Annotated in this window: 79 protein-coding genes, 4 tRNA genes and 1 rRNA gene (1 of these 84 cut by a window edge); 56 read left to right on the top strand and 28 right to left on the bottom strand. The window is 39.5% G+C overall.

Annotated elements, in window-relative coordinates:
• The first annotated feature begins 190 nt into the window (after positions 1-190).
• A 5S ribosomal RNA gene (gene rrf, locus I6E69_RS06465) occupies positions 191-305 on the top strand.
• 353 nt (positions 306-658) lie between these two features.
• Here the strand turns inward: rrf and I6E69_RS06460 are convergent.
• The 3 genes from I6E69_RS06460 to uvrD all read right to left on the bottom strand — a co-directional run bounded on the left by I6E69_RS06460 (position 659) and on the right by uvrD (position 5,823).
• On the bottom strand, positions 659-1,507 hold the full coding sequence (locus I6E69_RS06460) for a hypothetical protein (RefSeq protein WP_039488976.1): 849 nt from the start codon (positions 1,505-1,507) through the stop codon (positions 659-661).
• A gap of 103 nt (positions 1,508-1,610) precedes the next feature.
• On the bottom strand, positions 1,611-3,680 hold the full coding sequence (locus I6E69_RS06455; protein WP_197120849.1) for a GNAT family N-acetyltransferase: 2,070 nt from the start codon (positions 3,678-3,680) through the stop codon (positions 1,611-1,613).
• Positions 3,658-5,823: a DNA helicase II gene (gene uvrD / locus I6E69_RS06450; protein ID WP_008166456.1), complete on the bottom strand. Its 2,166-nt coding sequence runs from the start codon at positions 5,821-5,823 to the stop codon at positions 3,658-3,660. Before uvrD ends, I6E69_RS06455 begins: the two co-directional genes overlap by 23 nt.
• 303 nt (positions 5,824-6,126) lie before the next feature.
• On the opposite strand from uvrD, the gene I6E69_RS06445 reads away from it, so the two are divergent.
• The 3 genes from I6E69_RS06445 (at position 6,127) to I6E69_RS06435 (ending at position 7,540) form a co-directional block, all read left to right on the top strand.
• On the top strand, positions 6,127-6,351 hold the full coding sequence (locus tag I6E69_RS06445; protein ID WP_002963009.1) for a hypothetical protein: 225 nt from the start codon (positions 6,127-6,129) through the stop codon (positions 6,349-6,351).
• Positions 6,352-6,467: 116 nt separating this feature from the next.
• Positions 6,468-6,836, top strand: a complete 369-nt coding sequence (locus I6E69_RS06440; protein WP_002963010.1) for a YacL family protein — start codon at positions 6,468-6,470, stop codon at positions 6,834-6,836.
• An 80-nt stretch (positions 6,837-6,916) separates the two neighbouring features.
• Positions 6,917-7,540 (top strand): dUTP diphosphatase, encoded by a 624-nt coding sequence (locus I6E69_RS06435; RefSeq protein WP_002963012.1) that lies wholly within the window; start codon positions 6,917-6,919, stop codon positions 7,538-7,540.
• A 15-nt stretch (positions 7,541-7,555) separates the two neighbouring features.
• Here the strand turns inward: I6E69_RS06435 and yrfG are convergent, their stop codons facing one another.
• Positions 7,556-8,203, bottom strand: coding sequence for a GMP/IMP nucleotidase (yrfG, locus tag I6E69_RS06430; RefSeq protein WP_007378908.1), 648 nt, complete (start codon positions 8,201-8,203; stop codon positions 7,556-7,558).
• 61 nt (positions 8,204-8,264) lie between these two features.
• Between yrfG and nudE the strand changes: the two genes are divergently transcribed.
• From nudE to I6E69_RS06395, 7 genes are all read left to right on the top strand, one after another.
• On the top strand, positions 8,265-8,837 hold the full coding sequence (nudE, locus tag I6E69_RS06425; RefSeq protein ID WP_197120848.1) for an ADP compounds hydrolase NudE: 573 nt from the start codon (positions 8,265-8,267) through the stop codon (positions 8,835-8,837).
• On the top strand, positions 8,830-9,633 hold the full coding sequence (gene cysQ / locus I6E69_RS06420) for a 3'(2'),5'-bisphosphate nucleotidase CysQ (RefSeq protein ID WP_002963016.1): 804 nt from the start codon (positions 8,830-8,832) through the stop codon (positions 9,631-9,633). Before nudE ends, cysQ begins: the two co-directional genes overlap by 8 nt.
• A gap of 136 nt (positions 9,634-9,769) precedes the next feature.
• Positions 9,770-9,846 (top strand) — tRNA-Met (locus I6E69_RS06415).
• Between the two features lie 80 nt (positions 9,847-9,926).
• Positions 9,927-10,003: transfer RNA gene (locus tag I6E69_RS06410), tRNA-Met, on the top strand.
• A 62-nt stretch (positions 10,004-10,065) separates the two neighbouring features.
• Positions 10,066-10,142 (top strand) — tRNA-Met (locus I6E69_RS06405).
• Positions 10,143-10,655: 513 nt separating this feature from the next.
• Positions 10,656-11,270, top strand: coding sequence for a trimeric intracellular cation channel family protein (locus tag I6E69_RS06400; RefSeq protein ID WP_197120847.1), 615 nt, complete (start codon positions 10,656-10,658; stop codon positions 11,268-11,270).
• A gap of 34 nt (positions 11,271-11,304) precedes the next feature.
• Positions 11,305-12,816 (top strand): YifB family Mg chelatase-like AAA ATPase, encoded by a 1,512-nt coding sequence (locus tag I6E69_RS06395; protein WP_197120846.1) that lies wholly within the window; start codon positions 11,305-11,307, stop codon positions 12,814-12,816.
• Here I6E69_RS06395 and I6E69_RS06390 read toward each other — a convergent pair.
• A complete protein-coding gene (locus tag I6E69_RS06390; protein WP_024600237.1) occupies positions 12,813-13,517 on the bottom strand; it encodes a response regulator transcription factor in 705 nt (234 codons plus the stop codon). The genes I6E69_RS06395 and I6E69_RS06390 overlap by 4 nt on opposite strands.
• A 216-nt stretch (positions 13,518-13,733) precedes the next feature.
• The gene (locus tag I6E69_RS06385) at positions 13,734-16,229 is read right to left on the bottom strand and encodes a S9 family peptidase (RefSeq protein WP_197120845.1); all 2,496 of its coding nucleotides are present in this window, start codon (positions 16,227-16,229) and stop codon (positions 13,734-13,736) included.
• Between the two features lie 84 nt (positions 16,230-16,313).
• On the opposite strand from I6E69_RS06385, the gene I6E69_RS06380 reads away from it, so the two are divergent.
• Positions 16,314-17,390: a hemolysin family protein gene (locus I6E69_RS06380; protein ID WP_002957910.1), complete on the top strand. Its 1,077-nt coding sequence runs from the start codon at positions 16,314-16,316 to the stop codon at positions 17,388-17,390.
• 32 nt (positions 17,391-17,422) lie between these two features.
• On the opposite strand, the gene I6E69_RS06375 is transcribed toward I6E69_RS06380, so the two are convergent.
• Positions 17,423-18,634: an EAL domain-containing protein gene (locus I6E69_RS06375; protein ID WP_197120844.1), complete on the bottom strand. Its 1,212-nt coding sequence runs from the start codon at positions 18,632-18,634 to the stop codon at positions 17,423-17,425.
• Positions 18,635-18,800: 166 nt separating this feature from the next.
• On the opposite strand from I6E69_RS06375, the gene I6E69_RS06370 reads away from it, so the two are divergent.
• The 5 genes from I6E69_RS06370 (at position 18,801) to I6E69_RS06350 (ending at position 24,259) form a co-directional block, all read left to right on the top strand.
• Complete coding sequence (locus tag I6E69_RS06370) at positions 18,801-19,817, top strand: metalloprotease (RefSeq protein ID WP_197120843.1); 1,017 nt, start codon at positions 18,801-18,803, stop codon at positions 19,815-19,817.
• Positions 19,818-19,952: 135 nt separating this feature from the next.
• Positions 19,953-21,191, top strand: coding sequence for an HlyD family efflux transporter periplasmic adaptor subunit (locus I6E69_RS06365; RefSeq protein ID WP_197120842.1), 1,239 nt, complete (start codon positions 19,953-19,955; stop codon positions 21,189-21,191).
• Positions 21,192-21,395: 204 nt separating this feature from the next.
• A complete protein-coding gene (locus tag I6E69_RS06360) occupies positions 21,396-21,656 on the top strand; it encodes a hypothetical protein (RefSeq protein ID WP_197120841.1) in 261 nt (86 codons plus the stop codon).
• Positions 21,657-21,704: 48 nt separating this feature from the next.
• Positions 21,705-21,968, top strand: coding sequence for a hypothetical protein (locus tag I6E69_RS06355; protein WP_039488988.1), 264 nt, complete (start codon positions 21,705-21,707; stop codon positions 21,966-21,968).
• 152 nt (positions 21,969-22,120) lie between these two features.
• Entirely contained in the window at positions 22,121-24,259 is a 2,139-nt protein-coding gene (locus tag I6E69_RS06350) for a peptidase domain-containing ABC transporter (protein ID WP_197120840.1), read from the top strand.
• A 46-nt stretch (positions 24,260-24,305) separates the two neighbouring features.
• Here I6E69_RS06350 and I6E69_RS06345 read toward each other — a convergent pair whose 3' ends face one another.
• Positions 24,306-25,616 carry a short-chain fatty acid transporter gene (locus I6E69_RS06345; protein ID WP_138489749.1) on the bottom strand — a complete coding sequence of 437 codons (1,311 nt, stop codon included), beginning with the start codon at positions 25,614-25,616 and terminating at the stop codon, positions 24,306-24,308.
• A gap of 169 nt (positions 25,617-25,785) precedes the next feature.
• On the opposite strand from I6E69_RS06345, the gene I6E69_RS06340 reads away from it, so the two are divergent.
• Entirely contained in the window at positions 25,786-26,853 is a 1,068-nt protein-coding gene (locus I6E69_RS06340; RefSeq protein ID WP_024597278.1) for a potassium channel family protein, read from the top strand.
• Positions 26,853-27,050 carry a PLDc N-terminal domain-containing protein gene (locus I6E69_RS06335; RefSeq protein WP_182675765.1) on the top strand — a complete coding sequence of 66 codons (198 nt, stop codon included), beginning with the start codon at positions 26,853-26,855 and terminating at the stop codon, positions 27,048-27,050. The genes I6E69_RS06340 and I6E69_RS06335 overlap by 1 nt, the downstream gene beginning before the upstream one ends.
• Before the next feature lie 36 nt (positions 27,051-27,086).
• Here the strand turns inward: I6E69_RS06335 and I6E69_RS06330 are convergent, their stop codons facing one another.
• Positions 27,087-28,121 carry a cytosolic protein gene (locus I6E69_RS06330; protein ID WP_182675766.1) on the bottom strand — a complete coding sequence of 345 codons (1,035 nt, stop codon included), beginning with the start codon at positions 28,119-28,121 and terminating at the stop codon, positions 27,087-27,089.
• Between the two features lie 69 nt (positions 28,122-28,190).
• A complete protein-coding gene (locus I6E69_RS06325; protein WP_149603301.1) occupies positions 28,191-28,649 on the bottom strand; it encodes an EVE domain-containing protein in 459 nt (152 codons plus the stop codon).
• A 77-nt stretch (positions 28,650-28,726) separates the two neighbouring features.
• Here I6E69_RS06325 and tesB point away from each other — a divergent pair, with 77 nt between their 5' ends.
• Positions 28,727-29,584: an acyl-CoA thioesterase II gene (tesB, locus tag I6E69_RS06320; protein ID WP_002957902.1), complete on the top strand. Its 858-nt coding sequence runs from the start codon at positions 28,727-28,729 to the stop codon at positions 29,582-29,584.
• A 20-nt stretch (positions 29,585-29,604) separates the two neighbouring features.
• Here the strand turns inward: tesB and plsB are convergent, their stop codons facing one another.
• Complete coding sequence (plsB, locus tag I6E69_RS06315; RefSeq protein WP_002957901.1) at positions 29,605-32,043, bottom strand: glycerol-3-phosphate 1-O-acyltransferase PlsB; 2,439 nt, start codon at positions 32,041-32,043, stop codon at positions 29,605-29,607.
• A gap of 417 nt (positions 32,044-32,460) precedes the next feature.
• Here plsB and rpsJ point away from each other — a divergent pair, with 417 nt between their 5' ends.
• The 21 genes from rpsJ to I6E69_RS06210 all read left to right on the top strand — a co-directional run bounded on the left by rpsJ (position 32,461) and on the right by I6E69_RS06210 (position 48,824).
• Positions 32,461-32,772, top strand: a complete 312-nt coding sequence (gene rpsJ / locus I6E69_RS06310) for a 30S ribosomal protein S10 (protein WP_002957900.1) — start codon at positions 32,461-32,463, stop codon at positions 32,770-32,772.
• A gap of 27 nt (positions 32,773-32,799) precedes the next feature.
• Positions 32,800-33,435, top strand: coding sequence for a 50S ribosomal protein L3 (gene rplC / locus I6E69_RS06305; protein WP_002957898.1), 636 nt, complete (start codon positions 32,800-32,802; stop codon positions 33,433-33,435).
• A gap of 17 nt (positions 33,436-33,452) precedes the next feature.
• Positions 33,453-34,058, top strand: coding sequence for a 50S ribosomal protein L4 (gene rplD / locus I6E69_RS06300; protein ID WP_002957897.1), 606 nt, complete (start codon positions 33,453-33,455; stop codon positions 34,056-34,058).
• Positions 34,055-34,357, top strand: a complete 303-nt coding sequence (gene rplW, locus I6E69_RS06295; protein WP_002957896.1) for a 50S ribosomal protein L23 — start codon at positions 34,055-34,057, stop codon at positions 34,355-34,357. The genes rplD and rplW overlap by 4 nt, the downstream gene beginning before the upstream one ends.
• 15 nt (positions 34,358-34,372) lie before the next feature.
• Positions 34,373-35,197: a 50S ribosomal protein L2 gene (gene rplB / locus I6E69_RS06290; RefSeq protein WP_002957895.1), complete on the top strand. Its 825-nt coding sequence runs from the start codon at positions 34,373-34,375 to the stop codon at positions 35,195-35,197.
• Between the two features lie 15 nt (positions 35,198-35,212).
• Positions 35,213-35,491, top strand: coding sequence for a 30S ribosomal protein S19 (gene rpsS / locus I6E69_RS06285; RefSeq protein ID WP_004588689.1), 279 nt, complete (start codon positions 35,213-35,215; stop codon positions 35,489-35,491).
• 13 nt (positions 35,492-35,504) lie between these two features.
• Positions 35,505-35,837, top strand: a complete 333-nt coding sequence (gene rplV / locus I6E69_RS06280; protein ID WP_002957892.1) for a 50S ribosomal protein L22 — start codon at positions 35,505-35,507, stop codon at positions 35,835-35,837.
• 11 nt (positions 35,838-35,848) lie between these two features.
• Positions 35,849-36,550: a 30S ribosomal protein S3 gene (rpsC, locus tag I6E69_RS06275; protein ID WP_002957891.1), complete on the top strand. Its 702-nt coding sequence runs from the start codon at positions 35,849-35,851 to the stop codon at positions 36,548-36,550.
• A 12-nt stretch (positions 36,551-36,562) separates the two neighbouring features.
• Positions 36,563-36,976 (top strand): 50S ribosomal protein L16, encoded by a 414-nt coding sequence (gene rplP, locus I6E69_RS06270; protein WP_002957890.1) that lies wholly within the window; start codon positions 36,563-36,565, stop codon positions 36,974-36,976.
• Positions 36,976-37,167: a 50S ribosomal protein L29 gene (gene rpmC / locus I6E69_RS06265; protein WP_002957889.1), complete on the top strand. Its 192-nt coding sequence runs from the start codon at positions 36,976-36,978 to the stop codon at positions 37,165-37,167. Before rplP ends, rpmC begins: the two co-directional genes overlap by 1 nt.
• Positions 37,167-37,424, top strand: coding sequence for a 30S ribosomal protein S17 (rpsQ, locus tag I6E69_RS06260; RefSeq protein ID WP_002957888.1), 258 nt, complete (start codon positions 37,167-37,169; stop codon positions 37,422-37,424). Before rpmC ends, rpsQ begins: the two co-directional genes overlap by 1 nt.
• Positions 37,425-38,094: 670 nt before the next feature.
• Entirely contained in the window at positions 38,095-38,562 is a 468-nt protein-coding gene (tsaE, locus tag I6E69_RS06255) for a tRNA (adenosine(37)-N6)-threonylcarbamoyltransferase complex ATPase subunit type 1 TsaE (protein WP_002957887.1), read from the top strand.
• Between the two features lie 27 nt (positions 38,563-38,589).
• Complete coding sequence (locus I6E69_RS06250) at positions 38,590-39,933, top strand: N-acetylmuramoyl-L-alanine amidase (RefSeq protein WP_138489744.1); 1,344 nt, start codon at positions 38,590-38,592, stop codon at positions 39,931-39,933.
• Between the two features lie 36 nt (positions 39,934-39,969).
• The gene (gene mutL, locus I6E69_RS06245; protein WP_197120839.1) at positions 39,970-41,817 is read left to right on the top strand and encodes a DNA mismatch repair endonuclease MutL; all 1,848 of its coding nucleotides are present in this window, start codon (positions 39,970-39,972) and stop codon (positions 41,815-41,817) included.
• Positions 41,818-41,827: 10 nt separating this feature from the next.
• Complete coding sequence (gene miaA / locus I6E69_RS06240; protein WP_165725098.1) at positions 41,828-42,745, top strand: tRNA (adenosine(37)-N6)-dimethylallyltransferase MiaA; 918 nt, start codon at positions 41,828-41,830, stop codon at positions 42,743-42,745.
• Positions 42,746-42,823: 78 nt separating this feature from the next.
• Complete coding sequence (hfq, locus tag I6E69_RS06235) at positions 42,824-43,087, top strand: RNA chaperone Hfq (RefSeq protein ID WP_002957883.1); 264 nt, start codon at positions 42,824-42,826, stop codon at positions 43,085-43,087.
• Positions 43,088-43,102: 15 nt separating this feature from the next.
• Complete coding sequence (gene hflX / locus I6E69_RS06230; protein ID WP_024597267.1) at positions 43,103-44,392, top strand: ribosome rescue GTPase HflX; 1,290 nt, start codon at positions 43,103-43,105, stop codon at positions 44,390-44,392.
• Positions 44,393-44,492: 100 nt separating this feature from the next.
• Positions 44,493-45,662 carry an FtsH protease activity modulator HflK gene (gene hflK / locus I6E69_RS06225; RefSeq protein ID WP_002957881.1) on the top strand — a complete coding sequence of 390 codons (1,170 nt, stop codon included), beginning with the start codon at positions 44,493-44,495 and terminating at the stop codon, positions 45,660-45,662.
• A 5-nt stretch (positions 45,663-45,667) separates the two neighbouring features.
• On the top strand, positions 45,668-46,546 hold the full coding sequence (gene hflC / locus I6E69_RS06220; RefSeq protein ID WP_002957880.1) for a protease modulator HflC: 879 nt from the start codon (positions 45,668-45,670) through the stop codon (positions 46,544-46,546).
• A 214-nt stretch (positions 46,547-46,760) separates the two neighbouring features.
• Positions 46,761-48,074: an adenylosuccinate synthase gene (locus I6E69_RS06215; RefSeq protein ID WP_024597266.1), complete on the top strand. Its 1,314-nt coding sequence runs from the start codon at positions 46,761-46,763 to the stop codon at positions 48,072-48,074.
• Between the two features lie 111 nt (positions 48,075-48,185).
• Entirely contained in the window at positions 48,186-48,824 is a 639-nt protein-coding gene (locus I6E69_RS06210) for a tetratricopeptide repeat protein (RefSeq protein ID WP_039489024.1), read from the top strand.
• Positions 48,825-48,893: 69 nt separating this feature from the next.
• Here I6E69_RS06210 and I6E69_RS06205 read toward each other — a convergent pair whose 3' ends face one another.
• Positions 48,894-50,741: a sodium:proton antiporter gene (locus tag I6E69_RS06205; RefSeq protein WP_002957877.1), complete on the bottom strand. Its 1,848-nt coding sequence runs from the start codon at positions 50,739-50,741 to the stop codon at positions 48,894-48,896.
• An 870-nt stretch (positions 50,742-51,611) separates the two neighbouring features.
• Between I6E69_RS06205 and proB the strand changes: the two genes are divergently transcribed.
• Both proB and I6E69_RS06195 read left to right on the top strand, forming a co-directional pair.
• Positions 51,612-52,718 carry a glutamate 5-kinase gene (proB, locus tag I6E69_RS06200; RefSeq protein ID WP_002957876.1) on the top strand — a complete coding sequence of 369 codons (1,107 nt, stop codon included), beginning with the start codon at positions 51,612-51,614 and terminating at the stop codon, positions 52,716-52,718.
• The gene (locus I6E69_RS06195) at positions 52,715-53,962 is read left to right on the top strand and encodes a glutamate-5-semialdehyde dehydrogenase (RefSeq protein WP_002957875.1); all 1,248 of its coding nucleotides are present in this window, start codon (positions 52,715-52,717) and stop codon (positions 53,960-53,962) included. Before proB ends, I6E69_RS06195 begins: the two co-directional genes overlap by 4 nt.
• Before the next feature lie 72 nt (positions 53,963-54,034).
• Here I6E69_RS06195 and I6E69_RS06190 read toward each other — a convergent pair whose 3' ends face one another.
• The 4 genes from I6E69_RS06190 to I6E69_RS06175 form a co-directional block, all read right to left on the bottom strand.
• A complete protein-coding gene (locus tag I6E69_RS06190) occupies positions 54,035-56,242 on the bottom strand; it encodes an EAL domain-containing protein (protein WP_197120838.1) in 2,208 nt (735 codons plus the stop codon).
• 59 nt (positions 56,243-56,301) lie between these two features.
• On the bottom strand, positions 56,302-59,520 hold the full coding sequence (locus tag I6E69_RS06185) for an ATP-binding protein (protein ID WP_197120837.1): 3,219 nt from the start codon (positions 59,518-59,520) through the stop codon (positions 56,302-56,304).
• Positions 59,520-60,782 (bottom strand): PotD/PotF family extracellular solute-binding protein, encoded by a 1,263-nt coding sequence (locus tag I6E69_RS06180; protein WP_197120836.1) that lies wholly within the window; start codon positions 60,780-60,782, stop codon positions 59,520-59,522. The genes I6E69_RS06185 and I6E69_RS06180 overlap by 1 nt, the downstream gene beginning before the upstream one ends.
• A gap of 179 nt (positions 60,783-60,961) precedes the next feature.
• Positions 60,962-61,037: transfer RNA gene (locus tag I6E69_RS06175), tRNA-Ala, on the bottom strand.
• A 166-nt stretch (positions 61,038-61,203) separates the two neighbouring features.
• Between I6E69_RS06175 and I6E69_RS06170 the strand changes: the two genes are divergently transcribed.
• Together I6E69_RS06170 and I6E69_RS06165 are read left to right on the top strand one after the other, a co-directional pair.
• Positions 61,204-61,599, top strand: a complete 396-nt coding sequence (locus I6E69_RS06170; RefSeq protein WP_002957870.1) for a hypothetical protein — start codon at positions 61,204-61,206, stop codon at positions 61,597-61,599.
• Between the two features lies 1 nt (position 61,600).
• Positions 61,601-62,101, top strand: a complete 501-nt coding sequence (locus tag I6E69_RS06165; protein WP_197120835.1) for a prolyl-tRNA synthetase associated domain-containing protein — start codon at positions 61,601-61,603, stop codon at positions 62,099-62,101.
• On the opposite strand, the gene I6E69_RS06160 is transcribed toward I6E69_RS06165, so the two are convergent.
• Positions 62,068-63,216, bottom strand: a complete 1,149-nt coding sequence (locus tag I6E69_RS06160; protein ID WP_197120834.1) for an MFS transporter — start codon at positions 63,214-63,216, stop codon at positions 62,068-62,070. The two genes, I6E69_RS06165 and I6E69_RS06160, sit on opposite strands and share 34 nt — an antisense overlap.
• 198 nt (positions 63,217-63,414) lie before the next feature.
• Here I6E69_RS06160 and I6E69_RS06155 point away from each other — a divergent pair, with 198 nt between their 5' ends.
• From I6E69_RS06155 to I6E69_RS06140, 4 genes are all read left to right on the top strand, one after another.
• The gene (locus tag I6E69_RS06155; protein ID WP_002957867.1) at positions 63,415-63,954 is read left to right on the top strand and encodes a DUF2058 domain-containing protein; all 540 of its coding nucleotides are present in this window, start codon (positions 63,415-63,417) and stop codon (positions 63,952-63,954) included.
• A gap of 182 nt (positions 63,955-64,136) precedes the next feature.
• Positions 64,137-64,460 carry a c-type cytochrome gene (locus tag I6E69_RS06150; protein WP_002957866.1) on the top strand — a complete coding sequence of 108 codons (324 nt, stop codon included), beginning with the start codon at positions 64,137-64,139 and terminating at the stop codon, positions 64,458-64,460.
• Between the two features lie 165 nt (positions 64,461-64,625).
• Positions 64,626-65,393: a class II aldolase/adducin family protein gene (locus I6E69_RS06145; protein WP_010554363.1), complete on the top strand. Its 768-nt coding sequence runs from the start codon at positions 64,626-64,628 to the stop codon at positions 65,391-65,393.
• A gap of 26 nt (positions 65,394-65,419) precedes the next feature.
• Entirely contained in the window at positions 65,420-66,595 is a 1,176-nt protein-coding gene (locus I6E69_RS06140) for a mandelate racemase/muconate lactonizing enzyme family protein (RefSeq protein WP_007375956.1), read from the top strand.
• A 94-nt stretch (positions 66,596-66,689) separates the two neighbouring features.
• Here the strand turns inward: I6E69_RS06140 and I6E69_RS06135 are convergent, their stop codons facing one another.
• The 8 genes from I6E69_RS06135 to zapB all read right to left on the bottom strand — a co-directional run bounded on the left by I6E69_RS06135 (position 66,690) and on the right by zapB (position 72,398).
• On the bottom strand, positions 66,690-67,061 hold the full coding sequence (locus I6E69_RS06135; protein WP_197120833.1) for a hypothetical protein: 372 nt from the start codon (positions 67,059-67,061) through the stop codon (positions 66,690-66,692).
• A 49-nt stretch (positions 67,062-67,110) separates the two neighbouring features.
• Positions 67,111-67,950: an amidohydrolase gene (locus tag I6E69_RS06130; protein ID WP_197120832.1), complete on the bottom strand. Its 840-nt coding sequence runs from the start codon at positions 67,948-67,950 to the stop codon at positions 67,111-67,113.
• Positions 67,947-68,675, bottom strand: a complete 729-nt coding sequence (locus I6E69_RS06125; protein WP_197120831.1) for an SDR family NAD(P)-dependent oxidoreductase — start codon at positions 68,673-68,675, stop codon at positions 67,947-67,949. Before I6E69_RS06125 ends, I6E69_RS06130 begins: the two co-directional genes overlap by 4 nt.
• A gap of 21 nt (positions 68,676-68,696) precedes the next feature.
• On the bottom strand, positions 68,697-69,185 hold the full coding sequence (locus I6E69_RS06120; RefSeq protein ID WP_002957860.1) for a peptidylprolyl isomerase: 489 nt from the start codon (positions 69,183-69,185) through the stop codon (positions 68,697-68,699).
• Positions 69,186-69,251: 66 nt separating this feature from the next.
• Entirely contained in the window at positions 69,252-70,721 is a 1,470-nt protein-coding gene (locus I6E69_RS06115; RefSeq protein ID WP_033020495.1) for a LysM peptidoglycan-binding domain-containing protein, read from the bottom strand.
• Positions 70,722-70,776: 55 nt separating this feature from the next.
• Positions 70,777-71,799 (bottom strand): MBL fold metallo-hydrolase, encoded by a 1,023-nt coding sequence (locus I6E69_RS06110; RefSeq protein WP_197120830.1) that lies wholly within the window; start codon positions 71,797-71,799, stop codon positions 70,777-70,779.
• A gap of 63 nt (positions 71,800-71,862) precedes the next feature.
• A complete protein-coding gene (locus I6E69_RS06105) occupies positions 71,863-72,168 on the bottom strand; it encodes a cell division protein ZapA (protein ID WP_182768577.1) in 306 nt (101 codons plus the stop codon).
• Positions 72,168-72,398: a cell division protein ZapB gene (gene zapB, locus I6E69_RS06100; RefSeq protein ID WP_002957855.1), complete on the bottom strand. Its 231-nt coding sequence runs from the start codon at positions 72,396-72,398 to the stop codon at positions 72,168-72,170. Before zapB ends, I6E69_RS06105 begins: the two co-directional genes overlap by 1 nt.
• 238 nt (positions 72,399-72,636) lie before the next feature.
• Between zapB and I6E69_RS06095 the strand changes: the two genes are divergently transcribed.
• Entirely contained in the window at positions 72,637-73,476 is an 840-nt protein-coding gene (locus I6E69_RS06095; RefSeq protein ID WP_182671457.1) for a 23S rRNA (adenine(2030)-N(6))-methyltransferase RlmJ, read from the top strand.
• Positions 73,477-73,583: 107 nt separating this feature from the next.
• Here I6E69_RS06095 and I6E69_RS06090 read toward each other — a convergent pair whose 3' ends face one another.
• The 3 genes from I6E69_RS06090 to I6E69_RS06080 all read right to left on the bottom strand — a co-directional run bounded on the left by I6E69_RS06090 (position 73,584) and on the right by I6E69_RS06080 (position 75,918).
• Positions 73,584-74,402: an META domain-containing protein gene (locus I6E69_RS06090; RefSeq protein ID WP_197120829.1), complete on the bottom strand. Its 819-nt coding sequence runs from the start codon at positions 74,400-74,402 to the stop codon at positions 73,584-73,586.
• 121 nt (positions 74,403-74,523) lie between these two features.
• Positions 74,524-75,090, bottom strand: coding sequence for a PhnA domain-containing protein (locus tag I6E69_RS06085; protein WP_007586451.1), 567 nt, complete (start codon positions 75,088-75,090; stop codon positions 74,524-74,526).
• A 78-nt stretch (positions 75,091-75,168) separates the two neighbouring features.
• The gene (locus I6E69_RS06080) at positions 75,169-75,918 is read right to left on the bottom strand and encodes an ABC transporter substrate-binding protein (protein WP_197120828.1); all 750 of its coding nucleotides are present in this window, start codon (positions 75,916-75,918) and stop codon (positions 75,169-75,171) included.
• A gap of 149 nt (positions 75,919-76,067) precedes the next feature.
• Here I6E69_RS06080 and I6E69_RS06075 point away from each other — a divergent pair, with 149 nt between their 5' ends.
• The 6 genes from I6E69_RS06075 to I6E69_RS06050 form a co-directional block, all read left to right on the top strand.
• Positions 76,068-77,333, top strand: coding sequence for an EAL and HDOD domain-containing protein (locus I6E69_RS06075; protein ID WP_197120827.1), 1,266 nt, complete (start codon positions 76,068-76,070; stop codon positions 77,331-77,333).
• Positions 77,334-77,335: 2 nt separating this feature from the next.
• The gene (locus I6E69_RS06070) at positions 77,336-77,950 is read left to right on the top strand and encodes a paraquat-inducible protein A (protein WP_002957849.1); all 615 of its coding nucleotides are present in this window, start codon (positions 77,336-77,338) and stop codon (positions 77,948-77,950) included.
• Between the two features lie 94 nt (positions 77,951-78,044).
• Complete coding sequence (locus I6E69_RS06065; protein ID WP_307734244.1) at positions 78,045-78,407, top strand: hypothetical protein; 363 nt, start codon at positions 78,045-78,047, stop codon at positions 78,405-78,407.
• A gap of 112 nt (positions 78,408-78,519) precedes the next feature.
• Complete coding sequence (locus I6E69_RS06060) at positions 78,520-79,896, top strand: TolC family protein (protein ID WP_197120826.1); 1,377 nt, start codon at positions 78,520-78,522, stop codon at positions 79,894-79,896.
• Complete coding sequence (locus tag I6E69_RS06055) at positions 79,886-81,448, top strand: efflux RND transporter periplasmic adaptor subunit (protein ID WP_197120825.1); 1,563 nt, start codon at positions 79,886-79,888, stop codon at positions 81,446-81,448. The genes I6E69_RS06060 and I6E69_RS06055 overlap by 11 nt, the downstream gene beginning before the upstream one ends.
• An 8-nt stretch (positions 81,449-81,456) precedes the next feature.
• On the top strand, positions 81,457-82,013 hold the 5' end (the start) of the coding sequence (locus I6E69_RS06050; RefSeq protein ID WP_197120824.1) for an efflux RND transporter permease subunit. It continues 2,563 nt past the right edge of the window; the window shows 557 of its 3,120 coding nt (coding positions 1-557); the start codon lies at positions 81,457-81,459; its stop codon lies off the right edge, out of view.

Below are 82,013 nucleotides of genomic sequence, written 5' to 3'. Positions count from 1 at the left end.
GAGCCATTAAGCTAACTTGTACTAATTACCCGTGAGGCTTAACCATACAACGCCAAACGCGTTTTATGCGACAGTTTGACAGAAGTTAATATAACTAAAGTAGAAATTACTTAGAAAGACTTAAAAAATATTATCAGATATTTTCCAAATTCAGTTAGTGCGTAGAAATACGAATTAACGCCCAAATTTGCTTGGTGACAATAGCGTTTTGGACCCACCTGACTCCATGCCGAACTCAGTAGTGAAACGAAACAGCGCCGATGATAGTGTAGCATTTGCTATGTGAAAGTAGGACATTACCAGGCTTCAAATTGTAGAGAGTCCGACTAGAAATAGTCGGGCTTTTTTACGTCTGCAGAAAAGTGAAATGTGCGCAATTAACACATACTCATATCGCGACACAAAGAGAGTGTAGCATTTCACTGTGCCTCTCCACCGCTGTGGGGACTACGACATCCTATTGCGTAGCGCACAGGCTTCAAATTGTAGAAAGCCCGACTAGAAATAGTCGGGCTTTTTTACATCTGCAGAAAAGTCAAATATGGGGAAGTAACGGACATTACATACTCGATTCTTCTCCAATTCATCTAAATGTACGAGTTGAGCGGAATAGCTCATTATTCTAGTACTAAAGTTAATAACCAAATTTAAAGGCTATTTAAAATAGTCCATAAGCTTGGGTTTCTTCACTTTCGGATTCTTCTATTTGAGTTGGTTTAAATATTACGCTTGGATCAATTAATACACTGTGTTTTTGGGGGAGCTTGATTAATCCTCGCATCATATTTTTAGTTTGTGGGTCTAGATCAAAACCGACCTCAGTGAGCTTATCTAGTGGTTTAATGTCTTCTTTTTTATAGTCGATATTATCTTCGACTTTATCTACCAATAACCCTACATGTGGGTTTAAGCCGTCTTTGGTGGTGAAAACAATAATAGGTTTATAGTCTAAGGTTATTTGCTCTTTAGCTGATTCAAATAAACGCTCTAGCTGAATTAGGTTACTACGCTTAATTTTTTCGAGCAGAGCTGATACTTGTTTATAATCGCTTTGATTATGAGCTGATATAGCTTCCTTTACCGTTTCTAGCAATGATTGGAAAGGTTCGTTAAGCCGAGACATTGTTAGTTTTAAGTCTTCATTATCGGTGTTGAACTCTTTGTAAAACAGAATAAAATCTTGTAGTTCTGCATCATTGCTTGAAATAGAAGCCGAGCTATTTAATAAGTTACTTTGAAGGGTATTGAACCAGTTTAATAGTTTTTCTTGCCATATTCTTAGTTGTTTTAGTATATGCGCATTACTTTGTTCGGTTGAGATATTATTTAAAATAATACCTAAATCAAAAACAGGCGTTGGTATATCCATATAATCTTTAACACCAATAAAGCTTTTATTATTGTTGGGTAAAGTTGTTAGATTATTGTCAAAGCGCTCTGTTAATAAAATATCGAGTATTTTAAGTGAAATTGTTTTGCAGCCCACTTTAAAGTTTATTAATTCCATGCCTTTATCTTAATTTACCTATTAATGTTTTAAGGATAGAACAAATTAAATAAATAGCTTAAAGATGGATAAAATTTAACAGTGATAGGGCAACTAAAAGCTATTAGATGGTACTTGTGAGGTTTTTTATGGCACGTTTAAATTGATTCTCAAGCTGTTTTTTTCCTAATAAACCTAAGTGTTGAATCATTTTTTCATTACTTTCATTTTGAAGCACTAACTTTATTAAAAGTTGTTTATCCGACTCTGTTAATTGAGATATACAAGAAGGTGACTGGCTCAGTAACTGCCAAAGAGTTGCAGAGATACTAAATTGAGTGAAGTTACTTTTAGTGAGCAGCGCTAGTCGCTCGTGAGTCTCTAGGCTTATTAACTCGTCGCGAAATCCTTCAATTAGGATATTCACGAGTTGCCAATCTAGTGTTTTAAAGTGTGTTAAAAGCCCATAAAAAAAATCGTTTTTAAACTGCTTTTTCAAAGGTTGAATAATTGTACTTTTGTCACTTAAGCATTTAACCACAAGCGCCGAATGTTCAGCGGTGCTTTTATCGCGTTGATAACCTAATTTTACAGTATCAAACCCTCGGTTTTGCCAAAAATTAAGTAACTGCGCTGTTGCCCCAAAGCTTGCACCAAGCCAACTACATTGGCTTTTTACCTGCGATTCGCAAAAACTAAGTAGCTTTTTACCAAGTCCTATATTGTGGGAACTCGGATCAATCGCTATTCGTACAACGCGAGCGCTCAGTTGCGTTAAACAGTCATTATTAAAGCTAAGTTGTGAGAGTGCTTGCGCCATTAAATGCCCTTGCGGACGGCGCTCTCCACTTATAATCTGTAGGGCAAGTTCTTCACTCAAACCACCTTCTATGGCGATTAAGCATACGCCAACTAATTGATTATTAATTTTGCTAATAAATAGTCTTTGCGATGGTGCGTCTAGTAGTTGGCGTAAGTCGTTGACACTACTTTGATAGTGAGCCAGTGCAAGTAGGGCAATAACTTGCTGCAGTAAAGGCTCATTGTTTACAAGGGATTGCTGAGTTATTTCGCTATGTACTGGCTGCTCTAATTCATTACTACTTAACTCTATATATTGTGCATCGAGTGCTAGTAGTGTGCGAATGTGTTGCTCAAGAGGATCGTGTTTAGCAAAGCGCAGTGGCTCATCAAGTGTTACAACTTTAGAGGCTTTATAGTGTGCTTTAATATAGTTACTAAAGCGAATGGTATAACCCCTACCATTGCCTTCATACCCAACCAGAGTGCTTGCAAATACTATACGAGGGTAATGAGCTAGCATTTGTAGTAATAACGGAACAGGAATTGCTGCAGCTTCATCAACGAGTAGTAAATCGCACTCAGGTAGTGTGTTTAATAACGCGTCAGGTGCAACGTAGTGCAAATTGGCGAGCTGTTTATGTTCAGCGTTGTATTGCAGGCTTAACTCTTGGGCTAAATGTTTAAAGCTGCTATGGGTCGCTTTAAACTGAGTGCTGCAAATAATTACTTTTTTATCAGTTAGTTTTGCCGTTGCTAAGCCAAGTGCTGCCGACTTACCTCTGCCTCTATCGGCATTAATGAGTAAAGGCCTGTTGGCACGACCGTTAGCTACTTTTACTATTTGCTCAATACAGTTTTGCTGTGGCTCATAATCAATTTTATTATGCATTACATAGCTAGCGTTATTACTAATACAGCCATTTTTTTCACTAAAGTGAAAAGCGGGCAACGGTTTAATAATAGTCGCGAAACGCTGATTAAATATGCTGTAGTTAATGCTCTGACCGTGTGATTGCACTGTACTCAATGCTGGATCTTGCCAAGAGGCTAAATCATCCAGTTCAGGCAGTAATAAAAACAGTATACCGCCTGCTTTAACGGTGCCGGCAAGTGCTGCAAGTTTATCAGGGTGCAAACCACTAAAGCCATCGTAAACAGCATGAGCAAATTCTTGCCCTAAAATTTGGTGTGTGCGAGTAGGCCAGTACGAATTTTTAATCGCGCACTGCTTGGATACAACAAGTGTATTGTTTTCATCTATTAATGAGTTAAGTATTTCATAACACCAAGTTGAGCTGCCAGTAATTAGCGCCAGCTGACGATGATACGCGCCAGCTAATTGTTGCTCTAACTCATTTAGGTGTGCTTTATACCGCTTGTAATCGTGCATAAGCCGTTACTAACCATTTACTACCAAGGTCGTCAAAGTTAACTTGTACGCGAGATTGCGCGCCACTACCTTCATAATTCAGTACAGTACCAATACCAAACTTAGCATGCAGTACGCGTTGTCCTAAGTTAAAGCCACTGTCTTCAAATGCGGCATGGCTAACTGATGCGCTAAAACGCCCAGCGGCAGGCGGGCGAGAAACCTGTGTTTTAATACGAATTTCTTCAACGCAGTCTTCAGGGATTTCGCGTAAAAAGCGAGATGGGCTATGGTATTTTTCTTGCCCGTATAAGCGGCGACTCTCAGCATGGCTAATGTATAACTTATCCATTGCTCGTGTCATGCCTACATAACAAAGGCGGCGCTCTTCTTCTAAGCGACCCGACTCTTCGTTGCTTTGCTGAGAAGGGAACATGCCTTCCTCTACGCCTACCATAAACACTAGCGGAAACTCTAAGCCTTTAGCTGAGTGAAGCGTCATCATTTGTACGGCGTCTTCGTGTTCTTCTGCCTGCCCTTCACCTGACTCAAGTGATGTATGCGCTAAAAAGCCTTGTAGTGGTGAGCTGTACTCTTCGTCTTCAGGCAGCTCATACTGATCACACGCACTAATTAGCTCTTCTAAGTTTTCTACGCGAGCACGACCTTTTTCACCTTTTTCGGCTTGGTACATTGCCATCAAGCCTGAGGTTTGAATTGTGTACTTAGCTTGCTCATGCAAAGTTAGGTCGCTAATTTTATCTTCTATTTGTTCAACGAGTTCTACAAACTTACTTACTGCACCAGAAGCACGACCAGATAAATGCTGTTGTTCTACAATTGCTTTGGCGGCATACCAAAGCGGTAACGATTCTGCTCGTGCACAATCGCGTATATGGCTCAATGTTTTATCGCCAATACCGCGTGCTGGCGTATTAATTACACGCTCAAACGCGGCATCGTCTTGACGATTACCTACTAGGCGTAAGTACGACAACGCATCTTTAATTTCTTGTCGTTCGAAGAATCGCATACCACCATAAATACGGTATTTTAAGCCTTCTTGCAGCATAGCCTCCTCGAGTACACGAGATTGCGCGTTACTACGGTATAAAATTGCGGCATCTTGCAGGGCATTACCTGCATTTAACCAGCTTCGTAGTTTGCTACTTACAAAGCGTGCTTCGTCTAACTCATTAAATGCCGCATAAATAGAAATTGGCTCGCCGTCGTTACCGTCGGTCCACAAGCTTTTACCCATACGCTCTGAGTTATTTTGAATTAATGCATTAGATGCTTTCAAAATAGTCGCGGTTGAACGGTAGTTTTGTTCAAGGCGAATGGTTTCAGCGCTAAAGTCAGTTAAAAAGCGTTTAATGTTTTCGATTTTAGCACCACGCCAACCGTAAATGCTTTGGTCATCGTCGCCTACAATCATAATGCTGTTAGTATCGCCTGCAAGTAACTTTAACCAAGCATATTGAATGGTATTTGTATCTTGGAACTCGTCTACGAGCATATGTGCAAAGCGTTGCTGGTAATGACGTAGTAACGTAGGGTTATTTTTTAACACTTCGTAGCTGCGTAGTAATATTTCGGCAAAATCAACTAAACCAGCTCTATCACAGGCTTCTTGATAGGCGGCGTAAACACGCAGCATCATTTGCTCGTTAATATCGTATGCTTGAATATCTTTAGGGCGAAGTGCTTCATCTTTTTTGGCGCTAATGTACCAGCCAAATTGTTTAGCAGGCCATTTTTTATCATCGATATTCATCGATTTTAATAAGCGCTTGATCATCCGAAGTTGATCGTCAGAGTCTAAAATTTGAAAGGCTTCAGGTAAGTTAGCTTCACGGTGATGAGCACGTAAAATACGATGTGACAAACCATGGAACGTACCAATCCACATACCACCTACAGGGGCTTTTAGTGTTTCTTCAACGCGGCTGCGCATTTCTTTAGCCGCTTTATTAGTAAAGGTTACGGCAAAAATACTGTAAGCAGATGCTTGCTCAACTTGCATAAGCCACGCAATACGATGAACTAACACTCGTGTTTTACCAGACCCAGCACCTGCTAATACCAGCATGTTTTGTAGTGGGGCTGCAACGGCATCGCGTTGTTTGTCATTTAAGCCATCGAGTAATTGTGAAACGTCCATCGTTACGCCTTTTTAATCAATATTGTGGGCAGTATAACAGGTGTTTTTGTTAGGCTAAATAAAATACTGTTTTTATAAACAGCTATTTATAAAATAGCCTTAAAAACGAGTAACTTGCTAATTTTTTGAACAAACAAAAAAGTGTAAACGCACAATAAAAATTGCTAATTTGACCTAAAGTTAGCAATTTTTACTAACTCTCTAAATCTAGGGTAATTTAACTATTTGATTTGTAAGCTTTAATAAATTGGCATAGAGTGTGTAAGTAAATAATTATAAAATCAAATAAATACAGAGGTTAGTATGGCAGATCAAGGTTCTGGCGGTAACGTAATCGCAGCATTATGTAATATATTTTTTCCTGGTTTAGGGCAGTTAGTGCAAGGGCGTATTTTAGCGGCTATATTTTTTGCACTCGCTATTATAATAAGTTACGCACTAATTTATGTGCTTGTAGGTTTTGTACTTGTGCCTATTATTTACTTATGGTCGATTATTGACGCAGCGCGTTATAGATCGCGAAGTTAACGGCTTTAAAGTGGAATAAAATAGCGCCCTTGTGGCGCTATTTTACTTTATATGTCCTGTGGTTTGCGGGCGTTTACGTATATAATTACGCAATTAAAGATTTACAGGCAAACCCTATGGAATATCAATTTATTCGCGACCCTATTAGTGGGCTACGTATTAAAATAAGCAGTGAACACGCTATTATTGGTCGCTGGCTAAACGAAGAAATAGGCAAAGACAAAGTAGCTATGGTGCAAGCACTTATTGCATCGGTGAGTTCAAGCTACGAGCCGCTAACGCTAAAAGGCCAAGAAATAGATTTAATATTAACCAAAGACGAAGCACTATTTGAAGCCCATGCGCTTCATCAAGACAGTGAAGACCTAATAGCGTATCAAGATGACGATTTAGCGCTTGAAGAAAATGGTTTAAGTAGTGGTTGTGGCTTTGAAGATTTCATTGATTTAATTGATTCATGGGCTGAATTTAGCGGCTCAAAGTAAACTACATATTAAGATAGTGCTGATGCGTTAAGCTTCCTTTATCTGTACTATTACACTAATCAAAAACGACAGGAATGAATATGTCTGCCAATTTAAACAAGCTAGTAGTTATGCTAGAAATGCAAAACGCCATGAACACTAAAGTACATGAGCAATGGTTTACTCAAGGATTCGAATGGTACCGCGCTATTTGGGTTGAGTGCGCTGAAATGCTGGATCATCATGGTTGGAAATGGTGGAAAAAACAAACACCAGATACTGAACAAGTTATTTTAGAGTTGGTTGATATTTTTCATTTTGGTCTATCGCTTAGAATTGACGGCAAAACTAGCTACGAAGACTTAGCAAAGCAACTTGAAGCTGAGCTTAGTAATGCTCAACAAGCTGATGACTTTAAACAAACACTAGAGATATTAGCGGCTTCCGCTGTTGCAGATAAAACGTTTAATGCCGCTGCCTTTGCCGGCTGTATGGCGCAAATGGGTATGGATATTGATGATTTATATCGCGGCTACGTAGGTAAAAACACGTTAAACTTTTTCCGCCAAGATCATGGCTACAAAGACGGTAGCTATATTAAAGAGTGGAACGGGCAAGAAGATAACGAGCATTTAGTTGAAGTAGTTAAAAGCCTTGATACAGAACATGCTGATTTTGCAAAGTTAGTGTACCAAGGCCTTGAAGCGCGTTACCCAAAAATCTAGCCCACGTAAACTGAATTAAATAATCTTACGATAGTCGGTAACACTCAGATAATCGGCTATTTCGTTATGTGGTTGTTGGCTATCAGGGTTAGCAACTGCCAGTAAGTGCTCGATGCCGTATTCTCGTGCGGCATTTAATACCGGCACACTGTCATCTACAAACAAAGTGCGCTGCTTATTAAACCCTAAGTCTTTTTGTACTTGGTGCCACAAACTTTGCTGCTCTTTACTTACTCCATATTCATGAGTAGACACTACACCATCTAGGTAGTTATCAATCGCTGTATGCTCAAATTTCAGCATGACACTCTCAGGGTGGGCGTTGGTAAGTAAAATTAACTCTTTGCCTGCTTTTTTAAGCTCGGTTAAAAAATGAGGTACGTCTTCGCGCATTTTAATTAAATGCTGAGACTCTCGTTTAAGCTCCATTATAGGCAAGCTTAATTGCTGCTCCCAATAATCTAAACAATACCACTGTATTTGACCGCTCACAGCTTGATAGCGTTTTAAAATATCTGCTTTAGCTGCATCTAGGCTAATGCCTCTAGCTAATGCGTGTTGCGCAGGGATAACGTTAAGCCAAAAATGACTGTCGTAATGTAAATCGAGTAATGTTCCATCCATGTCGAGCAAAACGGTATCGATTTTTGACCAATTTAACATAGGAATTTCAACTTATAAGGTTTATTATTGAACTAACTGCCATGATAGCAAATTAACGCCAATGACACAGAAAAAGCACCCAACACCACCACAAATCCTCAGTAACAATGTTGTTGCTAAAAGCCGCCTGTTTACTGTGGAGTCTTTAGATCTAAAGTTTTCTAATAACGAAGAGCGCCAGTATGAGCGAATTCGCGGCGGTGGCCGGGGAGCAGTGATGATTGTTCCGTTAAGTGCAGATAATGAGTTACTACTTGTGCGTGAATACTGTGCGGGCACAAACAATTACCAGTTAGGTTTTCCTAAAGGCTTAATTGATCCGGGCGAAACTCCAGAGCAAGCTGCTAACAGAGAACTTAAAGAAGAAATTGGCTTTGGTGCTGAGTATTTTAAACCATTAAGAACAGTAACAATGGCGCCGAGTTACTTTAATGCCACTATGCATATTTTATTTGCTAAGCAATTATACCCACAAACCCTTATTGGCGACGAACCAGAGCCGCTTGTTGTTGTTAAGTGGCCATTAACTCAGTGGCAGTCATTATTAGACCAAGAAGATTTTACCGAAGCACGCAGTGTTGCAGCTTTGCTATTATTAGATAAGTATTTAGCGTCTGGAGCTGCCGATGAATAAATTAATCGAACCGTGTATTGAATTAGCTGAGCGTGCTGGCGATGCAATTATGGCCATTTATAAAAAAGGCGATATTGGCCAACAAGAAAAATCAGACAACACACCTGTCACCAAAGCTGATTTAGCAGCAAATGACGTACTGGTTGCTGGATTAAAAGCACTTGCGCCCGATATCCCAATTATGTCGGAAGAAACACCTATACCAGCACTCGCCGACAGACAGGACTGGCAGCGTTATTGGTTGCTCGATCCGATGGATGGTACTGGCGAATTTATTTTAGAAAGTGGCGACTTTGCAGTAAACATTGCATTGATTGAAAATAATCACCCTGTGCTTGGTGTTATTCATTGGCCTGCAAAAGGTGTGACTTATTTTGCTACAGCTAAAAATGGTGCCTTTAAACGTGAAAACTCAATTGATAAGCAAATATCTGTAGCGCCGCCAGAGAGCTTGACGCTTGCAGTGAGCCGCCGCCAAAAAATAGAAGCGGTGAGTCAGTATTTAAATAGTCAGTTTACAACGATTGCTATTGGTTCGTGTTCTTTAAAAGCCTGTACTGTTGCAGAGGGCAAAGCAGATTGTTTTTTAAGAATTGGTCCAACGGGAGAGTGGGATACAGGTGCTTCACAAGTTATTGTTGAAGAAGCCGGTGGTTGTATTACCGATGCAGAATTTAACCCGCTAACGTACAACCAACGAGAGAGTACTGAGAACCCTGACTTTATAGTGATGGGACATCCAGACTGGGAATGGCAAAAAATGATTAATCCGCATCAAAGATTGAGCGCAGAATAGTAATTTGGTTGCTTTTTGTTCGGTTGAACAACTTTAATTAGTTTAGGTCTTGCATTAAATGTTTATTCCTATATAGTAGCGCTCTCTTCAAGGCAGGCTCGTAAATATTACGAAAATGTTTTAAAGAAATTACAGGCGCGGGATGGAGCAGTCTGGTAGCTCGTCGGGCTCATAACCCGAAGGTCGTCGGTTCAAATCCGGCTCCCGCAACCAATTTCCTTAGGGATTGAGGTTACTGTAAACTCTAACTTAAGAGATAAAATAAAGTAGTCGATAGACTTAAAATATACAGGCGCGGGATGGAGCAGTCTGGTAGCTCGTCGGGCTCATAACCCGAAGGTCGTCGGTTCAAATCCGGCTCCCGCAACCAATTCTTTAATTGGAAGCCAAGTTGTAATGTAAGCAACTTTAAACAAGTATACAAATTTCAGGCGCGGGATGGAGCAGTCTGGTAGCTCGTCGGGCTCATAACCCGAAGGTCGTCGGTTCAAATCCGGCTCCCGCAACCACTGAAATAAATAAGAATGAAACGGCACGCTTAAAGCGTGTTTTTTTATGTCTAAAATTTAGTGTGTATATTGTGGCTCATAACCCGAAGGTCGTCGGTTCACCTTTTATAAGTTCAGGCTTCCGCAACCACTGAAATAAATAAAAATGAATTGACACGCTTAAAGCGTGTTTTTTTATGTCTAAAATTTAGTGTGTATATTGTGGCTCATAACCCTAAGGTCGTCGGTTCACCTTTTATAGTTCAGGCTCCCGCAACCACTGAAATAAATAAGAATGAAATGACACGCTTAAAGCGTGTTTTTTTATGTCTAAAATTTGATGAGTGTGGTGATTTAGCTTATAGGTTAAAGATCATTTTCACTGCATGAGGCATTCACTTCTCATAAGCGCAAGCTCCCGCCCCCTGAGAGACACTTTAAAATGTTATAAACTTCTTAAAATAAATCGTTATTACTTAAAACCTTGTTTGGTTTGTGTTAAAACGGCACAAATATTTTTAGGTTGTTACAAATATGACTGAACTTTACCACTGGTTTGATTTAATAGGCATTGCGGTGTTTGCTGTGTCGGGCACTTTGCTAGCGTATGAGAAAAAAATGGATGGCTTTGGGGTCGTAGTTTTAGCGACAGTAACTGCTATTGGTGGTGGTACAGTGCGAGATCTAATTTTAGATGTTCCTGTGTTTTGGTTACACGATCAAAGTTACTTTTTTGCCATACTCGCTTCAGTATTTGTTACAACACGCCTTATAAATAAACAAAAGCCGATACCCCATTATATTTTACAAACAGCGGATGCGTTCGGGTTAGCTTTTTTTGCAGTAATGGGGGCGCAAAAAGCACAGCTTGTTGGTATGCCCGATATGACTGCGGTAATTATGGCTGTAATTACAGGCTGCTTTGGTGGATTAATTCGAGATGTGCTTGCACGCGAGATCCCTATGCTATTAAAGGGTGAGCTTTACGCTATTACCTGTATAGCGGGTGGTACTGTTTATACGCTTGGCATTAGTTTTTCGTTAGCAACCGAAACGGCGATGGTATTAGGCATGTTAATGACCTTATTACTTCGTTTAGCCGCTATAAAATGGCAAATCACATTACACGTTTTTAAATATCCTGACTAAACTGGTGTAATCACACCATTTACTAGGATAAGGAATGTCGTTAGCTCGTATATTTTCTCGTGCTCAAGTGGGCATAAATGCCCCTGAAGTTATTGTAGAAGTTCACCTAGGAAATGGTTTACCTGCTTTTCATATTGTAGGTCTGCCCGAAGCGTCTGTTAAAGAGTCGAAAGACAGGGTGCGTAGCGCACTCGAAAACTCACAATTTGGTTTTCCCGATCAACGAATAACCGTAAATTTAGCCCCAGCCGACTTACCAAAAGATGGTGGGCGGTTTGATCTGGCTATTGCGGTGGGTATTTTAGTCGCCTCTGGGCAAATAGTGTGTCCTGATATTCATAAGTACGAGTTTTATGGTGAGCTTGCTCTTAATGGTGAGGTGCGTGGTGTAAACGCTATTTTACCTTCGGTACTTGCTGCAAAAGAGCAAGATCGTTGCTGCTTTTTACCTCTTGCAAACGACAGCCTAGCAAGCTTAGTTAATGGCGTTAAACGCAAAGCCGTAAGCTCTATTCAAGAAGTATGGGGCGACCTACTTAATCAACAACCCTTGCCATTAAATATAGAGTACCCCGACTGCACTCAAGCCCCTGATTTTTTACTCGATTTAAGCGATGTGAAAGGTCAGCCTGGTGCCAAGCGAGTACTCGAAATTGCTGCAGCTGGCGGGCATAATTTACTATTTTTAGGCCCTCCTGGTACTGGTAAATCAATGCTGGCCCAGCGAATGGCTACTATAATGCCCACTATGTCGGACGATGAAGCTATTTCAACAGCTGCGCTTTACTCTATTATTGGACAATCCATAGATTTAACTAATTGGCGACAGCGGCCATTTCGTAATCCGCATCATACGTGCTCAGCGGTTGCTTTGGTGGGGGGCTCTTCAAATCCCAAGCCTGGTGAAATTTCGCTGGCACATAACGGTGTGCTTTTCTTAGATGAGTTACCGGAATTCGAGCGTAAGGTGCTTGATTCACTGCGTGAACCAATGGAGACCGGCACAGTAACTATTTCACGTGCAGCTAGGCAAATGGAGTTCCCAGCGCAGTTTCAGCTTATTACAGCATTAAACCCAAGCCCAACGGGGAGCCATACTGATAAGCGGGCAACTCCCGATCAAGTTATGCGTTATTTATCACGTGTGTCGGGGCCTTTTATTGACCGTATTGATTTGCAAATAGAGCTACCTCGTTTAACGAGTGTTGAGCTACAAAGTACCAAACCAGAGGAGAGTAGTGCAGAGGTTAGAGCAAGAGTTGAGGCTGCTTATTATGTACAGCTAAAACGCCAAGGTAAGGTTAATGCGAGACTTAATAATAAAGAAATGAGTGTGCACTGTGAACTTGCGCCTGCAGAGTTGCAATTTTTAGCTAGAGCAAGCGAGAAGTTATCTTTATCGCCACGCTCTTACCATAGAGTAATTAAGGTGGCGCGTACAATTAGTGATTTAAAAGGCGCTGAAAACATTAGTTTAAATGAGCTTAAAGAAGCACTTAATTACCGCGCATTTGAGCGCCTTATTGCGCAATTAACTAAGTATTAAATAGAAAGCATATAGCCTTTACCGCGTACGGTAACGATGCGTTTTTGATCTTTTTCGTCATTTAATTTTTTACGTAAACGACCAATAAGCACATCAACAGTACGATCGTTTGGACTCCAATCGGGCTGGCCTATTTCTTCAGATATTTTTTCACGGGATGTGGCTTTACCTGCATTACTAATTAAGCAAATAAGCACTTTATGTTCGGCTTCAGTTAAGCGTGACTCAACGCCCGCAGCTGTAATTAATGTGCGGTTATCAGGATGAAGCTTAAAGTCAGCATATTCTATAAACTCTTCGCTTTCGTCGTCTTCTAGGTTAACGGCAACACGCTTATAGAGCGCGCGCATGCGAAGCTCTAACTCAAGTAAATCGACGGGCTTACAAATATAGTCATCAGCACCTTGTGCAAGGCCAGCAATACGATCGGCTTGGGAGTCACGACTCGATAATACAATAACGCCAATATCGGTCAGTGTGTTTAATTCTTTTGCGAGCTGAAGCCCGTCGCGCTTTGGTAAGACAATGTCAATTATGGCTAATGATATAGCACCGCGCAGGTTTACCCGCTGCCTTACAATGCTAAGTGCATCAGCGCCAGTGGGGTCTACCTCTATTGTAAATTCGGTATCTGCAAAGTGATTTTGGATGCGTTTAACGAGTAGTTCATCGTCTTCAACCAATAAAACATTAATAGCCATAGTACTTTATTTTGAATGCTTATAGCTCTGTATGGTAGCACCAATAGGTAAATGCTGAGAAGGGGGTTTATTAGTTTTAAGTAACTTAATATTTCAAAGCTGTATAAGACGTTATTAGAGGATGAGGTTAGCACCTTTAGACTAATTAAAAGGTGCTAAATAATTAATTCTACTATTAATAAATCTGTATTAAGTTGTTATTTTAAAGGTTCAGGCTCAGTCATTTTTATACATCGAGTCCCACCATTGAGGCTCGTTTTTTAGCTTTTTATCAAAGTATGCGAGCATGGTGTTCCACCAATCAAATCGCTTATCGCGTGCAAAAATTTGGTGGTCGGCGCCTTTGTATTCGATTAACTCTACGTCCTTATTAAGCAGTTTAAGCGCAGTGTACATTGTTAAGCTTTCGCCAACAGGTACATTGGTATCGCTATCACCATGAAGAAGTAGCATAGGTGTTGTTACTTTGTCGGCATGAAATACAGGGCTATGTTGGCTGTAAAGCTCAGGGTTATTCCATGGGAAGCTATTTTTTGATGCTTCGCCAGAATATAAGTAGCCCCACCAACCTTCACCCCAATACGAGGTAATATTAGAAATCCCCGCATGAGCTATTGAAGCACTAAATATATCGGTTTTAGTTGCCAATAACATGGTCATGAAGCCACCATACGATGCCCCTAAGTTACCTACTTTTTTACTATCAACATAGTTGTATTTATTTAAAAAGGCTTGCGTGCCTTCGATAATATCGTCTGCGGTGTAGTCGCCCCAGGCATTAACATGCTGCGCTGAAAACTTTTGTCCAAACCCTGTTGCGCCAGTAGGTTGCACTACATAAACAACGTAGCCATTTTCTGCCCATAAGTTAAACGGATAACGACCTGTAAAACCACGCGTAACTGGTGAAGTACCGCCGTAGTAATACACGAGCGCTGGGTGTTTTTTAGTTTTATCTAAATTGCTTGGAATGTAAACACGGCCCGTTATTTCAACCCCATGTTTATTTTTAAAATTAAACTCTTCTAATGTAGGGAGTCGTGTATTTGCATAGCTACTTGGTTTTGAATCCCATATTAAATCTGTTTTATTTTTACTTACGTTCAGGCGCTTTAGTTGTTGTGGTGTTAAAGCGTTAGTGCCACTTAATAAAATATCGGTATTGCGGTCGTGTGAGTAACTAAATTGTTCAACAATATCCAATCCTGTATTTAACTTTTTAAAGCGCTGTTTACTTAAATCAAATAGGTAAAGTGGTTGAGTGTCTTGCTCTGTTACTTTAATGAGCGCATCGCCGTTTTCTAAAACGTGTAGTTGGCCAATAGCGGGGTCGAATTGTTTACTGAGTGTTTTTACGTTTTTACCACTTTCAGTAAGTAGGTAAAGTTGCCCGTCGTAGTTATTAGCAAGCATTGCTTTTGGTAGTGCTCTGCCTGCGCCATTTTTAAAGTCAGGGCCTGCAACTACATAAATATCTTTATTTGTATATTTGGCTAAATTAAACGTTTTGAATTTACCAAGCGATGAAAGCTTGTTTGATTTTAAATCGAGTTCAACAAGCTCTGTTTCTGGGTGAGTTGATGCCTGCATTGCCATTACAGGGCGGCTCATTAATACTTTGCCACGGTTACTATTTGAATCTTCAAGGCTGTAAGAAAGAGGACCTTGGCTAAGTGCTTTTGTTAAACCACTTTTAGTATCAAGCATATAAATTTGGCTGATGGAACGTGCATACGACCAGCGATCTTGCAGACCTTTATAGTGCTTGGTTAAGCTGTTAGTGCTCTCAGGTGATTTAGACCAGCTAAACAAAAGATTGGTGTCGTTATAAAAGGTAAAGCCATTAGCTCCTTCTAAATCGTTTGCTAATGTTTTTATTGAGAGGTTTTTACGGTTAAGTTGTTTAAGCTCACCATTTAACAAATACACTAAATATTGGTTATCTGGACTCCAAATAATGTTACTTGGTTGGCCTGCTTCAAAGCGATAAAGCGTTTGATTGTCTGAATCTTTAAGTACAGTAACTGTATTTGCTTGATTTTGTGTTTTATCGTTATAAATGCGAGTGGTAGTAACGTACTGCTTGGCATTAGGTGCGAGTGATAATTGGCTAATTGTAGGAGCATCAAATAGTTGTTTTGCAGATAAACGTTTTGTTTGTGAAGTGCTGAGCGTAATTTTATCAACCTCGCTCTTTGGAGCAAAATCAAGCGTTACATCGTGCCAATTAGCTACTTGCTGGGCTACTATTAAAACAGTGTGAGTACTGTTATTTAAAGCTAACTTATAGCTATTTTTATCGCCTGTTTGTAGTTCGCCATTAATAAATAACTGCCCTTGCTCAATCCCTTTTAAGGTAAGCGTACCTTGCGTAAAGCGGGTTGTTTCAATATTAAATTTTAGTGCCTGTAACCCACCTAAAGTGAGCGCATTGATTTTATTAAACGGTTGCCAGTTTTGTTTTTTCCCAAATACAGAAAAACTATCTGTGTCTGCTTGTAGTTGCGGCAATAGGTTGTTAATAATCGCACTGCCATGAGGTGTCTGAAAAGGCTTTAACTGCATGTCTTCGGCAAGTGGGCCGATAAACTGAATTTTTGATTTATCCAATGGTGCAGCTATTGCAGCAAAGCTTAAGCTGCTAAGCGTTAAAAGAGCTGCTGCGTACTTAAATAGCTTATTTTGATGACACCATGGTGCGCTAAATTTCATTATTATGCCTATTATTATTGGAAGTTTGGCCAAATATAGCATGTATTGTTACCATGCTCACATATCCAATATAGAGGAGAGAAAGTGACTTTACTGATAGTTTATATGGTAGTGGCGATTGTTATTTCGTTTTTATGTTCTGTGATGGAGGCTGTGTTATTAAGTATTTCGCCCAGCTATGTTGCATCACTTAGAAAAAAACACCCTGAGCTTGCTAAACAGCTCGAAAAGCTTAAAAACAATATAGATCAGCCTTTAGCTGCTATTTTAACTTTAAATACAGTTGCCCATACAGCAGGTGCAGCGGGAGTTGGCGCACAAGCGGCTGTCGTTTTTTCCGATGCGGCTGTAGGTATTGCATCAGCCATTATGACATTTCTCGTATTAATTCTTTCTGAAATTATACCTAAAACCTTGGGGGCTAATTACTGGCGAGCTTTAACGCCAAGCGTTACCTACGCTTTGCGGTTTTTAGTTATATCGCTAAAGCCTTTTGTATGGTTTGCTCAAAAGCTAACAAATTTAATGGGTCCAAAGCACGATGAGGCTTATTATATTCGTCAAGAGATAGAGGCAATGGCTGATATAGGCACGGAGTCGGGAGCATTACATCAAGATGAATCTGATATTATCCGTAATTTGTTGCATTTTAAGCATGCAAAATTATGCGACTTAATGACGCCGCGAACTGTTATTTTCAAAATCCATAAAGACTTAACAGTTAATCAGTATTTAAATGAACATGGATCGTCATCGTTTTCTAGAGTGTTGGTATTTGATAAAGATGCCGATGATATCGTTGGGTTTGTGCATAAAAACGATATTATGCTGGCATTTCACCGCTTAGGCACCGATTACAAAATTAGCAAATTGATTAAGCCTATTTATACGGTGCCAACCTCTCAGAATGTATCGTCGTTACTGCAAACACTTTTAACAAAGCGCACACATATATGCTTAGTTGTTGATGAGTACGGTGACGTGCAGGGTATTGTAACGTTAGAGGATATGATTGAAGCTTTAATGGGACTGGAGATTGTAGATGAGCGTGACCAATCTACTAATATGCGCGCAGTAGCAAGGCAGCGTTGGCACAAACGTTTAGCAAGTAGTGCACATATAGTTAGTGAAGAAGATAAACACACTCGGGGTGATAATTAGCTAACAGGCCCCGAGTAAATATTAGTACCGCTTTAAGCGGGGCTGCCATCAGTTTTTAGCCAATCTTTAGCCCAAGATATAAATTCGTCTTGCGGTTTAGGGCGACTAAATAAAAAACCTTGTATGGCTAGGTTTCTTCTATAGTGCCTTAAATAATCGAGCTCCTCTGGGCGTTCAACACCCTCTGCCACTAAATCTAAATTATCTTTACTCGTAATATTAAATAACGAACTTACAACCACTTGAGAAAATAAATCTGTTTCTATATGGCTAATGAGTGAACGGTCTATTTTAATTTCAGTAAAAGGAAGGTTTCGAAGCTGGTCCATATTAGTAAAACCAACACCAAAGTCGTCTAGCGATATACCAAAACCGTGCATTCTTAATCTATTTAGTGTTTCTAATTGCATGAGGCTTGAGAGTGCATGTTGTTCTGTTATTTCTATAATTATATTACTAGGCGTGAGTTGGTTTAATTCTAAAATGAGCAGTAATTTATTTGGGCAGTTTAGGTCATCGAGCTGGTTTGGCGATAAGTTAAAGGCCATTTTAAAATCATGACCTAGTTGCGCTGTCATATTTTTGAATTCGCTGGTGGCCTTTTCAAAAAGAGAAAATGTAATTTGATTAATTAAGTTGTGTTGTTCGGCAGTATTTATAAAACGGCAAGGTAAAATAATATTGTCGTCTTTACTTGATAAAATACGCGCTAACACTTCAACACTTTCAATTTTATTGTTATCAGCGTTTATTTTTGGTTGGTAAAAAGGCGTTATTTCATCGTTTTTTAATGCATCAATAAGCTCATCTTTTGAAATGGCTGGCTCTTTTAATAAAGTGTGGCTGTTTAATTGCGCCACTTTAATAAGTAACCTACTAACCTGAGACAGTTGAACTGGCTTTGGAATATTACCAATGAGGTGAGCGTTATGTTGTTTCGCGAGATTGGCAGCTAAGCTAATAACTTTATGGTCCATTTCAGAAGCAATTATTATACCGCCTTGATAATGTAGCTCTCCTAAGTGGCGGATTAATTCCATGCCGTCCATTTCGGGCATATTGAGATCAGTAAAAATAGCATCAAAGTAGTTGATATCTTCTTTAACTTTTTCAAGCGCTTCTTTTGCATTCAGGTACGTAGTTATAGTGTTAGACATACCCAATTCGTTAAGTATAGCTTCCATAACGATCAAAATTGCTTTTGAATCGTCAACAACTAAAATATTAGGCACTATCTTCTTCACTGTTATCCCTTTCAATGTATCGCTTGGAGTTACTATAAAAGTAGTAGTGTTTTTTTATTTTGTCAGTATCAAATGCTTTTATTTTGAAAATAGTTACCTAGCACCTTCCCTCGTGTTTTTGAGCTGATTAGGTATACTAGCGCCATTATTTTAAACGGTCTTAATTATGATAAGAATAGATCTTACTTTAGCCGAGCAACCATTTTCGCTTATGGTGTCTGGGCAAAAAATTGTGCAGGTATTTCATGCGCAACAAGCCATTACCTTTGATAACCCTCGTGAAAACTACTATCAGTTTACTTACGACAACAAAAAAATAGGTATCGATACAGGGGCAGTCGAAGAGCAAAGCATTTCGCTCTTTGTAGATGATCAATTTGCAACACAACTTGCGTTGCCAGCACCTACAAATGGGTCACCTAAAAAAGGCTTTTTAGGGCTAGCTGCATTAGGTTTTAAGCTTTTTAAAAGCGCTAAGGTAATTAAAGTAGTGCTTGCAGGGGCTTCTGTTGCAGGCTATGCGTGGTTATTTAGTATTGAATTTGCACTAATGCTAATTGGTTGCTTAGTCGTACACGAGTACGGCCATGTGCGAGCAATGAAATACTTTGGCATAAAAACCAAAGGTATTTACTTAATCCCGTTTGTTGGAGGGCTTGCTGTAAGTGACGATAAAATAACAACCCGTTGGCAAGATGTCGTTATATCACTGATGGGGCCTGCATTTGGTTTAATTACCTCGGTACTGGGTGTCGTTTTATATTACGCCACCGAGATGGAAATATTTGCAGGTGTTGCGGTGCTTAGTGCGTTATTAAATTTATTTAACTTGTTACCTATTTTGCCGCTTGATGGCGGGCATGTATTAAAAAGTATTAGCTTTTCAATGCGTTCATGGATTGGCCTAAGTGTATGTTTACTCGGTGTACTGTTTGGTTTATGGCTGAGCTACACATTTGGCTTAATGTTACTGGTATTCTTTTTGTTTGTAGGTGCGCTGGAAATTGTATTTGAATGGCGCGGCCGACATTACTCCCATTTATTGCCGCTTGATAAATACGGCCAAGGTTTTTCAGCGGTTATGTATGCACTGGTAGTTGCAGGCCATGTGGCAGTGATGATGCATTTTGCAGACTCTGACAATCCAATACTTAGTTTACCAATGACTATTTTGGCAAGCTAACGCTTAAAACAGCATGAAAGTTTAAAAATGCTCAATCTGCTGTTTTTTTGCTCGGTTGTTGTTGTTTTTTTGTAACTAAAGATGTAATTTACCGCTATCAGAGTTGTTCAGGGATTGTTCAGGGATTGTTCAGGGATGTTATTTAGAAAGGAAGCTGTCGCTCAGCAAAGTGAGCGTTTAACGGGGGCGATTACCCTCGCCCAACCTTTATCAATAAAATTAACTGTGTTTGTTCTGGCTTGTGTCGCTATCGCAGTTATTACCTTCTTGTTTACCGCGGAATACTCTCGTAAAGAAACTGTGCGTGGCTTATTAATGCCCAATAAAGGGGTGATCCAAAGCTTTGCTAATCAAGGTGGCATGATTGAGCGGTTGTTGGTACAAGAGGGCGATGCCGTTACTAAAGGTCAGCCGTTGGCGACCATCATTGTGCAGCAAAATAATAGTCAAGGTATTGCATTAAGTACTCAACTTGTTGAGCAGCTAAGTATGCAAATACAACTGCTTAATGACGAAATTACACAAAACCACACCCTACAAAAGCAAGAGTCACTTAACTTGCAGGCACAAAAACGTGCACTAACTAATGAGCAAGCTGCATTACAAAGCCAGCTTAAACTTACTGATGAAAAACTAGCGCTACTGAACCGCCAACAAAGTAACCTTAATCAGCTTAATAAAAACGGTTTTTTATCAAATATTGAGCGTGAGCAACAACAAGCCTTGTTAGATGCTAAGCAAGAAAAACAAAACCTAGCACGCTTGCTGATGCAGCAAGAAAACCAATTAAGTCAACTTAGCTTTAATATTGCCAACGTGCCCCAGCAGTATACGTTGCGTATAAATAGTCTTAAACGCCAACAAGCGGATATTCAAAACCAGCTCACACAAATTAAAAGTAACTATCAATATACCATAACAGCCAGTAACAGCGGTGTTGTTACTGGCATTCAAGTGGTTAAGGGCGAAACACTTACCCAAGCCAAACCACTGTTGCATATTATTCCCGAAGGATCAGAGCTAGTAGCAGAGTTGTTGCTACCAACACGTTCAGCAGGCTTTATACAGCTAGGTAACGATACGCGCCTGCGTTTTGATGCTTTCCCCTATCAACGCTTTGGTTTCATTAACAGCAAAATTAGCCGTATTGATAAGGCACTCATTACCCCAAATGAAATACGCTTGCCCATTGTACTGCAAGAGCCTGTATACCGCTTGCGGGCAATACTTAGCCAACAACAAATGCAGGCCTATGGTAAGGCGTTTGAGCTGAAAAGTGGCATGTTGTTTGAGGCAGATATTATGTTGGAGCAGCGCACATTAATCGAGTGGTTACTCGAGCCACTGTACAGCCTAAAAGGGCGCGTAAGTTAAGTGTAGCGTTTTATGAAATAAAGAAAAATTTGAAAGTTTTGGTGGTTTGCTAAATGCAAACAACCGAAAAAGACGGCCAGCTTTAGTTAACTTTAGCGAGCAGCTAAAGCCAGCCTATTAACCGCCCACCTAATTATAAAGGCTGGGCATATTAACAACCCGATAGCTTAACTAAAAAGCATCGGATTTATGGAGTATAACAAAATGCGTGAATTAAACGTAAAAGAAATTCAAGAAGCGAATGGTGGTTTTGGACCTGCAGGTGCTGGTTTGGGAGCTGTAATTGGTGCTGCTGGTTATTTAGGAAGTGCAGCGACTTCGGGCAATTTTAGTTGGGGTGGTTTAGGTGCTGCTACCGCTGCTGGAGGGTTATCTGGTGCGGTTGGTGGGCCGATTGTTTCAGCTGCAGCAAGGTTCCTTCTACCAAGAATCTCTTTCATGGGTGGCGCTGCTTCAAACGTATAATAAATAATTAGCATAGCTATTCTTATAGCTATGCTAAAAAGGACAGCTATGAAAGTATATAATGCAAGTCTTTTTGCTCTTATCGTATTCTTACCAATAGGAGTAGTTACAGATCACATAGAACTTTTTATTGCCCTGATTATGTCGTTATTACCAGTAAATATAAAATATGGAAATCGTAGCATAACCGATTTACAAAATGATAAAACGGCTTTTTCTGGAGTTAAAATCCTTATTTGGCCGCCTATTATCTTATTTTTCTTGATACTCACACATAACAAATGGGCTGGATATATTGATTTTTATTTGTAAATTATAACTTCAAACAGAACTGTAATTAAATAACGATTAATAAAAGTATAAGCTTTTGAGGATTATTATAACTCATAGGAATTTGAATTTTTATAGTTGTTACTTCAAACCTTACAGCACATGTATAAGTTTCATCAAGGAATACTTGCTTCATGGATAGCTTGAACTTTTCTGTATTAAAATCAGTACCTCTTATCCTCCAATCCGAAATAGCTGAGTGCGGCCTAGCCTCTATTGCTATGGTGGCAAGTTATCGCGGTCATAAGCTGGATATGCCTGCCATGCGAAAACGCTTTTCGGCTAATCTAAAGGGTATGAACTTACAACAGCTGATTGAGCTGGGTGATAACTTGGGGCTCGCCAGTCGTGCATTGCAATGCCCTATTGATGAAGTCCATAAACTACAAACGCCGTGTATTTTACATTGGGATATGAATCACTTTGTGGTGCTGACCAAAGTCTCTGGCAAAGGTGTTGCAGCTAAATTTGCAATTAACGACCCTGCTGTAGGTAAACGCAGTTTGAATGGCGATGAATTCAGTAAGCACTTTACCGGTATTTGTTTAGAGCTCACGCCAACGAGTAAGTTTGAAGCTAAACAAGAAAAAGCGCAGATGAAGTTTACCCAACTTTGGAGCTCAATGAAGGGCTTAAAAGCGGGATTACTAAAACTGATAGCATTATCACTTGTATTACAGTTGTTTGCTTTGATGGCCCCTTATTATATGCAGTGGGTGGTGGATGAAGTACTAATTAGTTTTGATGAATCGTTATTAACGGTGCTTGCCATGGGGTTTGCACTGATTGCGATTATTTCGGTGGTGACTAATGCGGTGCGAAGCTGGTTGATTTTACGACTTTCCAGCCTTTTAAATATGCAAATGGGTGTGAATTTGCTTAGGCATTTATTGCGACTACCCATGAATTATTTTGAGTCACGCCATGTTGGCGATATTGTGTCGCGCTTTGGCTCGTTGGCACAAATACGTGAGCGTATTACCACAGGGTTTGTCGAAACACTGGTCGATGGCGTGATGGCGATTACCGTATTGATTATGATGCTAATTTATTCGCTGAAACTCACAGCGGTAGTTGTAGGTGCAATTGTGCTTTACACCTTAGTGCGTTTAGCGCTGTATTGGCCGCTGCACCAAGCTACTGAAGAAATGATTCAATCATCTGCCAAAGAGCAATCGAACTTTTTAGAAAATATTCGCGGTATGCAAACTATAAAGCTGTTTGGCAATGAATCGCAGCGCCAAGGCATTTGGCAGAACCGTTATGTTGAGGTCATTAATAGTGAAATCCGTTTAGGGCGTTTAAACATTAGCTTTGATTCATTTAATAAGCTGTTATTTGGCCTTGAAAATGTATTGGTGATTTACTTTGCTGCATTGCTAGTTATGAGCAATAGCTTGTCTGTTGGTATGGTACTGGCGTTTATTGCTTATAAAAACCAGTTAACCAGCCGCTTTGCCAACTTAATTGAGCAAATTATTCAATTCAAAATGATGCGCTTACACTTAGACCGTATTGCAGATATAGCACTCACGAAACAAGAAGCTAATCGTGACGGTGAAATGGCATATACAGGTGATGACGAAGGTAAAGTTAAAGGCCAGCTTACGCTCGAGAATATTTGCTTTAGTTACAGTGAAGAGCAAGCGCCTATTTTAAATAATGTTAATTTAATGCTGAATACCGGTGACTCGATTGCGATTACAGGGCCATCTGGCGCGGGTAAAACTACGCTAATGAAAATTATGCTGGGGTTATTACAGCCGACCTCGGGTAAAGTGCTGCTGGATGGTAAAGATATCACCCAGCCTGGCCTTAAAAACTACCGCAAACAAATAGCTGCAGTAATGCAAGATGACACATTGTTAGCTGGCTCAATCGCTGATAACATCAGTTTTTTTGACCCTCAGCCGAATTATTTAAAAATAGAGACGTGTGCTCGTCATGCGGCTATTCATGATGATATTACCAAAATGACTATGGGTTATAACTCATTAGTAGGTGATATGGGATCAAACTTATCTGGCGGTCAAGTACAGCGTTTACTCCTTGCTCGCGCATTGTATCAATCGCCCTGCGTGTTGTTTATGGATGAAGCAACTAGTCATTTAGATAAAGACAACGAGGCGAAAATAAGTGAGCAAATTCAGCACTTACCAATCACACGGATTATGATTGCTCATCGCCAAGAAACCATTAACATGGCCAGCAAAGTCTATCAACTGAAAGAGGGTAGGTTGGTGGAGCTACAACAGCAGAGCGAGAGTGCATAAAACAATCAAGGCGTGTGTATTACACGCCTTTTTATTATGTTTACAGTTAATAAAAGCTCAATACCAGCGATATAAAAACCCCAGTTACAAATAGCTGCACAACACAAAACCCCATAATATCTTTTGCTTTTAAGCCTGCGATAGCAAGGACGGGTAATGCCCAAAAAGGTTGAATTAGGTTAGTCCACGCATCACCCCATGCAACAGCCATTGCAACGCGAGATATATCGGCACCTAGCTCTTGTGCTGCGGGTATAACAATAGGCGCTTGTACTGCCCATTGGCCGCCGCCAGAGGGTACAAACATATTAACGAGTCCTGCACTTATAAAACTAAAAAATGGCAAGCTATCAGCATCTGCAACGGCAATAAAGCCACGTGATATCTGTTGTGCTAATCCGCTATCAACCATTACCGCCATAATGCCAGCATAAAAAGGAAATTGAATAACAATGCCAGCCCCGCTTGGAATTGCTTGTTGCAGACTGTTAAGTAAATTATGGGGTGTTTGATGCAGCGTAATAGCTAAAAACAAAAATACGGCAATAACGCTATTAAGGTTTAAGTTTCCGCCAGTAATAAAGAAGTAATAGCCTAAATATGCCAAACCTAATAAGCCAATTGTCATACCGAGTAGTTTACTTTGTTCCAAATGTTGGGCAGGTCTGGTTATTGTTGTGGGCTTAGGTGTTGTCTCTTGTAAAAGAGCTGGGTCGATATATACGCTTTCTTGCTCGCTTGGCAGCATATAGCGATTAACGAGCGGCATAATAATGAATAAACCAACTAATATGGTTATATTAAAGCCCGCAAATAAAGTGTGCTCTGTACTAATAATACCAATGCTGGCCTCTGAAAAGTGACCATCGGTTGCGATAGTTAAAGGAATCGAACCCGCTAATCCGCCATGCCATACAACAAAACCTGAGTAAGCGCTGGCTACTAATAATCGATAATCAACACGAGTATGTTTAGCAATTGCCTTGGCAAAAAGGGCACCAATAACTAAGCCAAATCCCCAATTTATCCAGCTCGCTAAAAGCGAAATAAGCGTGACTAATATAATTGCTTTAGGTGCGGTGCTTGCAAATGTTGCTAGCTTTTCTAATAACTTACTTATAGGTGGCGTACTTGCCAACATATAGCCTGTAATTAACACTAGCAGCATTTGCATAGCAAAACTTAATAAGTTCCAAAACCCACCTCCCCACGCTTGTAATACTTCAATGTTAGTTGCGGTTGTAAATAAGCTCGCACTGACAAGAGTAATTATTGTAAGTAAAATTACAAATATAAAAGGGTCGGGAAGATAGCGCTCTACAATTTTAGTAAAAGGGCGGGCTATTTTATTAAGCATAAGCACAACTGTTTTGGTTATTATTTTAACGCTAATTAATCATGAAAAATCACCATTGGCAAACAGCATTTAGTCTAATATTTGCGGTTAAAAGCTTAAACATTGCTTAAAAGCATCGCTTACAGTAACGTACTGTTTATAGATAGTTTACTAACGAAGACTTTGTATTATGCCGGTGATATTTAAAAGGCTAGCGTTACTTGTTCGCGCTCATATAGATCAGTTGAGTTGGCAAGCAGTGGCATTAGCTATTTTGACTCATATGCTATTAACATGGAGCTTACTATTTATAGCGAATGAGAAAGCGTTAACCTCGCTTACTACCTTTTTTTACTATTACACAGTAACAACATCAACAGTGGGGTATGGTGACTTTAGTCCAACTACTGATCTTGGTCGTTGGGTGGTTGCATTAATACAAATTCCATTTGGTTTAGCTTTATTTGGTGTTTTGCTAGGAAAAGCAGGACAAACTGTTACTTACTTAATTAGGCGCGCTATGACTGGTGATAAAAACTTTGCCCACAGTAACCACCATATTATTATTTTTGGTTGGCACGACACTCGTACAAAAAAGATGATTGATTACATTTTGGCAGATACGAAACGTACAGACCGTCGTATTTTACTCGCGGTAACAGAGCAAATGGATCATCCTTTTTTAGCTAACGAAAGCGTTGATTTTGCACGTTTAACGAGTTTTACAAATTTAGCTGAGCTAGAGCGGGTAGCTATTCGTAGTGCTGATAAAGTGATTATTGATGGTCAAGATGACGATCAGACATTTACAACAGCCCTGCGCATTAGTCGCTTAGTAAAAGATGATTGCCATATAAGCGCTCACTTTTTAGATGAAACCAAAGTTGAGATGATGTTAGAGCATTGCCAAAATGTAGAGTGTAGTAGTGCAAAATCAGCTGAGATACTAGTACGCTCAATGCAAGATCCAGGTTCGAGCCGTGTGCAAGAGGAGCTGCTATCTACTTTGCATGGTGATACACAATTTAGCTTGAAAATACCAAGTGGCTGCAAAGATATGGAGTTTGGTACTTTGTTTCATCATTTTAAGCTTGAGCATGATGCAATACTGTTGGGTGTTGCTCATAATTTAAGTGCGCAAAATATGGATTTAAACCCACCATTAGATTACAAAGTAAGTGAAGGCGATATTTTGCACTATATATCGGTAGATCGAGTATTAAGTAGTGAAGTAGACTGGTCGAGCCTAGAAAAATAATGAATGAAGTTGTATTTTTAATTGTTGTTTTAAGTGCTTATATATTACCTGTCGTTATTGTACTCAACAGTAAGCGTACACAGGGTCATGAAAAGAATGGCTGGCTAATGGGAATAATTATATTTTCTTGGTTAGGGTTAATGATGTACTTTGCCATTGTGCCCAAGTATGGGCACAAAAAGAAAAAGGTTAAATAGAGTAGTTGGCCTTTACAGCCGCTTTTACTGGCGTAATTACTCTTCTAGTTGCTTAATTTTATGCTCAATTAAAGGATCGTCAGGTACAAGTTGTTGAGCAACTTCTAATAACTGAATGGCATCATTAGGATGCTCATCTTGATGCTTAAGGGCAACATCTATTAATGGCTGAATATCAATTTTTGCCTGATGTTCCTGTACGTGAACTTCTTTTTCATCAATCAAAATATTATGAGCTTTGCTTAATAGTGTTTGACGGTGAGCTGAGTTTACATTCGCTTTATTAAGGCTTTTGTAATAATCCTCTTTAAAACGTAAGGTTTTAGTTTGCAGACGAAATTGCGCAATATCAATTTGCTGATGCTGGATAAAATCGACGGCTACTTGCTTATAAAATCCAAACTTATTCAAATATGTGGCATGTGTGCCATGTCCCATACCAAATACTCGTAAGTGAGTTAACTGCTTATAGCGCTTAGCGTGCATTCGGTCTATACGATTAGTAGGATCGTAAATAATATAGCCTTGGGCATCTCCTAAATCTAGATCGTGATAATCTTGCTGCCAATCAAACTGCTGAGCTATATCGGTACTAGAGCGGTCATCCCACGGTACTAATTCTTTATTTTTAGTACTTACCGGATGGAAGAACAACACCTGATTTAGCTTTAATAGTTTAGCAAAAGCGCCAACAGCAAATCCGCCACGACTTAAACCATAGCCAAGTCGACAATTAAACGGCGTAAGTAATGTTGATAATTGCTCGAGAAAAAAGATTAAATTACGATTACGAAACCAATTACTTTTACCTAAATGCTGAAAAGCGATTACGTTTACGTTTTGTTTTTGAGCTAAGTGATAACCCCATGGTGCAAAATCAGGGTGAAGATCTTGCTCTTGCACGTTAGTGCCAGCAGGGGAGAAGGTAAAAAGCAGGGGTTTATTGACGTCAACAAAATCATACTTAACAAATACATCGCCGAGTAAATCATTACCCGTCATGGGTAATCGAGTTTGTTGCTCATTGCGCGGGAGAGTTAACCATTCATCTAACCAATACAGTAATTTCATTAATCCTCCAGCTATAAGTCAATATAGATCATATCAAACTCAATGAAATTAGGTCAAACCGATAGGATATTACTGCGTCATTTTGATTATTTCATCCCAGTCATTTTTAGTAACAGGCATTATTGATAGTCGTCCGCCCTTTTTAAGTGCGATTTCAGTAATATTGTCATTGGCTTTAATATCTTTAAGGCTAATTAATTTTTTTAAATGGCTTTGATAAGTAACCTCAACAACAACCCAACGTGGTTTGTCGCTGGTGGCTTTTGCATCGTAATAGTCGCTGCTAAAATCAAATTGAGTGGGGTCTGGGTAGGCTTCTTTGGTAACCTCGGCAATGCCCGCTACGCCCACGTGTTTACAGCTTGAATGGTAAATCATGACTGAATCACCGATTTTGACGTCGTCACGCATAAAATTTCGTGCTTGGTAATTACGCACGCCTTCCCAAAGAGTCGTTTGTTTTGGTGCATTTTTTAAGTCATCTAATGAAAACGCATCGGGTTCAGTTTTAAATAGCCAGTAAGCCATAACAGTATTCCTAACAAATATTTACTTCCCACTATTGTATAGTATCATTTGGACACTAGGGTAATGAGGAAGAAATAATGAGCCAAGTATTAGATGATTTATTGTCGTTGTTAACACTTGAAGAAATTGAGCAAGGTTTATATCGAGGACAAAGCCAAGATTTAGGCTTTGGTGCTGTATTTGGTGGTCAAGTAATGGGGCAGGCGCTTTCTGCTGCCAAAGAAACCCTACCTGAAGGGCGAATAGTTCATTCATTACATTCTTACTTTTTACGCCCAGGCGATCCGGCTAAACCCATTGTTTATGACGTAGAAACTATTCGTGATGGTAAGAGCTTTAGTACGCGCCGAGTCAAAGCAATTCAGTACGGTAAACCTATTTTTTATATGACCGCGTCATTTCAGGGTGAAGAAAATGGGTTGTCGCATCAAGCGACAATGCCTGATGTTCCCGCACCTGAAGAATTACGTTCATCGCTTGAGTTTTACCAAGATAACGCTTCGCATATCCCAGAGGTTATCCGTAATAAGTTTACCCGTGAAATGCCTATTGAAATGCGACCGGTTACTTTTCATAACCCGTTTAAACCAGAAGTTATGGAGCCGGTAAAGCATATTTGGTTTAAAGCTAATGGTGAAATGCCGGACGATCAGCGTATCCATAATTACTTATTAGCGTATGCGTCTGATTTTGAGTTTTTACCAACTGCATTACAACCTCATGGTGTATCGTTTATGCAGCCAAATATGCAAGTAGCTACTATTGATCATGCAATGTGGTTTCATCGTCCATTTAGAATGGATGATTGGATTTTGTATTCAATTGATAGTCCAAGTGCGAGTAATGGGTGTGGTTTGGTACGGGGGCAGTTTTTTGATCGCCAAGGCAACTTGGTTGCCTCAACAATGCAAGAAGGGGTTATGCGTCAACGCTAACCCCTTCTGTAAATGCATTGCTAGTTACACTGGTCTTGAACTATATCGCTGATTGACTGCCAGACGCGTGCTGGCAGTAATGTTTTAAGGTGTGCGTAGGTTTCACATAGTTGTGTGCTACCTACTAAGCCCTTATCACCCTCTGTTATTAACGACTCGCCACGTAAGTTTTCGATAAAACTAACAAGTACTTTTTTGTCAAAAAACTCAGGTGTTTTTATGCCGTGCAGTGTACCTAAACGTTGTGCGAGTACTTGGCTTTCTCTTTCAAGCTCGGCTTTTTCAATGCCATCACTTGTTTGAATAAAACCAATCACAATAGCGTAACGTTGTAGGGTAAAGCTAAGTGCTCGTCCAAGCATTTCTAGCTTAGCTAGGCAGTCGTTACTGTTCGTTATATGAATGTTATCGCCATCAAACTCAATTAAATTTTGATCGGCAAAATTAGCTAAAATACGCGTTATGTAGTTTTCATCAAGAGGTTGTAAATACCATTCTTTAGCAAATAGCGGATAAAATGTTTTTACAAGTTGCTGGCATTGAGCAATAGTTGTGCTGTGTTGTTTAAATAGATGTAGTGCAATTAAGCTTGGTACTGCAAATAAGTGCAAAATATTGTTTCGGTAGTAATTAAACAGTACTTTTTCTTTATCGCTAATCGTAATGATTTCGCCAAACTCATCACTGATCACTTCAAACTTATTAAGCTTTAATGCATGCGTTAGTAATTGCTCTGGTGTTTCGTCTGGTGTAGTTACTTTATTACTGTAGCTGGCATCACGCTGTAAGCGCAGATAAAAATCAAGCTGTGCTAATAGCTTTGGTTTACTCAATGCTTGCTTATCATTAACCAGCAATATCATCGCTAGTAAGTTAACCGCATTAAGCGCCGCTGCATTATTAATTTTAACCATTACTTGGTCGGCAAGTTTAGTTACTTGTGGTGCTAACCATTGTGGCTTTTGCACGTCAGTTGGGTGTATTGAATCACGCCAATCAGGTTGGTTATCGTTTAAGTATTGGTTAATAGAGATTGGGTCGCCAAAGTTTAAATTACCACGACCGTAGTTTTTAAGGTTTTTGATTGCCTTAAAAATACCAAATATAGATTCGCCTTTTTTATCTTTACCATCTAGCTCTTTAAGGTAGGTGTTAATTTCCATGACGTGCTCGTAGCCAATGTACACAGGAACAATAGATATTGGTCTGTCTATTCCGCGTAGCATTGCTTGTAATGTCATAGATAGCATACCCGTTTTAGGTGGAAGTAGGCGTCCAGTTCGGCTTCGACCGCCCTCCGTGTAAAACTTAACAGAGTAACCTTTAATAAACAGTTGGCTTAAATACTCTTTGAATATGGCAGAATAAAGTTTATTCCCTGCAAATGAACGGCGAATAAAAAACGCACCAGAGCGTCTAAATATGCCTCCGGCAGGAAAAAAGTTAAGATTTATACCAGCAGCTATATGCGGAGGTACTAAACCCAAATGATAAATAGAGTAAGTAAGCAGTAAGTAATCCATATGGCTGCGATGGCAAGGCATATAGATTATTTCATGTCCTTTATCTGTTAGTTCATGAATTTGTTCGGCGTGTTTAATATCAATACCATTATAAAGCTTATTCCATAACCAAGTTAAAAACCTTTCGGCCACACGTATCATTGCTTCAGAGTAATTAGCGGCTATTTCATCAAGTAGCTTAAGTGCATTTTGACGAGCTTCTGTTTGGCTAATATTTTTAGCGTTAGCTTCATCTTGAATTGCTTTTTTTATAGTAGGTGACGCTAATAATGAATTAAACAATTGCTCACGAGATGGCATTTTAGGGCCTGTAGCAGCTAGCTTTTGGCGCTTAAAGTGAACACGCGCTACGCGTAATAATTTATGAGGTAACTCACTTACATCGGCTTTTTCATTGACTAAAAGTGATAAGTCGAGTGGTTGGCTAAAGCGAATAAAGTTATCGCGCCCTGAAAATAACACCACAAAAAACTTTCTAAACCAGCTTGGAGTAAGAGAGTGTGTAATTAAAGTACGTAGTCCTGGCTTTTCTTTACCTGGATCGCGCCCCCATAAAATAGTAACAGGCACCACTTGTACGTTTTGCTGACCGCTTTTTATTAAGTACTCAATAATTTGCTTGCCTTGGGCTAAAGCATTTGTTGGTTTTGCTTCATCACCAAATAACGGTGGAGGATTTTTAATACCAATAAAACGGTCTAAATTTTGAGTCCCTAGCACTTGCTCTTCTGTTGGGCTTGGTAGGCCATTCTTTTTACAAACATGCGCCAGCGCGGCTAAATCAAAACGTGAATTTAAACGCACTATATAAAATGTAGGGTACTCAGGGTTTAGCTCATACTGTTTAATAGGATTTTCTGGTAGCACTTTGCTTTTCACAAATAAGCGGCTAAATCCAGCAGACATAACATTTAAACAATAATTAAAAATACGCATCGACTCACCATATTGAGAGTATTAAGGGCAAAATTAGCGCAACAGGATACCATAATATCTAAAAATCCCTTAGTTTGCGCAATTAAGATGTTTAGTTGTTTGTTGACTAGCATCAAAAGCATTAGTTCAAGTATAGCTATTGAACATGTATGGATGCATATTTAATCAAATTAGTATTCATTACATTGTTTCTAAATAGTTGTTGCATTTATCACCAATACCTCTATAATACGCAGGCTTTCAAAATTCCTCTGGGAATTAGAAAGGATAAATTAAGCTTGGATTTCAAGCTAATAAACAGGAGTTCCGATTTGGAACTCAACGTAGATATAATCAAACAGCCGACATCTTAAGTTTTAAGATTGTTTCGGTCGTTTTTTTATGCTCTTTTATATGCTCTTTATATTGAGGTTAAGAATGTCAAATCAACGCATTCGTATTCGCCTAAAAGCTTTTGACCACCGTTTGATTGACCAATCAACGGCAGAAATCGTGGAAACTGCGAAACGCACTGGCGCACAAGTACGTGGTCCAATCCCACTACCTACACGCTTTGAACGTTTTACTGTACTAACTTCACCGCACGTTAATAAAGATGCGCGTGATCAGTACGAGATCCGCACCCATAAACGTCTGATAGACATCGTAGAACCAACTGACAAGACTGTAGACGCGCTTATGCGTTTAGATCTTGCTGCTGGTGTTGATGTTCAAATCAGCCTGGGTTAATCGAAAGATTAGAGAGGTTTTAGGAAAATGGCATTAGGTCTAGTCGGTCGTAAAGTGGGTATGACACGAATCTTCACTGAAGATGGTGTATCTATCCCTGTGACAGTTATTGAAGCGACACCTAACCGCATTGCTCAGATCAAATCTGACGCAACAGACGGTTATAACGCGCTTCAAGTAACCGCAGGCACTAAAAAAGCAAGTCGTGTAAACAAAGCTAAAGCGGGTCATTTCGCTAAAGCTGGTGTTGAAGCGGGTCGCGGTCTGTGGGAATTCCGCCTTAACGGTGGTGAAGGCGATTTTGAAGTAGGCGCTGAGCTTACTGTTGAATTATTCAACGAAATCAACAAGGTTGACGTAACCGGTACTTCTAAAGGTAAAGGTTTCCAAGGTGGTGTTAAGCGCTGGAATTTCAGCATGCAAGACGCTACACATGGTAACTCTCTATCTCACCGTGCTCCTGGTTCAATCGGTCAAAACCAATCACCTGGTAAGGTGTTTAAAGGTAAGAAAATGGCCGGTCATATGGGTGCTGAGCGTGTAACGACTCAAAACTTAGAACTAGTTCGCGTTGACGCTGAGCGTAATTTGCTTTTAGTTAAGGGTGCAGTACCTGGAGCTATTGGCGGTGACGTTATCGTTAAACCAGCTGTTAAAGCATAAGTCCTGGAGATTTAGTGATGGAATTAGCAATTAAAGACGCTTCTGGCGGTCTTGAAGTTTCTGAAGCTACTTTTGGACGTGAGTTTAACGAAGCATTAGTACACCAAGTAGTTGTTGCATACGCAGCAGGTGCTCGTCAAGGTACTCGTGCTCAGAAGACACGTTCTGAAGTAAGCGGTGGTGGTAAAAAACCATGGGCTCAAAAAGGTACTGGCCGTGCACGTGCCGGTACAATCCGTAGCCCAATTTGGCGTTCAGGTGGCGTTAGCTTTGCAGCTAAACCACAAGACCACAGCCAAAAAGTAAACCGTAAAATGTACCGTGGTGCGATTAAAAGCATCTTATCTGAATTAGTTCGTCAAGAGCGTTTAATCGTTGTTGAAAGTTTTGCTCTAGCAGCACCAAAAACTAAAGAACTAGTTGCTAAGCTTAAAGAACTTGAGCTTAAAGATGTTCTTATCGTGACTGAAGAAGTAGATGAAAATCTTTTCTTATCGGCACGTAACCTTTATAAGGTTGACACACGTGATGTAGCTGGTATCGATCCTGTAAGCTTAATTGCTTTCGATAAGGTACTTATTACAGCCGCTGCTGTTAAGCAACTTGAGGAGGCGCTAGCATGATTCGCGAAGAACGTCTTTTAAAAGTGATCCTTGCTCCACATATCTCTGAAAAAAGCACAATTGCTGCTGAAGAAAACAATACTATTGTTTTTAAAGTAGTAAATGACGCAACTAAAGCTGAAATTAAAGTAGCAGTTGAGAAGCTTTTTGAAGTAGAAGTAACGGGTGTTCGCACACTTAACGTTAAGGGTAAAACAAAACGTACTGGCGCACGTTTCGGTCGTCGTAGCGACTGGAAAAAAGCTTACGTTACTCTTAAAGAAGGCAGCGAGCTAGACTTTGTCGGCGGCGCCGAGTAATAAGGGGATAGAATTATGGCACTTCAAAAGTGTAAGCCTACTTCTGCGGGCCGTCGTCACCTAGTTAAAGTGGTTAACTCTGATCTACATAAGGGTAAGCCATACGCACCACTTTTAGAGAAAAACTCTAAATCAGGTGGTCGTAATAACAATGGTCGTATTACGGTTCGTCATATCGGTGGTGGTCATAAACAACATTACCGTTTAATCGATTTTAAACGTACTAAAGATGGCATTCCAGCCACTGTTGAACGTTTAGAATACGATCCAAATCGTAGCGCAAACATCGCTCTTGTATTATATGCAGACGGTGAGCGTCGTTACATTATCGCACCTAAAGGCTTAAAAGCTGGCGATGCAATCCAGTCTGGTGTTGATGCACCAATCAAACCTGGTAATGCATTACCAATGCGTAATATGCCTGTAGGTTCGACTGTTCACAACGTAGAATTAAAACCAGGTAAAGGTGCTCAAATCGCACGTTCTGCTGGTGCATACGTTCAAATCCTTGCTCGTGATGGTCAGTATGTAACATTACGTCTTCGTTCAGGCGAAGTTCGTAAAGTTGAATCTGATTGTCGTGCGACTCTAGGTGAAGTAGGCAATGCTGAGCATATGCTTCGTTCACTTGGTAAAGCAGGTGCAAATCGCTGGCGTGGTATTCGTCCGACAGTTCGTGGTGTTGCCATGAACCCGGTAGATCACCCACACGGTGGTGGTGAAGGTCGTACATCTGGTGGTCGTCATCCTGTGTCTCCATGGGGTAAACCGACTAAAGGTGCGAAGACGCGTAAGAACAAGCGTACGGATAAATTTATAGTACGTCGTCGTACTAAGTAATATTGAGGAATAGCCATGCCACGCTCTCTCAAGAAGGGTCCTTTTATAGACCTACACTTGCTGAAGAAGGTAGAGAAAGCTTTGGAAAGCGGTGAGAAAAAGCCAATTAAAACTTGGAGCCGTCGTTCAATGATCATACCTAACATGATCGGATTGACCATTGCTGTCCATAATGGTCGCCAGCACGTACCAGTTTTCGTTTCTGACGAAATGATCGGTCACAAACTAGGTGAATTTGCACCAACTCGCACTTACCGTGGCCATGCTGCGGATAAGAAAGCGAAGAAACGATAAGAGGGGAAGATAAATGCAAGCATTAGCTAAACATAAATTCGCCTCTGGTTCGGCGCAAAAAGCACGTCTAGTTGCAGATCAGATCCGCGGGTTACCTGTAGATCGCGCACTAGAAATCCTGGCGTACAGCCCGAAGAAAGCGGCTGTATTAGTTAAGAAAGTACTTGAGTCTGCTATTGCTAACGCAGAGCATAACGAAGGTGCTGACATTGATGAGCTTCGTATAACAACGATCTTTGTGGACGATGGTCCTACAATGAAACGTATTATGCCTCGTGCTAAAGGACGCGCAGATCGCATCCTTAAGCGTACAAGCCATATCACTGTTATGGTTTCAGATAGCTAGGAGTATAAGTAATGGGACAAAAAGTTCATCCTACTGGTATTCGCCTAGGTATATCTAAACCTTGGGTTTCTACCTGGTACGCGAGTTCAAAAGATTTCTCTGCACAGCTTTTTGGCGATCACAAAGTTCGTACATTCCTTACTAAGGAATTGAAAACGGCTTCTGTGTCTAAAATCGTTATTGAGCGTCCAGCAAAATCAATCCGAGTAACAATCCACACGGCTCGTCCGGGTGTTGTTATCGGTAAAAAAGGCGAAGACGTAGAAAAATTACGTCAAGCGGTAACTAAAATCGCTGGTGTACCTGCTCAGATTAATATCTCTGAAGTACGTAAACCAGAACTAGATGCACAACTAGTAGCAGACGGCATTGCCTCTCAACTAGAACGTCGTGTTATGTTCCGTCGCGCTATGAAGCGTTCGGTACAAAATGCAATGCGCATCGGTTCTAAAGGGATTAAAGTTGAAGTTAGCGGTCGTCTTGGCGGCGCTGAAATCGCACGTTCAGAATGGTATCGTGAAGGTCGTGTACCTCTACATACTCTTCGTGCTGATATCGATTACGCAACTTCTGAAGCCTTAACCACTTATGGTATCATTGGTGTTAAAGTTTGGATCTTCAAAGGCGAAGTTATTGGTGGTTTACCACTAGTACAAGAGCAAGAGAAGCCAGCTAAACGCGCACCAAAGAAAGCCAAGAAAAGTGCTAAGTAGAGGTAGCGAGTAATGTTACAGCCAAAACGTACAAAATTCCGTAAAATGCACAAAGGCCGCAACCGCGGTTTAGCGCAAAACGGTAACAAAGTAAGCTTCGGTACTTTCGGATTGAAAGCAACTGGCCGTGGCCGTATGACTGCTCGTCAAATCGAAGCAGCTCGTCGTGCTATGACGCGTCACGTGAAACGTCAAGGTAAAATCTGGATTCGTGTCTTCCCTGACAAACCGATTACAGAAAAACCTCTTGAAGTTCGTATGGGTAAAGGTAAAGGTTCTGTTGAATATTGGGTTGCTGAAATTCAGCCTGGTAAAGTACTTTACGAAATGGAAGGTGTTTCAGAAGAGCTTGCTCGTGAAGCGTTTGACCTTGCTGCTCGTAAACTGCCATTCAAAACAACTTTCGTAACTCGGACGGTAATGTGATGAAAGCTAGCGAACTAAAAGATAAAAGCGTAGAAGAGCTTAATGCTGAACTTCTAGGACTACTTCGTGAGCAATTTAATATGCGCATGCAAGCTAGCACTGGTCAGTTAGCTCAGACACACACGCTAAGAACAGTACGCCGCGATATCGCGCGTGTAAAAACAGTTATTAACCAGAAGGCAGGTCAATAATGAGCGATAAAATTCGTACTCTTCAAGGCCGTGTAATCAGCGACAAGATGGAAAAATCTTTCACTATCGCTATCGCACGTTATGTGAAGCACCCAATCTATGGGAAATTCATTAAACGTACGACTAAGTTACACGTACATGACGAAAATAACACAGCAAAAGCGGGTGACGTAGTTACTATCCGTGAATGCGCACCAATTTCTAAGAATAAATCTTGGACTTTAGTAGACGTTATTTCTAGTCCAAAACAAGCTTAATTTTTAATTAAGTTAGTTTTGTAAAAAAGCCCTGGCATTAGCCGGGGCTTTTTGTTTTCTGGAACTGCCTTGTCTTGAAACGTGTTTACACATTTAGGACTTATACCAATCCGCAATAATACTTAATCATTTTGCGGGGCTAAACGTGTCGCTACCTGCGTTAAAAAATGCTCATTTAGAACAACTAAATAGCGAATTTTTTGCCTAGCTATCAACACGTTTTTCCAGCCTCAAAATAGATCACTTAATTAAGCGAATTGGTATTATTTTATGAAAACTATTAAAACTAAAGACGTTAAGTTAGTTGGTATTATCTTTTTATCAGAAATACAAAAGCATGCAGGGTAGTTTTCTGGTTTGTGCCATCAACTCCGTTGTTGTTATATATTTTTGGTGTCAGAACTAGTGGGTGAATCACAAAAGTTTGATTATAAGCTTACATATCTCAGTAACTTTAATACTTGCTATAGGCATCTCAGCCGTTGTGCTGCTTTTCTCTTACTTTATTTCAATGTTACAGTTTTAAGGTATCGAAAATAGATATTCAAATATAACTTTAATCATTCGCTTGTGTGGTTTTTTTATGTCTAAAACCTCAATTTATCGCCTTAAATGAATATTCTGGTATGATTAGCAAATATGCGCTTTTGAATGAATTTTTGAGGTAATAATGACGCGTAGTTTTGAATTTCATTTAACTGATGAGATTGCCACGGTTGCAATGGGTAATCGCGTTGCTGATATTATAGAGCAAGGTGCGGTTATTTATTTACATGGTGATTTAGGTGCTGGTAAAACAACGTTTACACGAGGTGTAGTGCAAGGCTTTGGCCATACAGGTAAGGTTAAAAGCCCGACCTATACACTAGTAGAACCTTATGAGCTTGAGCGTGCAAATGTTTATCATTTTGACTTATACCGCTTAGGTGATCCTGAAGAACTCGAATACATGGGAATACGCGATTATTTCTCAGCAGACGCAATTTGTGTTGTTGAATGGCCTGAAAAGGGTGGTGAATTTATTCCTGTGCCTGATTTAGATATTACTCTAAGCTATGTGGGTAACGAACGTAAAATTGTTATAAATAGTGCGAGTGAGCGCGGTATAGCAATTGTCGAAAAACTAAATAATCAATAATAATATAGTTAAGGCAGTAATTATCCAATGAGCCGAGGTGTAGTTAAACTTTTTATTTATCTTATGGTTATTACCATAAGCTTGCCGCTATGGGCTAAAAACACAATCAATAGTGTGCGTGTATGGCCGTCTCCAGATAGTACGCGCGTGGTATTTGATTTAAATGATAAGCCCGACTTTAGCTATTTCATGCTTAAAAACCCTAGCCGCCTAGTGATTGATTTAGAAAATACTAGCGAGTTAAAAACATTGCCAGGTGTGCCCCCGAAACATCAAATAGTAAGCAAATTACGTTACTCAAAACCTAAAAATAAACAAAGCGTACGTTTAGTATTTGAATTAAGTGCGCCAATAAAGCCAGTGGTATTTGCCCTCGCACCTACAGGCCCTTATAAAAATAGACTCGTTGTTGATTTATACAATAAAAGCCAAGCTACTACAGTTGTTTCTCCTGCTCAAACAGCCGCTAAAAACCGTCAACTAAGCCAAGAGCGCGACATTGTTATTGCAATTGATGCGGGGCATGGCGGCGAAGATCCTGGTTCAATTGGGCCATCAGGCACCTACGAAAAAACAGTTACACTGCAAATTGCGAAACGTTTAGAGCGCATGATTGATGGCGAACGTGGCATGATTTCGCGCATGGTACGAAGCGGTGACTATTTTGTAAAATTAAATACCCGTACTAATCGAGCCCGTGAAAAAAAGGCAGATTTTTTTGTTTCTATTCATGCTGATGCATTTACAAGCCCTGGGCCAAATGGTGCCTCTGTGTGGGTTTTATCATTAAGACGTGCTAATTCAGAAATAGGTAAATGGATAGAAGATAAAGAAAAACACTCCGAGCTTTTAGGTGGCGCTGCTGATGTAATGAAAGATGCCGCCAATGAAAAATATCTAGCACAAGCGTTGCTTGATATGTCGATGGACCACTCAATGAAAACTGGCTTAAATGTAGCTGATGAAGTGGTTAAAGAGCTTCGTAAGGTTGCCAAACTGCATAAAAAAGATCCCCAGCATGCAAGCCTTGCAGTACTAAAATCACCAGATATTCCATCTATTTTGGTAGAAACAGGGTTTATATCTAACCCGCGAGAAGAAAAGCTACTTAAAAGCCCTAATCATCAAGAGCGTTTAGCTAAAGCTATATTTACTTCAATTAAAAATTATTATTTGAAAAATCCGCCGGATGATTCGTTATTTGCTAAATTAAAGTCGCAATATCCAACAAAGCATAAAGTACGCCCCGGTGAATCTTTAAGTATGTTAGCGAGTCGCTATGGCGTTACAGTCAATAAATTAAAACAAGTTAATAAGCTTAGTTCTAATACCTTATTTATTGGGCAAGAGCTCGATATACCTCAAAGTTAGTCATTATTATTAGCGCAATGTTTGCTAGGAAGTCTCATGAATATTGAAATATTACCCGCGCGTTTAGCCAACCAAATTGCCGCAGGCGAAGTGGTTGAGCGCCCAGCGTCGGTAGTAAAAGAGCTTGTTGAAAATAGCTTAGATGCTGGCGCAACGCGTATTCAAATTGATATTGAGCGCGGCGGCCACAAACTTATTCGTATTCGTGATAATGGCGCAGGGATAAGTAAAGATGAGCTAACGCTCGCACTTTCTCGCCACGCGACAAGTAAATTAAAATCACTTGATGACCTTGAAAACATTTGCTCACTTGGCTTTAGAGGGGAAGCACTTGCGTCAATTAGTTCTGTGTCGCGTTTAACGCTGAGCTCAAAACCAAAAGAGCAAGAAGCAGCTTGGCAAGCTTTTGCAGAAGGCCGCGACATGGCCGTTCAAGTAAAACCTGTAGCGCATCCCGATGGCACAACCATTGAAGTAAAAGATTTATTTTTTAATACTCCAGCACGTCGTAAATTTTTACGCACCGAAAAAACTGAATTTAGCCATATTGATGAGTTGATAAAGCGTATTGCGCTTAGTCGCTTTGATGTCTCTATTACACTAACTCACAACGAAAAAGTAGTAAGGCAGTATCGTGCCAAAACTGATCCCTCTCAGGCTATAACACGCGTAGCACAAGTTGCAGGCAAGGCCTTTGCCGAGCAAGGTTTGCATATTCAATCAGGAGAAGGCGGTTTACAGTTGCATGGTTGGGTGCTGCCTGTAGGCTCAGCGAATACGACTCAGTACACTTATGTGAATAATCGCATGATGCGCGATAAGCTTATTTTGCATGCGATACGCCAGGCATTTGAAGAAGTAAGTGGAACACAAGAATTACCCGGTTTTGTCATTTATATTGATATTGACCCACGACAGGTTGATGTAAATGTTCACCCTGCTAAGCATGAAGTGCGTTTTCATCAAGGGCGGTTAATTCATGATTTTATATTGCAAGCTATTAAACAGGTAGTCGTGCCATTGCAAGGCGAATTCACTAACGAATCAGCGAGCACAGAAGCAGAATTCACGCCAGCGTTCATTGAGTCAACGCATAGCAGTGCTAATAATATAGAAAGCGAAGGAGTGTTTGATTACCCTAAATCGCAATTACAGCCCTCTTACTCTGGAAGTGCTGGTAGCTCAAGTTTGTCCTCAGGTACTAGAAGTGTTGGCGGTGCATACCGTGCTGCACCAAGTACGAGCCATCATGACGTAAATGCGTTTTATCAAGGAGTGAGTGAGCAACACGCCGCGCATTTTGATAATGCAGCCAATATATCTGCAGCACAACACCAGTCCGTATCTGTGGATAATGTCTTAAAAGCTGTTTCTATTATAAGTGTTAGTGAAGGAGTGTGTGTCTTTAGTGAAGAACAGCAATTGTATTGCTCACATTTTAAATATGCATTAGTTGATGATTGGCATAGTCAAATTAAAGAGTTCGGAAGTTTAGAAGGGAAAGCCCTTTTGTTACCAGTGCGAGTAAACTTAGAAAAAGAAGATTGCTTACTTATAGAATCCCAGCAATCGTGGTTTACCTTACTTGGTTTTGAACTTGTAATAGAAAAACAATTTGTAATGGTTAAAAAATTGCCAGCGTGTTTATATTTACTTGACGTAAGTGCAGCGGTAGGTGAGCTACTTGATGCGTGTAAAGCAAAACTTGAAAATATAGAAAATTGGTTAGAATGGCAAATGAAATGCGTGCCGACCCGATTTTATTTAAGCAATGTATTTTTAGCGCAACAAATGCGCTTACAAAATAATCCACAAACTATTGAACGCTTGCGTAAAAAAGCAGTTAAAATAGAGCTAAATCACTATTTAACGCAATTAGATTAAGGTATCAGTGTTGAGTAATTTACCAGTTATATTTTTAATGGGTCCAACTGCAGCAGGTAAAACAGCATTGGCAATCTCGCTGTGCGAGCATTTAAATACAGAAATAATCAGCGTAGATTCAGCGCTAGTGTATAAAGGTATGGACATTGGTACAGCAAAACCTGATGCCGAAGAATTAGCCAAAGCTCCGCATCATTTAATTGATCTACTTGACCCGAGTGAAACGTATTCAGTTGCAGATTTTAGGCGCGATGCAGTGCAAAAAATTGACGAATTTCACAGACAAGGTAAAGTACCTGTATTGGTTGGAGGTACAATGCTGTACTTCAAATCTTTAATTGATGGTTTATCGCCTTTACCTGAAGCAGATACAGAGATAAGAGCTGAGCTAGAAGCGCAAGCTAAAGAATTTGGCTGGCCTCATTTATATAAAGAATTAGTTAAAGTTGACCCACAAGCAGCCGAAAAAATAAGTGAAAATGATTCACAAAGAATTAATCGGGCTTTAGAGGTTTACAGGTTAACTGGTAAGACCATGACTGAGTTGCAAATGCAAAAACAGCCGGCTTTACCTTATACTTTTCATCAATTTGCGATTGCACCGCAAGAACGCAGTGAATTACACCGCCGAATTGAAGAAAGGTTTAAAATAATGATTGATCAGGGGTTTGAAAATGAAGTTTCGACCCTATATCTACGTAAGGATTTACACCCCAATATGCCTTCTATTCGTTGTGTTGGTTATAGACAAATGTGGGATTACCTTGCGGGTGAAACAAACCATGATGAAATGGTTTTTCGTGGCATCGCAGCAACACGTCAGCTGGCAAAACGGCAGTTAACGTGGCTTCGTAGTTGGCCTGATGTTACTTGGTTAACAACAGGCGACGAAGAAAACTTGCATCGTGTAGTAAGTTCGCTAAGCTAGTAGTAGTTGAATATTGTTTTTTATCAAATAAGTTCAGCCACTTAATTATAATAACACCTAGAACGAAGGAACAATAACATGGCAAAAGGCCAATCGTTACAAGACCCATTTTTGAATGCACTACGACGTGAGCGCATTCCAGTATCAATCTTTTTGGTAAATGGCATAAAATTACAAGGCAAAATTCAGTCATTTGACCAATTTGTTATTTTACTAGAGAACACCGTAAATCAAATGGTTTATAAGCATGCAATTTCTACAGTTGTCCCTGCTCGCGCAGTTAACTTCCAAGCAGTTCAAGGAAGTGATGACACTGAAGAGGCAGAAGCTGGAAACTTTTAATTAGGAGCATAATGTTTGTTTGACCGCTATGAATCCGGCGAACAGGCAATTTTAGTTCATATCGACTTGCCTAAAGAAGGAGATCGTGAAGATCTTCACGAATTAGAAATGTTGGTATCTTCTGCTGGTGTTAGTAGTTTGGCGGTTGTGCAAGGCAGCCGTCAAGCACCACATCCGAAACTATTCGTCGGTACCGGTAAAGCAGAAGAAATAGCTGAGATTGTCAAAATCCACAAAGCAGATGTCGTAATTTTTAATCATCAACTCAGGCCATCACAAGAGCGTAATTTAGAGCGCGTTTGTCAATGTCGTGTGCTTGATAGAACGACGCTAATTCTTGATATTTTTGCCCAACGCGCACGTACCCACGAGGGTAAGCTGCAAGTTGAATTGGCTCAACTTCGCCATATGTCGACTCGATTAATTCGAGGCTGGACTCACCTTGAACGCCAAAAAGGCGGGATTGGTTTACGTGGTCCAGGTGAAACTCAACTTGAAACTGACAGAAGATTACTTCGTGCCCGTATCCAAAATATTCGTGCACGTTTAGCTAAAGTTGCAGTGCAACGTGAACAAGGTAGGCGAGCTCGTACTCGCAACGAAATACCTACAGTTTCATTAGTTGGTTATACCAATGCGGGTAAATCTACATTATTTAATCGAATTACAAATTCAGATGTATACGCGGCCGATCAGTTGTTTGCCACGCTTGACCCGACTCTACGTAAGCTTGAGTTAGGTGATGTTGGCCCTGTTATCTTAGCCGATACAGTAGGCTTTATTCGTCACCTACCACATGACTTAGTTGCTGCTTTTAAAGCAACGCTTACTGAAACTCGCGAAGCTGATTTGCAGTTACATGTAATTGATGCAGCAGACTCACGTCTGCAAGAAAATATTGAACAAGTACAATCGGTGCTTAAAGAAATTGAGGCCGATGAAGTACCACAGCTATTAATTTATAATAAAATTGATGCGCTGGATAACGTAAGCCCACGTATTGATCGAGATGACGAAGGTCAACCTATAAGAGTATGGCTTAGCGCTCAGACTGGTGAAGGGTGTGAATTACTTAGCGAGGCTATCAGTGAGTTACTAGCTAAGAAGATGTTTAACGAAACATTATTTCTTACGCCATTGTATGGTCGCTTAAGAGCTGCATTGTTCAGTTTAAATGCAGTGCATGAAGAGCAATTTGATGAGCAAGGTAATTGGCTGTTAGATGTTAGAATGCCAATGGTTGAGTGGAATCGTTTAATTAAAGAATTTGGTCCTGAAATTGCTGGTTTTATCAACCGTAATTAAAAATTGACGTTTTAATGTCGGTTTTTGTATGAGAAACGCGGTAGATTTGTTAGATTTAACACAATTTCCTAATTTATTTAGATAACAATGGAGTATAGCTATGGCCTGGAATGAACCGGGTAATAATGGCAATGACAAAGATCCGTGGAATAATAAAGGCGGACGTGATCAAGGCCCACCTGATTTAGACGAGGTGTTCCGCAAGTTTAGTAACAAGTTCAGCGGCTTATTTGGCGGGAAAAAATCCGGCAATGGTAGCGGCGGTGGACTTGGCGGAGCCGGTATTTCATTCATACTTATTATCGCCGTTATTGTATGGGCGTTAAGTGGTATTTATACGGTTAAAGAAGCCGAGCGTGGTGTGGTTCTACAATTTGGTAAATACGACCGAATTGCTGATCCTGGTTTGCGTTGGAAAATGACTTTCATCGAAACGGTAATCCCAGTAGATATTGAAGCAGTTCGTTCATTATCGGCTTCTGGTTTTATGCTTACTGAAGACGAAAACGTAGTGAGCGTAGAGTTTCAGGTGCAATACCGTGTTATTGACCCATACCTTTATGAATTTAGCGTAACTAACGCTGATAGTAGCTTAGAAGAAGCGCTAGACAGTGCACTGCGTTATGTTGTGGGCCATGCAAAAATGGACCAAGTATTAACTAATGGCCGTGAGGTTGTTCGTCAAAATACATGGGATGAGCTTAATAAGATTATCGAACCATATAACTTAGGTTTAATTGTTACTGACGTGAACTTTAAAGACTCTCGTCCACCAACTGAAGTTAAAGATGCATTTGATGATGCAATTGCTGCACAAGAAGATGAAGAACGTTTCATTCGTGAAGCAGAAGCATATGCTCGTGAAATTGAACCGCGTGCTCGTGGTCAAGTAACGCGTATGACTCAAGAAGCGGAAGGTTATCAAGAGCGCATTACATTGGAAGCACAAGGTGAGGTAGCTCGCTTTGAAAAGCTTTTACCTGAATATCAAGCAGCTAAAGAAGTTACTCGTGAGCGCTTATACATTGATGCAATGGAAGAAGTGTTAGGGAGTAGTTCTAAAATATTGGTTGATGTTAAAGGCGGCAATAACATGATGTATTTACCTCTTGATAAAATCATGGACAAGCAAGGAACCGCAACACGAGTTGCACTTCCAAGTTCAAGTGATATTCAAGACTTACGTAATAAAGTTAATACGTCGCGCAATAGCTCTGTTAATAGTGGCAATGACCGCTTTAACAACGACCGCTTCAATGATGGGAGATAATCATAATGAAAAACTTTAGTTTAGTAATACTATTAGCTGCCATTGTTATGTCTTTCTCATCGGTATTTGTTGTACCTGAAGGGCAAAAAGCAATTGTAATGTTATTCAGTAAAGTACAAAAAGATAGCGACGATAAAGCGATTGTATATGGCCCAGGCCTACAATTTAAAGTACCATTTTTTAGCCAAGTACGTCGTATTGATGCACGTATTCAAACGCTAGATGGTGCGCCAGATCGCTTTGTTACTAGCGAGAAAAAAGACTTAATTGTTGATTCGTTTGTAAAATGGCGCGTTAATGACTTTAGTGCTTTTTACTTACGTGCTCGTGGCGATAAGCAATATGCTGAAACGCTACTTAAGCAAAAAGTAAACAATGGTCTTCGTACAAACTTTGGTACACGTACAATTCGCGAAATTGTATCGGGTGAGCGTAGCGAGTTGATGGAAGAAGCGTTAGTACAAGCTTCTGAAAGTGCACGTGAGCTAGGTATTGAAGTACTAGACGTACGTGTTAAGCAAATCAACCTACCACAAGAAGTGAGCAGCTCTATTTACCAACGTATGCGCGCTGAGCGTACTGCGGTTGCAAAAGAGCACCGTTCTGAAGGTCAGGAAAAAGCAGAGACTATTCGTGCGGGAGTTGACCGTCGAGTAACTGTAATGCTTGCTGATGCTGAGCGTAATGCACGTTCTGTACGTGGTCAAGGCGATGCTGATGCTGCAGGCATTTATGCTAATGCGTACAACAAAGACCCTGAGTTCTTTAGTTTTGTACGTTCGCTTGAAGCTTACAAAAAGACTTTTAAAGATAAGCAAGATGTTATGGTGCTTTCACCAGATAGCGACTTCTTCCAATATATGAAAGGCGCTAAAGCTCAATAGACTTTACGTTAATTATTTAAAAGTTAAAAAGCCTCGCATTTGCGGGGCTTTTTGTTAAATACAAACTAGTGCGTTAAATCACTGTTATTTATGTGGTTATTGGTCAATATTTGGATATAACAATTGCCCGCAGAAAAAATAAGCTGAACAGGGGTGATCTTTACTTTAGTTTTCTGGTAAAATCTCGTCCTAATTTTCTCTAAGTGAATTTACGATGGGTAAAAACGTTGTTGTATTAGGCACCCAATGGGGTGACGAAGGAAAGGGTAAGGTAGTTGATCTCCTTACAGACAAAGCATCTTTAGTAGTTCGTTATCAAGGTGGCCACAATGCGGGTCATACTTTAGTTATCGAAGGTGAAAAGACGGTTCTACACCTTATTCCATCGGGTGTATTACGTGACAATGTTAAATGTGTGATTGGTAATGGTGTAGTTTTATCACCAGAAGCGCTAATGAGAGAAATTGGCATGCTTGAAGAGCGCGGCGTACCAGTACGCGAGCGTCTTTTAATAAGTGAAGCATGTCCGCTAATCTTGCCTTTCCATGTTGCATTAGATGTAGCCCGCGAAACAGCTCGTGGCGATAAGCCTATTGGTACAACTGGCCGTGGAATCGGTCCTGCGTACGAAGATAAAGTAGCACGTCGTGGTTTACGCGTAGGCGATTTATTTAATCCTGAAGTATTTGCAGCTAAATTAAAAGAAGTGCTTGAGTACCACAACTTCACTTTAGTTAACTACTACAAAGTAGATGCTGTAGATTTCCAAAAAACGTTTGATGATGCAATGGCTGTTGCTGATATCTTAAAAGCAATGGTTGTAGATGTAACTGAGCTTTTAGATCAAACGCGTTTAGCAGGCGAAAACATTTTATTTGAAGGTGCACAAGGTACGTTACTTGATATAGATCACGGTACTTACCCTTATGTAACATCTTCAAACACTACCGCTGGTGGCGTTGCGACTGGTGCAGGTTTTGGTCCATTAAACCTTGATTACGTTTTAGGTATTATTAAAGCGTACACTACACGTGTTGGTTCAGGTCCTTTCCCTACAGAGCTTTACGACGGTCTTGATAAACAAGATCCAGTTGGTAAGCACCTAGGTGATAAAGGCCATGAGTTTGGCGCTACAACAGGTCGACTTCGTCGTACTGGTTGGTTAGATGCAGTGGCTATGCGCCGTGCAGTTCAAATCAATAGTATTTCAGGTTTTTGTTTAACTAAGCTTGATGTTTTAGATGGCTTAGAAACACTTAAAATCTGTACTGGTTACAAGCTTGAAGATGGCACAGTTACTAACGTAACACCATTAGCGGCTGAAGGTTACGATAAAGTAACACCAGTATACGAAGAAATGCCAGGTTGGTCAGAAAACACTGTTGGTGTAACGAGTCTTGACGGTTTACCAAAAGCTGCGATTGACTACATCAAACGTATTGAAGAAATTACGGGTGTTCCAATTGATATTATTTCTACAGGTCCTGACCGTGTAGAAACTATGGTGCTTCGCAATCCGTTTGCGTAATTACCATTAGATTAAAAAAAGCTGCTTCGTGCAGCTTTTTTTGTGTCTAAAATTCACCTTGGAACGATCTTTGTATATTATTTAATAAGTTTATTTATATAAGTGGTGAACATGCGTTTATTTAATCGTAATTGCGTACTAAGGCTTTCGCTAATACCGCTGTCTTTATTTATAGCAACCAATAGCTTAGCTACAGAAAGCCCTGCTGCTGTGCCGCTGTATACAGAATCAGAGCTAATTGCGTTAATAAATAAAAATACGCATTTAGCGCGCGTAAAGGCAGATGATTGCCAGTTGGTGCAAGATATAGAAGCACGAGCCAATAAAATGGCATTGCCGTCTTATCAATTTTTATACGGCGATATGCTGGCTTATAACGTGTGCGTTGATCGCAATGTAGAGTTAGGTGTGTATTACATGCGAAAAGCAGCTGAGCAAGGCTTAGCGGCAGCGCTAGAGCAATTGGGACGATACTACGACACTGGTCGCTTAGTTCAGCAAGATAAAGCAATGGCAATTACGTATTTGCGTGAAGCCTCGTCGCAAGGCAATTTAAAAGCACAGCTACGTTTAGTTAAATTATTTAATGATGGTTATGGCAGCCCGCGTGATTTTGAAGATGCCTATCGTTGGCTATTCAATTCTATGGTGGCAGATAAAGCGACTCATAGAAAAATTGAGCGAGCGCTGACTAAGTTAGCGCAAAAAATGCCAGATAGTGTGGTTGCTCGAGCTCGCCTTCCTATTTAATGGCTTTTAAAAACAAAACCCTAACTTTTTAAGTTAGGGTTTTTTAGTTTTTACAGTTTGTAAAAGTATTTAACTGTCTTCTTTAGCCTTTGTTTGCGGGTCTTTTAAAACTGACATTTTAGGCGGCTGTAAAGCAACAACGCGTTCGCCTTCTTGCGGCGGTTTTTCCATGTTGATTGTAAACGGTCTTAGCTTAATTGGTGTATCGTCATCACTGTCTTTATCACCTTTGAGAATAAATAAAGGGATAGCCTCAGGGTTCATTTCTAAGTATTGTTCCCAGCTAAACTCATCCGAGATACGTGTTGAACTAACCTTACCGCCTTTAGCTATAATACTGCTTAAACGTGCATACGAGCCTTCGTCTCCAAACAGTATTTGTCTAGATAAAAACGTTGCGCTGTCTTTATTTGCTTTTGCATGCGACGTTGATGAGCGTAGCGAAAATACATTTTTCTCATTAAGTAAATGCGAAAAGTATTGAACACCTAACGCATTATGATGACGATTTGGCGATAACGCTAATACACTACGAATCGTTGTTAGAGGTAAGTAGCGTTCAGCATGCTCTGATTGCGGGTTACCATAATAACAAGCTAAACCATCCATACGTGCCATTCTGCAGTTTTCCCATGCAGGATCTGACAGGTGAACCGGAATGTTTTGCTCTTGTAAGCCTCGGCCGATTGCACGCGATACATGGTTTGCACCAATAATTAATATTGTATTTGGCGATGGTTGGCGTACACCTAATAGCTTGGCAACAGGAATGGCGGTTAAGCTCTGTAGTACAACGGTAATTATAATTACTGTAAATATAAGAGGTACCATTTTTTCAGCATCAGCAACACCAGACTCCATCATACTAAGCGCAAATACCGACCCAACGGCTGCGGCGACTATACCGCGTGGAGCTATCCAGGCAAGTACCAAACGAGACTTCATTGGTAAGTCAGTACCAAAGGTCGAAATAGCAATACACAGTGGACGAGCAACAAAAAGCACGATAGCTAAAAATATAAATACATCGCTGTCGAGCATCATCAAATCAGAGAGCTGTAAGCGTGCTGCAAGTAAAATAAACAGCGTTGATATTAATATCATCGACAAGTCTTCTTTGAACTCAAGTACAGAATCTATTTCTAAATCGTCTTGGTTAGCAAGCCAAATACCAAATACAGTCACTGCTAATAGGCCTGATTCATGGCTTAAATAGTTTGATACAGAAAAACTAATGAGTACTAATGCCAATATACCAAACTTATGTAATTCAAATGGTAGCCACTCGCGGCGCATTAATAGTGTTGTTAACCAACCAGCAGCAACACCAATACTTAATCCAACACCTAGGGTTTTAACTAAAGCAATAATAGTGTGGCTAAATACTTCGCCTTGGCCTACCAGCATTACGGCTTCAAATACTAATACAGCGAATAATGCGCCGATCGGGTCTATTACAATACCTTCCCATCGAAGTATGCGGTCAATGTCTTGTGTTGGGCGCATAGAGTTTAATAGCGGTGCTATAACAGTAGGGCCTGTTACAACTAGCACTGCACCTAATACCGCAGCTACACGCCAATTAAGTTCAAGCAACCAATAGGCGCTGAGGCTAATAATAATACAGGTAGTAAGCATGCCGATGGAGCAAAGGTTCCTTACAACTTTTCCGATTCCTTTTAGCTCTCTGAAATGCAGAGTTAAGGATCCTTCAAATAAAATGATGGCAACACTTAGTGATACAACTGGAAACAGTAAATCACCTAACAATGCATCAGGGTCTAAAACACCACTAAATGGCCCAAGTAAAAGACCAGTAAGCAATAAGAAAAGAATAGCGGGCACTCTAAAAGCCCACGCGACCCATTGGGCAAGCACAGAGCAAAGTGCGATACCGGCTATGTAAATTGCTGACATAGATTAAGAATTCCTTATTTATGACGGTTTGTTTAGAAAGTATAACTTTTGTTAATTATTAATACAGGGGTATACACGGGAAATTCAAATATTACTAATCAATTTTAGCTGCTTATAGAAGATTAGTAGGCTTAAATTATTTTGCGCGTGTTAAGCCGCCTTATTTTAAGCGGTATTAATTGTTTAATTGGTTGAATTTTAATAACAATCTAACACCACAAACGAGAAGGAATTAGCTTCGCTCGAATTTTAACCTTGATTTTTAAGGGGTATTTAGTGTAATATACTTCGTGTTCTAATAATTAGTTATCTAATGAAGTTTATTGGAAGTAAAAGTGGTTTGTTAATCTTAACGTCATTTTTAATCTTTATAATCATGCATTAGTGGTGTTACTAGTATTCGAACACTACATAATTTCATTTGCCGAACTCTTGGTATGGTTTTGCTAAACAAGTTTATTTAATTATTTAAGTAAATAAAGGTTTGAGTTGAACTATTACTTTCAATGTTTAACCCCCATCGTGGCGGTTAAATCTCGGTCCTTTGGTCTTCACCCTATCTGTTGGTGTATCAGACTTTAGAGGCTCTATGTATGTTGTTAATAAAAAAGCCACACACAGCTTTTTACAGCGATGCATAAACAACACTTTTAAATTTTTTGATTAGTGCTGCTCAATATTATTGGGTTGTTGCTACTTTATACTTAACCTTAAATCTAAGCTTATTGTTTTAGATATGGTTTTCGCGTGTGTGTAAAAAAAGTGTTGCCTAAATGAAAGACAAATTCGAAGCTATGTTTTAAACCTAGCTACTTAGTTTTAGCTCGCCTAATTAAGGTGAGCGCAGATAAAATGGAAAGTTGAGCATTTATGCAAAAGTTAAATTGGCGACGTATCGTACTTAAAGTAGGTAGTGCATTAATTGCACCAGATCAAGATGGCTGCCGTTCGCGTTACATATTAACCATCGCACAGTTCATTGTTCGTTGTCGTGCCCGTGGAATCGAGGTGATTTTAGTATCATCGGGTTCTGTAGCTGCTGGCGCGCATTTATTCCCATCAGACAAACCACGCTCTGTGGTAATGAAAAAAGCAATGGCGGCAGCAGGTCAAACAGAAATGATTGCCATGTGGGACCGCTTTTTTGACTTTCCATCTGCGCAGCTATTATTAACGCATGGCGATTTACGTGACCGGGAGCGTTACCAGAGCATCCGTGAAACCGTGTTCACTTTACTTGAACATGGTGTACTTCCTATCATTAATGAAAACGATGCCGTAACCACCGACGATTTACGAGTAGGTGACAATGATAACTTATCAGCAATGGTCGCAGCAGCTGCCGATGCCGATGCTTTATTAATATTCTCAGACGTTGATGGGCTATATGATAAAAATCCTAACTTACATGATGATGCGGTGTTACTGCCTGAAATAAAATCAATTGATGAATCTATTTATGCTATGGCAGGATGTGCTACAAGTGCGGTAGGTACTGGTGGTATGAAAACTAAAATAGAAGCGGCAGAAAAAGCAACATCACATGGTATAGCGACTTATATTATAAATGGCTTTAAAGAAGAAACATTTACAAAACTGCTAGCTGGAGAAAACCCAGGTAGTGTATTTTTACCGTACGAAAAACCGATGCAGGACTCTATTCATTGGATGACACATACAGCAAATGAGCAAGGTGAAGTTGTTGTTGATGGATCATTTGATGAATCTCTTGAAGGTGAAAGTGGATGTATTCGTGGTGACGAAATCATGGAAGTTCACGGTGAATTTGCCGTGGGTGATACCATTTTAGTACGTAGTGAAGACGGTACGCGTTTAGCTAAAGCGACCGCAAATTATAGTAGCTGTTTGTTAAACTTTATTGCAGACAACGAACAGAGTGAATTCAGCGAAAAAATGCAGGATTCAATTGGACCAGTTATATCTGAAAAACATATCGCATTATTGGAGAAGTCATGAGTTTAATTACGGACATTTCACGTCAGGCAGCTAAAGCTGCACATACACTTGCTTTACTCGATACCGAGACTAAAAACCAAGTATTAGTTGAAATGGCAGCGGCACTAAGAGAGCAAAAAGCATTTATAATAAAAGAAAATGAAAGTGATTTAAGCGCAGCACGCGACAATAACTTAGCAGCCTCAATGATCGACCGCTTAACGTTAAACGATGAGCGTATTGAAGCAATGGCAGAAGGTATTGAAGTAATCGTAAGCCTTGATGATCCTGTTGGTCAGCTACGTGATATTACTGAGCGCCCAAATGGTATTAAAATTCGTAAAATGCGAGTTCCTCTTGGCGTTGTATGTATGATTTACGAAGCACGTCCGAATGTGACAGCAGACGCTGGTGCACTATGTTTTAAATCAGGTAATGGCGTAATTTTACGTGGCGGCAAAGAAGCACTTAGAAGTTCACAAGCTATCGCAAGTGTAATGCACAGCGTACTTGAGAAGCACAACTTACCGGTATCACTTATTTCAGTGATTCCAGATCCAGACCGTGCGCTGTTAATGGAACTGATGCAGCAACGTGAAAGCATTGATTTAATCATTCCACGCGGCGGCGAGGGTTTAATTAACTTTGTTACTGAAAACAGTACGATCCCAGTAATTCAGCATTACAAAGGCGTTTGTCATCTATATGTAGATAAAGATGCCGACCTAGAAATTGCGCTTAACTTACTGCTTAACGGTAAAACGCAGCGTACCGGTGTTTGTAATGCACTAGAAGGTTTAGTTGTGCATCAAGATGTGGCAGATGAGTTTTTAAATCTGTGTGCAGTTGTATTACGCCAAGAAGGTGTAAAAATAAATGCTGACAGCTTTGCAGCTAAATACTTTGATAACGCAACAGTCCTAGCTGATAACGAGTTTGGTGAAGAGTACCTAGACTTAGAAATCGCTATTCGCGTTGTTCCAAACTTTACGGCAGCGGTTGAACACATTGCACAGTTTGGTTCAAACCATACAGAAGTAATTTGTACTAAAAATGAAGCTGCTGCAGAGTTATTCCAACGTAGTGTTGATGCTTCTGTAGTAATGGTTAACGCATCGTCTCGTTTTTCTGATGGCTCACAATTGGGTCTAGGCGCAGAGATTGGTATAGCGACCTCCAAGCTACATGCATACGGTCCTATGGGCCTCGAGTCACTAACGACCGAAAAGTATTTAGTTAATGGAGTTGGCCAAGTTCGCGAGTAACCGCAAAAATTAAGTCCATAAAAAGCCGAGCATATTCATGCTCGGCTTTTTAGTTTATAAATCACTCTACAGTTACTTTAACTTTTTAAACCAATCACTTGCAGGTTCAGGTCTGTGTAAATAATAGCCTTGCAGAATAACCTCAGGATACTCCTGTAGTAAATCAAAGTGGGACTGGTTCTCTACGCCTTCAGCAACTATCTCGAGTTCAAATAAACGACCTAAGCTTACAATCATATCAATAATTAGTTTATCGTTGTTATCGGTAGGTGCCTCTAACACAAAAGAACGATCAATTTTAAGTTCTTGTATTGGTAATTGTTTTAGGTAGGTTAAGCTCGAATATCCAGTACCAAAGTCATCAATTGATACTCTAATACCTAGCTTCTTGAGAAAGTGAACAGCTTCAATAGCCGCTTCCATATGATTAAGTAACGTACCTTCAATTATCTCAATAGTGAGTTGTTGAGGATTAATGTTATGTTGCTTTATCTGTTGGCTAATAAAGTTTAAAAAACGCGCTTCATGAAAGTGCCTGCCACTTATATTAATTGATAAGTTTAACTCAGGGTGGGTTTTACTAAGTTGCGTTAGTATTTCAAGTGCATTTGAAGTTACCCAGCAATCTAAATCATAAATTATATCTGACTCTTCAGCTATAGATATAAACTCACCAGGGCTAATAAAGCCTTTTTGAGGGTGCTCCCATCTTAATAAAACCTCAGCGCCCTTAAGAGTTTGGTTTCGATCAAATTGGGATTGTAAATATAGCGATAGCTCATTATTTAAAATAGCTTTACGTAAATCTTGTTCTATTTCAAAACGGCGTTTTGCTTGCTCGCCAAATGAAGTATCAAAAAAGGTAACTCTATTGCCGCCTTTCTCTTTTGCTTTGTAACAGGCCGCTTCACAGTTACGAATAGTCTCAATAGCGCTTTCCCATTGATCTTCTCGTGGAAAAATATAGGTGCCTATACTTACTGTTAAGCTAACGTCTTGTTCAGCAACGACAAATGGATGGTTTACACTTGCAAGTAGCTCTTGGGCTTTATTTTCAGCCATTGCTTGAGCTCTAGCTCTGCCCACACCTTTTTCAACTGTACATAGTACTGCAAATTCATCACTACCTAAGCGAGCAATAACATCTTTTTTACTCACCTTAGAATGAATTCGTTTAGTTAATTCTTTAAGGATACTGTCGCCAGCGAGTAAGCCTAATCCATCATTGATTGAGTGGAAGCTGTCTATGTCAATAATATAAATATAGGCATAACTATTTTCGGTACTGCAAACCTGAAGTTGCTGCTCTAACTGCTTTAAAAAACCATTTCGGTTTGGTAAACCTGTAAGTTCATCGTGCCATGTTAGGTAATGAATTCTTTCTTGGGTTACTTTAACGCTCGAAATATCACTAAATACACCAATATAGTGCACGTTAGTATCTTGATCGCCTTTAACCAAACTGAGAGTTAGTAGCTCTGGATAAAGTTCGCCATTTTTTCGTCTGGTTACAAGCTCACCACTCCAATAGCCTGCTTGATTCGCATGTTCCCATACTTGGTCAAAGCTAATACTAGGGTGGTTGTTTTGTTTAATATCGTGCAACTGCATTTGCAGTGAGTCTGATTCACAGTAACCGGTTATACGGCAAAATGAAGGGTTTACCGCAATAATTTTGCCATTACTATCGGCAATAACAACACCATCAGCGGTTCCCGTTAGGGCTTGGTAGAATAACTTTTGTTTTGATGAGAGTTCTTTTAATTCTTCTTCACGCTGGCTTAGCTCTTGTATTAGCGATTCTATTTCGAGTAGTTTGTCGTGCAGGTCAAAGTTTTTTTCTATTAACCTGTCTAGCATACCTTGCGCTGTAATATGAGTGCGAATGCGTGCTCTAACTAGAGCTAGTTTGTAAGGCTTATGTATGTAATCAATTGCGCCCATAGCAAAGCCTTTTTCTTCAGACTCTTCTTCGGTAAGCGCAGTTACAAATATGACGGGGATGCCTTTGGTATTTTGTTTCGCTTTGAGTATATTACATACTTCGTAGCCGTCCATGCCAGGCATCATTATGTCTAATAAAATCAAGTCAGGCCGAGTTGACTCAATAAAGATCAAAGCCTGCTCACCACTAGTAGAAATACGTACATCGTAGTCAGTTAAAAGTCCTTCTACTAATACGTGTAAATTACTAGGTTCGTCATCAACAATAAGAATTAAAGGTTTATGCTTTTGTTCTGTGGTTAATCCATTACTGTTTGCGAGGTAATTTGAATGCACTATCTGTCCTTCTCTGCGTTCTTTACAATATTAAATCTAGTTCAGGTTAGTGGTTATGCCTAATTTTTATTATCGTTTCTATACTTATCAATAAGCTCAATTACTAACGTGTAGTTAAAATGATCAATTGCTTCTTTGAGCTTAAATAGAGAGTGGCCTCTATCATATTGATTCATTTCTAGCTGTCTAATCAAACTGCTAGGTACGGGGCGAGCCGTTAATGCTAATGAGTATATATTATCAATAACCGAGTCTTCGTTTTCTAGTTCATGTTGCTGTATATGTTCTTTTTTAAAGCTATCAGCTATCAAAAATTGTTTTACAGCAAAAAGTGTAAGTATTAATTGCTCATTAAAATGAGATAAATTAATACTTTTCTTATCTATTAAGCTTTTCTCAACACTTTGCGCACTTTGTTGCAGTAGCTCAAAGCCTAATGTGCCGGCCAAGCCTTTGAGTGTATGTACTAGTCGAATTAAGCTTTCTAACTCTCCATTTTTGATTAATATATCAGCTTTAATCGAAAAGTCATTGTAATCGTTAACAAACTGAGTAAATAATTTAGCTAACAATTTGTCATTGTTTTCTAGGTTTTCTTTTGCTAAAGGCAGGTTTATAGTGCTCAGAGATTCGCTACTTTGCAGATGCTTTTCTATACTTTCGTAAAGCGCATCAAAAATAATCGGTTTTACTAAAAAGTCATCCATACCCGCTCTAAACGCTGCTTTTTTATCATTAGGATCTGCGGCTGCCGTAATGGCAATTATGGGAGTTTTGTAGCCTCGCTCTCTTAATATGCTTGTTGCTTCAAGCCCATCCATAACTGGCATTTGAACATCCATAAAAATAATATCGATGTCATTTATCTCTACTTTATCTAATGCATCATGTCCATTATCAGCAATGATCACGGTCATATCTAATTTTGCTAAAAGGGCGGAGGCTATTTCTTGGTTAATTCTATTATCATCAACAACTAATGCATTAAAACCCGAGAATTTAGGGTGAGGCTTTAATTGCTTTTCTTTAAAATTATTTGGTGCGAGTGCTCTTAAAATTTCTACTTCACTATTTTTATTACCAATAATTATAATGTTTATATTTTCATTTTTTGCAATTGGCTCAGGAGACTCTTCATCGGTAATTAATAAAATAAGTGTTAATTTTTCATTAGCGTTTTTATTTTGAGCGTACAGTTGTTGTAAAATAAAGTTATCGTTGAGCTCTTTTTTTTCTATCGACATTATTACAATACTAAATGGGCTACTAGGCTGAGACATTTTTGCAATGGCTCTTAATGGTTCTTGTGTTGTTTCTGTCGTTATATTTATATCACTTAGTAAGTCCATTAATTTTTTAATTTGCTCATTATCAGGGCTAATTAATAAGGCGTGTTTTTTAAGCTTTTGTTGCTCAGATAAAGTAAAGGGTAGAGTAAAGAAAAACTCGCTACCTTGATTAATCGTGCTCCTTACTTGTATATCTCCGCCCAGCAATTTAGTTAATTGTTTGCTTATAGTGAGCCCTAAACCGGTCCCACCATACTTTCTTGTTGTGCTTGAATCACCTTGCGAGAAAGACTGGAATATAATTTTTGATTGCTCTTGCGTCATCCCAATACCCGTGTCTTTTATACTAAAGCGAAGGTTTATTGTTTTTTCGTGTTGAGATGTCGCTTCTATAATTAATGATATTTCACCATGCTCAGTAAACTTAATTGCGTTACCTACACAGTTATTTATTATTTGGCTTAAGTGCATTGGGTCGCCAATAAGTTCAAGCCCTGCATCAACGTGTAAAGTAAAGTTTAATAACAAACCTTTTTGCTTGGCATTTGTTGAGAATAAATTTTGAACGTTAGAAACTATAGTATGTAAGGTAAAAGGGATTTGCTCTAACTGAACTTTTTCCGATTCTAGCTTAGAAAAATCCAGAATATTGTTTAAAATCTGCAATAAATTTTGAGCACTTGAAAAAGCTTTATCTGCGTAGTGTTTTTGCCTTGAGGGAAGCTCGCTGCTTTGTAAAAGTTGCAACATACCTAATATGCCATTCATTGGGGTGCGAAGTTCATGACTCATATTGGCTACAAAATCTATTTTTGTTTTATTGGCTTTATCGGTTTGCTCCATGGCACTCGTCAGGTCGGCATTCATTGCTTCCATTTGGGAATTTAATACGCGGGTTTCATTGAGTAGCTCTTTGGTTTGCTTATTTTTTAAATATAAAGCGTTAGCTGCTTTTATTACCGATGCTATTTCAGTTTGATTTTGGCTGTTATTTGAAATAGTTACTGGCTTTTCGCTATTCATATCTTTAAGTAATAAAGTGAGCTGAGTAATTGGTTTTATAACCGATCTAAAAATAAAATAGCTTAAAAATAAAATGATTAACATAATTAAAACGGCAAATATATTTGCCTGTTCTGTATTTTTTGTTAAGTGGCTACTTAGTAGCTCTTCTGTTTTGATTAGTTTATTTTTTTCTATGTTTTTAATTTCATTAGTTAAATACAGCAATTCGTTTTCTATGCCTGTAAGCACTACATTTACAGAAAAAGTGTAGCTACGGGTGAGTAATACAAGTTGGTTATAAGCTTGTTTTAAGCTTGTTGTTTTATTGGAGAGGGATTCATTTATTACAGAGGTGCTCGTTAGTTTTTTATGTAAGTGATTTAAGTTTTGTTTTACATTTTGTGCTTCATCAAAATTAGGTTTATAGAGGTAGCTTATAATTGCATGTTTTAAATTACTTATTGTGAGTAAAACATCGTTAAAAATAACTTTATTATCATTGTTTGAAGACCCTTCTAAATCACTAATTGTTACCTGCAGATCATCAATAGGCTGTTTGAACTGAGTAGTGTAAAGGCGTTCGCGTTTTTGTCTGTTTACGACAACTTGGCCAAATGTATCTTGGTAATTATTTAAATACTCGCCAAGGCGTATTAGTGAGTTTTGATACTCAGGGGTCTGGTTTTGAGTGTTTGTTTTTAGCTGCTCGAGATTTAGATTTGCCTTATTTAAGTAAAAATTAAATTTGGTAATCGTATTTTCATTTGCATTGTCAATAAATGAAACTGCATGCCCTTGCAGGGAAATAATATCGTTTTCTAAGTTAGTTACAGCTTCACTTTGAATAAGCGCGTTATGTTGCGATTTTTGCAAGTTAAGTAAAGACGTTTGCGAATAGTTAAACAAATAGCTCTGTAAAAGAAGTAATCCAATCAGCGAACACAGAGCTAATATTATTTTTGATTTAATTGAGTTTATTATCATTATCGGCTAATCAACTCATACCATTTTTGCAGGCTGTAGTCATAGGTTGGCATAACTGTATTCCACACTGCTACATTGCTAAAGCGTTTATGGTAACTACCGCCATTACGTTGCCCACCTGCTTTTACAGCTACGTCGCCATTGGTATTTAATAAATCTATGTTTGTTGCTTTTCCACCGTACCAGTAATCCCATTCCGGCGGAGATAGGAGTAGTTTTGAGCGCTGCGGGTTACTAATGTAATAACCTTGGCGAGCAATAAATGCACCAGGCCAGCCTGAAAGCCACCAATTCATATAATCGTAAGCTGCATCTTTTGCGCTACTTTGTATTTGTGACGATAAACACATAACACCATGCCAGCCTCGGTAGCCTTCTTTTGGCGCGGCAAATCGTACATTAATATTTTGGCTGTTTAATGCAGAAACTGCAGGCGAAAACATGCTTTCTATATGGGCTCGCTTACTTCTCATAAATTCAATCGACTCAGGAACCGAATTCCAATAGCCACTAAAGTGACCTTGGCGTTTAAAGTCGAGTAATATACTAAACAACCTATCAAGTTCTGGGCGGGTCATTGCACCTATATTGTTAAATTTTATAAGTCCTTTACTTTGTGCTGCTAGGGCTAGGTCAAATAATCCAATGGTAGGCGCATTTACAATAGCTACTTTACCTCTGTTCTCGTCATCAAGCAGCCAACTCCAGCTTTCTGTTTCGTATGCTATACCGGGCTTAATAAAGTCGGTGTTGTAACCAAAAGAGTCAACATTATGTACATAAGGTAAAAAGCTAATATGATCGCTTTCTTGTGCGCTTAATGTGCCATCGGGTTGAACATTTAATAATTTATAGGGGGCATCACCTGCACCAATACTTGCAGTTTCGGTTAGTTTTCCCGTTTTAGTAAGTGGATTTATCTCGTTAAAGTAGGTGAGTCGTTTTTTTTCTATTGGCTGAATGGAACCTGCATCCCAAAGCACATTAATGCTGTCTGACCATTGTTCGTATAAATCAAAGGAGCTAGGGTCCATTGATGCCTTTTGCAAAACAGCAGCGCTGCCTGCGGGAGTAAATTCTATATTAATACCCAAGTCACTCATCGCTTGCTTGCGGATAGCCTCTTGGAGTGTTACATGCGTACCAAGCACTCTTAATGTGACTTTTTTTCGGGCAAAAACATAAGGCGCATGTGTTATTGCACCTGCTGTTAAACCTATTGCAGCTAGCTTTTTTAGCGTTGAACGCTTAGGGTTGTCCATGTTAAGCCTAAAGTACTAATGTGTGACATTATGTATAGCTAAGAACTTGTAAAGACACAAGTTGAATGGATAGATTTAAAATTATATAGAATGAAAAATTAGAATGTTAGGGTGTCAAAAAATAATAAAAACAATGGAAAAATAGAAGAGTAGAGCGAATTTGAAAAGGAGTAGGAAAGTGGTGGAGCTAAGCAGGATCGAACTGCTGACCTCCTGCGTGCAAGGCAGGCGCTCTCCCAGCTGAGCTATAGCCCCACATTCCTAAGTTACATATAATGTAACTGCTTGACTGCTGAGTTCCAAGCGGGACGAACTTTAAGTTTTTTTATAAATTTGGTCAAGTATTTTTTCGTAAATTTTCACTGTTTACGTCAATTTTTGTTAGACTCGGCTTAATTCAAAACTAAAACGATAAAAAACAATGAAAAAATGTGTTCTAGCGCTTATGGTTTTACTCGCTGGCTGTGCCTCAAATGATGAGCCGCCTTTTGAAATAAATAATAAACAGTTTCACGAAAAACAAGATGAGCAAGGTAATAAGCTTTTTGCTTATGTTGTTTCGGTAAAAGCTAAGCATCGTGAAAACTTTAACTTAGACCGTGGTCCTAATAAGAGACCAAGTCGTGGTGAGGTTAAGCAGTATATAGAGAAAGAGCATTTTGAAGAGTCGAGCATTCTAAAGTTACAGCTAGAAGATCAAGCAGTTGAATTATTAAATCAAGAGCTAAAAGATCGTAAGTATTGCGACAATAAGCATGAAGTTAATGATGTTTTATGGCGAGATTTGAGTGTACAACTAAGAGGGCGTTGTTTGTAATATGTTGGTTGATAAAACTAAGTTAGCAGAGCTTTTGGCGCACCTAAATATTAACTATGATGTAATAGAGCATCCGCCGCTGCATACTAGCTTAGCAGCAGATGAGTTTATGATTGAGCGCCCAGGTACTCGTCTTAAAAACCTGTTTTTACGCGATAACGAAGGCAAGCGACACTTTCTAGTTATTACAGCGCACAATAAGCAACTCGATTTAAAGGCACTATCAAAGCAACAAGGGCTTTCGCGTTTAGGGTTTGCATCGAGTGAACGCTTAGCAACGTATTTAAAAGTGGCTCCTGGGTGTGTATCTATGCTGGCTCTTTTAAATGATAAGCAAAACGAAGTGAGCTTATGGGTCGATCAAGATATTTGGGGTGGTGATTTGTTTCATTGTCATCCGTTTGAAAACACCCAAACATGGTTGCTTAGTAAAGCTGACTTAGAAATATTTTTTAATCACACAAAGCATCAACCGCGCGTTGTATTTTTACCCTCAAAATAAGCCCACATAATTAACGATAAACCGCATAAACAAACCGCGAGCAGCGTAAACATAAACGCTGTTTGCCCATGATGTTGGTATACCACACCGGGTAATAACGACCCCAATGCACCGCCACTGTAATAAAACGATACATATCCGCCATTGGTTACACTTGGTGGGGCTTTACTGATTTTATTAACGAGTGGTGCGGCAGTTGAATGAATCACAAACATAGCACCACAAAACAAAGTAAATGCGATTAAAAATAAGCTAAGCTGATGGCTCATTAATAAAATAATACTCACACTATAAAAACTAAATACCGCAGTTAATAAATGCCAAGGCGAAGGGACTTTTTTAAGTAACCAAGGTGCAGCAATAGAGGCGAGGGCACCAATTAAATAACCACTGTAAACTAAACCTATGTCACGAGTATTAGTAATTAAAAACGTGTTTTGTAATATAAACGGTAAGTAATTAAGCAGTGCAGCGAAACAAAAGAACATACAAAAAACGGCGCCGTAAACTTTAAGTACAGCGCCTTCTTTAAGTTGTTTAATGTAATCGAGTGGGGAGAGCTGCGACTGTTTAGCTGGGTTTGTAAAGCGAGAATGCTTAACTGTCAAAGCTAAGCAAATAAGCATAAAAGCAATTACGTAATAAAAGCTCTGCCAATTCCATAAGTCGCTAAACAAAGCGGCAAGCACACGTCCAAAGTAACCACCAACTATACTGCTACCAATATATAGGGTCATATTTTTTTGAAGTGTATCAGCGCTATAGCTCATACCTATATAGCTAGTCATTGCTGTTAAAGCTGCGGGGAGCGTTAAACCTTGTAAAAATCTGACTAATAATAAAAGCTCAAAGCTAGGTACATAAACAAAAAGTAAGCAGCTAAGGCCTAAAAGCACCATTGCAATACGTAATATAAGTAGTGGATTTATTTTTGCTAAAAATAAACCATAAACGAGCGGGGCAATGGCTAAGGGCAGCATAGTTGCAGTCATTAAGCTGCCAGCTACCGCAGGTGCTACATTAAATTCGCTCGCAAAAAGGCTAAGTAGGGGTTGCGGTGCATAAAGCACAAAAAATATAAATACCGAGCAAACGAGTAGATGAGGTAAACGCATTATATGGCTTGTGCATTTGCTGATTGGTTGTCTGGTATTGTATTAAAAATTGCTTTTAATTCATAATTAAAACCATAGTCATTGCGCTATATCATGGTTTGTTTTAACTAGTTTGCTAGATTAATGTCGATAGCGCTGTTATTTGAACTCGTTGGTGATTAAAATAGCGATAATATTAGTTTTTAGTGGAACAAAGTCATGGGTTCATTACAAGACCAATTGCTTCAAGCAGGATTAACAACATCGCATAATGCTAAAGTTGCTAAATCAGAAAAGCGTAAGCAACAAAAAAAGCAAAAGAAAGGGGCGACTAGCAACCCAAGTGATCTGCAAAAGCATATTCAACAAACCAAGCTAGAGCAGCAAAAAAAAGCTGAAGAGCTTAACCAGACACGCCAAGTGAGCTTAAAGCAGCGCGAGCAAGAAGCGCGTGTTAAACAAATTTTAGAGCACCACAACCAAGACGCTATTCGTGGTGAGCGCACATTTAATTTTACTTATCAAAACAAAGTAAAAAATATCGACGTGAACGAGAAAACGCAAAAAGCGTTATCGGGCGGTCGTTTAGCTATTTGTGTACTAGAAGGGCAATTTTACGTATTAGACGACGAACCAGCACGCAAAGTGGCTGAAGTTGACGAAAAGTATATTGTTTTTCATGTAGAGCCAGAAAACAAACCAAAAGATGAAGATGACCCATACGCAGACTTTGAAGTACCAGATGATATAGTGTGGTAATAGTTATTAAGGGTAAGCTCATTTTTATTTGCTAAAGTATATAAAAGTGAGATAGAAACGAGTTAGCGGTTTTTGGTTAAGTTGATCGTCTAGCGTCGTTTCGTACGTATGCTTTTTATTTGATTGTTTACTACAATCAATAGAACAGTTTTTCTAACCGTCAAAAAAGAAGAGTAAATACAATGAGCAAGATGAAAACACTACTATTAGGCGCGGGTATTACTTTAGCCGCAAGCTTCTCGTTTAATGCAGCAGCTGCCGATGGCGCTGCACTTTATACCGCTAAGAATTGTCAAACTTGTCATGGCGCTGAAGGTAAAGCACCAATTATGGGTATGTACCCTAAACTAAACGGTCAAAACAAAGACTACTTAGTAGCGCAAATGAAAGACATCAAATCAGGTGCACGTAATAACGGTATGACCATGGCTATGAAAGCAATGGTTGCAACGGTAACTGATGAAGAGTTTGAAGCAATTGCAGATTACCTAGCTAACGTAAAATAATTTACGCAGCTATACCATTTTAATACAATTGGTATTTTAGTTTTACAAACAGCCACACAATAGTGTGGCTGTTTTGTTTGGTGTTTGCTATAAAATAGAGACTGCTTTAGACTTCTAAACATCTGTTCGTACAGGTTAATAATGTACGTTTTTAAAAGGCTCATTATGTTTGATTTACCCCAACTCGATTTAAAAAATAAAGTATCAGCACAAGAGTGGCAACTTCGTGTTGATTTAGCCGCGTGTTATAGACTGGTAGAGCACTTTCGTTGGGGGGATTTAATCTATACGCATTTATCAGCACGTTTGCCTGGCACCGACCACTACTTAGTGAATGCGTTTGGTTTAACCTTTGATGAAGTAACTGCCTCTAATTTAGTAAAGGTCGACTTAGACGGCAACATTATTGACGATACGCCATTTAGTATTAATCCAGCTGGATTTACTATTCACAGTGCGATTCACGAGGTACGCGAAGACGCTCATTGTGTTATTCACCTTCATACCAAAGAAACAATCGCAGTCGCTACACAAAAAAATGGTTTATTACCGCTTAGCCAATATTCAATGTTTTCACTGCCATCGCTTTCTTATCATGGCTACGAAGGGCTTGCAGTAAACGACGACGAGCGAAAAGTGCTGCAAGATGATTTGGGCAGCACTAACCATATGTTATTGGTAAATCATGGTGGCTTAACAGTAGGTCCAACGGTAGGCGATGCGTTTATGCGCTTTTATGATTTACAGCGAGCGTGTGAAATTCAACTAGCGCTACAATCAAGCTCGCAAGAGGTGATTGAAGTACCGCAACCTATAATCGACAATATTTATAATCAAGCAAACGTAGTACACAGTGGCAGCACCGGCGGGCAACTTGCGTGGCCTGCGATGTTACGTAAAGCGTATCGACTTGACCCTAGTTTTGCAAAATAACCCATAGCGGTTAATAAGGAATTTTAATGAAAGTAAATCGCGTTGAAGTATTTGATATTCACTGTCCTGATAGACCTTCTTGGACACCTGTGTTTGTACGTATTCATACTGACGAAGGTATTAGTGGTGTTGGCGAAGCGGGCCTTGCATACGATTTAGGTCACAGTGCTGCAGCGGCTATGATTAAGGAAATGGCCGACGCCTTTTTAATAGGCCACGACCCATTTCAAACAGAAAAACTATGGTCACGTATGTTACGTGAAAGCTTTTGGGGTTTAGGCGGCGGACCTGTTGTATATGCTGCAATGAGCGCAATTGATACCGCACTTTGGGATATAAAAGGTAAAGCGCTTGGTTTACCTGTATACCAGTTATTAGGCGGTAAAGTTAACGACAAACTACGCACTTACGCTTCGCAATTACAGTTTGACTGGGATAGCGAATTTAAAGCCCTAGTACAACCGCAAGAATATGCAGAAGCGGCTTTAAAGGCGATGGCCGAAGGTTACGATGCAGTAAAAGTAGATCCAATTCAGTACGATAAAGACGGCAATACTTATTACGACCGTACAAAAATAATCTCACGCACTGAAATGAAGCTATACCGTGCACGTATGCAAGCCATTCGCGAAGCAGTAGGCGACGAAGTGGATATTATTTTTGAATGCCACAGTTTACCTGGCGTGACAACAGCCATTCAGTTGGGTGAAATTGCAGAAGAATTTGACTGTATGTACTTTGAAGAGCCAGTTAACTATTTAAACCATTCATTACACGCAAAAGTAGCAGATAAAGTTAATGTGCCAATTGCTGGTGGTGAACGTTTGTATAATCGCTGGGGTGTGCGCCCGTACTTAGAAGATCAAAGTATTGATGTTCTGCAACCTGATATTGGTTTATGTGGTGGCTTTACCGAAACTAAAAAAGTATGTGATTACGCAGATATCTTTGATGTGCGTATTCAAGCTCACGTATGTGGCGGGCCTGTTGCAACAGCAGCATCACTGCACTTAGAAACGGCTATCCCTAACTTTTTGATTCATGAGCACCACACTTATGCGATTAAAAAGTGGAACCGCGAGTTATGTTTACAAGACCCACAACCTAAAAATGGTTTCTTTGAAGTGTCAGAAGAGCCAGGGTTGGGTATTGAATTAAATGATGAGATTGTTATGCGGTCTCAACGCGTAGAAATAAAATAATAGTCTTTTAACCTAACTTTAGGTCATGCATTAAAAAGCCGGTAAGTGATTAGTCACTTACCGGCTTTTACTTGTTTGGTAAAGTTTTAGCTTGTTATAACTCGTTAATTCTACATTCTACGTCTTTAAGCTCGATAGTGGCTTTACTATCAAGGTGGCGTATATAGCATTGCTTGCCTTTAATCATCAATTCAAACTGATCGGGTGTATTGCGACTTTGCGTGTCGATAATATTATTATCATCTACATTGCTAAGGGTTACTGTGCTGCTGGTAGTAAATACATCATCAGCTAATTGAGTTTCTTGTATATGTACAAGTGTTTTAATTGCTTTGCTAACGGCTGTTTTATTTGGCTTTGCCAGTAGAGCATGTTGCAGCTTAGGTGTAGGGTCTGGATTTTGGGATATGCAGCCATTGAGAAAAAACGCAGAAAATACAACGATTAGTAAAAAGTACATTTTCATAAATTGGCCGTATTATTATAAAAAGAGAGTTTAATATAACTAGTTTTACTTAAACTTGGTAGTAGTGCTTAGCGTTTGCATAGCTAAGGTTATGCCATGTCTTATCGTTTGAGCATAACGCCTTATGGCAGTGCCATAGAGTGTTGTAGCTTGTATTTATTTGGCACACAGGAAAGTTGCTTGCAAACATAATACGCTGCTGGCCAAAGTGATTAAAAAGAATATTAAAACACGCTGCTTGTTGCTCACTGGTAAGTTGTAGTAATTCAAAACCAGAGAATTTAATTGCTATGTTGTCGTGCTGAGCAAGTAACTCAGCATCTTGTTGCCAGTCATTTAAATTACTTGGCAGTCCTGCATGATTAATTATAATTTGAAGCTGCGGTAGCTGCTTAGCGTAGTAAGCTATTTGTTTGGTTATTTCGCTATTTTCAATATCAAATTGAGCTTCAAAATGCAGTTTATTTGTAGCCAATAAATTAAGGTTATTAATACAATGAGGGCTTTTTAGTCTCACTGCATCACCTTCTTCGGTTATATCTCTTATACCACAAAGGCTTGAATGAGCCAGTGCATTTAGCGCGTGATTAAATTGCTCTGCGGGCGCATCAATTTGGTTGTAACTAATAGCCTTAAATGAAAGGCTTTTTAAATGCGAGCTTAGCCAGTTTAACTCGTTTATAGGTGATTGATTATCAAACCCAGCCTCAATGTGCACAATACCCGCAAGTTCAAAATCAGTACTTTTAACAAGTTGCTCTGCACTTATTGGTTGTTTGATTTTTTCTAGGTTAGGCCATGCTGGTGGGTTTTCGCCTTGTAGCCAAGTATATTGCCCCTCGGCAAGATTAAAAAAATGCACATGAGGGTCAATAATTAGCATGCTCATTGGGCAGTGTAACCACCGTCAATACTTTGTAGGCTGCCAGTAATAAAGCTGGCATCGTCACTTGCTAAAAAGCTCACAAGGGCAGCAACCTCATCGGCTTGACCTAATCGGTTAAGCGGTTGAAGACTTGCTTCCTCGGCAACTATTTCAGCTTTGTTTGCGCCACTTTTTGCACAGTACGCATCTATTGCGTTATGAAATAGCGGGGTTTCTATTGTGCCAGGGCATACTGCATTTACTCTAATATTAAAGCTCGCGTAATCAAGCGCCGTTGTTTTGGCCATTGAGGCAAGGGCATGTTTTGTTAGGTTATACGCAAAAGAGTTTTGCTTACCTATAATTGCTTGATCGGATGCGACTAATATAATAGCGCCGCTATTTTGCGCTTTCATGCTTGGCAATACGCTTTGTACTGCGGCATAGGCACCTTTAACATTAAGCGCAAAAAGTGCATCGAGAGCTTGCTCATCGGTGCTTTCTATATTTGCGCTTAAGTGTTTTCCAGCATTAGAAACAAGTACATCAATACGTTTGCTTTGTTCACAGATAGCGTTGATGCAGCTTTGTACCGCCGATACATCACTTACATCACACTGATGAAATATACCAGTTTCGCTTGGCTCTATATCAAGGTTATGTACTTTATAGCCATTACTTAGCAAACGCTTTACAACGGCTAGACCAATTCCTTTTGTACCACCTGTAACTACTGCAACTTTAGACATACTTACTTCCTTTATTGCTAACTAGTGAGAGTGACCGCAGCCGCCTTCAGCGTGCACATGTCCGTGAGAAACTTCTTCACTCGTCGCTTCACGTACAGATACAACTTCAACGTCGAACGTTAGTGTTTTGCCCGCAAATGGGTGGTTTAAATCACAATCTGCGTTAAAACGACCAACCTTAACAATGGTAACCTGATGACGGCCTTGGTTAGAGCTAACCATTGCTGTCATACCTGGTTTCCATACTTTAACGTCGCCTTGTAGATGCTTAAGCGGAATACGTTGAATTAAATCATCAACACGCTCGCCGTACGATTCACTTGGCTCTAGAGTTACACTAAATTTTTCGCCGGCTTCTTTACCTTCAAGTGCTTTTTCTAAACCAGGAAGCATGCCTTCGCTGCCATGAATGTAAGTAAGTGGCGCTTCGTTTGTGCTACTTTCAATTTGTTCGCCCGCTTCGCTAAGGGTGTAATGAAATTCAACTGCTGAATTTTTGCTAATTTGCATGCTTGTCTCTTCAAATAATAACTATGTTAGGGCGCAATTTTACGCGAAATATACTTGTTTATAAACTTAACGTGGCTGATTTAGTGTTTTTTGTAAATTTAGCAGAAAATCTTTTTTTGTTGGGGCTGCTTTTTGCTTTTCAGCCTGTGGTATAAACAGTACTAATTGAGTGCCAGGCTTTAAAATGCTCGATGCAGAGAGTTTGTTCCATTTTGCCAAGTCGCTATGAGGTACATCGTAAAGCTGACTTATACTCCAAAGGCTATCGCCCGACTTAACTTCGTAATCTATTTCAATGGTGGGAATCGCAATCTCTTGGTGTTCTAAATAAGGGCTGATTTTGTAATCAACAGTTAATGTGCTTGGCAGAGTTTTAGGTTGCCCAACTAATAACTTTTCTCCAACACCTATTAAATTATTATTTTTATTATTAAGTTGTTTTAAAGCTTTTACCGACATACTAAAACGCCTGGCGATACTGTAAAGCGTATCGTTTTGTTTAACGATGTACTCTCCAGCAAAATTTGATTTGAAGAACTGACTTTTTAATAATGCTTCTTGTCCTATAGGCAGCAGTAAAGTGTGCGGCCCGTTAGGTGAGCTTTGATTTTTTAAATATCCCTGATTAATAGCATGTAACTGCTTTGAACCTATACCAGAGAGCTTGGCAATGACTGAAAAGTCAAACTGCTGGCCTATGTTCATCTGTGTTGTAAATGGTTTATATGCAAGCTTTGGGCGTTTAATGCCCTTTTGTGGGTGTTTAACTAAATGGCTTAAAGCGAGTAATTTGGGTACATAGTCAGCGGTTTCTTTTGGCAGACTGAGCGACCAGTAATCGGTGCTTTTACCGCGTTTTTTGTTTTTTTCGATTGCACGTTTAACACGGCCTTCACCACTATTATAAGCGGCCAAAGCATGTAGCCAATTACCATCAAAGCGTTTATGTAAGTAACTTAAGTAATCAAGTGCAGCATCGGTTGAAGCAAGTACGTCTTGGCGCCCGTCATACCATTGGTCTGACTTAACACCAAAGTGATGCGCCGTTGCGCCAACTAACTGCCAAACACCAACAGCTTGCTGTGATGAGGCTATTGTTGGTCTAAAATCGCTTTCTACAAATGGTAGTAATGCGAGCTCCATAGGTAATTGCTTTTGCTCAATTTTTTTTACGATGTGATACAGGTAAGGCGCTGCACGTTTGCTCACCGTTTGTAAGTAGTTAGGTTGCTTTGCATACCAGCTGATACGCTTTTTTAAAGCGCGATTTTGATAAATCGTAAAGTGTAGATTATTGGCTATATGCACCCACAGATCGGTGGTTTTTGGTGGGCGCTTTTTTACGATTGTTTTTTTGAATTGAAGTGGCGTAACTGGCTCATTAACTTGAGGCGTTTGAGCTACTTCCTCGTCAGTATCATAAGAATAGTCAGGCTCAAAATGAGTAAATATTTGTGGAGCGTCTTGTGGTTCTTGCTCCGTTGATTGACAACCAAATAACAAAATACCCAAACAACATAAAACCAAACTGCGCATAGTGATCACTTTTGTAAATTCCTTTTATTATTTTAACACAATCCGTTGTGTTGAGTTATTCTGCGCTTTTTGCGCGATTTAGGCCAGCTTGTAAAAAAAAGTTACTCGATTTTATATTAAGCGCTTCTTGTTTATAAGGCTCAATAACTGATTCAGGAAACGACAGCATTAATTGCTCAATACTTTGATCTTTATTGTTTTTAACATGCTCTGTTATGGCTGTTAAAAATGATAGTGGCTGTTTCAGCTGCTCTTTTGTTAATGTGCCGCCGTGACCAGGTATAATAATAGCGAGCTTTTCATCGTTAATATATTGCTTAAGCAACGTTTGCCAACTTTTAAGTTCACCGTGTCCAGGGTAAGGAAGCCAGTCAACGATATCGCCACCAATCAGCACACTGCCATTATTAGTAGTAATAGTTAAATCACCGTTAGTATGGGCTTGCTGCGGCTCAAGCGTTACCTCAAAACCACCAAGGTCGATAACTTTACGACTATTAATGACTATTTCGGGTTTGCTAAGCTGATACTCCTGCCAGCGAAAAAGTCGCTTTTTTGCAAGCTTTAACTTATCACGCCATTTAGCTTGCTCTTCTTTAGGGACATTCGCTAATCGTTGGTAGCTCAGCTCAATGCTCTTTTCATAGGTGTCTAGTTTGTCGGTATATGCTGTTTGGTAAAGGCTAAAATTTTTATTTACTTGCTGATGAACAACGAGCTTGGCATCAGGATAAAAATTTTGCATAACCGCCATACCTAGCAAGTGATCGTCATGGTAATGCGTGGCAACCAAATAGCATAAAGGTGTTTTAAGGCGTTTTTTTAAATCTTCAGCAAGTTGTTCAACTGCAGCAAAATTGGCACTCGTATCAACCAGTAGGGCACATTTTTCGCCTTCAATTAATACTTGGTTAGAGTCGTAAAAACGAAGCTTGTCTTGTTGCTTTAAAAACTGAACATGAGGGGTTATTGTATTCCAAGTAACGGCAGCGTAGGTGTTAGGTGCTATTGATAATAAAGTGCATGCTAATAGTAAGTGCTTACATGAAGAGGTTATGTTTGAAAGTTTTAACTTCATTTATTATCTCTACGCTGAGGTTTAATTACTTTAATAATAAACAAAAAGCGCAGTATGCGCTTTTTATTTTTGGTGTTTGGGGTCATTTGCCAAATGCTGACTGAGTTTATCAATCAATTGGTCTTGATGCTGTTGTTCAACTGTAGCCTGTGTTTTTGCTTCTAGCAATTCGTGGCTTAAGTTTAATGCTGCCATTAGTAGGGCTTTTTGATCGTTTCTAACGGTTGAGCGTTGTTTCATTTGCTCAACTAAGCCATTTAGATTTTTAGCTGCTGCTATTAATGCATCTTCCTGCCCTTCAGGGCAAGCAAATTGCTGCTCTTTACCTAGCAACTCAACAGTGACCCGCTGGTTTTGCAGCTCAGACATTAGCTAGCCTGTTGTGCGCTTTGTAATTTATCAAGAAGACCAGATAAAGTAGTGCTGGCATCTTTTTGCTTTTCTTCATTTTCTAAAGCTTCAAGCTGTAGTAATTCGTTTTCATCGCTTAGTTTAGTGTTCTGTTCTTTTAAAGTAGCAACATCTGTTTGTAATTGATTATTACGTTCGATTAAAGAATCGATCAGTTGTTCGAGTTGTTGAAGAGTAGTGTTGTTCATAAAAGCGCTCATATAACTGTAATTAATGTCATGCAAATGTAAAGCAAAGTGTGTTGATTTGCCAGCATTTACGGTGGTTTTAGCTGATTTTTCTTCTGCGTTAAGGGATAATTCAGCATATGAGCTTTTTCATTCAGAAATGGTTCACTTTAACACTCTCTTATCTTGGTGTAAGTTGCCAAAGCCTAGTGCTTATGGTTCACTTACGATATTAAATTGCGTATGGCGAAAATAAATAATGCTTAGTTACAGACACTCATTTCATGCGGGTAATCCTGCCGATGTACTTAAACATTTAGTACTGGCACAAGTACTAAATTACCAAACAATTAAAGATAAACCGCTTGATTATATAGACACGCATTCAGGTGCTGGCTTTTTTGAACTGGCAGCTGCTGATGCGCAAAAAACGCAAGAGTATCAAGATGGTATTGAAAAACTTTGGCAACATAAAAGTGAACATGCTGAGCTTAATGAGTACATTGAATTAATTAAGTCATTTAACGACACTGACGAACTTGCATTTTATCCGGGTTCACCAAAAATTGCAGAGCATTATTTGCGCCGCCAAGATAAGGGTTGGTTTTTTGAACTGCACCCGCGCGATTTATTATTACTTGAAGAAAATATGCAAGGTAAGCGCTCCATTCGTGTGCGCGGAGAAGATGGCTTTACCGGCTTAGTAGGATTATTACCACCAGCATCTCGCAGAGCGTGTGTGTTAATTGACCCTCCGTACGAAATTAAAGATGACTACGAAACGGTTGTAAAAACCTTAGTTAAAGCTCATCAGCGTTTTGCTACAGGTACTTATATGATTTGGTATCCGGTAGTAGACAGAGAGCGCATTGATAATATGGAGCAGGGCTTAATTGATTCAGGAATGCGCAACATTCAGCTATTTGAATTAGGCACTGAAGCGGACACTGACGTACACGGCATGACAGCATCTGGCATGATTGTGATTAACCCTCCATGGAAGCTAAAGCAAACAATGGATGCAATAATGCCTGAACTTGTTGATTTGTTGAGTGAGCCAAGTGGTTTTTACAGAAGTGAACAACTCGTTGATGAGTAGCTTTAAATAGTGCTTACAATGAATGATAAAATGCCCAGTTTTGCTGGGCATTTTATTTAAAATCAATACGAATGTGTTAGGTAACACATATATTAGGGAGCTAAATATTAATTAAAATAAACTGCGTTAAAAGTAGCAAGCGTATTACCGCTGTTGTTTTTAAGTTTTAGTGACTCGCCTGTAATTTCCCACTTTGAAGTATTGTTAAGTACGTTAGACATAGCTGCCTCTTGGTCCATATTCTCCGAACACATCTTTTTTGTACTCGCTAACTGACTAAGTGTAATTGTGTGCTGCTCGGTGCTATAACTTCCGCTAAAATTATTACAGCCTAAAAAGCCATTAACACGGTAGTCTTTATCGAACTGAATAAACGGCTCTTTAGTTGTAACATTTACTGTTTGAGCATTGATTGTTATTGCTTTCCAGTACGTGTTTGTAAGCGTTACGTCTGGCTTTTCAACGGATACTTTTGAAAGCTCAATTTTATAAGGGCCAGTTAGCTGTGATTCTCTAAATGGGTCGTTATTTGTGGTACTTGTGTAAAGTACTTTGTCTTTATTTATGATTCTGGCGCTTAGGCTATAGCGGTGTTTATCGTTAACTTTACTGGCATCATAAGTTAGCTCTACAGTAAATGGTGGGGCTTGGGTAATATCAATCACTTCTTGGGTTATTATATCTGCTTTTACATCCATTTTAGATACATCCGAAAGCGTAACTATTAACTGTGAACCGGGGCGAAGCATAATGCGATCTTTGTAGCTAACTTGGGTAGTTAGAGTCGATATTGATTTTGCTTGCTCTGTATTTTCAGTCGGCTTTGTTTGTTGATCACAACCGGTTATAACAAAAGCGCTCAGTGCTAATAAACTAAGTCCTGTAAGTGCTTTTTTACGTGAATGTACTGCTTGATGCTTTTCCATGTTTGTTATCCTTACTCAATATTATCCCCCTAGTGTATTACCTAGTGACTTAATCATTCCTTAACTTATTTTAAACATAAAAAAAGGCGCATTAGCGCCTTTAATAATTAAAAACAAACGATTATTTTTTAACAAACTTAGTTAAAATAACAATGCGTTGGCCGTCAACTCGCCCTTCAATATGTTCAGGGTTGCTGGTTAGGCCAATATTACGAACAGCTGTTCCACGTTTAGCTGTAAGGCTACTACCTTTAACGTCTAAGTCTTTAATTAGGGTAACAGTATCGCCTGCTTGAAGTACTACACCGTTGCTATCTACATGCTTTAAATCGTCATCTTCAGCAAGTGCTTTTTTAGCCCACGTTAGCGTGTCTTCTTCAAGGTAAATCATGTCTAGCGCATCTTGTGCCCAGCCATTATCAGGCGCTAAACGCGAAAGCATTCTGTAAGCTACAACTTGTACTGCAGGAGTTTGGCTCCACATGCTATCGTTTAAACAGTGCCAATGTGTAGGCGTTATTTCGCTGTTATTCTCGATTTGATCTTTACATGTTTGACACGTGTAAATACATTTATCTGAGTGGGTTTCAGTTACCGGTGGTACTTCATAAACAGATAAGTTCTCGGTGGCTGCACACAATTCACATTGATTATTACTACGTTCGATTAAGGCTTTTTCAATACTCATGGGGCTCTTTCTGATTCTGGTCGAGTTAACATTTGCTGCTATTATACTCCAAAACACGAGCTCTGCGCCATTAGTCCCTTAATTTTGTGTGGGTATATTACTCATATACTTATCTTCAATAGTTTTTATATATCCTTGAGCGTGAAGGTTTTTAATTGCTAGGTTTATCTGGGGCAATAATTCTTTGTGTTTGCTCAATAAGCGAATTCTTAAAAAACCATGGGAATGCTGTGCGCCAAAGGCAATGTTTATCCCTAACTGCTTTGCCCAATAGATCGCAGTTAACTTACCTACTAGTGCCGCTTCTACACGGTTTCTTGATAGGGCTGTCATAAGTTCTTTTTCGGATGGAAAGTCAACACGCTCAAAGGTGTTGTCATTAAAGTAATAGTAACCTAGTACCGTTCCTATATTTTTACCCTTCAAGCTATCAGCGCTTTGCCAGTGCAGGGCATTTTTAGGCAAGGTAACAATCATTTCTGTGGCATAAATGAGCGGCTCTGAAAAAACATAACGAGGGTCATTTCTCTCACTCTTTGAGAGCCATTCTAATGAAATAACATCAAAATCGATTATTTCATCTTGTAAATATTTGGTAATACGCTTTGTAGGTAGGCCGATATGAGAAGCTGCAATATTGGCATCATCGAGTACTTTTTCAATAATTTCGGGTAATATGCCAGGCTTTTCTGAATCATTTGTATAATATGGATAATGACTCCCTGACGCGCTAACATTATATTTGAGAGGAGTAGGGTTAATGCTGGCATAGCTAAAAAATACAAATAGCAGAGGGCTCAGTGCTAATAATCGAATAAAGTTAGTCAAATCTCTACCTTTTATATTAATATTTTATATTAGTGTTGTGTAATTTTAACATTTTTGCAATGACGACTATATTTATCTTATGCGTGTTGCATTAAAGTACACATATTATTGGCTGTTTTGCCATCTTTTATTTATAGGTTTAGAGCCAAGTGAAATTACATAACATACCTGATGAAGCACAAAAAATAACTCAGTTTGTTGCGCGGCAACCTATTTTTGATATAGACCAAAATGTTTTCTCGTACGAATTGCTTTATAGAGACTCAGCCAATAATGCGTTTCCTGTAGGCACTTCTGATGTCCATGCGACAAGCCGCCTGTTTTTTAATGCTTTAATGTTGGTTGGTTTAGATAGACTTACCGCACATCATTTAGCTTTTATAAACTTGTCATCAGAAACTATTCTCGATAACTTCCCCAAACTTTTATTGCCAGAAAATAGTGTTATTGAAATAGTGGAGCGCACGGGTAATATTCCTGTGGTGGCTGAGCGTGTGCAAGAACTTAAAAAAGAAGGCTATGTTTTTGCACTTGATGATTACGATGGCGATCCAAAATGGGAGCCACTGTTAGCACATGTTGATTACATAAAAATTGAGATAGATGATCCGGTTATTAAAACCAATATGCGCATTAAAAAAATAAAACGCGCAAATCCACATGCAAAAATAATTGTTGAACGAATAGAGACGCATGAACAATTTAATGTATTAAAATTGGCTGGCTGCGATTTATTTCAGGGGTTCTTTTTTTCTCGCCCAGAAATGATTACGTATAAAGGTGTAGAGCCTTCAAAGCTAACCGTTTTTGATCTATTGCGTTTTACAGCAAAAGAAACACTTTGCTTTAAAGAAGTTCATCAACGAGTGGCCAGAGATGTCGCCATAACAGCGAGGGTTTTAAAGCTAGCTAACGCGCGTTCAGGCAAAGCAAATTTAGTCATTACGTCTATTTCACAAGCGGTTATTTATTTAGGTGAGGACACAATAAGACAATTTGTTCGCGTATTAGCAATTAGTGAGTTGGGGGTCGAAAAACCAACCGAATTAACTAAGCTTGCTTTAACGCGGGCTCAATTTATGTCGCTAATATTGGAGCAAGATAATAAAGAGTTGACCGAGCAAGGGTATCTGGTGGGTTTGTTCTCGGTGCTTGATGCTATTTTAGATGCTGAATTAAAAGATATAGTTAAAGAGTTTACTTTAGATGCTGCAATATCTGATGCGTTACTATTAGAGAGCGGCATTTTAGGGAACTGTTTATCGCTTATAAAAGAGTTTGAATTAGATAATATAGATGAAGCTATGGTCCATTTGGCCAACATAAACTCAGAGCTGCATATTGGCGATATATTTAATTTTTTATTGGATGCTGTTTTATACAGTGATGACATTATTGAGGCAATAGCAGAATAAATATGCGTAATTGGTTGTCGGTTATAAGTGTAGTGGTTGCTCTTTGTTTATTATTTCCTGGTATTACAAAACCAGTATTAACAATAGAGGGCAACATAGATAAATCAAAACTAGCGCAAGCGGGCATTGAAATGCTTGCTGAAGAGGGCGATGGTCGAACTCGCAGTATGCTAATGATGTTCTCGAATATGCTAGGGCTTGATAAGTTAGAGGGCGAGATTAGCGCCTATAACAAAACACAAAGTATTTTAGGCACAGTTAAAGAGCTTGCTAGCAATAATAATTTATTTGTAGCTGCTTTAGTGGGTTTGTTTTCTATTGTTATTCCAAGCTTGAAGCTGCTATTACAATTGCTTTATTGTTGCCTACCTTTGAATGGGTTGAAGCAAAAGCTCGGTCTGGTTATTTGTGCATTAAGTAAGTGGAGCATGGTTGATGTATTTGTTATTGCATTAATAGTGACTTACCTAGCAGGTAACGCTCATGGTAAAAGTGGTGAGCTACTTGTTATGAATGCCCAATTTGGTGAGGGCTTTTGGTATTTTAGCGCATATTGTATATTTGCAATTATAGCGAGTAACTTAATTAAAACACCTGAAAAACCGCAGTCTACATAATTAAAGTATTTGTGGTTGCCGTTAGGTTATCTTACAATCATTTTAAAATTTATTAAAAGGCATAATGTTGCAACGTTTTTACTCTAGTTTACTCATGATAACTTTACTGCTCACTTTTGTGGGTCAGGCAGTTGCGTCTGTAGCTATGGTATGCGAAATGCCACATATGCCAACGAAAACAGCAATGCATGCCCAAATGCCAATGACACAAAGTAGTGATACAACAGCTGTCGCTAGCATGTCTGAAAATATGATGCAGATGGATTGTTGCGACGACGAAAGTACGCCACAAAATGATTGCAAATGCCCTATCAGTGGCTGCGCTGCTAATTCAATGCTTAATGTTGATACTTTATTTAGCGTTACTTTACTTGAATCTGAAAAAGTAAATATAAGTGTATTTACTACACAAATTAATATACCTCGTTCACTCTACCGCCCTCCCATGTCTGCTTAATAGCAGGATAGGTGTATGTAAAAATTGCGGTAACCCCGTTTATTGGTAATTCCTAAACACCTTTTTTGCTTCCTAATTTAAGAATTTCTTTTATTTTTAGATGGAGCAGGTGATGAACCACGCTGTAAGTATTAAAGCCGTATTATGTAGTGTTGTGTTATTTAGCACAGCTGTTAATGCGCAAAACAATTCAAATAACCTAAATATCGATACGCTAAAGCAAGCCCGCAATGAGCAAACGCTTAGCTTAACGCAAGCGCTTAATTATGCACTAACGCATGAGCCATGGCTAAAAGCGAGTGGCTACCAAGAAGATGCCACAATAGCGCAAAGTATTGCCGCAGGCACCTTACCCGATCCTGTTTTAACGGTTGGCTTACTTAACTTACCTACTAACGGTTATGCGTTTGATCAAGAAGGGATGACGCAGCTTAAAGTCGATTTGAGCCAAAAGTTTAGCCGAGGGGATAGTTTAGCACTTAAACAAAAGGCATTAGCTCAGTCTGCTCAACAATATCCTTGGCAGCGCGCCGATCGCTTAGCACAAGTAAAAGCAATTGTGATTGAGTCGTGGTTAAACGCGTATCGTGCTCAGCGAAGTATTGCTTTAATTGAGCAAGATAAAGGGCTATTTACTCAGCTTATTGAAATTACCGAAGCAAGCTACGCAAGTACCTTAGGTAAAACACGCCAGCAAGATATTATTCGTGCGCAATTAGAGCTCACTCGCCTTGAAGATAAGCTGGTTATGCTTGAGCAGCAATTTGAAAGTGCTAAAAACCGTTTAGCACAGTGGTTACCTATGAATATGCTTATGCAGCCTTTAAACACCGAGTTTACTAAAACCACAGGGCTTGTTGATTTTGAAAACCTTGAATTTGATAAATTAATACAGTTGCTTATGGCGCACCCCGCAATTATTGCGATAGATAAAACCGTCACCGCAAAGCAAACCGAAGTTGCACTCGCCAAGCAAAGTTACAAACCTCAAATGGGCGTTAATGTGGGTTATGGTTACCGAGATGATACGCCTATGGGGGAGTCGCGAGCTGATTTACTTTCAGTAGGATTTAGCATTGATTTGCCATTGTTTACTGATAACAGACAAGATCAACAGGTTGAATCGGCTATTGCTAGTGCAGAAGCTACTAAAACACAAAAGCTGGTGGCGCTTCAAAAACTCAAAGGCATGTACTTTAAGGAGTTTAGCCAACTCGCTCGTTTGCAAAAACGCGATGCGCTTTATCAAAATACGTTATTACCGCAAATGTCAGAGCAATCTCAAGCAACACTAAATGCTTATACGCGCGACGATGGGGATTTTTCTGACGTGATGCGCGCGCGTATTAGTGAGCTTAACGCCAAAATAGACGCGCTTAATATTCAAGTAGATCAGCATATTATTACCGCTCGCCTTAATTATTATGCAAGTAGCTTAGACCCCCAAGTAATGGCAGGACAAACTGGAGAATTACATAGTGAATACTAATTTAAAGTTATTTGTTGCCGCCTTAGTCGGTGCGGGCGCATTTGCGTTAATTGGCGCCTTAGTAATGCAGTTTTTACCTAGTAACTCGGCAATGCATGAACAGCAAAGCGCTGAAAAACAGCCCTTATATTGGGTAGCCCCTATGGATAGTAATTACAGGCGTGACGCGCCAGGGCTGTCGCCAATGGGAATGGATTTAGTCCCTGTATATGAAAACGATAGCAACGCTCAGGATGGACCAGGTGCAGTAACTATTTCGCCTGCAGTCATTAATAACTTGGGTGTAAGAACTGCCAAAGTAGAGCTTAAAACACTTCACAGCGATATAAATACTGTGGGGTATGTGCAATATAACCAAGACCAACTTATTCACATTCATCCGCGTGTAGAAGGCTGGATTGAAAGCTTGTACGTTAAAGCGCAGGGTGCACAAGTTAAAGCCGGTGAGCCTTTATATACTTTGTATTCACCACAATTGGTGAATGCACAGGAAGAGTTTTTATTGGCAGTGAATCGTAATAATACCGTGTTAATTCGCGCAGCAAAGGCACGTTTAGAGTCGTTAAATGTGTCTGATGGATTTATTGAACGCTTACAAAAAAATAAAAAGATAATGCAAAATATTACTTTTTACGCAAAGCAAAGTGGTGTGGTAGATGAGCTAACAGTACGAGAAGGCTTTTACGTTAAACCAGGCACATCAATGATGAGTATTGCCCAGCTTGATGAAATTTGGGTAGAGGCCGAAGTGTTCGAGCGCCAATCAGAACAAGTGAGCGTTGGTTTACCTGTAACGATGACGCTTGATTACTTAAAAGGTCAAAAGTGGGAAGGTAAGGTTGATTACATTTACCCCGCGCTTGATGCTAAAAACCGGACTCTGCGTGTAAGGCTCAGGTTTGAAAATGCAGATCATCGGTTAAAACCAAATATGTTTGCACAAGTGAGCATTCACGCTAAAGCGAGTAAGGCGCAATTTACAGTCCCTAAAGAAGCGGTAATTCGCACGCAGCATCAAAACCGTGTGGTTATTGCATTAGGTGAGGGTCGTTTTAAATCGGTAGAAGTCGAAGTTGGGCAAATTAATAGTAATGAAGCGGTCATTTTGTCAGGTGTGACGACAGGTGACACGGTAGTGACCTCAGCGCAATTTTTAATAGATTCTGAGTCAAGTAAGAGCTCCGACTTTAAACGAATGGAAATGCCTAGTTCTAGCATTAGCTCAGGTATGAGCTCGGATTCTGGTTCAGGCTTTAATATGAACATGGATATGCTGCCACAAAGCGCCACGGTTAACGGCACTATTAATGCCATAGATACACAAAATCGCATTATAAATATTAGCCGAGAAGCCATTGAAAAATGGAATCGAGAACCCGCCACAATGGACTTTGTATTAGCGCCAGATATTGATATTACCAAGTTTGAAAATGCCCAGTATATTAATTTTACTTTTAGCATTATTAATGATGAATTTGTAATTACTAACGCGCAAAACGCAGAGGCGATTGATCATTCTACTATGCAACCTATGCAACACAGTTCTCACTAGGAGCCATTATGATAACTGCCATTATTCGCTGGTCTGTTGGCAATCGCTTTTTTGTGTTGTTGCTTACATTAATTTTACTGGGTGGAGGATTGTTTGCACTAAAAAATACGCCCGTGGATGCCTTGCCTGACTTATCTGATGTTCAGGTCATTATAAAAACTACTTACCCGGGGCAAGCGCCGCAAGTAGTGCAAGACCAAGTCACATTTCCTCTCACCACAGCAATGCTTTCTGTGCCGGGTGCGCAAACCGTAAGAGGTTTTTCGTTTTTTGGTGACTCGTACGTTTACGTTATTTTTGATGAAAAAACTGATTTGTATTGGGCGCGTAGCCGAGTACAAGAATACCTAAGCCAAGTAGCGAGTAGATTACCCGATAGCGCTACGCCAGAGCTTGGTCCTGATGCAACAGGCGTAGGTTGGATTTACTTATACGCACTGGTTGATAAAACAAATAAACACGATATTAGTCAGCTACGAAGCTTACAAGATTGGTTTTTAAAGTTTGAGCTACAAACCGTACCAGGAGTCTCTGAAGTGGCTGCTGTTGGTGGCATGGTTAAGCA

It is taken from the genome of Pseudoalteromonas sp. NZS100, assembly GCF_015864815.1.
GTDB classification, from domain to species: Bacteria; Pseudomonadota; Gammaproteobacteria; order Enterobacterales; family Alteromonadaceae; genus Pseudoalteromonas; species Pseudoalteromonas distincta.
Note: the sequence above shows the minus strand (reverse complement) of the source record. Positions and strands in the feature narration are given on the sequence as shown.

Excerpts from the sequence above, each read along its gene's own strand:
- I6E69_RS06460 (WP_039488976.1), bottom strand. The coding sequence starts at position 1,507 with ATGGAATTAATAAACTTTAAAGTGGGCTGCAAAACAATTTCACTTAAA.
- I6E69_RS06455 (WP_197120849.1), bottom strand. The coding sequence starts at position 3,680 with ATGCACGATTACAAGCGGTATAAAGCACACCTAAATGAGTTAGAGCAA.
- uvrD (WP_008166456.1), bottom strand. The coding sequence starts at position 5,823 with ATGGACGTTTCACAATTACTCGATGGCTTAAATGACAAACAACGCGAT.
- I6E69_RS06445 (WP_002963009.1), top strand. The coding sequence starts at position 6,127 with ATGGCAGATCAAGGTTCTGGCGGTAACGTAATCGCAGCATTATGTAAT.
- I6E69_RS06440 (WP_002963010.1), top strand. The coding sequence starts at position 6,468 with ATGGAATATCAATTTATTCGCGACCCTATTAGTGGGCTACGTATTAAA.
- I6E69_RS06435 (WP_002963012.1), top strand. The coding sequence starts at position 6,917 with ATGTCTGCCAATTTAAACAAGCTAGTAGTTATGCTAGAAATGCAAAAC.
- yrfG (WP_007378908.1), bottom strand. The coding sequence starts at position 8,203 with ATGTTAAATTGGTCAAAAATCGATACCGTTTTGCTCGACATGGATGGA.
- nudE (WP_197120848.1), top strand. The coding sequence starts at position 8,265 with ATGACACAGAAAAAGCACCCAACACCACCACAAATCCTCAGTAACAAT.
- cysQ (WP_002963016.1), top strand. The coding sequence starts at position 8,830 with ATGAATAAATTAATCGAACCGTGTATTGAATTAGCTGAGCGTGCTGGC.
- I6E69_RS06400 (WP_197120847.1), top strand. The coding sequence starts at position 10,656 with ATGACTGAACTTTACCACTGGTTTGATTTAATAGGCATTGCGGTGTTT.
- I6E69_RS06395 (WP_197120846.1), top strand. The coding sequence starts at position 11,305 with ATGTCGTTAGCTCGTATATTTTCTCGTGCTCAAGTGGGCATAAATGCC.
- I6E69_RS06390 (WP_024600237.1), bottom strand. The coding sequence starts at position 13,517 with ATGGCTATTAATGTTTTATTGGTTGAAGACGATGAACTACTCGTTAAA.
- I6E69_RS06385 (WP_197120845.1), bottom strand. The coding sequence starts at position 16,229 with ATGAAATTTAGCGCACCATGGTGTCATCAAAATAAGCTATTTAAGTAC.
- I6E69_RS06370 (WP_197120843.1), top strand. The coding sequence starts at position 18,801 with ATGATAAGAATAGATCTTACTTTAGCCGAGCAACCATTTTCGCTTATG.
- I6E69_RS06365 (WP_197120842.1), top strand. The coding sequence starts at position 19,953 with ATGTTATTTAGAAAGGAAGCTGTCGCTCAGCAAAGTGAGCGTTTAACG.
- I6E69_RS06360 (WP_197120841.1), top strand. The coding sequence starts at position 21,396 with ATGCGTGAATTAAACGTAAAAGAAATTCAAGAAGCGAATGGTGGTTTT.
- I6E69_RS06355 (WP_039488988.1), top strand. The coding sequence starts at position 21,705 with ATGAAAGTATATAATGCAAGTCTTTTTGCTCTTATCGTATTCTTACCA.
- I6E69_RS06350 (WP_197120840.1), top strand. The coding sequence starts at position 22,121 with ATGGATAGCTTGAACTTTTCTGTATTAAAATCAGTACCTCTTATCCTC.
- I6E69_RS06345 (WP_138489749.1), bottom strand. The coding sequence starts at position 25,616 with ATGCTTAATAAAATAGCCCGCCCTTTTACTAAAATTGTAGAGCGCTAT.
- I6E69_RS06340 (WP_024597278.1), top strand. The coding sequence starts at position 25,786 with ATGCCGGTGATATTTAAAAGGCTAGCGTTACTTGTTCGCGCTCATATA.
- I6E69_RS06335 (WP_182675765.1), top strand. The coding sequence starts at position 26,853 with ATGAATGAAGTTGTATTTTTAATTGTTGTTTTAAGTGCTTATATATTA.
- I6E69_RS06330 (WP_182675766.1), bottom strand. The coding sequence starts at position 28,121 with ATGAAATTACTGTATTGGTTAGATGAATGGTTAACTCTCCCGCGCAAT.
- I6E69_RS06325 (WP_149603301.1), bottom strand. The coding sequence starts at position 28,649 with ATGGCTTACTGGCTATTTAAAACTGAACCCGATGCGTTTTCATTAGAT.
- tesB (WP_002957902.1), top strand. The coding sequence starts at position 28,727 with ATGAGCCAAGTATTAGATGATTTATTGTCGTTGTTAACACTTGAAGAA.
- plsB (WP_002957901.1), bottom strand. The coding sequence starts at position 32,043 with ATGCGTATTTTTAATTATTGTTTAAATGTTATGTCTGCTGGATTTAGC.
- rpsJ (WP_002957900.1), top strand. The coding sequence starts at position 32,461 with ATGTCAAATCAACGCATTCGTATTCGCCTAAAAGCTTTTGACCACCGT.
- rplC (WP_002957898.1), top strand. The coding sequence starts at position 32,800 with ATGGCATTAGGTCTAGTCGGTCGTAAAGTGGGTATGACACGAATCTTC.
- rplD (WP_002957897.1), top strand. The coding sequence starts at position 33,453 with ATGGAATTAGCAATTAAAGACGCTTCTGGCGGTCTTGAAGTTTCTGAA.
- rplW (WP_002957896.1), top strand. The coding sequence starts at position 34,055 with ATGATTCGCGAAGAACGTCTTTTAAAAGTGATCCTTGCTCCACATATC.
- rplB (WP_002957895.1), top strand. The coding sequence starts at position 34,373 with ATGGCACTTCAAAAGTGTAAGCCTACTTCTGCGGGCCGTCGTCACCTA.
- rpsS (WP_004588689.1), top strand. The coding sequence starts at position 35,213 with ATGCCACGCTCTCTCAAGAAGGGTCCTTTTATAGACCTACACTTGCTG.
- rplV (WP_002957892.1), top strand. The coding sequence starts at position 35,505 with ATGCAAGCATTAGCTAAACATAAATTCGCCTCTGGTTCGGCGCAAAAA.
- rpsC (WP_002957891.1), top strand. The coding sequence starts at position 35,849 with ATGGGACAAAAAGTTCATCCTACTGGTATTCGCCTAGGTATATCTAAA.
- rplP (WP_002957890.1), top strand. The coding sequence starts at position 36,563 with ATGTTACAGCCAAAACGTACAAAATTCCGTAAAATGCACAAAGGCCGC.
- rpmC (WP_002957889.1), top strand. The coding sequence starts at position 36,976 with ATGAAAGCTAGCGAACTAAAAGATAAAAGCGTAGAAGAGCTTAATGCT.
- rpsQ (WP_002957888.1), top strand. The coding sequence starts at position 37,167 with ATGAGCGATAAAATTCGTACTCTTCAAGGCCGTGTAATCAGCGACAAG.
- tsaE (WP_002957887.1), top strand. The coding sequence starts at position 38,095 with ATGACGCGTAGTTTTGAATTTCATTTAACTGATGAGATTGCCACGGTT.
- I6E69_RS06250 (WP_138489744.1), top strand. The coding sequence starts at position 38,590 with ATGAGCCGAGGTGTAGTTAAACTTTTTATTTATCTTATGGTTATTACC.
- mutL (WP_197120839.1), top strand. The coding sequence starts at position 39,970 with ATGAATATTGAAATATTACCCGCGCGTTTAGCCAACCAAATTGCCGCA.
- hfq (WP_002957883.1), top strand. The coding sequence starts at position 42,824 with ATGGCAAAAGGCCAATCGTTACAAGACCCATTTTTGAATGCACTACGA.
- hflK (WP_002957881.1), top strand. The coding sequence starts at position 44,493 with ATGGCCTGGAATGAACCGGGTAATAATGGCAATGACAAAGATCCGTGG.
- hflC (WP_002957880.1), top strand. The coding sequence starts at position 45,668 with ATGAAAAACTTTAGTTTAGTAATACTATTAGCTGCCATTGTTATGTCT.
- I6E69_RS06215 (WP_024597266.1), top strand. The coding sequence starts at position 46,761 with ATGGGTAAAAACGTTGTTGTATTAGGCACCCAATGGGGTGACGAAGGA.
- I6E69_RS06210 (WP_039489024.1), top strand. The coding sequence starts at position 48,186 with ATGCGTTTATTTAATCGTAATTGCGTACTAAGGCTTTCGCTAATACCG.
- I6E69_RS06205 (WP_002957877.1), bottom strand. The coding sequence starts at position 50,741 with ATGTCAGCAATTTACATAGCCGGTATCGCACTTTGCTCTGTGCTTGCC.
- proB (WP_002957876.1), top strand. The coding sequence starts at position 51,612 with ATGCAAAAGTTAAATTGGCGACGTATCGTACTTAAAGTAGGTAGTGCA.
- I6E69_RS06195 (WP_002957875.1), top strand. The coding sequence starts at position 52,715 with ATGAGTTTAATTACGGACATTTCACGTCAGGCAGCTAAAGCTGCACAT.
- I6E69_RS06185 (WP_197120837.1), bottom strand. The coding sequence starts at position 59,520 with ATGATAATAAACTCAATTAAATCAAAAATAATATTAGCTCTGTGTTCG.
- I6E69_RS06180 (WP_197120836.1), bottom strand. The coding sequence starts at position 60,782 with ATGGACAACCCTAAGCGTTCAACGCTAAAAAAGCTAGCTGCAATAGGT.
- I6E69_RS06170 (WP_002957870.1), top strand. The coding sequence starts at position 61,204 with ATGAAAAAATGTGTTCTAGCGCTTATGGTTTTACTCGCTGGCTGTGCC.
- I6E69_RS06165 (WP_197120835.1), top strand. The coding sequence starts at position 61,601 with ATGTTGGTTGATAAAACTAAGTTAGCAGAGCTTTTGGCGCACCTAAAT.
- I6E69_RS06160 (WP_197120834.1), bottom strand. The coding sequence starts at position 63,216 with ATGCGTTTACCTCATCTACTCGTTTGCTCGGTATTTATATTTTTTGTG.
- I6E69_RS06155 (WP_002957867.1), top strand. The coding sequence starts at position 63,415 with ATGGGTTCATTACAAGACCAATTGCTTCAAGCAGGATTAACAACATCG.
- I6E69_RS06150 (WP_002957866.1), top strand. The coding sequence starts at position 64,137 with ATGAGCAAGATGAAAACACTACTATTAGGCGCGGGTATTACTTTAGCC.
- I6E69_RS06145 (WP_010554363.1), top strand. The coding sequence starts at position 64,626 with ATGTTTGATTTACCCCAACTCGATTTAAAAAATAAAGTATCAGCACAA.
- I6E69_RS06140 (WP_007375956.1), top strand. The coding sequence starts at position 65,420 with ATGAAAGTAAATCGCGTTGAAGTATTTGATATTCACTGTCCTGATAGA.
- I6E69_RS06135 (WP_197120833.1), bottom strand. The coding sequence starts at position 67,061 with ATGAAAATGTACTTTTTACTAATCGTTGTATTTTCTGCGTTTTTTCTC.
- I6E69_RS06130 (WP_197120832.1), bottom strand. The coding sequence starts at position 67,950 with ATGAGCATGCTAATTATTGACCCTCATGTGCATTTTTTTAATCTTGCC.
- I6E69_RS06125 (WP_197120831.1), bottom strand. The coding sequence starts at position 68,675 with ATGTCTAAAGTTGCAGTAGTTACAGGTGGTACAAAAGGAATTGGTCTA.
- I6E69_RS06120 (WP_002957860.1), bottom strand. The coding sequence starts at position 69,185 with ATGCAAATTAGCAAAAATTCAGCAGTTGAATTTCATTACACCCTTAGC.
- I6E69_RS06115 (WP_033020495.1), bottom strand. The coding sequence starts at position 70,721 with ATGCGCAGTTTGGTTTTATGTTGTTTGGGTATTTTGTTATTTGGTTGT.
- I6E69_RS06110 (WP_197120830.1), bottom strand. The coding sequence starts at position 71,799 with ATGAAGTTAAAACTTTCAAACATAACCTCTTCATGTAAGCACTTACTA.
- I6E69_RS06105 (WP_182768577.1), bottom strand. The coding sequence starts at position 72,168 with ATGTCTGAGCTGCAAAACCAGCGGGTCACTGTTGAGTTGCTAGGTAAA.
- zapB (WP_002957855.1), bottom strand. The coding sequence starts at position 72,398 with ATGAACAACACTACTCTTCAACAACTCGAACAACTGATCGATTCTTTA.
- I6E69_RS06095 (WP_182671457.1), top strand. The coding sequence starts at position 72,637 with ATGCTTAGTTACAGACACTCATTTCATGCGGGTAATCCTGCCGATGTA.
- I6E69_RS06090 (WP_197120829.1), bottom strand. The coding sequence starts at position 74,402 with ATGGAAAAGCATCAAGCAGTACATTCACGTAAAAAAGCACTTACAGGA.
- I6E69_RS06085 (WP_007586451.1), bottom strand. The coding sequence starts at position 75,090 with ATGAGTATTGAAAAAGCCTTAATCGAACGTAGTAATAATCAATGTGAA.
- I6E69_RS06070 (WP_002957849.1), top strand. The coding sequence starts at position 77,336 with ATGCGTAATTGGTTGTCGGTTATAAGTGTAGTGGTTGCTCTTTGTTTA.
- I6E69_RS06065 (WP_307734244.1), top strand. The coding sequence starts at position 78,045 with ATGATAACTTTACTGCTCACTTTTGTGGGTCAGGCAGTTGCGTCTGTA.
- I6E69_RS06060 (WP_197120826.1), top strand. The coding sequence starts at position 78,520 with ATGAACCACGCTGTAAGTATTAAAGCCGTATTATGTAGTGTTGTGTTA.